The sequence below is a fragment of the Persephonella marina EX-H1 genome (assembly GCF_000021565.1).
Classification (GTDB): domain Bacteria; phylum Aquificota; class Aquificia; order Aquificales; family Hydrogenothermaceae; genus Persephonella; species Persephonella marina.
The window spans coordinates 1147634-1262976 of the sequence record NC_012440.1; the positions used below are offsets into that span (position 1 = coordinate 1147634).

Below are 115343 nucleotides of genomic sequence, written 5' to 3' on the forward strand. Positions count from 1 at the left end.
ACAAGGTTGATAGAATCAGAGGTATGGATATTATCATAGAAACAACAGCAGAGACAGACGAAGAGGCAAGATGGTTACTTTCATTACTTGGATTACCTATAAGAGCTCAGTAAGGAGGATTAATAAATATGGCACGTAAAGCACTTTGGGCAAAATCATTTTTAAAAGAGCCTAAATTCAAAACAAGAAAACATGCAAGATGCCCTCTATGTGGAAGACCAAGGGGGTATTTAAGACAGTTTGATATGTGTAGAATATGCTTCAGGGAGAGAGCTTTAAGAGGTGAGATCCCTGGAGTTAAAAAAGCGAGCTGGTAAGGAGGCAAAAGATGATAACTGATCCAATAGCAGATATGCTTGCAAGGATAAAAAATGCACAGGCAGCAAGAAAAAGTGAGGTTTACATTCCACACTCAAAGATAAAGGAAAAGATAGCCCAGATACTTAAAAAAGAAGGATATATAGAGGATTACACAATATCTGAGGAAAATAAAAAAGGAAATCAGGGAACATTAATAATAAAAATCAAATATCTTGATAACAGAAATACAAAACCTGCAATATCAGGATTGAGAAGGGTATCAAAACCAGGTTTAAGAAAGTATGTTGGTGCTGATGAGATCCCTTACGTTAGAAAAGGACTTGGTATAGCTATCCTCTCTACAAATAAAGGTATCCTTACAGATGCAGAAGCAAGAAAAGAGAAAGTAGGTGGAGAAGTTCTCTGCTATGTATGGTAATAAACATACTCACCATTAAGGAGGCAAATTAGATGTCAAGGATCGGTAAAAAACCTATTGATATACCAAAAGGGGTTGAAGTTAAGGTAGGAGAAGGAAACTTTGTTACAGTTAAAGGACCAAAAGGAGAGCTATCCTACAAATTCAATCCTGAACTGAAGATAAATGTTGAAGAAAATCAGGTAAAAGTAGAAAGACCTAATGACAGCTCTTTTATGAGAGCTATTCATGGGACAACAAGAGCTTTAATAGCAAATATGATAAAAGGTGTGACAGAAGGTTTCACAGTTGAGCTTGAGATTGTGGGTATAGGTTACAGAGCAAACATGAAAGGGAAAGCTATAGAGCTTCAGCTCGGTTACTCTCACCCGATACATTTTGAGCCACCTGAAGGTGTTCAGATCGCTGTTGAGGGGAACATCATAAAGGTTTCAGGTATAGACAAGCAGAAGGTTGGACAGGTTGCAGCAAAGATAAGAGATTTCAGAAAACCTGACCCTTACAAAGGAAAGGGTATAAGATACAAGGGTGAAGTTATAAAACTGAAAGCTGGAAAATCTGTTGGTAAATAAAAATAGATGAGGTAGATGGAGAATGGCTGTAAAAACAAGAAGGGAAAAAAGATTAATAAGACATAAAAGAATAAGAAAAAAGGTTTTTGGAACAGCTGAAAGACCAAGAATGGCATTTTTCAAAAGCTTAAATAACCTGTACGTACAGATAATTGATGATGAAGCAGGACATACACTCGTAAGTGCCTCAACGATTGATAAAGATTTTGTTGAGAAGTATGGTGTGAGAGGCGGAAAGAATATAGAGATGGCCAAAAAGTTAGGTGAGTTTATAGCTGAGAAGGCACTTGCTAAAGGTATTCAGAACGTTGTTTTTGATAGAGGTGGTTTTATATACCACGGTAAGGTTAAAGCTTTTGCAGATGCAGCAAGAGAAAAAGGACTGAAATTTTAAAGGAGTGTCAGATGGGAGTAAAAAATATAGAAAGGCTTATTGAAGAGAGACAGAAGATAGAACCTATAAACCCTGCAGAACTTACACTTGAGGAAAAGGTTGTTGAGATCAGAAGGACTACACGTGTAGTTGAAGGTGGAAGAAGATTTTCATTCTCCACACTTGCTGTTGTTGGAGACAGGAACGGACATGTTGGATTTGGACACGGAAAAGCAAATGAGGTTCCACCTTCTATAGCTAAAGCTATAGCTGATGCAAAAAAACATCTTATAAGGGTTCCTCTTATAGAGGGAACAATACCACATGATGTTATAGGTAAGTATGAGTCAGCTGTTGTTCTTTTAAAACCGGCAAGGAAAGGTACTGGGGTTGTTGCTGGAGGACCTGTAAGACCTGTTCTTGAACTTCTTGGTGTTACAGACATTCTCACAAAGATAATAGGAAGAACAACAAACCCAAATAACACTGTAAGAGCTGTATTTGATGCACTCCTTCAGATAAGATCTCCTGAACAGGTTGCTGCTATAAGAGGTGTTGATGAGGAGAAGATAAGAAAGAACTACAGAATTTATGCTTCAGCTCCAATAGTAAAATAGTGGAGGAAAAGATGAGAATAAAGGTTAAACTTGTAAGAGGACTCGCTGGAAAGAGAAAGGATCAGATAAAGGCTGTCAGATCACTTGGGCTTAAGAAGGTTAATGATGAGAGAATCTTAGAGAAAAATCCTATGGTTCTTGGAAATATAAATAAAGTTAAACACCTGATACAAGTGGAGGAAGTAGAGTAATGGGAATAAAACTGCACCAGTTAAAACCTTCTGAAGGGGCAACCCACAAGAAGAAAAGAGTTGGAAGGGGTATAGGATCAGGTCACGGAAAGACATCAGGAAGAGGACATAAAGGACAGAAGTCAAGAAGAGGTTATGGTGAGCTTCCAGCATTCTTTGAAGGTGGACAGACACCATTTATTATGAGAGTTCCTAAAAGAGGATTTAAGAATCCAAATAAAAAAGAGTATGAGATAGTAAATCTTAAAACACTTGACAGGGTTTTTGAGGCTAACGCTGAGATAACACCTGAAGTTCTCAAGGAAAAGAGACTTGTACACTGCACATCTGCTGTGAAGATACTCGGAGAAGGAGAGCTTACAAAACCTTTAAATATAAAAGCTCACAAATTCTCAAAATCTGCTGTAGAGAAGATAAAAGCTGCAGGTGGCAACTGTGAGATAATTGAATAATCTACCTAATTAGAGAGGGCCTTTATTGATAGATAAAATAAAAAATGTACTGGAGATAAAAGAGCTTAGGGAGAGGATAATATTTACTCTCCTTATGCTCGCTCTTTATAGACTCGGAACTCATATTCCTGTTCCAGGTGTTGATACTGCAGCCCTTCAGCATTATTTCAATGCTGCTGGCGGAGCTCTGTTCAATATTTATAACCTTTTCTCAGGTGGTGCATTAGGAAGATTATCAGTTTTTGCCCTCGGTATAATGCCTTACATCTCTGCTGCTATTATAATGCAGCTTCTAACAGCTGTTATTCCTACACTTGAAAGATACCAGAAGGAAGAAGGTGATTACGGTAGATGGAAGATAACACAGTACACAAGATATCTTACTATTGGTATAGCAGGATTTCAGTCATTCGCCCTTTCCCTATGGATAAGTAATCTTAAAACTGAGACAGGTCAGGCATTGATATCTGAGAATGCTATTGTCTTTGTTCTTATGACAACCGTTATCGTCACAACAGGAACTGTTTTTCTTATGTGGGTTGGGGAGAAGATAACGGAGTTTGGTATAGGAAACGGTATATCTATGCTGATACTTGCAAGTATCGTTGTCAGTATACCAAATGCGATAATCCAGTCTTACGAGCTTCTTAGAGCTGGAGATCTTACAGTATTTCAGGTTGGGGTTGCCTTAGCGATAATAATTGTTGTTGTTGCAGGTATCATTTACATACAGGAAGCTGAAAGGCGGATCCCTATACAGTATGCAAGAAGGAATGTTGGTATAGGAGCATCAACAGCATCTTACATACCTTTCAAGCTTAACCCTGCAGGTGTTATACCGATCATATTTGCAGTTGCACTTTTAATGTTCCCTGCAACAATAGCACAGATGTTTGTAGAACAGAGCCAGATAGCGAGAATGATAGTTGATTATCTCTCGCCACAGAGCTATGTTTACTTCATATTCTATGTAGGACTGATCATATTCTTCGCATATTTCTATACAGCTATACTTATAAACCCAAATGATATAGCTGATAATCTGAGAAAAAGCGGAGCTTTTATACCAGGTATAAGAGCGGGAAGTCAGACAGCTGAGTATCTTAATCATGTACTTTCAAGAATAGTATTCCCTGGATCTATATTCCTCGCTTCTATAGCTGTCTTACCTATGTTCCTTATAAAATGGCTTAATGTTCCGTTCTACTTCGGTGGAACATCAGCACTTATCGTTGTTGTTGTTGCACTTGATACACTTCACCAGATAGAGGCTCATCTCGCCATGAAAAAATATGAAGGATTCCTGAAAAGGAGTTAAGGATGGCTAAAACATTAATATTTCTTGGACCTCCAGGAGCAGGAAAGGGAACACAGGCTCAGAGGCTTGTTGAGGAAAAAGGTTTTGTTCAACTCTCAACAGGTGATATCTTAAGAGAAGCTGTTAAAAAAGGGACTGAGCTTGGTAAAAAGGCAAAGGAGTATATGGAAGCAGGGAAGCTCGTTCCAGACGATCTTATAATAGCGATAATTGAGGAAAAACTTAAAGAGCTTGAAGGGAAGGATATCATACTGGATGGATTTCCAAGAACTATACCTCAGGCTGAAGCACTTGATAGGATGCTTCCTGCTGTAGGTAGAACACTTGATAAGGTTATACTTTTTGATCTTTCAGATGAGGAAATATTGAGAAGGCTTACAGGAAGAAGAGTAGATCCAAAAACAGGTAAGGTCTACCATATAGAATTTAACCCACCACCTGAAGGTGTAGAGGTTATACAGCGTGAGGATGATAGAGAGGAAGTAATAAGAAAAAGACTTGAAGTTTACCACCAGCAGACAGCTCCTCTTATTGAATATTACAGAAATCAGAATAAATTATTCGTCGTTGACGCTTCAAAATCTCCGGATGAAGTTTACAAAGAAATACTATCTGTGATATAATATTAGTTTGTAATGATAGAGCTCAAAACAAAGGAAGAGATTGAAAAATTAAGATACAGCAACAGAATAGTTGCTGAGATCTTACAGTTTTTAAAGGAAGAAACAAAACCTGGAATGACAGGTGTTGATATAGACGAGATAGCCCGTAGAGAATGTGAGAGAAGAGGTGTTAAACCTGCTTTTTTAGGGCTTTATGGATTTCCAGCTGCTGTCTGTGTTTCTATAAATGAGGAGATAGTTCACGGCGTTCCAAAAAAGAATAGGGTTTTAAAAGAAGGAGATATAGTAAGCCTTGATTTTGGTGTTGTTGTTGATGGCTGGTACGGAGATGCTGCCATATCTTTTGTCTTAGGTGACAAGATAAGCGACAGAAAGAAGAGGCTACTTGAAGGTGTTGAGAAAGCCTTAATGGCTGGAATAGAAAAATGTGTTCCTGGAAATAATGTAAAAGATATTGCGGCTGCTATAGAAGGCACGTTGGAGGCCTACCGTCTAGCCCCTATATGTGATTACGGGGGACATGGAATAGGGCGTAAGCCACACGAGGAACCTCATGTTTCAAACTGTGTGGCTAATGCTGAAGATGTTTTGCTGAGGCCAGGGATGGTTCTGGCTATAGAACCTATGGCAACACTTGGTAGAAGAAAGAACTTCTACCGTAAATTGAAGGATGGCTGGACTGTTGTTTCTAAGGAGAAGGCGCTTGCTGCCCATTTTGAGCATTCTGTAGCTATTACGGAAAATGGTCCAGACATACTTTCAAAATTAGATTGAAGGGTTTGTAATGGGAAAGAAGAAGAAAAAGGAACAGAAGGAAAAGGGAATTGTAGTTGAAGGGACAGTTGAAGAGGCACTCCCTAATGCTATGTTCAAGGTGAAGCTTGATACTGGACATGAGGTTCTTGCCCATGTTTCAGGTAAGATGAGGATGCACTTTATCAGGATACTTCCTGGAGACAGGGTTAAGGTGGAGCTCTCACCTTATGATTTAACAAGAGGTAGAATAATCTTTAGAATGTGAGGTGGAAAGATGAAGGTAAGATCTTCTGTTAAGAAAAGATGTGAGAAATGCAGAATTATTAAAAGAAACGGAAGAATTATGGTTATATGTGAAAACCCAAGACACAAACAAAAACAAGGCTAATTAGGAGGATAAGATGGCTCGTATAGCTGGTGTTGACTTACCTGATAGAAAGAGACTTGAGATAGCTCTAACATACATATACGGTATTGGTAAAACAAGAGCTAAGGAGATTCTTGAGAAGACCGGAATAGATGGAATGAAAAGGGTTGGAGAGCTTACTCCAGATGAGCTTAACACTATAAGAAAGTTCATAGAACAGAACTACAAGGTGGAAGGTGATCTCAGAAGAGAAGTTGCTGTAAATATAAAGAGACTGATGGATATGGGATGTTACAGAGGAATCAGACACAGACTTGGCCTTCCTGTTAGAGGACAGAGAACAAAAACTAACGCAAAAACAAGACGTGGTAGAAAGAGAAGATAACTTTTTAATTAGATGGAGGTATCATGGCAAGAAGAAGAAGAACTACAAAAAAAGTTAAAAGAACGGTTCCATACGGAATTGCTCATATACAGGCTACATTCAACAATACGATCGTGACTATAACTGATAAAGAGGGTAATGTTCTTACCTGGGCTTCAGGTGGAACGGAAGGGTTTAAGGGAACAAGAAAGTCCACACCTTACGCTGCTCAGAAGGCTGCTGAGAAGGCTGCAAAAAGAGCTATGGATGAGTTTGGTATGAAAGATATTGAGGTCTGGGTTAAAGGTCCAGGTGCAGGTAGAGAGACAGCTATAAAAACTATTCAGGCTGTAGGACTTAATATAAAGGTCATTAAGGATGTAACTCCTATACCTCACAACGGTTGTCGTCCACCAAGCAAAAGGAGGGTTTAATATATGGGTAGATATTTAGGTCCGTTAACAAAGGTAAGTAGAAGATTAGGTGTTTTTGTAGGTGGAAGCTTAAAGGCTTTCCAGAAGAGAAACTTTCCTCCTGGACAGCACGGAAGGGTTCAGGGAAGAAAAGTAAAGCTTTCAGATTATGCTATCAGATTACAGGAAAAACAGAAATTAAGATATCTTTACGGCGGAATTAGAGAGAAGCAGTTTAAAAGGTACTTTGATGAGGCTGCAAGATCTGCAGGTAACACAGGTCAGATACTTCTCCAGCTTTTAGAGAGAAGACTTGATAATGTTGTTTACAGACTTGGTTTCGCAAAAACAAGAAGACAGGCAAGACAGCTTGTGAGACACGGTCATTTCCTTGTTAACGGTAGAAAGGTTGATATACCATCTTACAGGGTTGATCCTGGAGATATTATAGAGCTTAGAGAAAAGAGTAGAAATTCACCATTGTTTAAGGAAAACCTTGAAAGCAGGGATCCAAGAAGTATTCCTAACTGGCTTGAACTTGACAAGGAGAACTTCAGAGGTAAGGTGCTGGAGATACCTCAAGAGATAGAGCTTGAGATACCTGTTAACGTTCAGCTTATTATTGAGTTCTACTCAATGTAATAAACGGGAAAAATCCCAGATTTATGGAGGTAAAATAGCCTATGCCTTTTTTAGAGTTTATAACACCAAGCAAGATATACTGGGATGAAAGTTCCAAAACGGAAAGTTTTGGAAGACTTTATGTTGAACCTCTTGAAAGAGGATACGGTATAACACTTGGAAATGCGTTAAGAAGAGTTCTTCTCTCTTCACTTGAAGGTGGAGCTGTAACAGCTGTTAAGATACACGGTGTTGCACATGAATTCACAACTATAGAAGGTGTGATAGAGGATGTATCTGAGATAATACTCAACCTAAAACAGATAAAGTTCAAGATGGATGAAGGAATTGATAGTGATTTTGCCATTCTTGAGTTTAAAGGAACAGGTGAGGTTACAGCAAAGGATATAAAAGTTCCTGCAGGGATAAAGATAGTAAATCCGGATGTTCATATAGCTACCGTTGATAAAGAGATAGAGCTTAGAATGGAGCTCAAGATAGAGAAAGGCCGTGGTTATGTGATGGTTGAGGAGATGGAACCTCCTACGGAGATAGGATGGATACCAATTGATACAGCTTTCTCACCTATAAAGAAATGCACTTTTTATGTTGAACCTACAAGGGTTGGTGAAAAGACTAACTACGACAAACTTATACTTGAGGTTACAACAGACGGAAGTATAACACCTGAAGAAGCATTAACAAAGGCTACAAATATTCTTATAGAACATTTCCAGCTTCTCCTTAACCCAACTGTAAGAAAGGTTGAGGTTATAAAGAAGGCTGAGCCTGAAAGTATAGCTGAGAAGATAGAGGCTGATAAGCTATCTCTTGCTATAGAGGAGCTTGAGATATCATCAAGGGCAACAAATACTCTCAAGAAGCTTGGTATCCAGACAATAGGTGACCTCGTTAAGATGACTGAAGAGGATCTAAAAGAGGCAAAAAGTATAGGAAGAAAAGCACTTAAAGAGATAAAGGAAGCTCTTGCTGAGCTTGGACTTGAACTTGCTCCATCACCAACTAAAAAAGATTAAGAGGTAGAGAGGAATGAGACATAGAGTAAAAACTAAAAGCTTTCATAGACCTAAGGAGCAGAGAGAAGCTCTTTTTGTTAACCTTGCTATTGCTTTAATAGAACACGGAAAGATAGAGACAACAGTTCAGAAGGCTAAAGCTTTAAGACCTTTTGTTGAAAAGCTTGTAACGCTTGCAAAGAAGGAGACAGTAGCAGCAAGAAGACTCCTTAACGCAAGACTTAGAAATAACACAAAGGCAGCAACAAAGCTCTTTAAAGAGATAGCACCTCTTCTTAAGGAGAGAAACGGCGGTTACACAAGGATATACAAGCTTGACAAGAGAAGAAGAGGTGATGATGCCCAGATGGCTATAATTGAGTTTGTTGAACATCCAGACAAAGAGTAGCCATGTTTATAATCGCAAATTTCATAGAGGCGGTGGCCAGAATACTGGACATCGCCCTTACTGTTTATATGTGGATCGTTATAATATCAGCACTTATCACATGGATAAATCCTGATCCGTACAATCCAATTGTAAGATTTTTAAGGGGAGCTACAGAACCTGTTTACAGAAAGATAAGAAAGTTTATACCAACATACTTTGGTGGTATAGATATAGCACCGTTAGTTGTGATAGCTGTTATCATATTTCTCCAGTACTTCCTTGTTAACTCACTTCACGAGCTTGCTGTGAGGCTGAGATACTGAGATCTCTCCTTCAGGTAGCATCTGAGATAATCAAGTATCACCCTGTAGATCTCTTCTCTTCTTTCGGTTTTAAATCTGTATGAGATTATAAGAACACCTGATATTGATTCACCATCTTCAATAAGAACGGTAACAACATAATCAGATCCGAGAAGCTCATTTACAGGACTTTCCTCAAACTCCTGTATAGGATCTGTTACATATTTGAGGATCTCTTTCTCACACTTTATCTCACCTGTGCTTATACATTTTCTCTCATTAAAATCAAAAAATGCTACACCGTCAGCGGATAGTATCTCATTTATCTCGTAAAGCCATCCCTGAAAAACAAGCTTCCCGTCTTTAAGTTTCTGCAGACTTTCAATTATAGAAAAAAGCCTTGCATACTGATCTATCTTTTCCTCATAGGCTATATTTTTGAGATAAAGATTTTCCATCTCATCTTTCTGCTGTCTGAAATATCTCTCTTTCTGGAAGAAATGCTGTCTCAGTTTTACCATTCCAGCCATACCACCTAGTATAAGTGGGATAAATAGAAATTCTGAGAAGTTTGATATATAAAGTGATGTTCCAACAGGAACTGTTGCAAGGACTGTGTAAATGAACATATCCTTCTTTGAGTATAAGAAATCAGAGAATACAGGGAGGATAAAAACCGCAAGGTATGAAAGACCTGTCATATATATCATAAATGTGAGGAATGATACATCTATAATCAGAGAGATATACCTTGATATCTCTTTATCCTCTGGAAAGTTTGTCAGGATATGCAGGAAAAGGTATATTACAGAAAGTATTGTTAAAGCTGTTTTGTACTCTATATTCCCTATGTATAGAGCAGCTATAACGCCTGTTGTAATAAAAAGCCTTACTAATATGTGGTATATTATCAACCTATTTCCTTGTAAAGATTATTCATTATATAAAACAGGTTTGATGCGAACCTATCAATAAGCTCCCTGTTTAAAAACTCCTTTTTAAGTGTATATATATTATTATTCGGCTGAGATGAGAACCAGACAACAGGAACTTTAAAGTCAGGGAAGTAAAAAGCCTCAAGTCTGTCTGTTTTTAACGGGAGATTTAGCTTTCCTAAAAGATGTTTTATCCTCTCAAAATGGAAACTGTCAATGATATTTCTGTCTGTTTTTATAATAAGTTTTTCATTTCCGAGCCCTGAATTTTCTGTATTTATGATGGAAAGAATTAGATCACTGTCTATCTTTTTTATATGTTCCTTTAAAGGTCTGTATCCTGTGTATTTGTGATCAGAAAATAAAACCCTTATCCTGTATCCTGAAGGTTTCTTAACCTCAAGAAGTCTCCTTATTATCTCCTTTGTTACCTGAAAGCTTCCGTAAAAATCAATACTGTCTTTTGTCTGGTATCTGCTGTCGTAAGGAAAGACCAGGAAAAGAAAGTAGGCACCGTAACCTATATCAAAGTAGATATTTTTAACACTTTCCTCTGTCTTTTTTGTATTGAGCTGTATCTTTATCTCACCATCCCTGATTAAGCTGGGAATGTATATAACAGGAAATTCTTCAATAAAGAGAGGTCTTTTAAACTCCCTGTTTATGATAACAGCTTCAGGTTTTAAAGGAAGGAGATATCTTAGCTTTTCAGGTTTTTCAACATTCTTTATGTATATTATCTTTCCTTTAAGATTTTCCTGGAAAATAACTGAAGGTGTCAGATTTTCTATACTGTAAACCCTCCCTTCAATGATACCCTTTCCAATATAACCTGTAGAGACAGGTACGCCTTTTATCTTTTTATTTTCAAAGATTATCTCAGACCTTTTTATGTAGCTGTGACCTGCTTTTACACTCTCCTCTATTATATCCAGGTTCTGGAACCTCTTTTTTATGCTGTTGTATATATACCTGTTTAGTTTCAATCTATAGGAATCACCCAGTGTCTGTATTTTTCTATCTTTCCTCTTACAGCATTAAAGTAAACTTCCTGTATCTCCTTTGTTATCTTTCCTGGAGATCCATCCCCTATCTTTCTGTGATCAACCTCAACGACAGGGGATACCTGAGCACCTGTTCCACAGAAGAATATCTCATCGGCTATGTAAAGCTCTGTTCTTGATATATGTCTCTCTATAACCTGATATCCGAGATCTTTTGCTATGGTGATGATAGCATTTCTTGTTATTCCCTCAAGTATATCATCTGATACAGGAGGTGTTATCAGCTTTCCATCTCTAACGATAAATATGTTTTCAGCTGAACCTTCCGATACATACCCGTTTTTGTTCAGAACTATAGCCTCATCTGCCCCTGCCAGTATAGCTTCTGTTTTTGAGAATGCACTGTTTACGTAAGATCCTGCAACCTTCAATCTTGGTGGTATCATATTATCGTTTATCCTTGTCCATGATGAGACAATAGCTTTTATCCCCTTGTTTATATCTATATAATCTCCAAGTGGATATGTGTATATAGCTATCCTTGATTTGTATCCTACAAGTTTAGGACTTATTTTAAGATCCGAGAAATAAACTATAGGTCTTATGTATATATCATCCTTTATATTGTTTTTTCTTATAAGCTCCTTTGTTATCTCAACAAGCTGGTCTATACTCTCCTCTATCTCCATATTCAGAACTTTCATATTCTGGAAAAGCCTTTCGTAATGCTCTTTAAAGAACAGTCCCCACATCCTGTCAGTATCTTTATCATAGTAAGCTCTTATACCTTCAAATATAGCTGTTCCGTAATGGAAAGAGTTTGTTTTTATGCTTATCTTTGCCTGATCTTCAGGGACTATCTTACCTTCAAAGTAGATATATTCCATTCAGTTAGCCTCCGGTGGTAAGAATTTAATTAAAATATTTTAACATTAACTTTATACAGTTTTTCACATTAGTATATTATTTTAGTTGTTAACAAATATACGGAGTTTCTCATGGATTTTAATGGTTATCTTGAAAGCAGGCTGGAAGATATAAAAAGAAAAGGACTTTACAGAAAAAGGTTTATAGTACCAGAAAATCTTATTGATTTTTCATCAAATGATTATCTTGGGCTTAAGGACTGTGAAGAGACAAAAAAGGTACTTTGTGAAAATATAGAAAAACTCTCACTTGGAAGCGGTGCATCACAGCTTGTATCAGGCTATAAGAGTATCCAGAAAGAGCTTGAGGATTTTTTATCTGAATTTAAAGAGTCAGAGGACTGTATAGTTTTGGGAAGTGGATATCTCGCAAATACAGGTCTTATTCAGGCGTTGACAGAGGAAGGTGATATCGTATTCAGCGACCAGTTTAACCATGCTTCCATTATTGACGGTATAAGACTGTCAAGAGCAGAAAAGGTTATTTACAGACATAACGATATGAATGATCTTGAGGATAAGCTTAAAAAGAGTTCCGGTAGGGGAAAAAGATTTATAGTTACAGATGGTGTTTTCAGTATGGAAGGTGATACAGTTAACTTTCCTGATCTCAAATTCTTAGCTGACAGATATGGCGCTGTTGTCATACTGGATGACGCCCATTCTACAGGAATTTTAGGAAATGGAAAGGGAACAATATTTCATTACGGTATGAAACCTGATGAGAACATTATTCAGATGGGGACACTATCTAAAGCTGTGGGAAGTTACGGTGCTTTTGTCTGTGGAAGCAGAACTGTTATTGATTTTCTTATAAACAGAATGAGAACTGTTATATTCTCAACAGCACTATCACCTATCCAGAATTTTATATCATTGAATAATCTCAAAATCATGGTATCACAGCCATTTAGAAGGGAGTATATCTTAAAACAGTCTGAATATTTAGCCGAAAATTTGAAAAAACTTGGGTATAATATTGAGTATAGAGGAACGCCTATTCTTTCACTTATGATTGGAAAGGAAGATAAGGCTGTCCGCCTTAGGGATCTGCTTGTAGAAAAAGGTATATTCATACAGGCAATAAGACCTCCTACCGTTCCTGAGGGCAGCTCAAGGTTGAGAATTACTATTTCTTACAGACATTCTAAGGAAGATATAGATTATTTGATAGATACACTCAAAGAGTTGAGGGATAAATTATGAGGGAGCTTATTGAAGAGTTCAGTTCAGGTAAAGGTATAAAGGCTATACTGGAATATGACAGGGAGAAGGATATATACGTTATGACTGTTTATAAAGGTGATGAGAAGATAGTATTTTCCGGAAAGATGGATGAGATCCAGAAACAGGCTGAAAGATATTTTGTAAAATCATTAAAATCTTTAAAAAACAAGATAGAAATAGCTCTTTTAGAGGATCTTTACAACAGGTGATGGTATGAAGATAGTTTTCCTTGATGCAAAGACAGTTGGAGATGATATAGATCTTTCGGTTTTTGAAGCTTTTGGGGATTTTATAGCCTATCCTACAACGAAAGGTTCTGAGGTTTTTGACAGGGTTTATGATGCCGATATTATCATCACAAACAAGGTTATTATTGACAGAGAAGTTATAGATTACGCAAGGGATCTTAAGCTTATATGTGTTGCTGCAACAGGAACAAACAATGTTGATATCCTTTATGCAAAGGAGAAGGGTATAGCTGTAACCAATGTTGCAGGTTATTCAACGGAGAGTGTTGTTCAGCACACATTTGCTATGCTTTTTTATATACTTGAACAGCTAAGATATTATGATGATTATGTAAAATCCGGTCAGTATGCTGAGAGTGATATATTTACACATCTTGGGAGACCTTTTTCAGAGATAAATGGAAAGAGATGGGGGATTATAGGGCTTGGGACTATAGGAAGAAGGGTTGGTCAGGTTGCTGAATCTTTCGGGTGTGATGTTATATACCACTCAACATCAGGTGTTAAAAGGGAAGAAAGGTACAGAGAGTATCCCCTTGATGAACTCCTAAAAACTTCAGATATAGTCTCAATACACGCCCCTTTAAATGAGAAGACTAGGAATCTTATAACCTATGATAAGATCAGTCTTATGAAGCCGTCCGCTATCCTCCTTAATTTAGGGAGAGGGGGGATAGTGAACGAGGAAGATCTTGCCAGGGCTTTAGATGAAGGTCTTATATCAGGTGCTGGTCTTGATGTTCTTGAAAAGGAACCTATTGATCCTTACAGTCCTCTTCTCTCGATTAAAAACAGGGACAGGCTTCTAATAACACCTCATATAGCATGGACAAGTATTGAGGCAAGGAAAAGGCTTATTCAGGAGATAGCTGAAAATATAAGGGCATTTTTGAATGGGAAGGAGAGAAACAGGGTTGATCTTGTTTTTTAAGAGTAACTGAGTATTATGAAGGAGTAGTTATCCTCTTTTCTTCTGTCAAGCTCTTTTATGAGATCTTCTGCATTTTTGAAAGGATCAGGATGAAGGATCTGAAATATCTCCTCATCTTTTAATGTATCATTCACACCGTCTGTGCAGATAAAATAGAACTGATCCTTCTCAAGATAGTCATTTTTTATGTAGGGTTTTACACCTCTTTCCCAGTCTTCCATAAAAATATCCCCAATACCAAACTCAACATAATGTCTGTAAGGACTGTAAAATGCTTCTCTGTAGCTTATAATCCCTTTATCAACAAGCTGCTGGACATAACTGTGGTCGTGTGAGAGATATATTATCTCCCTGTCTGTTATCTTATAAACCCTACTGTCACCTGCGTTGAATATGATACTTTTACTTCCATTCATATAAACACCTGCTACGGTTGTTCCACTATTGAAAATATTAAGTTTCATAAAATCTAACTGTATTCTGTAAAGTGCTTTATAAACCCCTTCTACACTGAATGGTATTTTTAATTTACCTAAACTCTCGCACACAGATCTGCTCGCTATATCCCCGCTGGAGAGGCCTCCCATACCATCACAGATGGCAACAAGAATATCATCTTTATCTTTTTCTGTGTATTCAGGAGATCCCATACTTTCAGACTGAACTACCTTACCATCAATATAAAGGCAGTCCTGCTGGTAGTTTCTCAAGCCTCTGTCTGTATAGTAAAGTATCCTGTACATTTTCCTTTGCCTGTCAGGTAATTTGCCTTATATTAAATATAAGGAGGATCAATATGAAAGTGGAAAATGGACTACAGGCTTATAAGAGTATTTTAGAGCTGCAGAAACAGCTTGTTGATATGCTTGTTCAGCAGAATCTCCAGACAAACAGACAGGATAATACTCAGACACAGCAGTCTCAAACAGAAAAACCTGTTATAGAAGGAAAAAAGGTTTCAATATACGCCTGATTTACAGCTGATTTTTGAGTAAACCTTCCAGCTCATCGGCAGGTAAAGGTCTGCAGAAATAAAAACCCTGAACCATATCACACTTAATCTCTTTCAGGTATATAAGCTGTTCTTCAGTCTCAACACCTTCGGCTATAACTTTATATCCAAAATTTTTAGACAGTTCTACTATAGCTTTTGTTAATATTCTGTCGTCTTTGTCTTCAGGAAGGTCTTTGATAAAAGATCTATCTATCTTTATGTATGCAACAGGCATTGTTTTAAGATAACTTAATGATGAGTATCCTGTTCCAAAATCGTCAATAGATATCTCTATTCCGATACTGTTTAAATTTTTCAGGGTCTGAATAACCGTCTCAGGAAATTTCATAGCCTCACTTTCAGTTATCTCAAATTTTAGTGATGAAAAGGTTTTACATTCCTTTGAGATTATACTCTCAACAGTTTTTACAAAATTCTCTTCAAGTATCTGCTGTATATCTATATTCACTGAGATAGTTATATCTTTTATTCCTAAACTGTTCCATCTCTTTAACTGTTTACAGACCTCCTCTATCACCCATCTTCCCACTTCTTTTATAAGACCTGTCTCTTCTAAAATAGGTATGAAATCAGAAGGTGGTATATGTTCACCTTCGGCATTTTTCCATCTAAGAAGTGCTTCAACAGATACAATCTTTTCTGTATTTATGTCGTATATAGGCTGGTATACAAGATAGAACTCTTTCTTTTCCAGTGCATGTTTCATAAGATTTGTAAGTTTGATTCTCTTTTCTTCTTTGATCTTGATCTGGTCGTTAAAGATGATAAACATATTCTTTCCCTGCTTTTTACCGTAGTAAAGGGCGATATCACTCTCTTTTAGAAGTTTGTAAAAATCACCTCTTTTACCTTCATGGATAGAAACACCGGCTGTGACAGATATATCAATAATATTGTTTTTCAGTTTGTATGATGAGCTTAAAACTCTCATCCATTTATCTAAAAGGCTATTAATATCTAACCTGCCTCTATCCTGTATAAATATGAGAAACTCATCTCCCCCCAGTCTCCCAACAATCCCTTCCTTTACGGTATTTTTTAATCTTTTTGCGAATATTCTCAGAACGAGATCACCAACATTATGACCGAAGGTGTCATTAATCTCCTTAAAGTTGTCTATATCCATGAATATCAGAATGTTTTTTGCATCTTCCGGTGAGTTTTTTAACATCTCCTTAATCTGGTTTTCAAGGGCAAATCTGTTGAAAATTCCTGTCAGATAATCATACCTTATAAATCTTTTTAATCTTTTCACAAGGTTGTCTATAACCCTTGCTATGACGGCGAACTCATCGTTCCCGTAAAGTCTTACATTAACATCTAAATTTCCTCTGCTTATCTCCTGGACAGAGTTAAACAGCCTTTCTATTCTTTCACCTATAAGCTTGCTAAAGAAAAGGTATATAATTCCAAGAAGAATAAGCATTACACCAGATTCACTTAAAAGCTGGGAGATGATATCCTTCCTGTGTTCCTCTTTCATTCCTTTCAGATCGTAGATCATAAAGAGAAAACCGATATTTGATGGCCTTATCTTTTTTTCTTTTGGAAATAAAACTGGAGATATTGCTATTATCTTATTTCTGTCAGGTGAGATAAAACATCTCATCTTAGGTTTTTTCCTGAGATGATCAATAAATGAGAGATCATTTAAGGATTTTCCTATAACTTTTTTAATAACAGATCTAAACTCCTCACCTCTGAACTTCTTTTTTGATGATACGAGTATCTTGCCTTCAGGATCTGATATAAATATCTCATCAAAAAACTGGTCTGCCGAGATATCTGCTATCCTTCTTTCTATAAAAGAGACATCTTTTTTATTTATGAAATACTCAGATAACTCCTGAAGTCTTCCTGCTAAATTACACACCCTCTTTTTGTGATCCTGTTCTATCTGTCTGTAGGCATGTTTTTTCTCAAAGTAACCTTCAAATAGAGAGACAACAAGAAAAACTAAAAAAAGAACAAGTGGAAAGGCGATTCTTATCGGAAATAAAACAAAAACCCTTTCTAAAAACATTATTTATCCTCTATAAATCTGCCGTTGAAAAGGGAATCTATATTTATAAACCCTTCGCCTATAAGTTCGTTAGTTCTCATTACAGTCAATAATTTATAGGCAACCTGTCTGAGTTCAGGATTTTTTCTATCTATTAAAGTTAGATTTTCCTTAATATCCGGGATTTTTATCCCGTTAAAGGCATTTTTTAACTGTTCTGGTGTTAGACCTTCCCTTTTCGCCATAACAGTTATAGCTTTATCGGGATTTCCTTCCCAGAATTTAAGGGCCTTAAACCAGCCTTTCACAACTTCCTGAACAACATCAGGATATTTTTTAATATATACTTCCTCAACAACAAGAACATCAACTATCTCGTTAGGTATCTGTGAACTGTCAAAGATAATTCTTCCACCTCTTCTCAGCAGTTTGCTTTTAACAGGTTCAAATGTGACTACAGCATCAACCTTGTTTTTAATAAAAGCTCTGTAATGTTCATCTATCTCTAAAGGAACTATTTTTATATCTCTGTATGTAAGACCTGCTCTTTCCAGTGCTCTTGATAGCATATAAGCACCTAAGGCAGAGTTTTCAACTCCTATCCTTTTTCCTTTCAGATCTTTCAACCCCCTTATATAGGGTTTTGCAATAATAACATCTGCACCATTTGAGACATCAAGGACAAGAATTATCTCAGGGTTAAAACCATAGCTTCTCAGGAGTAAGACCTCATCAAGTGTCAGTGCTGCCCCGTTTATTATCCCGTTTCTGTAGGCTCTTAAAACCTGTGATGCAGATGAGTACTCAACAAGATGAATATTTTTATTACGGAAAAAACCTAACTCCCTTGCAAGGTATAAAGGCTCGTATCCGGGCCACAGGTTTGTACCTATTTTCAGGTATTCTGGATCTTCTTTACTGCATCCCTGAATTAGGATGAAAATAAAAATTATTGGAATTACAGCTCTTTTCATAACAGTCCATTTTAATAATAAGTATGCTTTTATAATAAATATTATTATTATTTATTAGATATAAATCAACTGAAGGTTTTTTTAACGATATTCAGTCTGTTTAACATCTTGTCTTTTTCCTTTTCCTCTTCAAAAAATTTAAGGATCTCCTCATCACTGACGTTTATACTATTTAAGCTCTGCCCTTTTATCTTTTCTGTCACAAAGTCTGCTATAGCCATAAGTTTTTTACATCTTTTAGATGAGCTGAACTTTGCATCTTTTATTTTTCCGTCTTCTTCCAGTATGTATATCTCAACTCTGTGAGCTCCTTCTTTAGCCGATCCTAATATTTCATATCCTTCAGGCTTTTCCTCTGCAAAGTTCTTTAAACCCTTTTTGTGGTATTCAGATACTTTCATCTTACTTCTCCTTTTTATTTTATTTTCGGACGGGAGTTGACGAACTGACAGTTAAATATTAGATTTTTATCGCAGGTGCTGAGGGTGTACACCCGCGCTCCTGGACGGCATACCGTCCTTGTACAGCACCTGCATTTATATCTTTCTTACAGATATATCTCCAGAGTATACCGTTAAAACTCCTTTTTCTGTCAGTACTTTTAGCCCTCCAGACCTGTCAAGACCTATCAGTCTTCCTTCAATACCCTCATCTAATATACGGATGTTCTCTCCTTTCCATAAGAGATCTTTTTCTATCTCATCTGTAAGATCAAGACTGCTGAATTTATCAAGACTTTTTTCAATTGTTTCCAGTACTCTGCAAAATAACTCTTTTCTGCAGAATGTTTTACCTTCCTCAATCTTTAATGATGTTGCTGTATCTTTTATATCACCGAACTCTTCAGGCTCGTTGTTTATATTTATACCTATACCTGCTATGATCCTGTTTATCTCATTTCCTTCAATCTCTGTTTCAATAAGGAATCCTGCAAACTTCCTGTTATTTATGTAAAGATCGTTAGGCCATTTTATCTTTATCTGGTTTTCTAAATAATCTTTAATGGCTTCTTTTACAGCGTAGGGAAAAAGAAGTGAGAGCTTCATAAGATCATTCAGAGGGTAATTTCTTTTTATAACTATTGAGAAATACAGTCCCTTTCCTTTAGACGATATCCATCTTCTCCCTTTTCTTCCTTTTCCTTTTGTCTGATTCTCTGCAAGTACTACAGTTCCATCAGGAAGATCATTTGATTTTGCGTACATGTTTGTTGAGTCAATCTGGTCAAAAAATATGTAATTTTTTCCTATATACCCAGTTTTTAATGCTCTTTTTATCTCAACTGGGAGAAGATAGGGGGTTCTCTCAATCAGCCTGTAACCTTCGGAGCTGTGTTTTATTCTGTATCCAAGATCTTCCAGTTTTTTGATCCTTTTCCAGACGGCAACCCTTGAGATTCCCGTTAATTTTGAAAGTTTTTCTCCAGATACGGTTTTGTCTTCTATCTGTTCCAAAATTATCTGATCTGTTCTGTCCATAGGTATATTTTACCATCTGGTTATAATTTAATTGTTATAAAATATAAACCTGTAGAAAGCATACAAAAGGAGGTTTTAATGATAGAGTATCTGAAGATAATCGGGATAGGAAAGAAAGGTGCGAAGGATCTTACTTTAAATCAGGCTTATGAAGCTGAAAAGATGATACTTGACGGCAGAGCTACAGACATCCAGACAGGAGCTTTCTGGTCTGTTATCAGATATAAATATGCATCAATTGAGGAGCTTAAAGGTTTTTTAAAGGCGAATATGGAGAACAACGATTTTATAGAAACAGGAATAAAGCCACTGGATATAGCTATAAATTATGATGGTAAAAACAGAACAGTCCATATACTTCCTGCTTCCATATTTATAGCTTCTGGGGCTGGTGCTTACATATCAGGACATGGATCTGAGGATGTCCCTGCGAAATACGGTATCCCATACCACAAAATACTTGAGTTTATGGGGTGTAAAACCCCTGAAAATAAAGATACAGTACTAAAAACACTTGAAAATGCAGGCTTTGGCTTTTACCATCAGAGATTATTCAATAAAAAGCTTTACAGTATCCTTCCAAAAAGAAGGGAGTTTGGACTTAGAACTTACCACAATACGATAGAGAGGATGTTAAACCCATTCAGGACAGATAAGGTTATCACAGGTGTTTCACACCCACCTTACATATTCAAATATTTTGAGATTGGAAGGTTTGCAGGTTTTAAAAGGATTACTGCTTTCAAAAGTCTTGAAGGTGGTGTTGAACCATTCCCAAACCATGAGACAAAGATATCATTAAATGATAAAAGTATCGTTGTATATCCTGAAGGTATAGTTAAAGAGTTTATACTGAGAAAGATACCACCTGAAGAGAACGCAAAGATATGTTTATCAATACTGAAAAATGAGGACAGAAAGTATACAAATTTTGCATTGCTGACCTCAGGTATACTGCTGATGGCTTACGGAATTACTGAAAATTTAGATGAGGCTGTATCATTATCTGAAGAGAGTTTAAGATCAGGAAAGGCTTACGAGAAATTTAAGATATACGCCCAGATAACAGGGGAAGGTTAAGACCTTCCCTTTACTCTGCTTTTAGAATACTGAGAAATGCCTCCTGAGGAAGTTCCACCTTTCCAAGCTGTTTCATTCTCTTCTTACCCTTTTTCTGTTTCTCAAGAAGCTTTTTCTTCCTTGTTATATCTCCACCGTAACATTTTGCGAGAACATCTTTTCTCAGTGGTGCTACCCTCGCAGATGCTACAACCTTTGATCCTATAACAGCCTGAATCCTTACCTCAAAGAGCTGTCTTGGTATTACCTCTCTCATCTTGTCAACAATATTTCTTCCCACCCTGTAGGCTTTATCTCTGTGGACAATGAATGAGAGGGCATCAACGATCTCACCATTTATCTTTATATCCATCTTAACAAGATAACCGGGTCTGTAATCTTTAAACTCATAATCAAATGATGCATATCCCCTTGTTGCTGTTTTAAGCTTGTCGTGGAAATCAAACAGAACTTCAGCCATTGGTATGTCGTATCTGAGGAGAACCGTTTTTTTGTCTATGTACTCAAAAGATCTCTGTATTCCTCTCTTATCCTGAACAAGCTGCATTATTGCCCCTACATAATCGTTAGGGGTGATAATGTTTGCTTCTATATAAGGCTCAAGTATCTTATCTATCTGTGAAGGATCTGGCATCTGTGATGGGTTTCTTACCTCAAGCTCTTCTCCCTTCTTTGTGATCACTTTGTATATAACGTTTGGAGCTGTTGTTATAAGCTCTATATCGTACTCTCTCTCAAGTCTTTCCTGAACGATCTCCATATGGAGAAGTCCTAAAAATCCGCATCTGAAACCAAGACCAAGTGCTGGAGAGCTTTCCATCTCGTATGTTATGGCTGCATCATTTATTGAGTATTTCTCAAGGGCATCCCTCAGATCCTCAAACAGAGTTGAACCTGTTGGGTAGAGCCCTGCATAGACCATAGGTTTTGCCGGTCTAAAACCGGGAACAGGCTGATCTGTAGGATTTTTTGCATCTGTGATCGTATCACCTATCCTGATATCTCTAACATCTTTTATAGCAGCTGCAATATAGCCAACATCACCGGCTCTCAGGCTATCAAGCTGTGTCATCTGAGGTGTCTGTGCACCAACCTCTGTAACCTCAAACTCTTTACCTGTTGACATAAGTTTTATCTTTGTACCTTTTTTAACCTCTCCATCAAATATCCTTACAAAAGCAACGGCCCCTCTGTAAGGATCGTAGTAGGAATCAAATATTAAAGCTTTTAAAGGCTTATCTTCCTCACCTTCTGGTGGGGGAATTTTGTTTACTATAGCTTCAAGTATGTCCTGTATTCCTATACCGGCTTTTCCAGATGCGAGGATAGCCTCGTCGGGATCAAGTCCGAGAACATCAGCTATCTGTTCCTTTATCCTCTCAACATCTGCAGATGGAAGATCTATCTTGTTTATTACAGGTATGATCTCAAGATCCTGCTCTAATGCCTGCCAGAATGTGGCTATCGTCTGGGCTTCAATACCCTGTGTCGCATCAATAAGCAGTAGAGCCCCCTCACATGCTGTTAATGATCTTGAAACCTCGTAACCAAAATCAACGTGTCCCGGTGTGTCTATCAGGTGGAGTGTGTACTCCTGTCCATCTTTTGCTTTGTAGTTAAGCCTTACAGCCTGAAGCTTTATGGTGATTCCCCTTTCCCTTTCTATATCAAGTGTGTCTAAAAGCTGATCCTTCTTTTCCCTCTCCTCAACAGCTCCTGTAAACTCCATAAGTCTGTCTGCAAGTGTTGATTTTCCGTGGTCTACGTGTGCTATTATTGAGAAGTTCCTTATATGTTCCATTCTTCTGCTCATACATTACCTCATAAAAAAGTTTTTAGAAGATAAAATTATAATATTTTTAGGGTTTTACATACTAATTTAGGATCTTTTTAGATTTCTCAAGTGCTTCATCTAGATACTTTCTGAAGTTTTCCTCAGTTACAGCTCCGTATATTGTTACAAGTTTTTTTCCTTCTGGAGTGATTATGTATGTTGTTGGTGTTCCCGGAACGGGAAATCTGACAAAGTTCTGTTTATGATTTGGATATATCGGAAATACAGGATCTGAGAGATCTCCTTTATCAGAATCTATCACCATAGCGATTATCTGGAATCTGTCCCTGTACTTTTTTTCCTGAATAACCTTTTTCATAACAGGTATCTCTTCCATACAGGCAGAACATGAGTAAGCCATAAAGTTAAGGACTATGAGTTTATCTTCAGGGAGTGGAACGGGATTTCCATCTTTATCAACAAGAGTATATCTGTGGAGATCCCTGTTATTTTCATGATCTTTCTTTTCACAGGAAAGTATAAAAAAAGGTAAAACTATCAGAAAGAAAAAGATTTTTCTCATCATACCTTTTCCTGAACCCTGATGACCTTTCCAAAAAGTTCCAGAGATTCTATCACATCTTTTGGAACTCTTGTTGTTCTTTCATCTCTCCCATCTCGCAGAACAACTCTGTCTTCCTCTTCACCAAGATATTTAAATAAACCCCACTGTCCTTTCTCCCTGAATAAGACTATATCTCCTTCAGATGGTACCAGTGGTGGTATCTTCCCTATAAGGGTCCAGACATTTCTGATCTTAACCCAGAATGTGTTTTCCTTGAAATCCTCCACCATCTCAACGAGTACAAGAGGGGTTTCAACATCAGGAAGTTTATCCATCGTGTTCTCATCAATAAGCTCATAAGCCTTTAAAAAAACTGTAGGCATAAGTCTTTCCATTTACTCCTCACACCTATGGGCTTTTTTTAATGGAAAAAGTGCATTTCTTGTCTGTTCCTTCAGGATATTTATGGACTGTGCTGTCATAAAAAATGCATGTTCCAGATTTATTAATGCAGACTGAAGATCTTTGTTATCTGTAGAATATCTTAGTTCTCTAACCATTCTATGAAGCTCATCTAGATTAGTCCCAAGCTCATATGCTAATGTAAAGGTTTTCATCACTATCTCATCAACCTTTTGTTTTTCTTCTTTTGTCATAACTTCCTCCTATTTTTTAGACCCACAAACGTATCTTACGCCTTTTTCTGTTTTGGCCCAGTGTCTTGTTCCTGCAGGTAGGTCTAATCTGTCTCCTGCCTGCAGGGTTATATCTCCATCCTCAGTTCCCATAACTATCTCACCTTCAATAACCCACCTGACTTCCTGATAGGGATGGGTATGCCAGTCATAAAACGATCCAGCTGGATCATACCATACAAAGATATCCTCATAACCTTCCTTTGTTAAAATTTCCTTAATTTTTTCCAGATCTTTTATACCTGTTTTTAAAACCTTCATTTCTGGCTCAGTATACTCCATGTTTCATGGTCTATATTGTGAAGTATATACTCAGGTGCTCTAACCTCAATTATATACTTTCCGTCTATCTTTAACGGATTTCCATTTTCATCGGTCTTGAATCTTATCTCTCCAGCTTTTTCTTTACCTCTGTAAAACTTTATAATATTATCCTCTTCAACAACTTCAGTTACACCGTGCATATTCATCTGACGGATGATCACATCTTTAATAAACTCTTTATCGGAGATTGAGAAGATCCTCTCATTTATCTGTTCATTAAAATGTTTGTCATTCAGCCATACTAAAAATGCAAATATGATTATTGATATATCTATAATGAGAAGCGATATACCATACTTTTTTGGAAGTGTGAAAAACATAATGATAGTAAACACTGTAAACAAGCCTATAGCTACCAGATAAAACCTGTTTGGACTCATGTACAACCTCATCACTGTCTTATAATCTCAACATCCTCAGGAAGATCCAGTCTCAGGTCAAGCTTCTTATCCAGATACTCTATATCTGGAAACTGTAGTTCTACCGTGCTGTCTTCACCGTATATCTTTATTTTATAGATTTTCAGATCTTTTTTTATGATAAGATCCACCTTTTTTATACCTTTTTCGTTTTTTGGTACAAGGGATATTAAAATTCCTTCATCTGTATTTTTTTCCTCATCTAAACTGAATATCTCCTTCAGAGATCTGTTCTCCATAAGAATTTTAAATATCTTCACTATGATAAAATCCTCAGAAAGATCTGAGATAACAGCCTGTTTTTCCTCAGGGGTGTAAACTGTGCTTTTCCTACCTTCAACCAGTATTATCTGTCTGTATGGATCTTTGTACACTATCTTCAGTCTGTCAGGTTTTGTTGCGTAAAGTTCACCTATAAATGTCTGGGGCTGATCAAAACCTTCTATAGTGTTTATCTGTAGAAATTTTCCCCTTATTGAGGATATGTTTTTTATCTTATTTTCAAACTTATCAAGATAGGTAGAAGCGTAGGATAGAGAAAAAGTTAACAGTAAAAGAATAAGGATTTTTCTCATATTTTTCCTCTTCAGTAAAGCCACATAGCGAGCTTTTTCCTGTATTCCCTTGTTAATGGGTCAGACTCTCCGAGTATGTTGAATATTGCTACCATAGCTTTTCTTCCGGCCTCATCTCTGTACTTCTTGTCTATCTGGACTATCTTTAAGAATTTTTCAAGTGCTGTTTTATAATCCTCATGTATCGCTGAACATGCTCCTTCCTTTAAGAGTCTGTCTAGCTCATTTTCAGCTGTGAGATTCTCACACCAGTTCTTAAAAGTGATAAGCTCCTTCAGAGCCTGAGCTTTTGGGAAGTACTCCTTTTCATACTCTTTTATCTCACTTAAAAGCCTTTCAGCCTCATCAAGTTTGTTCTCCTTTATATAAAACTTGGCGGCTTCAAGGATGATCTTCTTATTTTCCGGATGTTCTCTCATAAGTTTTTCATATATCTTTTCAGCCTCTTCAAGATTTCCAGCCATATACTCCATGTACGCCTCTTCAAGATACCTGTCTATCTCAGATTTCATATGTTTTGAAAGTATCTCCCTTATCTTTGGTTCAGGTAAAGCGCCAACAAATCTGTCAACCTCTTTTCCATCTATAAAGATTCTTACATCTGGTATTCCGCTTACACCAAACTGGTTTGCTGTCATACTGTTTTCATCTGTGTTTACCTTTGCAAGTATAAAGTCGTACTCCTTTGACAGTTTTTCCAGAACAGGCTTTAACATCTGGCATGGACCACACCATGGTGCCCAGAAATCAACAACTACAGGCTTCTCATAAGATTTCTCTATAACAAGCTTTTCAAAGTTCTCATCAGTTACATCTATTGAATACCCCATTTTAACCCTCCTTCAGATATAATATAATTATTAAGATATCCGAATTTAGTCTGTTTTTCAAATATTTTTTTAGTGTATCTGACTAATATATCAGTTATGAACACCGCTTTTTTCAACAGCCTTTTTAAGCCTGCACATACCGCATATATCGCTGAAAGAAGGCTCTCCACATATCTTGCATATATTGATCTGTGATTCTTTCTCATAATGCTCCTTTATTATCGGATACATATTCTTTAGAAAGTTTGTGTAAAACTGTAGTTTTGTTCCTGGATGCTTCTCCTCAATTTTTGATAGTATCTCCTTATACTCAATAGATGAAGCTCCTTCAGAAAATGGACATTCATACTCTATATACTCTATATCATTAAAAAATGCATACATAGCACTTTCTTTTTCGGTAATTTTACAGAGAGGTTTTACCTTTCTTATAAATCCTCCTTCTTCTCTTAAAACAGGGTACTGTTTTTTCAGATATTTAATATCCCAGTGGAGAGTGTTTCCAAAAAGAACAGCAACCTCATCATCAAGGTTATGTCCTGTTGCTATTATGTTGTATCCAAGCTGTTTGGCATATCTGTTCATATAGTACCTTTTGGCTGTTCCACATGCTGAGCATGCTGGTTTGTTTGTTGATTTATCAATTACGGGAATTGGTGCTATCTCATCCTTTAGAGAGATTATATGTAAAGGTCTTCCTATCCTTTCTGAGAATCTTAGGCTTAGATTCTTGGAGTCCTCTGAGTACTGGTCAATACCAAGATCAATATAAAAACCATCTGCTTCATATCCAAGTTTTGTTAGAACATTCCATAATGTAAGGCTGTCTTTTCCTCCTGAGACAGCTACAAGTATACGATCTTTTTTTGAGAACATCCTGAACTCTTTTATCGTTTTTTCTACCCTCTTTTCAAACCACTGGATATAATGATCCCTGCACAGAGCTAGTCTGTGATGAGGCAGGAATACAACAGCCTTTTCCTTTCCACCTTTTGCCTTGCATATAGTACATCTGCTTCCTTTTTTCAGCTTTCCCATTTCTGTTTTTTTAACCTCCTGATATCGCATTTACAACTTTTATACTGTCCTCAGGACTTATGATCTCATCTTCAGATGCTATCTCACCATTTTTCGCAACAAAAGCATGTTCTGAAGATAGACCAAGTGCTTTCAGTATGTCAGATGCCGTCACTTTTTCCTTATCAAACCTCAGTACCTGTTCCTTTCCCCTGTACTTTACCTTTATCTCCATACCTTTACCTCTGATGATTTTGACAGAATGAATATATTTTAACTGAAGAACAGTTCAAGGGTTTTTATAAACATATTTTTTAGCTGATCTAACCTCTCTTTTTTAACCTTTAAACTTTCCCTATCAAACCATGGTTCTGAAAGGTAAAGCTTTCTGTTTAGCTCTATCTGTATCCACGGAACAGGCTTATTACCGTATCTTCTTGTTATATATCCACCTGAGAAAGGTCTGTTAACTGTAACCTCATTTTCAGGAAGGTTAAACGCTTTAATAAAGGCTTCTCTCAGCTTCTCAGTTGTTTCATAATCGCAGGACTGACCTTTAACATTACCCAGGCAGATCATAGGTCTTTCCATTCCTATATCAGGTGATATCTCAGGGGCAACAGATGCCATAGAGTGGCAGTCAAATGCTATTTTTATCTCCGGATTTTTTAAGGATTCCTGGATTTTTTTGTGATATGGAAAGTAATATCTATCAAGGAGTTTTTTTATCATTTCTTCATCAAGAGGTTCTCTGTATATCTGTACGCCATAACATGTTTTTGTTTTGACGACACCATCTGGATTTTTTGGTGGAAGATCGTCTGGTGCCCTATTAGGATCAACAAATGCCCTTGCTATCTCTGTTTTTACAACACTTACAGCCATATCTCCTATATCGTATATATCAGCTGTAAAGGGATCAGAGTCATCAAAAAGATCTCTTTCTGACAGTACTACCAGATCTTTAACCTCAGGGGGAATCTTCCATCCCCCGTGAGGGATTGATATTAAAATGGGAAACATCACAGACCTCCTGCTGTTCCATCTCTTCTGACATCAGAAGCACCCTGGAAACCTCCATCCATCTTTCTGAGTATGGCATGTATAGAGCCAAGATAGAATGAGAAAGCTTCCCTCCTGTCAAGTCTGTAACCTTCCCTTTTCAGGTACTCTATTATCTCCTTATCAAATCTATCCTCATAACTTATAAGTCCACCAAGTGAGCTGTGTATTCTTGGCTGGACGATAGCCTTGTCTATGGACATATCCTGATCAACGATATGCATAAGAAACTGTGTTAAAACAGAGAATATTCTCTCACTTCCGGGGCTTCCCATCACAAGCCACGGTTCATCATTCATAAATACTATTGTAGGTGATACAGTTGCCCATGGAACTGAGTTTGGTCTCAGGTAATAAGGGTGATCAGGTTTTTTATACTCAAAATCCATAAGGTAGTTGTTATAAAGAAAACCAAGTCCTTCTGCGGCAGCTTTACTTCCATAAACCCTTTCTACAGACTGTGTAAGACTGACTGCCATATTCTCATCCATAACAGACAGATGTGTTGTTTCCTCTGTGTACTCGTCGTATGTTTCATGAATTGGGAGATGAAAATCTATGGACTGTGCTATCTGTTTCACCTTTTTTGAGGCATACCTTGGACTTAGCATCCTTTCAGGTGTTATCTGTGGGTAAAAGTTAGGGTCGTAAGGTCTTCCTGTTCTCTCAAGTAAGGCTTCCCTTATTATCTCTATAAGGAGATGTATCTTTTTGATCTTATCTGAATGAAGTTCTTTCTGTGATGTTGCATCAAGCATAAGAAGTGCATAAATAAGAGGTCTTCCCGCTCCAGGTGGTGGCATTGTGTATATCTTCAGTCCTCTGAATCTTCCAACAACAGGTTTTCTCTCAATAGGAAGTGGTATGAGTGCAAGGTCGTCATATCTTAAAAGTCCTCCATTCTCCCTCATGTCTGCGTCAATCATCTTTGCAGGCTTTCCCTGATAGAAATACTCAAAACCGTATCTTGCAATATCCTCCAGTAGTCTTGCAAGATCATGCTGTTTAAAGACATCACCGGGATTGTAAGGTTTACCATCTTTCAGAAAGTACCTTCCACCTGAGAAAGATGGAACTTTTTTGAAGTTTTCAAGCTCTCTTTTCTGGAGTCTATGCTGGAGCTGTGTTATTTTGTAACCCTCATAGGCTACCCTTATTGCAGGCTCAACCACCGTTGACCATGGCAGTTTTCCGTACTTCCTGTGTACATAACCCAGAACAGCAAGTGTACTTGGAACAGTTGTTGCTCTATATCCTACTCCTCTATCCTCCTCATATATGGCACTTACATGGGCAAGGGAAGGGGCCCTTGATGATCCATCTATAGCTATCACCTTTTTTCCTGTATATATGACCATCATAGTCTGACCGCCTATTCCACTTCCCTGAGGTTCGCAGACAGCCAGAGCGAGGGCTGAAGCAACGGCAGCATCAACAGCGTTTCCACCCTGTCTGAACATCTCAATTCCTGCCTGTGTTGCATCTGGAAATGCTGTGGCAACCATACATCTTCCTGATTCTGAAAATTTAATCCCATCAGCTTCAAAACTATTTTCTATCTTTTTCAGATCCATCTCACCCCTCCAGAAGATAAGGATATCTTTTTACAGCTGTATTTAGAATTTTTTCTATAAGATCCTCATATGTATATCCTGCAGTTTTTGCTGCTGTGACGAATGAGCCTGTTTCACCGAGACTTGCCTGTGAGTTTATCTCAAGTATGTATATATTCCCCTCAAGGTCCATTCTTATGTCAGTTCTTGCATAATCCCTCAGGCCAAGAACGTGGAAAACTTTTTTGCTCAGCTCCTGCATTCTTTTTGCTGTCTTTTCAGGTATATCAGCGGGACATATCTTCTCTATAGGTTTGTGTCTTTTCAGGTATGTTGTCTGTATCGCATCAGGATCTCCTCCAAAATCAAACTCTAAAACAGGTAATGTTTCCACATCCTCATCATTTCCTATAAGACCGACTGAGAACTCTCTTCCCCTTATAAACTCCTCAACAATTGCATCCTGATGGAACTCTTCTGTTATTCTGGATACAGCCTTTTTCATCTGATCTGTATCTTTAACAACTGTTATACCAAGGGAAAGGGCTTCTTTAAGGGGTTTAACAATTGCAGGGAATCTTACATTGGAAAAATCGTGATCAGATGGGGAGAATACATGAAAATCAGGTGTTGGTATATCATAATACTTAAGGAGGATCTTTGTTACAGCCTTATCAAGAGCAAGTGTATGTCCTTCAGGGGATGATCCTGTATATGGAACACCAAGCATCTCTAAAAGGGATGGTATATGTGCGTACCTGTCCTCCCCCTGAATTCCATAAGAGAGATTGAAAACTATCCCTTTTCCTTTACTGAAAAACTCTTTCAGTCTGTCTATTATCTCTATATTTCCGTCAGCTATCTCAACATAATGCCCTTTTTTTCTTAGAGCATCTGCTATCTTATTTATAGTTTTAGGTGAGTATATCTCCTTTGTCTGTTTAGGAAGTCTAAACAGAACCTTTGAAAAATCGCTGTTGTATATAATCAGAACTCTCATAACAGATCCATAAACTAAAAGTTATCATAATTTTAAGTTACAGCAAATTTTATGAAATGAAAGCTATCTCAGAAGATAGTCCTTCAGAATTTTCGCATGATCAAAAACAAGTTTATCAAATGGAATATCTTCAAGTCTGAAAATCTTTACATCCTTTGCATCACTCTGTGCTTTTGGTTCTCCATAGGCTTTACAAACATATGTTATAGAAACTGTATGGAATCTTGGATCTCTATCAGGATCTGAGTACACACCTAAAAGTCTGACAATCTCAACATCAAGATCTGTCTCTTCCTTCATCTCTCTTATAAGAGCATCTTCTACACGCTCTCCTACATCAACAAATCCTCCTGGTATAGCAAGTCCTAGAGGTGGATTTTTTCTCTCAATAAGGACGATCCCTCTAAACCTGTCCTCACTGTCAAAGAGCTGTATTATTCCGTCAACTGCAACAAAAGGTGTTTTTATACCCATTTTTACTCTCCTTATAGGAAATAATAGAAATTATCTTAATTATAATCAATTATTGATTATGATCAGTGAAATAAAAACGGGATAAAACTAAACTTACTTTATGTAGTAATCCGCAGGAAATGGAGGGGAAGTGTCGTGAGGAAATTTTTAACTTTTGTTCTGGCTTTAGGGATGCTTTCTGTTGGCTTATCCTATGCTGGTGGTAAGGATGTAGAGAGAAAGCTTATGCAGTTAGCCAAAAAGAAAGGCTGTACAACATGCCATGATCTTGACAAACCAAAAAACTCAGTTCCCTACAGAGTGATAGCTAAGGAGTACAAAGGGAAAAAGGATGCTGTTGAGACACTTGTAAAAAGTATCCTTTATGCGAGCTTTGGAAAGTGGCAGACTCTTGGACCTAAGAAATACGGTATGAAACCAAGGGCTATATACATGCCAAGACAGAGACAGGTTACAGAAAGTGAAGCGAGGGAGATAGTTAAGCTGATACTTTCACTGGACACAAGTTCGGTTAAAACAAAGTAATTCTTTGAAAAGGGGGATTGTTTCCCCCTTTTAGTCATTTAAAAGACTTTCAAGTTTATTTTTATTTATCTTTACTATCTTTCTCTCTACGATCAGACCTTCATTTTTAAGCTCTCTCAAAGTTCTTGAGAGTGTTTCAGGGGTAATGTTCAGTATAGATGCTATCTTTGTATGTTTTAAACTGAAAAAGAGATCTTCATGTTCCTTTATAAATTTTGCCACTTTTTTCTTTGCGTTCTTTTCCATAAGATCTTCACAGTAGCTGTAATTTTTTTCTATCTTGTTTGCAAGATAGATGATTATCTCTCTCATAAAATTTTTGTTTTTCTCGATAAATTTTGTGAGACCTTTTGTTTCAAATACTATAAGCCTTCCATTAGATTCCATCTCAGCTGATATTGGATATTTCATACCTTTTATAACAGCAAACTCTCCAATAAAAGACGGGGGCAGGATGTAATTTAAAGTTATATCATTTCCGTTATTTGATGTTTTGTATATCTTTACTACACCTTCAATAAGAAAGAATGTGTATTTAGGATCGTCCCCTTCCCAGAAGATTATATCACCTTCCTTCTTTTCCTTAATCTTGGATATAGATTTAAGGTAAGAGATTTCCTTATCGGTCAACGACTTAAAAAAATTTGAATACTCCATGGCACCTTCTGGAAAAGAGATTTAATAAAAAGGTAATTTTTTAATACCTGTCAAGCCTTGATTCAGGTCAATGTTTTTATGGTTTTATATCCATAACTTAAATACCAAAATATTTCGGAGGTGTAGTATGAAAAAATATCTGACAGCGGTACTACTTGGTATAGGAATAATATCTTTACCATCGCTGGCTGGTGAGGATATGAAAGAGTTTATTAAGAAAAAAGGTTGTTTTGCCTGTCATGATATTTCAAGACAAAAGTCAGGACCACCTTTTAAGGCTGTTGCCAAGGAGTATAAGGGAAAACCAGATGCTGTAAAAACTCTTGTAACAAGTATTACTTCAGGAAGTATGGGTAAATGGCAGGGACTGTCTAAAAAGTATGGTTTTAAGGTCAATATGATGTATATGCCAAGACAGCATGTTACAAAGGAAGAAGCAGAAAAAATAGTGAAATATATACTTTCGTTAGAAAAATAGGAGGTGTGAGAGATGAAAAGGAAATGGAGGCTGGGAGTAATCTCAGCTTGTGCTATAGGCTTTATAGCCTCAACTGCACATGCACAGAGCCCAGCTGAGAAGGTTTATGTTCCACCGGGAAAACATGATGAGTTTTATGCATTTCTTTCAGGGGGATTTAGCGGTCAGCTGAGTGTCTACGGTCTTCCTTCAGGAAGATTAATTAAAGTTATACCTGTATTTTCCGTGAACCCTGAGAATGGGTATGGTTATTCAGAAGAAACTAAAGCCATGCTAATGACAAGCCATGGTTTCATTCCATGGGGTGATACTCACCACCCAGAACTTTCCCAGACAAATGGGGTTCCAGATGGTAGATGGATATTTATTAACGAAAATAACACTCCAAGAGTTGCAAGAATTGATCTGAGAACATTTGAGACTATAGAGATTCTGGAGATACCGAACTCTGGTGGTAACCACGCCTCAGCATTTGTTACACCAAATACTGAGTATATAACTGCCGGTACAAGATTCTCTGTTCCTATACCACAGAAGGACGTTCCTATTGCAAGTTATGCTAAAAACTTTAAGGGAACACTAACATTTATAAGAGCTGATAAACCTGGAAAGATGGACATAGCATTCCAGATACTTGTTCCAGGTTACGACTATGACCTTGCACACTGTGGAAAAGGACCTTCTTACGGATGGTGTTTCTATACTTCGTACAACACGGAACAGGCTCATACATTACTGGAGATAAATGCTTCACAGAAGGATAAAGACTATATAGCTGCAGTAAACTGGAAAAGAGCTGAACAGTGTATAGCTGAAGGTAAGTACCATGTTATGAAAACAGAATACTATCACAACTACATACCTGATCCTGAAGGGGATAGAATAGCCGTTTCTGAAGTTAAAAAAGAGGTTAAGGTTATAATTCCTAAAGAGTGTAAGGGTGTTCTTTACTTCCTGCCAACACCAAAATCACCACACGGTGTTGATGTTGATCCAACAGGTGAATACATAATTGCCGGTGGTAAGCTGTCTACAGTTCTTCCAATACACTCATTCTCTAAGATGATAAAAGCTATCAAAAACAAAGATTTTGTAGGAGAGGTTGACGGAATTCCTATACTCAGATACGAAGCTATAAGTTACTGTGAAGTTCCAAACCCGTGTCTTGGACCTCTGCATACAGAGTTTGATGGAAAAGGATACTCTTATACATCATGTTTCATAACATCAGAGGTTATAAAGGTTGATTACAAGAAATGTAAGGTTGTTGACAGGGCACCAACATATTACGCTGTTGGACACCTTATGATACCTGGAGGTGACTCTGCTAAACCTTGGGGTAAATATCTGCTTCCTATGAACAAGATAACAAAAGACAGATTTATACCTACAGGTCCAGAACTTTTCCACGTTGGACAGCTTTATGATATATCTGGTGGAAAGATGCAGCTTCTTCTTGATGTAGCTGAGATAGGTGAACCACACTACGCACAGGCGATACCTGCAAGCCTTGTTGCACCTAACACAATTAAGATCTATGAGCTTGAGAAGAACGACCACCCATACGTAACAAAATCTGAAGAAGAAGCCAAAGTTGTTAGAAAAGGAAATGAGGTTCATGTTTACATGACAACAATAAGATCACACTTCACACCTGATAATATAGAGGGTGTTAAAGTTGGTGATACAGTTTACTTCCATGTTACAAATATTGAACAGGACTGGGACGTTCCACATGGATTCGCTATTTTTGGTGCAGAAAATGCTGAACTTCTTGTAATGCCAGGTGAGACAAAAACACTTGTATGGAAGCCTAAAAAGCCAGGTGTTTATCCTTTCTACTGTACAGACTTCTGTTCTGCTCTCCACCAGGAAATGCAGGGATACGTAAGGGTATCTCCTAAAGGAGCTAATGTGACCATTAAGTACGGAACTGGCGAAGAAATGAAAACTGCTAAATAAGGGAGGTTTTTAATATGAGCGTCGTTTCAAGAGGGCTTCTTGCCCTCGCTTCTTTAGTTCTTATCGGTGTTTTCTTCTTCCCACTCTGGGAGATAACACTGATAGCCCCTCAGTATCCTGAAGGTTTAAAGATGTTTATATGGGTTAACAACATAACAGGTGGTTCACCACACGATCTTTACAACATAAATCTTCTCAACCACTACATAGGAATGAAACCAATAAAACCCGAAGAGATTGTAGAACTTAAAATAATGCCTTTTATATTCGGCTTTTTAACTCTTCTTGGACTTTTAACTGCGATATTAGGAAACAGAAAGCTTCTTATTGCATGGGTTGTACTCTTTGTTATTTTGGGGATAGCCGGTCTAGTTGATTTTTATATGTGGGAGTACGATTACGGACATAATCTTAATCCAAAAGCACCTATTAAGATTCCAGGAATGGCATATCAGCCTCCTCTTATAGGCTGTAAGATGCTTCTCAACATGAAAGCCTGTTCTTTTCCTTCAACAGGAACATATATAGCTGTTATCTCCATGGTAATAGGACTTATTTCTGCCGGTGTGGAAATATTCAGGAAGAGAGGTTAATATGAACATTCTGAAGGGAGGTAGCTTTATCCTTTCCATCTTTTTTATCATTTTTACACTTTCCTGTGAAAAGGTCAAAGCTCCTGTACCTATTGATTACGGTGTAGACAAATGTGATTACTGCCAGATGAAGATAATGGATGACAGGTATGGGGCAGAGCTTGTAACATCAACAGGAAAGGTTTATAAGTTTGATAGTGTTGAGTGTCTTGCAGGTTTTTATTTAAAAAATAAAGATAGATTAAAGATACACTCTCTATGGGTTACAGATTTTCAAAAGAAAAATCTTATACCTGCACAGAAAGCTTTCTATCTTCATTCCAAGGATCTTCCCAGTCCAATGGGTATGAATCTTTCAGCCTTTGCTTCAGAGGATGAACTAAAAATCGTCAAAGAGAAGTATGGCGGAGAGATTCTTAAGTGGGAAGATGTACTTACATTGGTTAAAGAAAAATGGTTAAATAAAAAGCATAATCACGAACACCACATGCATATGTGAAAATGATTAGATATATACAGATTGTGTTGATATTTTTGACCTTTCAATTACTACACAGCTACGGAGAAACATTAACCGTCTGTAAAGAAGGCTGTAAATACTCTTCTATAAAAGAGGCTCTTTCATATGCTAAAGACGGAGATAGAATAGTTGTTAAAAAAGGTGTTTATAAAGAAGGAAATATAGTAGTTGGTAAATCCATCTCTCTGATTGGAGAAGATTACCCTGTTCTTGATGGAGAGGGTAAGTATGAGATACTTACCGTTAAAGCAAATAATGTAACCGTGGAAGGTTTTATCTTTAAAAATTCAGGAAAAAGTTATATTGAGGACATAGCAGCGCTCAAGGTTATAGCATCAAAGGGATGTGTTATAAGAAAAAATAAGTTTTTTAAAAACTTCTGGGCTATATATCTTGCAAAATCAAAAGAATGTTTAATTGAGGAAAATTATATCAAAGGACCTGCAAAAAGAAGAAAGTTAGCAGAAAAAGGTGTAACGGAAACAGGTTTTGGAAATGGGATACATCTGTGGTACTGCAGGTATATAACTATAGACAACAACTACATATCAAACCACAGAGATGGAATTTATTTTGAGTTTGTCAAGGACAGCGTTATTATAGGAAATCTAAGTGAGGATAACCTCCGTTACGGTCTTCATTTTATGTTCTCTCACAGAGATATATACATAAATAATGTTTTCAGACATAACGGTGCCGGTGTTGCCGTAATGTACACAAAGAAAGTACATATGGAGGGGAACAGATTTGAGTACAACTGGGGCCCTGCAACATTTGGACTTCTCCTGAAGGATATAACAGACAGCTTTATAACGCACAATATCTTTTACAAAAACACAACCGGCATATTTTCTGATAATACGATAAGAACACGTATTGAGGAGAATGATTTTATAGAGAACGGTCTTGCCCTTAAGATATACTCTAACTCAACAGACAACATAATAAGGCATAACAATTTCATAGAGAACACATTTAATGTGGTCACAAACAGCTTTCACAATCCAAATAAATATACAGAAAATTACTGGAGTGATTACAAAGGGTTTGATCTTAACAGGGATGGTATAGGAGATATACCCTACAGGCCTGTTTCACTGTTTGGATATTTTACAGAGAACTATCCTCAATCTATAATACTCACAAGGAGTTTTTTTATATATCTACTTGATCTTGTTGAGAGGATATTTCCCATGCTTATACCTGAATCACTTGTAGATAATAAGCCTTTAATGAGGAAGTATGAATGGTTGAAGTAAAAGATCTTTTTAAAAGATTTGGGAAAAATGAGGTTTTAAAAGGTATATCTCTAACAATTAAAAAAGGAAAAGTTACTGCAATACTTGGGCCAAACGGGTCTGGAAAAACAACACTGATAAAATCAATCCTCGGGCTTGTGATACCAACATCCGGAAAGATTCTTGTTAACGGGAAGGATATAAAAGGAAATTACACCTACAGAAAGGATATAGGTTATATGCCACAGCTTGCCGTTTTTCCTGAAAACCTGACTGTTAAAGAGCTGATAAGGATGCTTATAGATGTCAGAAAGGACGGTTACAATCCAAGGATTATGGAAAACTTTGTTGAAGGCCTTGGAATTGAGAAATACTACGATAAAAAATTAAAAACGCTATCAGGAGGAACAAAACAGAAGATAAACGCACTGATAGCTTTTATGTTTGATCCACAGATATTCATACTTGATGAACCTACAGTAGGCCTTGATCCTGTATCAAGCAGTTTTTTAAAGGATAGAATAAATGAGGAGGTTGATAAAGGAAAGCTTGTAATACTGACCTCCCATATAATGAGTGAGGTTGAAGAGGTTGCTGATGAACTTGTTTTTCTACTTGAAGGGAAGGTTTATGTAAAAGGAACTGTAAAAGAGATTATAGATATGTCAGGAGAGAAGAACCTTGAGAGAGCTATAGCAAAACTTATGGAGAAGGGATACGATGTTTAAGCTTCTTAAGTATGAATTTTACAATATGTACAGAAATAAATGGATTATATTTTACTTTTTCTTTTTCCTTCTGATAACAACTGTTCTTTTTTATTTTACGAAAGATTCTGTTAAGGTGTGTGCAACACTTTTAAATCTTACTCTCCTTGTTATACCTCTAATAAGCCTGATACTTGGAACTATTTTTCTGTACGACTCAAGGGCCTTTATAGAGCTTTTACTTTCACAGCCTATAAACAGGAGATCAATATACGTGAGTAAGTTTATAGGTATAGCATTCTCTCTATCTTTCAGTTTTGCTGTAGGGGTGACATTTCCTATACTATTTTTCTTCAGGGAGATAACTATAGATTACAGCCTTTATTTAAGTGTGGTTACATCAGGTATTATGATGACATTTATCTTTTTATCAATAGCCTTTTTGATAGGAACGGTTTTTGAGGATAAGGTGAAAGGATTTGGAGCATCAATTCTTACGTGGCTTTATGTAACTCTTGTTTACGACGGCATAATACTTTTTATCATTATATACTTTCAGGAATACCCACTTGAAAAACCTGTTCTCTTTCTTTCGCTTATAAACCCTGTTGATCTCGCAAGGATTTTTGTTGTTCTACAGCTGGATATATCAGCACTGCTAGGCTATACAGGTATTATATTTAAGAGATTTTTTGAAACACAGCTTGGAATGGTAGTTTCACTTTTAAGTATGCTTTTGTGGGTTATTGTTCCTTTTTTAATTGGGCTTAAAATATTTAATAAAAAGGATTTTTAAGGAGGGGTTATGAAAAGAGTAGCGATCTTTACATTTATTATGTCAGGGTTTTTAATTTCAGCTTCAGCTGAGATTGATGTTTTGAAAACCGGCAAGCAGCTTGCAAGACCGTGTACATGGTGTCACGACACAAAAAGGGAGCTTATTGCACCTTCATTTAAGGAGATAGCTGACAGATACAGGGATATTCCTGATGCCAGGAAGATACTTTTTAACAGCATAAAGGAAGGAAGCAAAGGTAGATGGAAAAAATGGTTTGAGAAAGGTATGTATATGCCTCCTCAAAAACCTTACTACTCTGATAAGCAGATAGATATGATTGTTGAGTGGATACTCAGCCTGAAGTGATCAGTTAGACATCTTTACTTCGGCTTCCACAACCTTTTTGCCTGATTTCTCAAATATAAGTATGATTCTGGCTTTTTTTCCTGGGAGTAATTTTTTGTTAAGTTTCATAAACATTATGTGATATCCACCAGGCTTAAGTTCCACTTTAGATCTGGCAGGAATTTTTAGCTTTTTAATATGTTTCATCTTAACAACATTATTTTCTTCAACTGTAACGTGTAAATCTGCCATCTTTGATATGTCAGACTCAATACCTATGAGGTAGTCATCCTGATCACCTTTATTTTCAATAACCATATATCCGGCTGTCATGTTCATCGTCGGAGGAACAGCCCTTACCCATGGATCTTTGATAAGTATCTCAGGCTGTGAAAATGCGGGAATGAATAGGGATATTAAAAGTAAAACAGTTATTCTTACCATCTTATTTCTCCATTTTTAGTAATTTTACCATCTGTATTATATCTTCTGCTATCCTTTTTGGATTGTCCTTCCTTGGTGTGTATATAAGTTTCAGTATCCCTCTATTATCTAAAAGGTATATAAATGCTGTGTGATCCATAAGATACTCAACATCAGGATTATCCTTTACAGGTACCTTTTCGTAAAATGCTCTAAAACTTTTCGCGACCTTTTTTATCTCCTCGGGCTTTCCTGTCAGACCTATTATGGTTCCATCTTTATCATAAAATTTAACATACTCTTTAAGTTTCTCAGGGGTATCCCTTTCAGGATCCACGGATATGAACAGAACTTTCACATACTTTTTATAATCTCCAAGGTTATCAAGTGTTTCTTTAATTCGGAGCATTGTTGCAGGACATACATCCGGACAGAATGTATAACCAAAAAACACAAGGACAATCTTATCTTTAAAGTCGGAGAGCTTAACCTTCTTTCCATTATGATCCGTCAGTGTAAAATCCTTGATCTTCTGAAGATAGGGGAGACCGTAAAACTGGTATGAAAGAGAAAGTGTTACAAAAATAAGTACAGATAAAAGAGTTATCAGTTTTTTCATTTCCACCCTCCTTTAAATATAGATATTAACCTATTCTTTTTAAAATCCATTGATTTCAGTCAAAATTTGACATTGATCAATGTTTATTTAGATTTATAACTATAAGTTAATACTGATATGTTTTTAAGTTGAATTAAAGATAAAATTATGTTAGTTTTAAATAAAAAATAACAAAATACAAGGAGATGGAGGTGCCTTATGAAAAAACTTCTCTACTCAGCTCTCGCAGTCCCTGTTATTTTCACAGTATCTGAAGCACAGGTCTTGAAGGTTAAAAAGATAACAGTAGCTGAAGAGGTAGTTGAGGCTGAAACAAAAGGTGAGACAAAGGAGGTTTTTGAGGAAGATATAAAAATAACAAGACAGATAGATATTGGAGAGATACTTTCCAACCTCTATCCGGAGATAAACCATATAAGAAAAGGTGGAACCGCCAATGATATAGTTATTAGAGGATTTGGAAAGGATAATATAAATGTTCTGATTGATGGAGCGAGGATTTACGGTGCATGTCCAAACAGAATGGATCCTCCTATCTTTCATATGTCAACACCACAGATAAAGGAAGTACAGATACTTGAAGGTCCTTTTGATGTTTCAAATCAGGGGTCGCTTGCAGGAACTGTAAATCTGGTATCAAAAGATCCAGAGTCTGGTTTAGGTGGATCCCTTGGTTTTACAGGAGGCTCCTTCTCCTATATGAGTGGTAATCTTCAGGTTTACGGTGGAAGCGATAAGATAAAAGCTCTTTTTGGTATTAGCAGGCAGTACTCAAAACCTTACAAATCTGGAGAAGGTAAGAGATTTACTGAGTATCCAACAGGTAAATCAGCCTATAAAGACAGTGAAAAAAAACGTACAGCATTTGATATAACAAATGTGTGGGGTAAGCTCTCAATCTCACCAAACCAGGAGAATGAGATAAAGATAGGATATGCGTACGATAACTTTGAGGATGTTCTGTATCCTTATCTTATGATGGATGCCGTTTATGACAGAACACACAGAGCCAATATTGAGTACATAAACAGATCTCTAGGGATAAAGGTCTCTACATACTGGAATAAAGTAAAACACGATATGCAGGATAAATGGAGAGTTAGCTCTATAGAGTGGACTGATGGGACAAAATCTACACGTGGTTATATGATGAAAACCCTTGCTAAAACAAAGACTTACGGATTTAAAATAGAGAAGGAGTACAGACTTAAAACCGTCAGGATTAAAACAGGTATAGATGGATATCTTAGAAACTGGAAAGCTGATAATGAGCTTATGGCTCTTGATAACAGTGGTATGATACCTGACGTGGATATAAAAAATATAGGTATATATCTAAAAGGTGATAAAAAGATAAATAAATGGGTTGTTTCGGCCGGACTCAGATATGATAAAACAAAGTCTGAAGCTAACAAAAACAGTTTAGGATCAGCAAACAGAGGTATATACGATCAGTACTACACAAGTTACGATCTTTCAAAGACTGACAGTTATATTTCTGGAAATGTGATAGCAAGATACAAACTGGATAAAAGATCAAGCGTTTATCTTGGTTTTGGACATACTGTAAGAGTTCCTGATCCTGCAGAGAGATATATAGCTCTCAAAAAACCTGATCCATCAGCGATGACACCAGATGACGTTCCGGACTGGGTTGGTAACCCTAATCTTAAGCCTGTTAAGAATAATGAGATAGATGCAGGATTTGAGTTTTACAAAGGCACAATTGGATTAAAAGGAAATATATTTTACAGCAAGCTCAAGGATTACATATATTTAGACAGAATAAAGGATAACACAGGAACACTTAACGCCGTATCTTACCAGAATATAGATGCACACATATACGGTGGTGATTTTTCACTGCTTGGAATACTTACAGAAACTGTATCTTTAGAAGTAGGAGTTGCCTACCAGAAAGGAAAAAAGGATAAGGGTAATTACACGGATAGTAACTTAGCTGAGATACCGCCTTTGAAATCAAGGGTTGCAGTAAAGTATGATAATGGGGCTTTTTACGGTCTTGTTGAGACTATATACTCTGCAAAACAGGAGTATGTAGATTCAGATCTTGGAGAGAAGACAACAAAATCATATTTTGTGGTTAATCTGAAAGGTGGATTTAATCTTGGTGAGAGAATATTTGTAGGTGGTGGGATTGACAACCTTTTTGATAAAAATTACTACACACACCTTTCATACCTGAGAAATCCTTTTATGGCTGGAACAAAGATACCTGAACCTGGAAGATTCTATTACGTGAACTTTAACTGGGTGTTTTAGATAAATTCTTGCAACTTTTGGAGTGTTATTCTGACCTGCCTCAAGGCAGGTCTTTTATTTTATGCCAGCTGTTTTTCTTTTCTAACAGGAATTAAACATACATTTTCTGAGCTGTAAATCTCAACTCTGTTTTTACCCTTTTTCTTGGCTGAGTATAGAGCTATGTCAGCCTTCTTTATAAAATCTGTTATACTTTCATCAGGAAAATATTCAGCCACACCAACACTTATGGTTATCTCTGGAATACCCTCCACTTTTATATCTTTAACGAGCTTTCTTATTTTTTCAGCAATATTTCTTGCCCCTTCGTCGTTAATACCGGGACAGATTATCATAAACTCCTCTCCACCGAATCTTCCAAGTGTATCAGTTTTTCTGATATGGTTTTTTATCGTATCAATGGTTATCTTTAAAACCTGATCTCCTATATTATGGCCGTAGGTATCATTTATACTTTTAAAGTTGTCTATATCAAACATTATTAAAGATAAATGATTCCCATATCTCTTTGATCTCTCAATCTCCTCTTCTAACTTTTTAAAAAGCTGGTATCTGTTAAAAGCTCCTGTAAGTGGATCTGTTGTGGCAAGTTTTTTGATCTTTTCGTAGGAGGAAAGGAGAGCTGACTCAAAAACGTAAGCAAGAACCATTATAACCACGTACGCAGATAAGGCCTGCCTTATCTCATCAGGACTGTATGGGATTGGAACTATATTGAGTTTGTTCAGTACAGCCAGTATAACTATCACAACTATCAAAGTTATATTCCAGAAGAGACCTACTCTGTTCCCTTTCAGGAAAAATGACAGTAAAGGGTATGTGTATATCCAGTAGATAGCTGTATTGGCAATTCCACCATGTATTATTATTCCAGTGAGAAGTATTATCATCCCGATAAGAATAAAGTTTTCGGCAACCCTTATAAGTTTTCCATCGGATACTTTAAGTAGTATTAAATTAAGAACTGCACCTGTTGCCACTATAAACTCAAAGAGAGCTATTGAGTACTCTTTACCTATAAAATGTATGAAAGAAAATGTATATAGTGCTATCGTTCCTAATATTGTAAATGAGTAGATAAGTCTGATCTTATCAATATCAGTTTCTTCTATCAGGTTCTTACCGTTTGTGTTAATCACTTTTTCACCTGGAAAAGGAGATTGTTCTCAACCAAACACCTGTCATATTTTTTCTTATTATCAATTACATACAATTACTAAATATTGTAAAGGTAAAAGTACCTATTTTCAAAAAAGATGCTGTATAATTTCCTTTATGCTTTTGAGAATTCTGTCGTATGTTTACGGAGCCGGTGCTTACCTCAGGAGAGAACTGTATGAAAAGGGAGTTTTAAAAACAAAAAAACTTCCCCGTCCTGTTATCTCTATCGGAAATCTGTCTGTTGGTGGAACGGGAAAGACTCCTCTTACAATATACACAGCCAGAAAGCTTATCGAAAAGGGGTTTAATGTCTGTGTTCTTTCAAGGGGCTACAAAAGAGAGTCAAAGGGAACAGTAGTTGTATCGGATGGTAATAATATCTTTGTAAACTGGAGGGAGTCTGGGGATGAGGCATTCCTGATAGCCAGAAACGGTATTCCTGTTGTTGTCTCATCATCAAGGTATGAAGCCGGTATGAAGGCTTTAAACTCAATGGATGTTGATGTATTTTTGCTTGATGATGGGTTTCAACATTTTCAGCTCCACAGGGATATAGACATCATCACTGTGGATGCTACAAAACCTTTCTGGGAGGACAGGCTACTACCTGAGGGAAGACTGAGAGAGCCACCGGAGTTCTACAGATATGCAGATATTATAGTTGTGAGCAAGATCTTCTCTATTGATGAGATAAAGAAGAAAAAAATCATTGAAAAACTTGACAGTTTTGGAAAGCCATATTTTTTATCAACTGAAAAGATGAACTCTCTCACAGACGGTAAGAGAATATACAGTCTTGAGTTTCTAAAAGGTAAAAAAGTTGGTATTTTTTCAGGACTTGGCAACAACAGGCAGTTTTTTGATGCTATAAAGGATCTGTCTGAAAGGTACAGCTTTGAGATTGTAGAGTTTATATCCTTTCCTGACCATTACGATTACACTGATCTGAGACTTGATAAAAAGGCTGATATATGGCTTACAACTGAGAAGGATCTTATAAAGATAGAAAAAAACGAGAGTATATTTGCTTTAAAGTACAGTATTGATCTGAGACCGGACTATATGGATATGATAATCGGTAGATTGAAGTAAAATATTTATCTGCCGAAATATTTTTTAAATACAACATCTGGAGTTGTTGAGATGGAATACAGGGAGAAACACCCATTTGATATAGTTCTGAAACTTATGATTAATGGTGAGATAGATCCCTGGAATGTTGATATTGTAGAACTTGCAGATAAGTACCTTAATGAGATTAAGAATATGCATATACCTGATCTCAGACTTGCGTCAAAGGCTTTAGCTGCTGCAGCCCTTCTGTTAAAGATGAAAGCTGATGCCCTTGATATTGGAGATGAACAGGATGAAGGGGAGAAGATAAGCAGAAAAAGGGTGTTTGGTATTAAGAGATTTTACACAATTGATGAGATAGCCCATGTTCTTAAGAAGTATATTGCCCCTGTGATTGAGTTTAAACCTAAAAGAAAGTATGTAAGAAGAAAGCCTTACACAAGGAAACCGAAAACGATTGATATACCTCTTTTCCACGCGACACTTGAAGAAACTATTGAGATGCTGGAAAAGGAGTTTCAGAATCTTGAAGGTGTTATAACGCTTTCCCAGCTTGATCATCCAAACAAAGCCCAGGCTTTCGTTGCGCTTCTTTTCCTTAACTATGAGGAGGTTATAAATATCTACCAGGATGAACATTTTGGTGAGATATACATAGAGAAAAATCAGCAGAAGATCAAGAAGATCGCATGATCATTTTATAGGTGAACTTCCTGTTAGAACCTTTCCAATATCAAAATCTGAGATTATACCTATAAGTTTCTTATTTTCCAATGAATCAACAACGGGAGCTATACCTATATTGTTCTCAATAAATATACTGAGTGTGTTAAAAAGTGAAAGATCAGGAGTAACACATATAGGATTTGGATTCATAATATCTTTAACCTTCAGCTGTCTCATATCCTGATTGCAGGCTTTAATAAGATCAGAGTCTGATATGACACCTATAACCACATCATTTTCAACAACAGGTAAAAGTGATATTCCGTAATTCTGGAGTATAAGTCCAACCTCAACAACAGGTGTTTCCTTGTTCACGGTAATAACTGTTGATGTCATAACATCCTCAACTCTGTACTGCTGGAGTATTAGGAACTTAAACTCATCCTGATGAACAGGAGAGTTGATCTTATAATCAACCTGACTCTTGAATATACTCTTCTCTCCTGATAGGAAATGGGATATAGCAACAGCTATTATCGCAGGTACTAAAAGCTGGTACCCACCTGTTATCTCAGCCACAAGAATAAGTGTTGATAATGGAGCCTTTGCAGCTGCAGCAAATGTTGATACCATCCCAACAACAGTTAGGGCCGTTATATTAAAAGAAGAACTCTCCTGAAAACCTATGGCTGATAGAAGATAGTAAACGGAAGCTCCTGTCAGTCCCCCAATCACAAGTGAAGGACCAAAAACACCACCTGATCCACCAGACCCGAGTGTAAATGAAAATGCAAGTATCACAACAAATATACTCACAACAATAAGTAAAGGTGAGAGGTAAACAAGATTCCCTGACATTATCATCTGGAGCCAGCCGTATCCAGTTCCGATAGCGACAGGTGTAAACATACCCATAAGACCAACAAAAAAGCCACCAACAGCAGGCTTGAATACGGGGTGTATCCCTAATGAGTTGAAGATCTCCCTGGATTTATCAAGTGAAAATATCATCAGTCTTGCGATCATCGCTGTTGATATTCCAAGGAATATATACGCAGCAGCATCATTTACAGAAAGGCCGTTAAACTGTGGAAGTTCTATATGGAATAGAGGTGAGAAGCCTAAAAATGATCCAACAACAATAAAGGCTATAAAAGAGGCTATAAAGCTTGGTATAAGTGTCTCCGTCTCAAAATCTTTCTTATAGAAAACCTCAGAACTTATTATAGCTCCTGCGAATGGAGCTTTGAATACACCGGCTATACCAGCACCCATCCCAACAGCGAGTGCTATATCCTTCTCCCTGTCAGAAAGCTTAAATATCCTTCCCAGGAATGATCCTATACCTGCTCCTATAAGTGCTATAGGTCCTTCCTTTCCTGACACACCTCCACTTCCTATTGTCACTGCAGCTGTTATAAGTTTCATAATTGATGTTTTAAGTCCAAGATACTTTCTGTGGTGGAATGCCCTTATAGCCGCATCTGTACCTACACCTGCCGATTCAGGTGAAAAGAGATATACCAGAATCCCTACAATGAGACCTCCAAGAGCTGTAGATATAGGGAGAAGGTATGCCCTTTCCATCTCAAAACTGAAAAAATGGGAACCACCTTCGCCAAAAGGAGATGGAGGCTGGTATGATACTATCCCGCCAAGAAAGAAATCAGAGGATATCTTTATAGCTTTTAAGAATATTATGGCAAAAAGACCTGCAAACAGACCAATAAGAACGGGGAGGAGAAAACTTTGGTAGTTAAATCTGTAGCCGAATAAGTTTTTCAGCAATTTTTCACATTAAAAATTTTATTTGGTAATAAAATTATAATCTAAATCTCATATATTTTTTATAAAAAGCATACTTATTACAGGAATTATCTCAAGTCTTCCAAAGATCATCTCAAACGATAAAGCTAACTTCTCAAAATCGTTAAAAGCGGAAAAGTTGGAAGCGGGACCAACATCCCCAAGACCTGGACCTAAACTTGTTATACATGCTATAGAGGCTGAAAATGATGTTACAAGATCATGACCGCTCAGCGTCAGTAGAAAACCGAAAAACACAGTTGTTGCAACATAAAGTGATAGGAAAGCCCAGAACATACTGATAGTTGATACATCAAGCGGTTTTCCTTTTATTGTTATTCTGTAAACAGCTTTTGGATGGGCTATCTTTTTAAGCTCTGCCTTTACAGTTTTGTAAACCAGTATAGCTCTGAATATCTTGATCCCACCACCAGTAGATCCTCCAACAGCTCCTATAAGGGAAAGTATCATCATTAAAGATAAAACAGAAGGATGCCAGTCTGAGTAATCTGTTGAGGAGAATCCTGTTGTAGTTGCTGTAGAAACTATCTGAAAGAGAGCATACCTGAAGCTCTCATACATATCCGGATAAAACCCCGAGAGATATAAAACAGCTGTGGCAAACATTACAGATCCACAGATAATAGCTAAAAACACTATAACTTCCTGATCGCTGAAGAACCTGATAACGGATCTTTTTTTATAAGCTACATAGTATAGCTGGAGATTTATAGCACCCATTATCATAAATAGTGATATTATGATCTCAACAGCAAAGCTGTTAAAAGCTCCTACACTCTCATTTTCAGGTGCAAATCCGCCTGTTGCAACTGTTGAGAATGTGTATGTTATTGAGTTATACCAGCTCAGACCCGAGATTTTAAGGAGAATTATCTCAATAACCGTTAAGGTGATATAAACAAGGAATACGATCTTTGTTACCTCTTTAACGCGAGGTTCTATCTTTTCCTCAACTATCTTTGATGACTCAAACTTTACTATAGCTCTCCCTATAGGAAGTCTTGTTGAAAGGAAAGAGACCGCAAAAACAGCAAAACCAAGACCACCTATCCAGTTTGTTATACTTCTTAGAAGAAGTACACTTTCAGGGAGTTTCTCTATATCCTCAAGTATTGATGCACCTGTTGTTGTAAATCCGGATACAGACTCAAAGTAAGCGTCAATAGGATCATGTATATAACCGCTCAGTATATAACCTAAAGCTGTAAAAACGGGAAATATGAACCATATAGATACAGCTATAAAAAGGGCTTCCTTCTCAGAGAGTTTGTGTGATTTTATAGGAACTGATAGGGAGTATAGGAATAATGCGAGTAAAACAGGTATGAGAAAAGTAAGTATCTCCTCATCCTCAAGGTAAAGTGAGTATACAAGTGGCGGTATAAATGTTACCAGAGAGAGGATAAATAAAATGAATGTCTCAAATTTATAAATGATGCTGAATCTTAAATTACTCATAATCCTCTTTCTCTAAGACTATAAGAGTATCCCCTTTAAGTAAAACGGTACTTCCCCTTGCTATATACATCTCATCATCCCTTTTTATACCGAGGATAACAAAATTTCCTGATGATATCTCCTCAACCTTTCTGTCAGCAAGTTTTTCATCAACGTAAATCTCTGAGACTTTAAGATTTTTTATTATCTCAAATGTGTCTATAAAACCTTTATGTCTGATCTTTCTGTAAACCCTTCTAGCAACGATCTTCCTTGCAACAAGCGGAACATCTATCCCGAGTATATGGGCTATATCCTCATACTCAGGATGTTCTATAAAGGCAAGTATCTTTTTTGCACCTAACCTTTTTGCAAGCATACAGGATAGTATGTTCTCCTCCCTGTAGCTTGCACTTATAACAAGGTCTGCACTGTCTATACCTTCATTTCTTAATGTGTCCTCATCAATAAGACCTGTATGTATAACAGTTGATTCCGGATATATCTCGGCAGCCTGTTCACACAGATCAATATCAGGTTCAAATATCTTTATCTCAAGATTTTTGTACATTCTTAACTTTTTAATCAGGCTTAATCCTAACTTTGATATACCGAGAAAGTATATACTTCTGATAGGATCATTCTTTATCTTGAACTCCTTTATAAATCTCTCTAAGAGGGATTTCTCAAGAAGGATGTATATAACATCATCCTCAAGTATGATCTTCTGTCCTGTGGGAATAATAAACTTACCATCCCTTTCAAGTAAGGCTATTGTGAAAGGGGTTCTTATCCTTATCTCATTCAGATCAGCTATCTTCCTGTTAACAAAGCCGTCATACTTTGAAACCTTATAACTGAAAAGTAGAAACTTACCATCATCAAGCTCATTAAATGTTGTCATAAAAGGATACTTTATTATCATCTCAATATTTTTAAATATCTCATTGAATGTGTTGACTATATCAACCTTTAGAAAGTTCTCTATCTCTTTCTTTGAAAGAATATCCTCATCAATCCTTACAAGTATCTTCTCTTTTTTGAATACAGCTCTGAGCATCAAGGCTATTGATAGATTTATCTCGTCCTTGTTTGTAACAACTATGAAAAGCTCGTAATCCTTAAGGTCGGCTATACATTCCTCTTTGAACGCATCACAGTTGTAGGAGGCGACATCAACGGTCCTCTGTAGCTCCTCAATCTTATCTTTATCCTTATCTATGACGGCTATGTCATAACCTTCTTCAGATAATTTCTTTGCAAGGTAGCTCCCTACAACACCGGCACCTATAATGCATATCTTCATCTTTTCCCCTATGGATAAGAATGTAGCCAGAAGATAATTTTAAGATTATAACTATGGAAATAGAAAGTCAAATACTGTATTGAAAATATTGATTTAAGGAATAAAATAATCTCCGCCATGAAAAGATATCCATCTTACTTAAAGCTTTATGAGAGTGGTGAGCTTAAAGAGAGGGTTGAAAAGCTTTACACCAGACTTGAAAACTGTGATATATGTCCCCACAGATGTGAGGTTAACAGACTTAAAGATGAGAAAGGCTTCTGTAAAACGGGTGAGAAGGTTATTGTCTCATCATTCTTCCCTCACAGAGGAGAGGAGTTTCCTATAAGAGGTTACAGGGGAAGTGGAACTGTATTCTTCTCTTACTGTAATATGAGGTGTGTTTACTGTCAGAACTATGATATAAGCCATTTAGGTGAAGGTAAACTTTACAGCCCTGAGGAGATAGCATCAATAATGTTGTACCTTCAGGAAGAGGAATGTCACAACATTAACTGGGTATCCCCATCACATGTAGTTCCACAGCTTGTAAAGGCTCTTTATATAGCTGTAAAAAACGGGCTTAAAATACCCGTTGTTTATAACACATCATCCTATGACAGTATTGAAACATTAAAACTTTTAGATGGGATAGTTGATATATACCTTCCGGATATTAAATACCTGAAAGAAGATTACGGAAGAAGATACTCAAAGGTTAAAAACTATCCTGAAACTGTGAAAGAGGCTATAAAGGAGATGCACAGACAGGTAGGTGATCTTAAAACTGATGAGAATGGTATAGCATACAGAGGAGTTCTTGTTAGACATCTTGTTCTTCCTGAAGATATATCAACAACAAAAGATGTTATAGAATTTCTTAAAACTGTATCACCAGATATGCATGTTAACATTATGCCTCAGTACCATCCTTACTACAGGGCATTTGAGTATCCTGAGCTTTCAAGAAGAATAAAATCGGATGAGTTTCTGAAAGCTCTTAAGTACGCACAGGACGCAGGTCTTAATCTGGTGAATGACTAAAAATTGATCTTGGTTATTGACAAAAAATTTATGCTGATTTATATTACATTGAGATTTAATCTCAATATAATAGGAATGATCATGAGGAAATTAGTATTACCACTTATACTTTTTATAGGGTTTGCCTACGGAAAAAACAGCTCAGAAAAGCCTTTCATAGAGGAGCATATCTATCACAAACACAGGATAGATTTTGTAAATGCATCCGTTTTCCAGCAGACGGATGGTTATGGAGCATTTTACAACACAACACATATTTTTATGTATCTTGATCTGTCAAAGACTGAACAGATCTTTATAAATAACTCTATAACTTTAGGGAACGGTCTGAATAACAGATTTTCAAGTAAGGGATTTACATTCCTGCCTTCTGGGGATGATCTCCAGGATATGACTGAGGACATAAATGATACCGGGAGAAAGTATATCCTTGAGCTGTGGTACAAAAAGAAGTTTGAAGATTCTGTCTTTGTTGCAGGTTTGATAGATTCAGCCTCTTTCATAGACGAAAATAATGTTGCGAATGATGAGCATACACAGTTTTTAAACTCAGCTCTTATAAATAACCCTGTTGCACCGATACATTCTTACAATCCTGGATTTTATATTAAACATGATCTTAAAGGCATGGTTTTTAAAACCGTTTTTATAAAGAACACACCGGAAAAAGGAAATACAGGGTTCTTACAGCTGAATATCAGTAAAGAAAATCTGAATGTAAGACCATACTACTACCATACATTCAGTGATTATGAGAATAAAGGTTTTGGTCTGTCGTCTGATATAGGTCTTGGAAGATCAGCTCTTTTCTTTAGAGGGAGTAAAAGATCAGGAGGTAAAGATCTATTTCTTTCTGCCGGTTTCCAGATTGAAGATATTTTCAGAAATGACAGGATAGCTTTTGGAACAGGATTTATAAAAGAAGAGATAAAAAAGTATGTTTACGAGATCTACTATCTTTACAGAATCAACAGTTATATATCTTTTACACTTGATTTTCAGCAGATAAAAGAGAGATCTTCAGAAAATATATTTGGAACAAGACTGTACATATCATATTAAGGAGGGAAGTTATGAACAGGGAAATCTTAAGGGAGATTGAAAAACTCTCAGAGGATGTATCAAAGGCTCTCCAGAGAGCTGATAACTATGATGAGAAGATCAGTATCTTTAAGCTTTACTACAGGATGCTTCTTCTTATGGAAAGACTCAAGCTTGAGGAGAACTTTTCCTGTGAAAAATTCAGAAGGTTTATGGGGTCAGGAAGATGAGATGGATATTTTTAGTTTTTTTCATTTCGTTGTCTGCCTATGGTGGCCTTTTGATAAAACCTGAAGAGGCGTTAAAAGATTTATTTCCTGAAGGGGAGATTGATAAAAAGAATATTCTTCTGAAGAAAAAACAGGCTGAAGAGGTTGTGAAGCTATCAAGGATAAAGCTTAAAAGTAAGATTGTTACAGTTTATCTTGTCAGAAAAAGAGGTAAAACTGTTGCATACGGGATACTTGATACACACAGGGTAAGGACAAAAAATGAGGCTGTTCTCTACATACTGGACAAAAACTGCAGTCTGAAAGATATAGAAATCATAGCCTTTTACGAACCACCAGAATACATACCATCTGACAGATGGCTCTCTATTTTTGAAGGAAAAAAGAATAGGGAGGATATAAAACAGATCCCGAATATAACTGGTGCTACTCTTTCAGCGAGAGCTGTTAAAAAGTACGCTTTAAAATCCATAGCGGTTTGCAGAGTTCTATTTGGAGATGAAAGATGAGATATGTTGTACAGCATAAAAAATCAAACTATATAAGGTTTCTTGTTATATTTTTCTCACTTTCTGTCTATCTTTATCTCGTATCTGTTCTTGTGCTGAGATACGAACTGGATTATCTATTTCCTGATCAGATACTTCTCCAGATCAGAGGAAATCCTGATGAGTTTTTAGAGCCTGTTTCTTTCCATTCACTTCTTGAGGAGATCCATATATACCTTTTTATTAATCTGATGATCTTTTTAACCCTGTCCTCTATAAACCTTAGAACTTCTCTTCCTGATTATCTGAAATACACCTCAGGATCGGTGGCTCTCTTCTTTATCCTTTTAGAGTCTTTCAGCAAGATTCTTGTTTACTACGGTCTTGATACTTTCTCATTACTCTCTTTTCTCTCCTTTCTTTTATACAACTCAGTATTCTTTTTAATAAACAGTTTAAATACTTACTCCTTCCTCAGAGGGAGTATCAGATGAGGCATATCTCAGTACTTGTTTTTCTTTTTATAACAGGTGTTTTATTCCAGTTCTTTACAGGTATATGGATCTTTTACGAGAAGTACAGCTTTTCTCCCCAGATTATTCAGGACAGGATTTTAGGAAATCCAGATCTGTTTATCAATCCGTCCTCTTTAGAAGGTCTTTTGAAAACAGCTGTTCCACATATTATCTCTGTATCCTTTGTTTCCTTCATCATATTTCATCTTTTTTATTTTACGAAGACAAACTGCTTTAAGATCTATCTTTTTGTGATCGTTTTCATATCAGGACTGTTAAACAGTATCTCTAATCTATTGATACTTGAGATCTCACCGGTGTTTTCTTATCTTAAGCTTCTGTCTTTTATTGTCTTTGAGCTTTCTATAATCTTTGCTGTATTTTTACTTTTTTATGATATATACACCAGATTTAAGAAATCTTAGATCCTCAACAAAACTGTCAATATTTTTACTCAGGATAACCCTGTTATTATCAAGGAAAAGTATGTAGCCTATACCTCTACTTTTTAAAAAATTCAGCGCTTTTTCAAGGGGCATAACTGAAACAGCTGTTGTGTAGCCATCAAGCTCTGTATTATCTCCATACCATAAAAGTGTTACAGAGATCTTCTTTTTCTGGGGTTTTCCTGTTTTTGGGTTTATAAGATGGTTGTTATCCTTAGATTTTATGAATCTCTCATATATACCGCTTGTTGATACAGCTGTCCCATCATTTTTTGTCCTGAATCTTACTATCTCCCCCTCACCGTAAGGATCTTTTATGTATATAACACATCTGTCTATACATCTTATATCACCTGATGCGAGAATAACGCCTTTTTTAACACCTTTTTCTTTTAAAAATCTGTAAACAAGATCAACAGCATAGCCTTTTCCCATTCCACCAGGATCTAACTTTATATCCTTATCTATCTCTACATAACTTCCTTTTATTCTTATTCCCGAGCATGGATCAGGTCTTTTATAAACTTCCAGATCCTTCTCTTCAGGCACTCTCTCATCATCAAAACCGAATCTGAAAAGATCGGATGTTATCTTCCCAACTGTTATATCAAAATAACCTTCTGTCTCCTTACATATCTGGATTGATCTTTTTAAAGCTTCCAATGTCTCATCACTTAACCGGTGTTTTTTCCTTTTATTCAGAATGGATATCTCAGAGCTTTCTTTATAGATTGATAGTTTCCTGTCTATATCCTTGAATATCTCAAAGGCAGGTTCAAAAAGCTCTTTCCTATCTTCTGGAAGTTTTACGGTTATATACGTTTCCATTATGATCTTTGTTCTTGTTAAGAGCTCTTCTGAAAAGGCTGTTTTAGCTGTAAAGAGGATTATAAAAACCAGAAAAAACATAAACTCTCCATAATATGACAGAAATTTTTTTAGGTCATAAACATTATACATCCAGCCATCTATAATTGCAATTGAGATCAAATATAAATTAGAGAGGTGAGCGTTATGAATAAAAAACTTGTTTCAGCTGTTTTACTACTTTCATCAGCAGCTTTTGGCCAGACAGTTGAGGAAAAAATAAAGGAGCTTGAGCAGCAGCAACAGCAGATAATTGATGAGATAGCACAGCTTAGGGAGGAGATAACGATACCTGAGCTTAAGCCCCAGACATTCTCAGGGATGGGATATGCTGCGTCAAAGGTTTATTTCTCACCACAGGGATTATCAATAGGTGGTTATGGTGAGATCATCTACATGAACTACCAGTCCTCATCAAAAAAGGACAAAACCGATATGTACAGATTTATACCTTACATAGGATACAAGTTTACAGACAGTATAATACTTAACGCTGAGATTGAGTTTGAACATGGAGCAAACACTGAAAGGGGCGGAGAGGTAACAGTTGAGTTCCTCTACCTTGACTTTCTTTTTAATGAGAACTTTAATCTCAGGTTAGGAAACTTCCTCATACCTGTAGGTATAACGAACCTTCTACACGAGCCTATATTTTTTAACTCTGTTAACAGACCTGAGGTTGAGACAAAGATAATACCATCAACATGGAATGAAAACGGTGTTATGCTTTTCAGCAGTAAGGATGACTGGAACTACTATCTTGCTGTTGTTAACGGTTTTCACGCAACTAAAAAAGGAGAGATAGGTTTTACATCAGATAAATGGGTTAGAAATGGAAGACAGGCTGGAGCAAATGCCGTTGCTGAGGATTTTGCTGTTGTTGGAAGGATAGATTACACAGCTGTTGATGGTCTATTCCTTGGAGCTTCAGTCTACCACGGAAATTCAGGACAGGGTGAGAGATACAACGGTGAGAAGATAGACGGAACTGTTACAATCTATGAGATTCACGGCAAATACAGATTTAAAGAGTTTGAGCTGACAGGTATCTATGTATCAGGATCTCTCTCCGATGCGGATAAGATATCACTTTACAACGGAGAGGTTATAGGAAAGAATGTTTACGGTTATTATCTGAATCTTGCCTACGATGTAGCCCAGAAGTTAGGTAAAGATTTTAACCTTCCTGTATTTGTCAGATACGAGAGATACAACACCCAGGATAAAGTCCCTTCAGGCTTCACAGCAGATCCGAACAACGATAAAACTGTATGGACTGTAGGAATAAACTACAGACCTATACCAAATGTTGTTCTTAAGGCTGACTACCAGTTTAGAGACAACAAAGGATCTGGAGAAGCTGACATATTTGAGCTTGGTCTTGGATTTATATTCTGATGGAGGTGAGGGATGAGAAAGATATACATACTTTTGATAGCTCCCGCTATTTTTTACGGCTGTAAGATAGGAAGTACTGATATTGGCGATCCTGTAGGGGAGTATAAAGACGATCAGAAACCAAGGATTGTTGCAGGCTTCCCTTACTTTACAAAGTATAAAAACCCTACAGCTTACATACCCCTTGAGTGTTACACAGACACAGGTAAAGCTCTAACAGGAAAAGCCTTTGCAAACCCCTGTTATGTATGCCATAACGGTGGAAACACACCTGTTGATAACGCAGGAGACTGGGAGAACCAGATAAACTGGCTTAGATTTCCTTCTAATGACAACCCATGGCTTAACGCTGTAGCTCCTGAGAAAACTTTTGAGAAAATTTTGCCAGATGGGAAGAGATGGACAGAGCTTGATATTCAGCAGAGGGAGATTAAAGATAACAGGGAAAATATAACCGTTTCCATAGACAGCTGGATAAGAAAAAATAACTGGGAAGAGGCTTATATCTCAAAGCTGTCTATAGGATCAGATAACCCTTTTTCCTTAGGAAGATATACCCTTGATCTTCCACCTTTGTACAGATGGAACGGCTCAGGTTTTGAAAGAACAGGTTATATAGACTCTGAAGGTTTTATATATACCTCAGAAACAGACCACTCAGACAGGACAAATACCTGGTGGAGAGCTTACGACTGGAAACATTTTCCCGGATACTTCCCGACAAACGGAAGGATAGATTCTGCGATGATAAGACTTCCTGAGATTTTCAGAAAGGAAAACGGTCAGCATAGTAAGGATATTTACAGGATAAACCTTTCTATACTTGAGTGTGCTTTAAAACAGATAGATGAGAACTGTGATGTTGAGCCTTTAAACACAGATATACTGGACAGATACGGGATAAGCTACCAGATACTCAGTGATGGAATAAGATTTTTAAAAGTCCCTGATAGGTATGTTGGAGATGCCTCAGGTATAGCTGTCTGGCGGTTAAAAACTGGTGGTCAGAAAGTTGGTCTTTATCCTGTTGGGACTGAGCTTGCCCATCCTGTTTACTATATAGATCCAGACTGGGAGATAAGACCTGAGCTTGGTGGAAAAACAGGAAAGATAAAGGAGTTCAGGTATATGAAAAAAGTTGTTATGCAGGATATATCCTCATCTGGAGAGGAAGAAGAGGGAGCCTCATACCCTGTTTATGATAACGGACTTATACTCAACGATCCCCAGACATGGCTTATGGGAGGCTGGATTGAGGACAGAGATGGAAGTCTGAGGCCCCAGACTGAAGAGGAGATGGCTTTCTGTATAGCCTGTCACGGTGCTATAAGCGGAACTGTTGATAACACTTTCTCATTCTGGAGAAAACTACCTAAATTATCTGGCTGGAAGGATACAGATTACGGATACCACGGTGATGTAAAGGATATTAAATACTGGACTGATCAGATAGATAATATTGAAGATATTAACGCTTCTGGATATCTCGGTAAGATAGCTGGAATTTACAATCCGAAAGATTACGGGGAGTACCAGCTTTATTTCACACTCTCAAACGGTATAGATCATTTCAGAAGTAACAGGGAAGGAGTCTGCAGAATTTTAGGTTATGATCTTTATGATAAGAGTACAGACAGATGTACAGGATCTTCAGGATCTGTTCCTTACTCAGATGCTTCAGATCTTTTAAGTATAAAATCACAGAAAAATATACTTACGGATCCTTCTCTTATAGGATATCTGAATCCTGACGGCTCTATAAAACAGTCTCTTTTCCTGCCTTCTAAGGAAAGGGCTTACGGTCTGGACGGCAGATATATACAGGTTGTTCTTTCACAGCAGTTTGTATACGGCAGGGATCTTTTTGCCACAGCCTTTGGAACGAAAGATGGTGGAAACTCACTTGAAGGTGAGGACTTTTACAGGCTAAAAATAACAGGTCCTGGTCTTGAGGAAGAGGGGCTGATAGCTGTATTCAAAACATTACTTGGGTTTTAGTCCAGGGAGAGTCTTCTCTCCCTGCTTTCTGATAAAAGATCTATAAGCTTTTTCTCATCTTCATTTTTTATATAATCCTTCAGCTTTTCCATTGATTTTATAAACTGGTCTATAGTATGAAGAACCTCTTCCTTATTCTCAATAAATATATCCTTCCACACAACAGGTGAGCTTGCTGCTATCCTTGTGAAATCTTTAAATCCTGCACCGGGATAAAGGAATAGATCTATATCTCTCTCCTTTGAAAGCTCAATAAGTGCATCAACGAGGGCAAAAGCAACAGCATGTGGGAGGTGTGAAACAGCTGCAAACACAAAGTCATGAACAAAAGGATCCATTATCTCAACCTTTGAGCCTAAATCTTCCCAGAACTTTTTTATTCTCTCTGTATGCTCATCCTGGTGGTCAACAGTAAGTATAACCTTTTTTCCTTTAAAAAGACCTACAACGGCATTCTCAACACCTTCTTTTTCCGTTCCTGCTATCGGGTGTGCACCTATAAAAACTGCAGGCTTTAATATCTCTTCAAGCTTTTTAACAAGCTCTCCTTTTACACTTCCAACATCTGTTACTACAGTGTCCTTCCTTAGATATCTCTTTATATTTTCAGCAATGGTGAGAAATGTTTTTACCGGTGTTGATAGAATAACAAGATCTATCTCATCCCATGGTATACTCTCTATATCTGTAAACCCTTTATCAATAGCTCCCATCTCAACAGCTTTTTTTATCCTGTACTCATTTAGATCAAAACCGTATATCTTTCCCCTGTAGCCTTCTTTTCTCAGAGATAAGGCAACAGAACCGCCTATCAGACCAAGACCGATTATAAGTATACTCTTAAAACCACCGAAATCCTTTCCCAAGTCCACCTCCTACTTTATGAGTAATACAGGGATAGGTGATTTGTTCATTATGAAAGATGTAGTACTTCCAAGTATAAGCTCCTTAACCCTGCTCTCACCGTAAGCACCCATTATAAGAAGATCATACTTATCCCTGTTCTCCTTCAGGTAGTTCTCTATCTCTTCCTCAGGATATCCATACTTGAAGATCATCTTGAAATCAGCCTTCAGATACTCCTCAATAAGATCCTTTATATGCTTTTCTTTCTCACTGCTTTTCTCTTCAAGAACTGTGAGTACAGTTATGCTTTCAGGTTCAAGATCTTTATAGATGCTATTTAAATACTGGGCTGCATGGACCGATTTCTCCCTTCCGTCAAATGCGAGGATTACATTTTTTATCTCTTTAAATCTGTCTGATACAACCATAACGGGACATTTTGATTTTCTTGCCACAGCTTCAGCTGTTGATCCCAGGAATAGAGGGGCGTACTGGTTGTGTATTCCCTTTTTTCCGAGTATTATCAGATCTTCAGGATCTGACATATCAACTATCTCATTTGCAACAACCCCGAAAGCCTGTGCTATAGAGCAGTCAGCACCTCCTTCTCTGCATCTCTTTGCAAACTCAGCAAGTAAAGCCTTTCCCCTCTCGTCCAGAACCTCTTTTATCTTTGGCGTAACATCTGAGTATGTTGTAAAACCGAGAGCTCCTGCTATATCTTCTATAAAAGGTGACTCAAGGAGTCTTATATCAACGATATGAATCCCTACGACAGGCCTTTTGAACTTCCTTGAAAGGTATATACCGTAATCCGCAGCTATCCAGGAGTTTTTTGAACCGTCAATTCCTACAAGAATCCTTCCTACCATCTTTTCACCTCTTTTTCTTTATTAAAGGCCTTCCATGAGTTTATTATCTCCTGTAGAGCCTCTCTGTAATCTTCCTTCTCAGTCTCCCATACCATAACACCAGCCCTTGCAAGATTCCATCTCACATCAAAATTCATAGGATGGTGCTTTGCAACAACTATATCAACACCTATCTTTGTTATTATATTTCCTGTTTCCTTCTCGTCAGGTTCTACAGGAATGGGCTGTCCCTCGTGTATCTCGTAATCCTTTGAAACATCAATAACAAGTATACTTCTTGCTGATGAGAAATCCTTTATCTTTTTATTTTCACATGTTAAAAATGCTATTCTGAGACCTTCCTGTCTTACAGGCTCATAATGTATAAATATAGAGTCTATATTTGGTATCTGCTCTTTTATCTCCCTCTCTATCTCATCAACGATCCTGTGTGTCTCCCTGAGTCCGTAATTATGGAGAAGAAGCTCAATATCTAAAAATTTGAAACTTCCAGCAACCCTTCCCCTTATATGCTTTATATCAACAACAGCTGGATGTCTGTAGATTATCTTTTTTATCTCTTCAATCTCCTCTTTCTCAAGGGATACATCAAGTAAAACCTTCAGACCTCTCATAAATATATCCCATCCACTGTGAAATATAAAAAGAGCAACTATTACAGCAGCGTACTTGTCAAGATCTGTATATCCAAAGTATGTCCCTACAAGACCACCTATGACGATTACAGAGGATAAAAAGTCAGCCCATATATGCTGTGCGTCCGCCATTAAGGCCGGAGAGTGGAGTTTTTTTGCTGCTTTAAGCTCAAGTCTTGAGTATATGAATGTTGCCACCATAGCGAAGAACATCACAGCTATAGCAACTTCTGTATGTTTTATAACCCTTTCAGCTTCAGAGAAAAAAGCTTCCCTGATTATCTCATAGGCTGCAAAGAAGAGGAATATGGCTATTAAAATAGCTGCAACATTCTCTACTTTGTAAAGTCCGTAAGGAAACTCTTTTGTTTTTTTAGCTGCAAGCTTTACACTGATAAGTGATATTATTGAGGCTATAAGATCTGAAAATGAGTGAATAGCCTCAGCCATTAATGCAAGTGAGCCTGTTATAAGTGCAAATATAAACTTGAGTACAGAAAGGGTCAGATTAAGTAAAAGAGAGCCTAAAGCCCATCTTTCCTTAAGTTTCTGATTTTTAGCCTGTTCTATCATTACCTCTTACATTCCTCTATAAGTTTTACAAAATCGTCAAATATATATAGTGAGTCATGTGGTCCCGGAGAGCTCTCTGGATGGTACTGGATTGAGAATACAGGGTAGTCTTTTAACCTTATCCCTTCAATCGTGTCATCATTCAGGTTTATATGGGTTATCTCAGCATCAGATGGCAGTTTATCAGGATCAGTAGCGTAGTTGTGGTTCTGTGCGGTTATCTCTACCTTACCTGTTTTCAGATTTTTTACTGGATGGTTCCCACCGTGATGACCGAACTCCAATTTGTATGTCCTGCTTCCAACAGCCCATGATAAAAGCTGATGACCAAGGCATATACCAAAAACAGGTATCTCAGAATGTATAAGCCTTCTTATCTGTTCTATCTGGAAGTGTAAAATAGCCGGATCACCAGGACCATTGGATAGAAATATACCGTCAGGCCTGAACTTAAGTATCTCTTCTGCTGTTGTTGTGTGCGGGAATACTGTAAGCTCAAGACCTCTATCTGCAAGAAGTCTTAGGATATTTCTCTTTACACCGTAATCAAGGACAGCAACCTTATATTTCCCCTCAGTTACTCTGCTGTAACCTTCAGGCCATCTCCATGTTCCCTCGTTCCACTTATAAACTTCCCTGTGGCTTACCTTGGATACAAGATCAAGCTCTGATATATCCGGGATTGACCTTGCCTTTTTAACAGCTTCCTTAGGGTCTATATCCCCGATCCCTATATAACCTTTCATAACCCCGTACTGTCTTATTATACGAACTAAAGCCCTTGTATCTATCCCGAAAATTCCTATTACCTCATTTTCCTCAAGGTATTCCTCCAGACTTTTTTCACTTCTCCAGTTTGACACAATAGACGAGAGATCCTTTATAACAAAGCCGTTTACATGAACCCTTTCAGATTCAACATCTTCAGAGTTGATACCGTAATTTCCAACCTCAGAAGGAGTCATAACAACAATCTGTCCTTTGTATGATGGATCTGTTAGTATCTCCTGATAACCTGTCATTGATGTGTTGAATATTACCTCTCCACCTGTTTCCCTTTTATTGAATCCTGAAAATGCATAACCGTAAAAAAAATGACCATCTTCAAGGGCTAAGATAGCTCTTTCCATTTACTACCTCACATAAATGATTTTCAATATTTTATCATTGATTGGTATTTATCAGACAGATAAAATTCATATATTATTATCAGAAATAAATTAAGGAGATATTATGAGAGTTTTGAGATCACCTGCAAAAGTAAATTTAGGGCTCTGGGTAACAGGTAAAAGGGCAGACGGCTACCATGACATAGTTACAGTTTTCCATACAGTTGATTTTCACGACAGAATATTTATAAAAAGATCTCACAGCCTGAAGATTAAAACATCTTCACCTTTAATCCCGGAAGGGGAAGAGAATATCGTTTATAAAGCTTTAAAAAGATTTGAGGAATGGACAGGTGTATCACCGGAAGTTGAGGTTTTTATAGAAAAAAATATCCCGGCAGGGGCAGGTCTTGGTGGTGGTAGCTCAAATGCTGCCGTTGTTTTAAAAGAGGTAAACAGTATGTATGGAGAGATTCTTTCTGAGAAGGAGCTTTCTGAACTTGCATCAACAATCGGGGCCGATGTTCCGTTCTTCCTGAAAGGTGGTCTTGCCGTTGCTGAAGGAATAGGTGATAAGCTGAGATTTCTGGACAAAAAGATAGAAAGGGAAATTTTTATAATATACCCTGCAGTTCATGTATCAACAAAGGAGATATACTCTAAGGTCACCCCTGATATATTGACAAAAAAAGAGGATTTACATATAATAGATAGTCTGTTAGATGATTTTGAATACTTTTTAGAGAACATTGAGAATACGCTTGGTGAGATAGCTTTAGAGAGCTATCCACAGATGCGAGAGGTTTATAACACCCTTGAGTATCTGGGATATAAACCTTTCGTGTCTGGAAGCGGAAGTTCTATTTTCGCCTTTGGTAAGCCAGAGGCTGAGATAGAGAAGATCTGTCAGGTGAAAGGCTGGAAACTGATAAAAACAGTTCTCAGATAGATGGTGGGGAGTAGTTCAGCTGGCAGAACACCGGTCTTTGGAACCGGGTGTCGCAGGTTCGAGTCCTGCCTCCCCAGCCATTATTATCTTAATTTTAAATTCCGTAAAAAATTTGTACGGAGGATATTTTGAGTAAACATATAAAGCTTATTACCGGAAATGCTAATCCGGATTTTGCTGAGAAGATAGCGGACTATCTTCACGTTCCTCTTGTTGATACTCTTGTTACAAGGTTCAGTGATGGTGAGATTAGGGTTCAGATAAAGGAGAATGTTAGAGGGGCTGATGTATTTGTTATACAGCCTTTAACACAGCCTGCAAACGATCATATAATGGAGCTTCTTCTAATACTTGATGCTTTAAAAAGATCATCAACACACAGAATTACAGCTGTTATTCCTTACTTTGCATACGCAAGACAGGATAGAAAGGACAGACCTAGAGTTCCTATATCTGCAAAACTTTTAGCTGATATTATAGAAAAGGCCGGTGCACAGAGGGTTCTCACTGTAGATCTTCACTCTGCACAGATACAGGGATTTTTTGACTGTCCTGTTGATAACCTTTACGCCTTACCTGTAATACTTGATTACCTGAGAAATAAAAATCTTGAGAATATGGTTATCGTATCACCAGATGCAGGTGGTGTTGAAAGGGCAAGGATGCTTGCGAACAGACTCGGGGCAAGCCTTGCGATAATCTACAAAAAAAGACCAGCACCTAACGTTGTTGAGACACTTGATGTTATAGGTGATATTGAAGGTAAAAACGCTATCATAATTGATGACATAATAGATACAGCTGGAACAATAGTATCAGCTGCAAATATGCTTAAAGAGAAAGGAGCAAAATCTGTTATAGCGGCATGTACACATCCTGTTTTTTCAGGACCTGCTGTTGATAGACTTAAAAACTCAGAGATAGAAGAGGTTATTGTTACAGATACTATACCTACAACAGGAAAAGAGTTTGATAAATTAACTGTTCTCTCTGTGGCTGAGCTTGTAGGTGAGGCTATAAGAAGAATAAATATAGAAAGTTCAGTAAGTTCATTGTTTGTATAAGGAGGTAAAGTTTAGAGATGATCCAGAGAATAGAATGGCAGGCTATTCCAAGAACTGTAGGTAAGAAAAGCGAAGTAAAGAGCTTCAGAAAGAAAGGCTATATTCCTGTTGAGGTTTACGGAAAAGGAAGAGAAAATGCCCATGCTTACATCTACTGGAAGCTTCTTGCTGACAGACCAAAGGGAATGTTCCTTATTGACCTGAAAATTGAAGGTGAGAAAGAACCAAGGGTATGCATTCTTAAAGACATCCAGTATAACTATCTTGGAGATCAGCCTATACATATAGACCTTTATGAGGTTACATTTGGTGTTGAACTTGATGTTGATGTTCCTGTTGAGCTTGTTGGTAAGCCAAAAGGTCTTGAAGTTGGTGGTGTTTTAGAACAGCACCTTCACACTATAACAATCAGAACAGTTCCAAGAAAGATACCAGATAGAATAGAGGTTGATGTTTCAGATCTTGATGTTGGCGATGTTCTCCACGTGAGGGATATAACACCACCTGAAGGCGTAAGAATTATGGAAAACCCTGATGAGGTTATCGCTGTTGTAATTGAGCCTGAGGTGACAGAGGTTACAGAAGAAGAAGAGGCTACAGAAGAAACAACTGAATAATGATAAAAGCTGTTATCGGTCTTGGAAATCCAGGTAAACAGTATGAAGATACCCGCCACAATGTTGGCTTTATGATAGCTGACGTTGTGGCTTCATTACTTAAATGTAATAAAAAGTATATAGAGAGATGCTTTTCCCATATATATGTCTGTGAGGATCACTATCTTCTGATAGTTAAACCACAAACATTTATGAATAACAGCGGTGTGGCTGTAAAGAATCTACTTGAGGATTACGATCTTAAACCTGATGAAATACTCGTTGTATATGACGATCTTGATCTTCCACTGGGAACTGTAAGACTCAGAAAGAAAGGCTCAAGCGGTGGACACAGAGGAATACAGTCAATTATAGAGAGCATAAAAACAGACGAGTTTCCAAGAATAAAAGTTGGAATAGGAAGACCTGAGAGAAAGGAGCAGGTTGTTGATTACGTCCTTTCTCCATTTAAGAAGGAAGAAAAAATACTGCTTGACAAGGTTATATCCCATACAGCCCAGTGTATACTTAATGTGTTAAAATATGGTATTGATAAGTCATTGAATTTGTGTAATAAAAAGATTGTTTGAGAATCCTTGCTTCCTGACCCAGTCAGGAGGCTGATTTAATAAAATCATCCATAAGGAGGTAGAGCGTTGCGTTACTACGAGCTTGTTTTTGTGTTGAAACCAACACTTACAGAGGAGGAGATCAGCTCAAAAGTTGAGTCAGTTCAGAGCCTGATCACCTCAAACGGCGGAGAGATTTACAACTTTGAGAAATGGGGTAGAAAAGAGCTTGCATACCCTATCCAGAATTTCAACTCAGGTTACTACTTTATCATCAACTTTAAAACTGAAAATTACGAGCTTCCTTCAAAGTTAGAGTACAACCTGAGACTTGATGAGGATGTTATAAGATTTTTAGCTTTTAAAACAAAACCGCCTAAAAAGGAAGAAGTTAAAGAGGAAACCTCAGCTGAGAAAGTAGAGGCAGCTGAGTAAGGAGACAGTTATGCTTAATAAAGTTTTTTTAATTGGCAGATTAACAAGGGATCCTGAGATAAGATTCCTTCCAAGCGGGTCACAGGTTACATCATTTTCTGTAGCTGTTAACAGATCCTACAGGGTAAATAATGAGTGGAAAGAGGAGACCTATTTCTTTGATGTGGAGGCTTTCGGTTATCTTGCTGAGAGACTTGGAAAACAGTTGAATAAGGGAACACAGATTCTTATTGAAGGACAGCTCAGACAGGATAGATGGGAAACAGCAGGTGGTGATAAAAGAACCAAGGTAAAGATTGTTGCTGATAAGGTAAGTATACTTTCACCTAAAGGTGAAAAAGCTGAAAAATCTGAGGAAGAGCCTGAACTTGATATAGAAAACAGTATTGAGGATTTTTCCTCAGATGAAGATGTACCATTTTAAATCTAAAAAAGGAGGTAAAAAAATTGGCTAATAATGTTAAGAGCCCAACAGCTCAAAATAAACCATTTTTCCAGAAGAGAAAAAAGTACTGTAAGTTCTGTGCAGAAGGAAAGGAACCTAACTATAAAGATACAGAGTACCTAAAGCAGTTCATATCTGAGAGAGGTAAGATCATTCCAAGAAGAATATCCGGAACATGTGGTAAACATCAGAGAAAGCTAACAGTTGAGATCAAAAGAGCTAGACAGCTCGCACTTTTACCTTACGTAATAATGTAGGAGGTTGAGAGAGAATGAAAGTGATTTTAACTAAAGATGTAGAAGGCTGGGGAACTATAGGTGATATCATAGACGTTAAAAGAGGTTTTGCAAGAAATTACCTCATACCTAAAGGCTTTGCCCTTGAGGCTACAGAGAGCCATATTAAGCATGTTCAGGAGATACTCAAGCAGAAGGCAAGAAAGCTTGAAAGGGAAAAGGCAAAAGCTGAAGAGATAGCAAAACAGCTTGAAGGTCTTGAGATAGAGATAAAGAAATCAGTTGGAACTACAGGAAAGCTCTTTGGATCTGTTACAACATCAGACATAGCAGAGGTTCTGAAAGAAAAAGGTATAGAGGTAGAAAAGAAAAAGATCATGCTGAGAAACCCTATAAAAAATATCGGATCATACAATATCACTATCAGACTCCATCCACAGGTGAGTGCTACAATCAAGGTACATGTAACACCTGAAAATATATAATCAGAAGGCCTCCTTAGGAGGCCTTTTTAGTTTGAACAGAATATTCACTAAGCCTAACTTATAACTTATAATTAACTAACGATCTGCATAGAAATTTTTGAGGTTTTATATGGATCATTTTGATATTCCACTTCCACATGATGAAGAGTCTGAAAGAGCCATTTTAGGCTCACTTATGATTGAACCTTCTGTTGTTGACCTTGTTCTGAATATTTTAAGACCTTCTGATTTTTTCAACAGTAAACACAGGATAATATACCAGGCAATAATAGATATTTCAGAAAAGGGGAAAGTTCCTGATATCCTGGTTGTCAGAAATCATCTGAAAAGTAAAGGAAAGCTGAAGCAGATAGGGGGAAGCTCATACCTGGGTCTTATCGTTAATGAGGCCTGTCCACCAAATGTTGTGGAGAGCGTGGCGAGACAGATAAAGGAGAAATCTATAGCGAGAGGTCTTATACAGGTTTCCCAGAATATTATACAGAAGGCAAAGGATTACAAAGATGTTAATGAGCTTGTTGAAGAGGCAGAATCAGAGATATTTAAACTTAACGAAGAAAGGGCAGTAACACATTACTACGAGATAAAGGATGTAGTTAAAGAAACATTAAATATAATAAATGAGTTATCAAAAAAAGAGACTGTTATAACAGGTATCCCTTCAGGTTTTTACGATCTTGACAGGCTGACAACAGGATTTCATCCTGGAGACCTTGTAATAATAGCCGCAAGACCTGCTATGGGTAAAACATCCCTTGCACTCTCAATACTCCATAATGTTTCTGTTGTTGAAAAGATCCCTTCGGCATTTTTCTCACTTGAGATGTCAAAGGAACAGATTGTTATGAGACTTTTATCCTTAGAAACAAGAATACATCTAAAAAAGATAAGATCAGGCTTTTTAAATCAGGATGAGATACTGAAGATAACTGACCTTGCCTCAATTCTTTCTGATGCTCCAATTTACATAGATGATACAGCGTCACTGTCAATACTTGATCTCAGGGCGAAAGCAAGAAGACTTAAAAGGGAAAAGGATATACAGCTTATCGTGATAGATTACCTTCAGCTTATGAGATCCCACAGAAGAACAGAGAACAGACAGCAGGAGGTTGCTGAGATATCAAGGGGATTAAAGGCTCTTGCAAAGGAACTTAACATACCTGTCATATCTCTTGCTCAGCTTTCAAGACAGGCGGAGATGAGGGCAGATAAAAGACCACAGCTTGCAGACTTACGTGAGAGTGGAAGTATTGAACAGGATGCTGATCTTGTTATGTTTATCCACAGACCTGAGTATTACAAGAAAAATCCTACACCTGAGGAAGAGGGGCTTGCAGAGATCATAATAGCAAAACAGAGAAATGGTCCTACAGGAACAGTTAATCTGGCGTTTATTAAGGACATAACAAAGTTTGAGAATCTTGCAAAGCAAAGATTTGAAGAACCTGTTACCGAGGAAGTTCCAGACGATAATGCTATAATAGATCAGGCACACTGGGATAACGATGAGCTTTTCTCAGATATTGATATTACAGGTGAGGATATAACGGATATATAGAATGGAAAAGATAAAAAATTTTGTTGAACACACAGGGGCAGCATTTTTACTCTTTCTTGAGACCTTGAAAGTTATCATTTTATCTCCTCCCAAGGTTAAGCATATACTTAAATATATGGAGGAGATAGGAGTTACAGCTGCACCTTTAATAGCTATAACAGGATTTTTTACAGGTGGCGTTCTTGTAGTTGAGACATACCCAACATTTCATAAGTTCAATGCAGAATTTCTGATAGGTGCTCTTGTCTCGTTATCACTTTCAAGGGAGCTCTCTCCAGTCCTTGTTGCCCTTCTCGTTACAGCAAGGTCAGGTTCTGCAATGGCTGCGAATATCGGAACGATGAAGATAACGGAGCAGATAGATGCTCTAAAGGTTATGGCTGTTAATCCTGTGAGATATCTGATAGCTCCAAGACTTATAGCTTCTCTTTTGATGGTTCCTGCCCTTGTTATCCTGTCATACACTTTTGGACTTTTAGGTGGTTATTTTGTTGGTGTGAACCTTTACGGTATAAATCCTTACCTTTTTGTTGAGAAGATGAAAGATTTTACGGAGCTTTACGATATACTTGGAGGACTCTATAAATCAATGGGATTTGCAACAATAATTACGATAGTTTCATGTTATTTCGGCTATGTTACTAAAGGTGGAGCAGAAGGTGTTGGCAGATCAACAACCACAGCTGTTGTGGTCTCATCCGTTCTGGTTCTTATCGTTGACTACTTCCTTACAGCTATTATCTATTAATTAATAAATACATTCTGGGGGAATAGAGATGAAGAGGTTTCTGCTGTTATTTTTCATCATGATCTTAACATTCGGTACATCCTTTTCTTTAACAGCTGAGGATGCTGAGAGAATAATAAAAGAGTATATTGAAGGTAGTTCTTACACATCTAAGATAAACATATGTGAGAACGAAAAATATTTTATAGGTGAGGTATTTTTAGAAGGTTATGAAGGTAAGACTGTGATAAGAAAGGTATTTGTTAATAAAGAAACAGGTGGTATATATCCTACAATGGCAGAAGCTTATAATCACTGTTATATGATGGAAAAGTAAAGATGAAAAAGATAGCTGTTCTTACAAGTGGTGGAGATGCACCAGGTCTGAACGCATGTATAAGGGCTGTAGTAAGGGCGGGACATTACTACAACTGTGAAGTTATAGGTGTGAGAAGAGGGTTTAAAGGTCTTATAGAAAAGCAGTTTATCTCTCTCACACCACGTGATGTTGGTGGAATTATAGATAAAGGGGGAACTTTTCTCCTCTCGGCGAGGGAAGACAGATTTTTAGAGTATAAATACAGGAAGATCGCTGCTAATAACATAAGGGAAGAGAAGATTGATGGACTCTTTGTTATAGGTGGTAATGGATCTTTCCAGGGAGCATACCTTCTTTCCAAGGAGTTTGGGATTCCCATTATAGGTATTCCAAAAACGATAGATAACGATACATACGGGACTGAGTACACTATAGGTTTTGATACAGCTGTGAACAATGCTGTTGACGCCATAGACAAGATAAGGGATACATCTGAATCACACGAGAGGGTTTTTGTTATAGAAGTTATGGGAAGAAAAAGTGGATTTTTAGCCCTTGCTGCTGGTATATCAACAGGTGCTGATGTGACACTCATACCTGAGTATCCATTTCCGATGCATGTTATTGTAAAATCAATCGTTGATGCACTTAACAGAGGTAAGAAGTTTGCTATTGTTGTTGTGGCTGAAGGGGTTGCATCAGCTAAAGAGATAGCTGATATACTTAATGAAAAACTTAAACCTTTTGATTTTGGTGGTGTAAGATACTCAGTTTTAGGCTACATACAGAGAGGTGGATCTCCCACTTCCTATGACAGAATAATGGCTTCCAGATTTGGTGTTTTTGCTGTTGAGGAGTTTATGAGAGGAAACAGAGATTTTATGGTTGCACTTGAAAATGGAAAGATACTTTCAAAACCTCTTGAAGTATCCTTTGGAAGAATAAAAAAGCCGGATCTTAAGGATTTTGAGCTTAACAACATACTGACAATCTAAGATAAAGGAATAAATTTTGAATATGAAGATAACAGATGTGAAGATATACCCTTTTGATACAGGTAGAATAGGCGGCAGGGTTAGGGCTGTTGCTGATATAACAATAGAAGACACATTCATTATAAAAGGTATAAAACTTGTAGAGTCTAAACATGGTGGCCTGTTTATAACATTTCCGAAAAAGATGAGCTCAAAAGGTGTTTACGTGGACATAATCCAGTCACTGGACAACGATTTTACGGAGCAGGTAAGAAGAGCTGTTGTTGATAAGTATAAAGAAATCATGGGAATAGAATAATCAAAAATCAACTATTAAAGATGTGAGAAATGTTGTGTCTGTTTTTTTGATATCAGGTGAGGGTGGTTTATTCTGGTAGGCGATCTTAAGACCAACACCAAGTGAAAGATTGCCGTTTATTTTTACTTCAAATGCTGTGTTAGAGTTTAAAAAGTAGACATCTGTTTTTTGAAGATCCGTCTCATACTTTAATTCCTGTTTAAATCTAAGATTTTCCTTTATATCCCATACATAATCTAGATTAAGCCCACCTGTAGGATAATCTTCAGAGCCTCCGGCTTTATACTGTTCAACAGCATAACCTAAAGATCCCATCCCTTTAAGCTTGTGTTTTTCTGTTTTGAATATGTCGTAACCAAGGCCTGCTGAAAGAACATTTCTGTAGTCATAACCTGAGAATTTATCCCTGTAGTAATCATCCTGTAAAAAGCCGAAAAATTTATTGAAAACAACCCTTTCCAGTCTTCCTGAAAGGTTCAGCTTGTTTGTGTTTTCCCTTTTATCAGCTTTTCCATAAAGAAACTCACCTTTAAGCTTAACCCTTGTACCGTTATAATCCCTGTTACCCTCTATTTTTGAGGCAAATGTTTCTGTTTCGGAATTCCCTGATGTTTTTACATATGAAAGCTCAGCATGAACTTTCCATCTGTTCTCTGTTTCTTTTGCATAAACAAGAGATGAAAAAGCACAGATTACCAGAATAAGTTTTAGATATTTTTTCATAAAAACCCTCCCCTTTTGTTAACAATAGTAATATTAATTATTTATTAAGTCAATAATTATGGGTATAGCTGTTCTCCTGTCTCAGGATCGTATATGAATATAGCTTTGACTGGACATGCCTCTGCTGATCTGAATATCTCTTCCTCTTCCTCAGGTGTAAGATCAAGTATTACTTCCTGTCTTTTAACATGCTGGGCTTTCTCCATAACTTCTTCTTTTGGTTTTCCTGGTTCAAGAACTACAGCTTTATGTCTTTTATCAAGTTCAATATACTTTGTCTCTTCAGCACAGGGACCTATCCCTTCACATATTGTTCTATCAACTACTATTTTTAGTTTTCCCATTATATCCTCCGCAATAATTTTTTATTTATAACAACGGCAATTATAATTATATTACCTAAACAAAACAAGGATATAAGTCATGAAAGATTTTTCTTTATCAATCCTTTCAGGTCTTTTTATTGCACTCTCTTTCCCTGATTACTTTATACCCTTTGTGTATATAGCTGGTTTTTTCTTTATCTTTAAAAATTTAGAGAGGGAGAACTTAAGATCAAACCTGATTTTTTCATTTATCACAGGACTTTCCTTTTCTGTCTTCTCATTTTACTGGATAGTTTTTGCTTTAACATACTACGGGGATGTCTCAACATTGTCCGGTGTTTTACTCTTTTCGCTTTTTTCAGTAGCTTTCAGTGTTATACAGTTTGTAGCTTTTGTTGTGGTCATGTTTTTTCTCAAAATAAGATACAGACATAGATTTATCTTTCTTGCACCTTTTGTATGGATATTCTTTGAGTTTTTAAGAGAGTTCTTTCCCTTTGGTGGATTTCCGTGGAATCTGATGGGTTATACACTCTCATACATAAATCCTGTTGCACAGTTGTCCTCTGTTTTTGGAGTATATGGACTTTCTTTTCTCTCTGTGACTGGAGCTGTTGCTGTTTATTACTTTCTTTCTTACAGAAATAAAAACTCCCTTGTATTTATTACCTCTTATATAGCTATTTTTATTCTGATTTTTACTGCAGGTACTCTGAGAGTAAATATGTATAAACCTGAAGGTGTTAAAAAGACTGTTGCTGTCGTACAGGGAAATATACCTCAGGATGAAAAGATGAGATCACAGAAAAAAAAGATTATAAATAGATATCTACATCTGATCCATAAAGTAAAAAGATTTGATCCAGATATCATCATTCTCCCTGAGTCTGCTTTGCCGTTCTATCCACTTTACGGTCAGCATTACGTTTACAAAAGGTATTTTTTTGAAGGTGTAAAGGATATAAAAAAACCTTTTCTTATAGGTCTTGATAATGTTTTCTTTGAAAAAGAGAAGATAAACCTTTATAACTCGCTTGTTCTTTTTGATAAAGATGGTGAGATAGTGGAGTTTTACAACAAGATAAAACTTGTCCCTTTTGGTGAGTATGTTCCATTTCCGTTTAAGGTCTTCTCAAAGCTGTTTCCTTATCTTGAGGGATACGATTTTGTATCAGGAAAAGATCAGAAAATACTTGTTTACAAAGAGTTTAAGATAGTTCCACTGATCTGTTTTGAGGCCATATTTCCCTATTTTGTGAGTAGTTTTTCAGAAAAAGGAAATCTTATAGTTAATGTAACAAATGATGCCTGGTTTGGTAAATCACCTGCTCCTTTTCAGCATTTTGAGATGGCAAGGATCAGAGCGATAGAGAACGGTAAATATCTTGTAAGATCGGCAAATACTGGTATTTCAGCAATTATAAATCCTGTTGGAGAGATAGAAGGATCCATTCCGATATTTGAAGAGGGGTATCTTGTAGGAGATATTTATCTAATACAGAAAAGAACCTTCTGGAGCAGATATACAGAACTTGTTTATCTTTTCTTTTTTGTATCTTTTGTAGCTAATATTTTAGCTTTAGAGCTTGGTTTTAAAAGAAACAAATCTTGAAAAAAATCTTAAACAGTCATATAATATTAGCCTCTTATGGAGGGTGTAGCTCAGCTGGCAGAGCACAAGGTTGTGGCCCTTGGGGTCGCGGGTTCAAGTCCCGTCACCCTCCCTTTCCTAAAGTCAGCTAATAACTGGAATTGTTGTAGTTTTTCAGAAAAAATGAGACTTTTTCAGATAGGTTGAGACTCTTTTCAAATAAATTGAGACTATAATGGAAAAAAGAGACTATACTCTACTTTTTGCGGACGAATTATATTTATCATCTAAATTTCGTGGATTTATAAATGGATATTTTATTAAGAGAATAAATACTAATTGGAATCATCCGATAGATATAGAATTGGTTAAAATACCTATTCCAATTTATTACTTTAATACAATCAATTTAAAAAGAGGTTTTTGGGTTTATTTCTATCATAACACACCGTTTTTTCATGTCTTGAAAAATTATCCTAAACAATTGATTTATTTATATACTTCCCTGTTCGGAGACATCTCTCATTTGATAGAAAAAAAGAAACCCAAAAGCTCATCTGAAGAGTTTGAGTTTTATAGTTTTACGGAAAGGACTTTCTTTGGTTCAGAAATTTGGGATTTTCCTATTAAGTTGTCTTTAAACAAATATAAAATAGAACATAGATATTTAAGAAACTTAAGAGAAATTAAATGTTTTTCAAGTCTTGCAAATAATTTTCCAAATTTAAGCTATTCATATATGGTAATATTTACTAAAAAATTATTTTGGTCACAAATTGAAAAAAGTATTTTTTATTTCCGATTTGAAAATTTAAGAACCGAAGAAAATAAAAATAAAATTCTTTATATTAATTTTTACATTCCTATTTTTACATTATATCAATCTTTTATATTTTTCTTTAAATTTATTCAAGAATGGTTAATGAGCGATTTTCTCTTTTTTGGTAAGGACAATATAATAAAAGAAAATGGGAAAATTGTAAGAAAAGGCTCTAAGTTTTCAAAATTTGAACTTGCTTTCTTGGATTTCATTTTAAATAATGAACATATTTATAAAACTTTTGAAAAAATTTTTAACAAAATTGTAATTTCAAAAGATCATTTAATGAAATTAGAACCGTTTTTCATAGAAAATATTGAATTCCCAGTATGGATTAGTGGAACTATAATTAAAAAGAGATCTATAAAAAATAACTTTGATTATGCAGATATATTAGTTTCTCGTATAAGACCAATCTGGGAACTTTTTGTAAATTGGGATGATATTAAATACTTAACATATCCAGAAAAATACCACATTAGAAAATTAAGAAAAAGATTTGAGGAAGAGTATTTCTTTTAAAAGTCAGATAGAGTTGTCTTATATTCTAAATGAATATTAACAAAGGATGTACAAGAGCTTTTATCAGAAATATATAGGATGGATGTAAGTTTATCCTTATTTACACAATCACGGACAGACTACTTCTTAGGATACAGGAGAAAAAATAGACCATTAAATGGAATATACCCAGTAATCTATACAGCATATTCTGCAAAGTGATGTAGGATGGGAAGTATCCAAAGGATAGTAAATGTTGAAAGCATTAAATGATTTAAAAGACAAGGTAGTAGAGGATGTAAAGAAACCTATAGTTTGTTGGGATAGAATATATGTTCAGCTTATTTTCCAGTTTGAGGATAGGATTTAGGATATGGTAAATTTTACACAGTTATATAGACATTCCCCTCCGCATTCCCCATCCCAATTTACATAGCTATACTCCTGCATCTACTTCCTTATTTTGTTCTATCTTATATATTTTGGTAAACATCCTCTATCTATAAACTTTTTGAGCTATTTGCCACTGATTTTAGTTAATTATTACTTTAGGGAAAATAAGTCTCATATCGATATTTCTTAAATCCTATTTTATTGGCTTAATTCCAGAATCAGCATTAATTTTAGCCGATGTTAAATCTTCCATGGTTTACCCAAACTTAGATTTTGCCTTTCAGGTTATTTAGGAAACTAAATTTTATCTTTCACTCAATCTTAAAGATCTTCTAATATAAACTCATTTAACTGTCTTTTATAGGCTTCCCATTTAGGCAAAAACTTATCCATATAAGCTTTGAATTTTTTATTATGTTTTTTTTCAAAAAAGTGAATCATTTCATGGACTATTATGTATTCCAAACATTCTATTGGTTTTTTTATAAGTTCCAAGTTTATCCAAATTCTTTTAGCTTCTGGGTTACACGTACCCCATCTTGTTTTCATTTTTTTTATTTTAACTTCGTTAACTTTTATGCCTATTATTTTCTCCCATTTAGGTATTAAAGTCTCCAGTTCTTTCTTTAACTCTTTTCGAAGCCAGTTTTGATAATAATTTTCTCTCTGCTCTTGTGTATAGTGCTTTGGAACATAAAAATATATATATTTTTTATTCTTTATTTCTATCTTGGGTCTTTTTGACTCTTCTATTCTTAAGAGATATCTTTGTCCTTTGAAATAATGGCTTTCTCCTGATACATATCTCCTTTTGGTTTGTCTTGATTGAGACTGAAAATTCTTAATATGTTTTTTTATCCAAGGTAGTTTTTTAATAATAAATAATCTTACTGTTTCATCAGAAACACTTATTGGAACAGATACTCTTACTGTTCCCTCTGGAGGTAAAACATTTAGATGGAAGTTTTTTATATTTTTTTTATACACTAAAACTTCTAAGTCTTTAACTTTTATTAGTTTTTTCTCTACCATCTTAGTACTCTTCTTGTTTTAAGACTAATTCAAAGATTTTTTCAGTAAGTTCTCTATTATGTAAAACTTTATAGATTGCATTTTTTATTCTTCGTTCTTTTATTACGTTTCCTCTCCACGAATCTTGTTTAGCATTTATGATTACTTCATCTAATTTATTTGTAAGTACTTCTCTGTTTTCAAAACCATCTAAAGCATCGTAAATAGCTCTTTTTGCTTTGCTATCTTTTATACTTTCTGGATAAGGATTTTCCTCATCTTCCAATTTTAAAAGCATTTTTGTTAATTTTTCTATTTCTTTTAAATAACTTTCATAATCAATAACTTCTTTTTTTCTTTTGGCTACCAGTTCCTCTAGTATCTGGGACATTTTTTCATAATAAATAGGATTAACTTCTCTTTCATCTGTTATAAGCTTTCTTATGTTATTTTCTATTACTTCAGCAATCGCTTCTTTACTTTTGCCTATGGTTCTTGGAAGCTTTTCAATAGCACTTTTTATTCCTTCTAATGCAACAATTTCTAGCAGAGATGTATCTTCAAATAAAGCTAATGTTTTGCTTTCTTCTGCACTTATATAGGTATCAATCAGATATCTCATTGCAGGGTCAAATACCTTTAGGTCTAAATAATCACTACTTATTAGTTTAAGTTCATCTCTTACAGCTGTATAATGTTCTACCTTTTTCTTTATTTCTTCTTGTTCTTTTTTGCTATAACCTATTTCATCAAGCTCATTAGCTACATTTGTGTATGTTCTGATTAAAGAAGAAACCTTTTTATAAAACTCAAGTCTTAATTGCTGTTTTTTTTCAGAGTTATCGCCAATGAAGTAATCTCTGTATTCATTTATACCTTTTGGATGTTTTACGCTCTCCGTTATTAAATCAAGCTGTTCTAATAATTCGTCTAATTTTTTCTTGGCTTCTGTTAGTCTATCTTTTATTAATCCTTTTACATCTTCTTTTTCAAATTCAGCAAAAGCTCCAGAAGTATAATCTTTTATAGCTTTTTCCATAGAATTGAATAAATCTCTATAATCAACTATATAGCCATAATCTTTATCAAACTCATCTCCTTTATCTTTATCATCAAGTCTATTTACTCTGCATATTGCTTGAAATAATCCGTGATCCTTCATAGGTTTGTCTATAAAAAGATAAGTAGCACTTGGAGCATCAAAACCTGTTAAAAGTTTATCTACTACTATTAAAAGTTTCATCTGTCCAGGCTCATCTATAAATTTTTTCTTTACATCTTTTTCAAACTTATCTATCCAATAATCTTTTACTGCTTCGTCTTCAGAAATATTATAATATTCAGCGATCATCTTTTTATAGACTTCATATTTTTTTAGTTGCTCTGCTTCTCCTTCCTCTCCAGTCTCTTCTCCTTTTATACTCGTAATACTTGGTCTGTATGATGTAACTATGGCTAATTTGTTAAATCCTTTTGATTTAAAAATTTCATAATACTTACAAGCTTCATATACACTTCCAGCAACAAGCATTGCATTTCCTCTACCTGATGCAAGTCTGGGTCTTATTTCAAAGTCAAAAATTATATCTGCCACTATTTTTTCCATTCTATCTTTTGAGCTATATAGTTTTTTAAGGGTTCCCCATCTTTGCTTTAACTGGGCTTTAGCTATATCTGATAAACCTTTAGTTTTAGTTTCAAACCATTTATCAATTTTTTCTTTTGAAACAACCTTTATATCCACATCCCTTGCTTCATATCTCAAATCAAGAACAACCTCATCATTAACAGCTTCATCAAATTTGTAGGTATGAATATATTTTCCGAATGTTTCTAATGTTGTGGGTTTATCTTTCTTTAAAAGAGGTGTTCCTGTAAAACCGATGAAAATAGCATTAGGTAAAAACTCTTTCATTGCTTTGTGTAATTTTCCTGATTGAGTTCTATGACATTCATCTACAAAGACAATTATATCTCCTTTTGCTTTAAAGTCTTTGGGTAAGTCTTTTCTAAGCGCTTCTATATACTCATCATAATCCTTATCTGTTACCTCAGCTCTACCAAATTTATGAATTAAAGAACATATTAGTCTTTCTTCTGTTTTATTAAGTTGATCCAATAAGTCTTTAGCCGATTTTGTTCTATAGATATCTTCGCCCACTCCTTTAAAAACCTTTTCAATCTGTTCATCAAGTTCAACTCTGTCCGTTATTATTAGAACTCTACCATTTGGATTATTTTCAAGTATCCATTTTGCAAGCCATACCATTGTTAAGGATTTACCGCTACCCTGAGTATGCCAGATAATACCCCCTTCTCTTTGCTTTAAACTCCTTTGGGCTGCTTTTACTCCAAAATATTGGTTATGTCTTGGCAATTTTTTTATTCCAGCATCAAAAACAACAAAATCATGGATTATCTCAAGTAGTCTTTTTTTGTTTAAGAGTCTGTAAATATCACAATCTAAAATATTATTAGATTTTTCACATTTATCTCTTGGCAATGTTCTTGGGATATTTTGCTTTTTATTATGGTCAAATTCTGGATTTTCTTCTTTCCATTCTAAATAATACCTTTCTGGGGTTTCTATTGTTCCATATCTAAGTCCTTGAGTATCATTTCCAGCCATAACAAGTTGGATTGTTGAAAAAAAGTCCTGTATAAATTCTTTTTTCTGATTATCTAAATTCTGCCTGATTCCTTCAGATATAGATATCCTTGATCTTTTTAGCTCTAACACTCCAACAGCTATTCCATTTATATAAATCACAATATCAGGTCTTTTGGTGTGTTTTCCTTTGATAGTTACTTCTTCAGCTATAGCAAAGTGGTTATTTTCGGGGTTTTCCCAATCGATAAAATCAACATGAACAGATTGCTCTGAAGGATTTGGTTTAATACTTATACCATATCTTAGTAGGTTGTAAATTTCTTTATTTTTGTCGTATAAACTTTTTTGCTGGTTTGTGGCAATTTTTTTTAGTTCGCTTATTGCTTTGTTTATTATTTTATCTTTATAACCTTGCTTTTTTAGAAAGTTAGTTAAATATTCTTCCTCTATATTTGAACTATTTTCTCTTTTTTCCCAATTTCCAAGATAATCATATCCTAAGGCTTCTTGAAAAAATTTTACAACTCTATTTTGTGTTTCCCTTTCCCTTTGATTTACTTTTATAATTTGCATTTTTACTCCCTTAGTAATAAAGAAATATCTTCTGCATATAATTTTTTTAGTTCACCAATACTAACATCTACCAATGGCTCATACATAAAAGCATTTATATGGATATACTCAGGAGTTATAATTAAAACTCTTTCTAATTTTTTCAATGTTTCGCTGTCATTTGAAATTTCTCTAAATCTCTCAAACAAATATCTTGTAAATTTCCATTCATTTTCATCAATGTCGTTATTTAATTTGCTTAACATATACTTTTCTGCTTTCAATCTTGTTGCTATAGCCAAAACAATCTTACCTTCTAGTTTTATATGGTTATCCCTATCATTTTTTATTATATCTGTTATATTAAATATCATCTCATATATATTTGTATTTAATTCTTCATTTGTAAATAAACTTGCAAAAAGATTACTTACATCGAAATTCTTAATATACTTTTCATAAATCTCTTTTAAATCCTTAAGCTTTATATTTTTACTTGGTTTATAATGCAGACAGTATGTTAATTTTTTGTAATCTTCGCTGCTTTTTCCTTCAATATACTCTGCTAAATTCCTAATAAATGGAATTGTAGCTATAAAAATTTTTTTTGCATTTTTTTTATTTGTCCCAGAAGAACCATTTGCAAAATTTTCTAAATATTTTTTCCATTCCTCGAAGGGATTAGAAATTTCTTTTAGGTCATTTAGTTTGATTTTACCATTTGGTAATCTGTTTGCGATTTTACATTTATTTTTATTTACAATTATTCTACTTCTTATAGTTCTAAAAAAGTCAAAATTATGAGTTAAGATAATAATGTAAAAATTTTCATATTCTGCAATTTCTTTGAGATATTCAATAATTGCATATTTGTTCTTATAATCAAATGAGTCTGCAATATCATCTATTATTATTATTGTATCCTTGCCTGATTTTTTTTGAGCCTCTAAGTCAAAAATAATGTCTAATAAATATAAAGCTCTTTTTTCTCCATTGCTTAATTTTGATATGAGATTTTTTTTGTCGTTGTATTCTTTCTTATCTTCTCCGTCTTTAAAAATAAATTTTATACTCGGAACATCCTGTTTAAGGATAACTTCTTCTTTATTCTCTATAGCCAATTCAAAAGGCATATCTATAAACTTATTATTAAAAATCTCTATTATCTTTTCCCAATCTGTTTCTTCATTGCGAGCTTTCTCTAAGAGGTTATTTAAATCTTCTTTGTATTTATTGTATTTTTCAATAAAATTTAATGATGACTCTTTTAGTTTTATCAAGTATGAAAGCCAAATTTTCTCTTTAAATTTTTTCAAATTTTCAAATTCTACTATTATTTTGGGATTTTTTCGTAGTATAGAACGAAAATTTCTTAGTTTTTGGTTCCTATTTAAACCCTTGTCTATTTTTTCAAATATACTTTTTAATTCTTCATTTTCTAAGATTTTTTTCTTTTGTTCTTCTAAGAACTTATTTAACTCTTTTTCATTATTAAACTCTTCTTTATTAGTTCCATTTGATAAGCTAATGGTATGTCCTGCTTTAAAAAAATTGTTTCCTTTGAGACTTTTTATAACTTCATTGGCATTATAATGGTCAAAATTTTCTCTAAAGTATGGTGATTTATTGATAAGTTCTTTATACTTTTTTATATAATCTTCTATATGTTTCTTCACGTCCTTATTGCTTAAAAGATTTAAAACATCATTATTAAAAATGTCTGAATATACCAACTCTGAATACTTAGAATAATTATCATCTTTTTCTTTTAATTTTTTATCAATTTCAGTAAGAAAATCTTCTAAACTTTTATTAAATTCTTCTTTGAAAATATTTTCAATGTCTTTAGGTTTTACTTTTGAAATATTACTTAGTTCTTTTATCAATATATTTTTTTCATCTTTAAAATCTTTATAAATTTTATCATAATTAGCTCTTAACTTTTTACTTGCTAACAAAACGGAAATACTTTTAGAAGCATAATCTTCATTATATGATTCAATAACAAATACATTTTCCCGATTTAAATCTTCACCATTTAGTTTTAATTCAACCTTAGTTTCTCTGTGTGGAAAATGTAAATCTTTTGTCTCTTTTTTTTCTGAATAATCTTTAAAAGTTTTAGCAAAAGAGGTTTTCATTGTCCCATTTGGTGCATATATTGCAAAAACTCTGCCATTTTCGAAGTTAAACTCATAATCTAATTTTCTTATTCCATAACAATTTTCGAGTTTCACCTTCAATATCATTATTTTTTCCCTCCCCATTATTTATAGTTTTTAATCTAACCTTTCCAGTCAAAAGAAGCTCCATAGCTCCTTTTTTAATTTGTTCGTATTTTTCTTTTTTCTTTTTAAGGGCTTCTATTTCGGCATCCATATCTGAAAGGATTTTAGCAATGGCTTGTTGTTCTTCAAGGGTTGGGGGAATATATATTGATAGTTCTTTAACACTATCTATTTTTAAATTATTAACTCCAGAGCCTGCGGCTAATAGGTCAAAACTTTTTTGAACTTTATAGGAAGATAATAGATAATAAAAAAATTCAATGTTTTGTTTTCCCTTTCTTTTTAATAATAACCAACCATCATGGATACAACCTTTAATTTTACTTATATATGGTCTACCATAACTCATTGAGTTAGATAAAATTAAATCATTATAGTTCACAACTACTGATTGTTTAGCTCCTTCTTGAGTTATCTTAATTTCGGTTTTTACCAAATATTTATCTTCAGGCTTAACATCGCTTATTTTAATCCAATTGATACCATTGCTTTTTTTCGTAATATACTTTTCTATAGGTCTTGGTGAAGCTCCTCTTTTTATATCAAAAACTTCCCCTAATTTCATCTTAACCCATTTACCCTTAAACCCTTGAAGTCTTTTTTTTCCTGTTAGAAGCTCCTGCATTGCTCCTTTTTTGATGAGTTTCTTTTTTTCTATGAGTTTATCAAGGCTTTCTATAAGGTTATCAATATCACTTAAAACTTTAGCTATATCTTTTTGTTCGGGGAGGGGTGGGAGAGGTAGTAAAAGATTTGATAATTGATATTGTGAAAGTGTTGGTATGGCTTGACCATCTAAAACTTTATTTAATAAATTTTTAAAAGTAAAAGAATTCAAGTAAAAATTAATAAATTTATTATTAGTCCTTTTGAAAACCTTTATTATTACTAACTGTGGATTTATTGTAGTAGGAAATACGACTTTTTCAATAATAGCTACTTTACCCAAAGTTGAACCTGTCTTTACAAATATAATATCCCCTGTTTTAATTTTTATTTCAGGGGATTCTTCATATTTATTCCATGAAACAAATGTTAGATTTGATTTTAAATTTAGCTTACCATCTACTATATTAATAGGACTCAAAGAAATAGCACCTCTCCAAGGCTTTACAATATCCTTTTTTGTATATCCTCTAAAGCCTATTCTCCCTACAATTTTTGAAACTTCTCCCAACCTCTTAACTTCCCAATCCTCTGGAATAATCCCTATTTCAGTTTTTTTATATCCTGTTGGTATTTTATTATTCATTATTTTTTCCTCTATCAATTAATTCATAAGCCAAACTTGCCAAAACTATATAATGAATAGCCAAATTTTTATCTATTTTATAAGCAGGTGTGTGAACCTTTTCATTGCGAAAAAATTGAATTGCCATGTGTAAAAATTTTACTCCTTCAAAAAAATCCCTTTCAGTTTCGTTTTGAGGTGAATGTCCAAAAATCTTTTCATAATTTTGTTCTCTAAATGCTTCTGTTGCTCTTTCTTTGCCTGTAATCTCTCTTAATTTTTCTCTTACAATTTTAAAAGACTCTTCAACAGCATGAAAATAATGTCCGTCTGCTAATAATTCCTTGACATGAGCAAAAACTTTATTGTTTAGAACTATATTGATATTTCCATTAATTATGTTTGCTTCTAAATTCGATACTTCTTTATTTAAATCAATAATATTGTTATCTAATTTTTTAGCTATTTTATAAGCCGCCTTTATTAACTCATCGGGATAATTTTCTTTTTTGAAATCACCTATTAAAATTTTATGCTCAATGTATTCTATTAGCTTTATAATACTTTTGGCCACTGTTTTGTTGTCTTCAATTCTCCAGAAAGCACGTAATCTATTTGCTTTAGAACCTGAGCGATAATTGTATTTGTCATCAAATATATTAACGTTAAGCTCTTCTTTAAAAAATTCCTCCATTGATAAATTGCTAAAATCTGAGACATATCCATCACCCATTTCAAAAAGTTTTTCTAAAACCTGTTTATCAAAGGTGTTTAAATTTGCCATTTTATCCTACCTAAAAACTAAATCCCATTGTTTTTAAATGCTCTTTTACTTTTTGCTCGTATTCTTCTGCTTCTTTCTCAATTTCAGGTAATGGATTTTCGTATCTTTCATAAAGTTCTTTTATTCTATTAATCAGTTTCATAATTAATTCTTCAATCTCATCATTTACCGCTTCTTTTAAAGATTTCAACCATTTTTTATTTATTACTAAATCTCTAACTTCTTCCTGTGTAAAACTTTTATACTTTTCAAGAAGTTTTTTATCAAGCTCTTTTTCTTTCTCTTTTATCTCTTTCTTAAGATCTGCCTCTTTTTCTAAAAGGTTTAGGTATTTTTCTAAAATACTAATCTCTTTTAAAAATTCTCTATTAGTATCTTTTGCTATTAAATTTTGAGTTTTTTCCTCAAGTTCATTTTTTAAACTTTTAATTTCTTTCTTTTTATCTTTTATGACTTTTAAAATTTCTAAGAGTTCGTTTAGAAGTTTTTTTTCTTTCTCATCAGAAGTAGTTTTAGCTTTTTCTTTTAAATACTTTTGAGAAAGCTCTTTTTTAGAGAAAATACCTAAAGAATGGGCTAATTCCAATTTGTTTAGCATTAATATCTCCAATTCTTTTTCAAGTCCTAATAATTGATTATATTCATCTTCGAAATATTCCTCCCACGCTAATCTTTTAAAATCTTCTAAATTTTCTAAAACATCAGATTTTTTCTCTACCTCAAATAACGCTTCATCTTCTCCAGAATTTTCTTCTTTTAACTCTTCTCTTTGTCTGATAATTTCATCTTTTTGTGCTTCCAAGCTTTCAATTTCTTCTTTTTCTTCTTTGAAAAATTCATTTATAACAATATCTTTTGGCAAAATATCACAAGTCCAACCTTTGTCTATTTCTTTACCTTTCTTGTTCTTCTCTATTATTCTATAAGGTTCTGCAACCCAGCCTTTTTCAATAATCATATAGATATCATCTTTTATTGTTTCATCCCAGTAATCCATAAGAATTTGATAAATTGCATACTCATCAATCAGATTTAAAGGTTTATAAAATTCAAGTAAACTTTCTGAAATAGTTTTGATAAACTCTTTTGGATGAGTGTTTTTATCAATTCCTGTTAAAATAGGCATATTTTCATCTGTCCATTTTTCAAATACTGCTAAAGCATGTGATTTGAACTCTTTCACTTCTTCCGCATTTTCTATGATTTCTGTTAAGTTATCAATATCAACATTCAAAGTGTAATAACCTTCTTCTTTTTTTCTAAATAACCGATTTTTTAAATCATTAAAAACATTTAAAATTTCTATCTTGTCTATATCCCTTTTTGGAATGCCTCCATGTAAATGTGCATAAATATCTTGAATATCTTCTTTTTCTGTACTTTCAATATATCTTGGAATATTTAAGTTGTAGTCATTTTTCTCAATCTCCTCAAGGCTTACCATACGGGAATAGCCAGGGATTTCTTTAAAATTAACAAATGTATCTACAATTTTATGAATATCCCTTTCTCTTAATCTGTTTTTGTTTCCGTCTTTCCTGTATCCCTTAGATGCATCAATTATAAAAATTCCTTTTCTTGCTTGAGCATTTTTTTTGTCTATTACTAAAATAACAGCAGGAATACCAGTTCCATAAAATAGGTTTGGAGGCAAGCCTATAATACCCTTTATATATCCTTTTTTAATCAAATTCTTTCTAATCTCAGCTTCAGCATTCCCTCTAAATAAAACACCATGAGGCAAAATAATTGCACCTTTTCCTTTAGACTTTAGAGACTTTATAAAATGAAGTAGAAAAGCATAATCTCCATTTTTAGCTGGAGGAACTCCATCGTCAAATCTGTGGTATTGGTCATTTTTTACATTAACACCATCCATCCAGTTTTTTTGTGAAAATGGTGGATTTGCAACTGCAAAATCAAATGTTTTTAAACTTCCATCAGGATTTTTAAATTTAGGGTGTGATAATGTATTCCCTTGTGCTATTTCCGCATCAGGTCTTCCGTGCAGTATCATATTCATTCTTGCAATATTAGCTACATTTATATCTATTTCTTGTCCGTAAAGGGATATTTTTACAGGAGCTTCATCTGCTACTTTTAAAAGCAGAGAACCACTTCCACAAGTTGGGTCGTATGCTGTTTGGTCTGGTGAGGTTGCTTTTTCAACACCGATAATTTTAGCCATTACTCTTGATACTTCAGCAGGAGTGTAAAACTGTCCTTTGCTTTTACCTGCTTCTGTTGCAAATTTCTTCATAAAGTATTCATATACGTCACCGAGGATATCGTCTCCATCCGATCTGTTTCTTGAAAAATTAAGCTCTGGATTTTCAAAAATACCTATAAGCTTTGTTAATCTATCAACCTTTTCTTTTCCAGTGCCAAGCTTTGTATCATCATCAAAATCAACTATATCTATCACACCCTTTAAACCATTTTCTTCAGCTAATTTTGATAAAACTATATTTATTCTTTCTCCAATATTTTTTTTACCTTTTGCTTCTATTAAATCGTCAAAGCTTCCACCTTCAGGAACTATAAATCCATCTTCATTATAAGGGTCTCCTTTGTATTTGTCTGTTACATACTTAACAAATAGGATAGTTAATACATAGTCTTTATACTGGCTTGCATCCATTCCCCCTCTGAGTGCATTTGCAGCCTCCCAAAGATGATTGTAAAGTTGTGTTTTCTTGATTGCCAAGATTTAAACCCTCCTATTTCTTGGTACTTGAAAAACTCCCATTTCTACAGGTGAATTGTTTCAATACAATCTAAAATTATGATATTACATCATGTTAAGAATCATGTCTATTTTTCCTTCTGTATTACTTTTCCTTTAAATTTCAATTTAAAATTATTTTAACCAAAATGGCCATAAACGTATACCCTCGCTATGTGTTTCACATAGTATAATTTCTGTATCTACTATAAATAATCATCCGGATTTTCAATAACTTCGTATCAAAGCTCTACGGTTCTTCTTTTATCTAAATAACAATCAAACATTTTAGATAATTTTTTGTAGCTTGGTTTTATTCCTTTTTTCTTTAAATATTTAACTGCACTTTTAATTTCTTCATCCGTTGGGAAATAATGTTTATTACTAAATTGTTTAATAAGCTCATCATACCAGAAAGGAATGTATTCAATACCTCTGTTTAGAAATGGAAATCCTATTTTATTATCTTTAATATATTTTTCAAAACTATCTTTACTTTTAAATATCTCCATAGCTACTGTGAATAAAATATAGTGTTCTTTTATAGATAGATCTTCTAGAAATCTTTTCTTTTTGTTTTTCTCTTCGGGAAGTTGGATATTTAATAAATGAGATTCTTCGTTTAGTAATTCGATTGTTCGGAAATTATAAAAATATAAAAATCTTAAAACTTGCTTAAGTATAGGAAAAAAGAAAATAGATAAAATGGGTTTTCCTTCAAATATAAAAACTCCTGATTCCAATATTTCATTTATTTTCTGTATATTTTTGAAACCACTCGATAATTTGGATACATACTTGATAGGAGACTGACTAAAAGAAAATCCACATTTATGACAGTGATATTCTTTTATATCATATTTTCTTTTGTTTGGAGAAAATACTTCTCCACATTCTGGACAGTTATCGTATAAAAAACATTTATGCTTTAAACAAATTGTAGAAAAAGATAACCTCCAGTATTTTTTTAAATATTGTTCTTTACTTTCTTTTAAACATAAAGGACAAAATCTTATCGCTTTTTTTATAGCTCTTCCTTTTCTAAATCTCGGCTGTAAAATAAATAAATTTCTGTTTGATTTATTTAAATTTATAAACAGGTATCCTTCATACGATTTTAATGTCATACCTAAAAAGTCTTCTTTTTTATAATAGGTTTTAGAAACTAACTGTTTAATAAAATTTTCATTGATCCCAACTAAATCAATATCTCTGTGAAATATATGTCTATCAAAATTATAAAAATATAAAGATATAAAAGCTGGAGGGTTCATATAGTGAGCATAAGCCTCTCTTAATAGCCATGAAGATAAAAGCTCATTTTTTAATGGCTTTAGTCTTATTGGAAATTTAGAGTTTTTATGTTTGAAAGTATTTGAGTAAGATGATTGGCTTTTAAAATAATCTCCCAATTTTATAAATTCCTATATTAATTTAAATGTATAATATCTCTACTTTGTGATAATGGAATATAATCAATTTCCTTTAAATCTTCCTCAGATATTTTTTCTTTTCCAGTCTTTATAGCATTTATTGCCATTAGATTTACTATTTCTACAATTTCACCTATTAATCCTTCACTATAAGTTAGTATCTTATTAGCTAATTGCATATTTTTGTGAATATAAGAAGGTTTTCTTAAAGGAAGAGTCTTCTCTAAAGAGAGTAATAATCCTATGTAATTTTTATTAAATGACCATCTCTCCAAATAGACGGGTCTAAATCTACTGCTTATCTGTTTGTCAGTACTAACGGCATTAACTGCTTCTATTATTCCTGCTAAAACTATAGGAATTTTTAAAATATTTGATAAGTTTTTTATAGCATTCATAAACTCTCGCTGTTTACTGAAATTTCCGCTTAAAATATTGTGAATTTCATCAATTATTAGCATTCTTACTTTGAAAACTTTAAAGAAATATACGATTTTTTCTTCTTGTAAAGATAAAGTTTCGCTCTTCCTTACTTCAATATTCAAGCTCATAAATATGTAATTATACAAAGCCTTAATATCGGGTCTGGGTGGAGCTTGAACCATAACAACAGGGATTTGTGCTGCTTCTATTTCCTCAATAGGAGGATTTAAATCATGGAATTTTTTGATAATACTTGTTTTTCCATTATTACTCTCTCCTACTAATAGTAAATTAGGCATTCTGCTTCTTGGAGGTTCGTTCATTAAATTATTTAATTTCTCTATAATTCTTTTTGCCTTTGGGTAATAAACAAACTTTTCGCTTTTAATGTAATTAATTCTTATTTTATCCGATGCATATAACTTTTCTTTTGTTTTTTTCTCTAGAAACTTTAGGTACTCTTTATCAAAATCATAAAGACCCATGATATTATTCTCCTATATCAATATCAAAGTTTGGAATATTATCTAAATCAAAATCTACATTTAAATTAGTATCTTTTTTCTGAGTATTATTGCTACTTCCTAAGTATTCTTTCCTATTTTCTAAATAATTTTTAGATGACTTCTTACGGCGTACTTTTTTAGATTTTTTTACAGCCTCCTTTTCTATTTCTCTAAGTTTTTTAAATTCTTTAAAAATATTAACTTCATTCTTTTGATCAATTTTTTTCTTAGACAAATATTTCTTAACCTGTTTTAACTCTGAGAGAGTTATTTTAGGATTGAGTGTATTCCTATAAGGTATTTCAAAATAATGTTCTATGGAAGAATCCCATAAATAAATTTTACTTAAGTCCATAGGGTCGTATTTTATTGTATATTTTTTATTCCTTTCGAGATTTATGTATTTTTTCAAGCTTTCACTGAAATATTTTATTCCAAATAAACTAATACCATCTTTTTGTATACTTCTATATACAGTTGGTAATAATGATATTCTTATTCTTTCAATTTCATCTGTAGGTATTATTGGAGGTAGTCCTATACTTCTATTTTTTTCATCAAAAATACCTTTTTTATATTTTTCTTCAGGAGATATACCTAAAGATGAATGCTTCTTTTTATGATATATGTTCACAATATAACTAGCTATGTATTTCTCAAGTTCAAATAACGTATAAGCAGAATGCTTTTCTGAGTTATAATTCTCCCTATAGGTTTTATTGGAAAATGTTGTACCTGGTAGATTGTGCATTTCCTCATTAAGAGTTCTCATAAATCTTTCTATATGTCCTCCAAAATGAGGAGATCCTTTAGGTCTATAGTTTATTTCGATTTGATACATATCACAAAAATCCTTTAATGCTCGACTGTGAAATTCTTTTGCATTATCTAAATGTAAAGACTTAGGAACACCGTATATAATCCACGCACCTTCTATTCCTAATTTTTCTAAATATTCTTCTTTAGTAGATATACCTAGCATTAATAATTGACCTATTGAAAAGACACTTGGGAATTCTAATGAAATAAAAAAACTGTAAACCATTCTACTATATATATCCATAGCTATAGTTATCCAAGGTCTGCCTACAGGTTGCCTGTGTATTTCATCTACTACAATTATGTCAAGTAAAGTATGATCTATTTGAATAACTTCTAAGGGGAAATTTACTTCAAAACTTTTTTCAGAGCTTTTAAACTTACTTAAGTATTTAGTTTTTCCATACCTTTTTTTACATACTTCTTGTTTATCAAGGTCATTAGCTCTTCTCCAAACAGTGGAAAGGGATGGAGGTTTTAAGTTGTTTTCTTCACAAAAGATACATATTTCATTATAAATTCTACTAATAGAATATTTTTGCTTTGACAAGTACTTTTCTTTTAGAAAGAGTTGAATTATATCTTCTACTTCATCATTAAATTTGGTTTTTCTTTTTTTTAAAAAACATCTATTTGGAACTAATGATTCTAAAGATTCTGTTTTTTCAAAACTCTTTATCCATCTGTAAAGTGTAGACACAGATAAATTGAATTCTTTTGCCCTTTTTATTACATCTTTTTTACAACGTGAACTGGTTAAAAGTGGTTTTATAATTTCATACCTTCTTTTTGCTATTTCAAATTCTTTTGATGATTTGTCTGAAAACTCACTATTTACTATCTTATTAAATTTATTCTTAAGATTTTCATCGTATGGTTCTATATCTTTAACCTTTATTATTTCTGAGATTCCATTTTCTAAATCCTTAGCTATGACACTTTGTAAATCAGATTTAAAAGATAAGATCTCATAAAGTTTATCCTTATATAAAAACTTAGTTCCTTGCTTAATGGATATTTTCATGGCGTCTCCTTATTGTAGAAACAAAACAGAATCTACGGACAGTTCCTTTCGTAAGTTTGTCCTCAATTCTTTTTTGTATAATAGAAACCAAATAACGGGTAATACTTTGCTTTTTTCTTCTATCTGAAGTAAATCTTTTATTGATTTACTACCGTACTTTGATAGAAAACAAAAAATTTTTCCACTAATATCATCAAAATTTTCTGGTTTGATTCTGTGTAATCTCAAAAACTCTATATTCTTCAACAGAGTCTCATTTAGATCTTCATCAGTAAAAACTTTAAATTCATAACCGTTTTTTAGACAATAACTTTTTATAGTTTCTAATTTATTAATTAATTTCTTATCTCCCTTATCTATTTCACTCTTATATTTTATTTTATTTCTCCTATAACTTCTTTTCCGTTCTTATAGATGATATAAACATCAGGTATATATATAACTTTTCTGTTATTAACTTCACCTAGAATCTCTATAGGTTGTTCTATATATTTATCTACATTTTCATCATACTCTAACATTAGGAATATTTTTTTCTCCAGTTGAGATTCAAATTCTACTCGTCTATTATTTTTTATACTAAAAAATGAACCTGCTACAGAACGTGACTGGATAGGAATTTTTCTAATTTTTTGCATAGCTATAACCTATACAAACTCTTTTTAATTCTTAAGCTTAAAGGTAAAGTCTCAAACGAAAAGTTGCAAGCTTTCTGAAAAAGATAAGTGTAGTTTCAATGTTTTTGAAAAAAGTCTCAATTCTTATGAAAAAAAATTACGATAAATAGATATTTAGATCATAATTTGGTATCATTATATGTGAAAAACTACAATTGTTGTAGTTTTTCAGAAAATATGAAACTTTTTCAGATAGATTGAAACCTTATTTATCTATTCCATAAATCCACTTTTTAAGTCCAAGAATCATTAATCTATTCTAAGTATTTTTAATATTGTAAATTTCCATCAAGTTATAATGTGTATGTACATCATAATTTAGGGGGACTGATTTGAAGAGAACCCAGATTTACTTAGATGAAGATATTTATAACTATTTAAAAGCCGAAAGTAAAAAAAACGGGAAAAACTATATCCGAAATTATAAGAGAAAAGCTCAGAGCAGAAATAAGCCAGACTAAAGAAAATCTTATAAAAACAATTGATGAAGTAGCTGGAATATGGAAAGATAGAACTGAAGATATTGAAAAAACAGTGAGAGATTTAGGGAAGAGAAGAAGAATAAAAAATTCTGAAATAAGTCTATAATTAAAACTTACTATAGCTTAAACAATCTCACTCCATGAACTTCCTATCATGCCCTTAAAACTGATAAAATATTAATGTTAAAAAAATTTCAGACAGGAGATATTATGAGAAAGTTAGCTGTTGCTCTAGGACTGCTGGTTTTTGTGATAACAGGTTGTGCACAATTCCAGACAATGACATCTAAGGAACCTGTTCAGCTTGTTGCTAAAACAGAAAACTTAGGCAGATACAGTTTTGTAGTTCCTGCCAACTTCAAGTTTAAAGAGAACTACTCGTTCATATTTGAGAACAATGGTGATGTTAGAGCTTATCTGATATACATGGGTAAAGGATCTGTTGCAAAGCTTGTAGATTTCTTTGATAAGAACATGCCTAAAAAAGGATGGAATCCGGATGTCTCACTTGTAGGGAAGACTGCTGTTCTTTCATACACAAAGGATAACAAGCTCATCATTATGAAAATAGAGCCGCATATGGGATTTACATACCTTAAGGTTATGCTTACAACACAGTAATTGATTTAATCCATTTAAGGTATAAATTGTTTTTGCTTTTGCGGGTGTGGCGGAATTGGCAGACGCGCAGGATTCAGGATCCTGTGGGCGAAAGCCCGTGTGGGTTCGACTCCCACCACCCGCATATTTTATGATATAATCTTTCCTCACTTTGCGAGCGTGGCGGAATTGGCAGACGCGCAGGACTTAGGATCCTGTGGCCGCAAGGCCGTGAGGGTTCGACTCCCTCCGCTCGCATTCAATGTTTTCCCAATATTTTCAACTGTTTCAGAGATTTTTCTCTATTTGGAAAATTCCAGAAAATTCCTAAAAATTTGGTTGCATTCTGCACCCAGTTTTCACCCAGGCTAATTAATAGTTAAAATCTTATCTATACGATGGTATCATATAAAATTATTGCTTTTTATACGATGACGTCGTATAGTTATACACAGAATTTACGATAAAGGATAGACAGATTGGAAGAGATTTTTTACAGATTCAATCCATGGTGGGAAGAAGAATTCAAAATAAATTTTATCGATAGACCTAAATATACAATTCCTTTATTGTCATCTATAGATAAACCATCTATTGAAATAATTACAGGACTTCGCCGCATAGGTAAAACATCAATAATGAAAATACTTATAAATAAACTCATAAACGAAAAAAACGTACAGCCAAATCGTATATTTTTTATATCCTTAGATTTTTATAAGCTTGAAGATTTAAGCGTATTAGACATAGTAGAAGAATATCTAAAATTACAAAAGATACCCTTTTCAGAAAGAATTTATCTCTTTTTAGATGAGATTACATATAAAAAAGATTTTTCAGTGCAGTTAAAAAACATTTATGATCTTTATAATGCAAAGATATTCGTTTCTTCCTCTTCCGCATCAGTTCTAAAGGATAAAAAAGCATATTTGACAGGAAGGGAAAAGATCACAGAGGTTTTACCACTTGATTTTGACGAATTTTTAAACTTTAAAGAAATAAAAATTAAAAAGGCAGATAAACATTTACTAAAAGCCTACTTTGAAGATTATATGAAAATTGGAGGGATACCAGAGTATGTTTTGACAGAAGATATAGAATACATAAAACAGTTAGTAGATGATATTATCTATAAAGACATAATAGCTATGCACAACATAAAAGAAAAAACTGCTGTTAGAGAATTTTTCTTTTTGTTAATGGAAAGAGCAGGGAAACAGTTAAGTTTAAATAAAATATCCAAAGTATTAGGTATAAGTGTTGATACAGCAAAAAGATTTTTTGAGTATTTCTTAGACACATATATAATTTATGCAATAGAAAGATGCGGAAAGCTGAATAAAAGATTAAAATCACCTAAAAAAATATATGCTGGGGATGTTGGGATAAGAAATATGATTACAGGTTTTAGAGATTTAGGAGCAGTGTTTGAAAATTTAGTGTTTCTAAAAATAAAAAATAGAAAATCCTGTTATGTTTTACATGACGGCATAGAACTTGATTTTTTAACAGAAGATAAAATCCTTATTGAGGCAAAATATGAAAGGGATTTAAACGAAAAACAGCTTAAATTATTTAACGAATATCCAGCAAAAGAAAAAATCTTAGTTGATAGTTTTGAAAAATATCAAAGCTTATAGTAATTAAAGACAGAAGAATTAACTCTGTCCCGATTTAAAAAAATCGGTCCTTCGGGACACTTGACGAACTAATAGAATAACGATACTTTTAGATAAAGCCCATATAAAATAAAGAAAATATCGGGACAGTTCAATGAATGAAAAGCTGATCATAGAAAAACTGCTGAATATTAGATTGCTCACATAATCCCCATATACTTGTGAACCTGTGGGATAACCCTCGCTTCAATACTGTGTTTTTCAAGAAGTTCTCTCTGTAATTTTAGAGCCTTATCTATCATATCTTTTCTGTTGCTTTCAGGCTGAAGTATAAGCGGTTTTTCTGTGTAATATATCTGATACATAAGAATATCTTTTATTCTCAGGGTCTCATCAACAATAAATTTAAACTCATCAACAGACGGTATTAGTTCTTTATTTATGAAATAAAAGGAGTCAGGTTTTGGGGAGACAACGATGTATATACTTTCTCCAAACTCTCTTAGAACATTTTTAACCTCCTCTGTAAGAACAGTCCCGTTTGTCTCTATTATCAGACTGTAACCTTCTTTAATAATTTCTGTCATCAGTTTATCAACATTTTCACATATTAAAGGTTCCCCACCTGTAAGACAGACTTTTCTGTTTGGATATCTTTTCAGTTCAGAAATTATCTCATCTGATGTAAGTTTGCTGAAGGTTTTTCCATCATAAGAGTAAGGTGTATCACACCACTCACACCTTAGATTGCATCCTTCAAGTCTTATAAATGTTACCGGATAACCTATTAAGCTACCTTCTCCTTCAATTGAAGGGAATATCTCAACTACATTAAATTTTTCCAATAAATCAACACCCTGATAAAAATTGACACAGGTAAAATAATATATCTGTTTTTACTTTAAATTCAAAGAAGGGGAGAGATCTCTCCCCTAACTGAGGGCTGAAAGTTTCTCTTTTACCTGAGAGAGTTCTTCCTGAATTTTGGAGTATCTCTCAGCGGACTGTGGATCTGTTTTCTTCCTGAGCTCTTTTGATAATCTGGAAAGCTTTCTGTATTCCTTCTGGTAAAACCATTTTGCTATCTCATTTGCTGTTTTAAATAGATCTTTGCTGTAAGCTCTTAGATTCCTTTTGAATCTTCTCAGCTCCTTTTTGGGAGCGTGTATTGAAAGAAGTTTCAGATCCTTGTCTTTACCTTCAAGGGCTATCTTTTCCATAACAGATCTGAAAGAGCCCTGATACTTTCTCTTTTCACCACTGACAGAAACCCATACCTCCATATCCGCACCTCCTATGAGTTTTCTTTCAATGGTGAAAAGTTACCTGTATTTCTAATATAAATATCGCCAAGTGCTGTTAATTTACAAGGCTCATTACACGATGGGTAGTTTGATAAAACAAGACTGCACAGAATATTATTATACAGCTCTTCACTCTCTTTTTCATTAAGCTGTTCAACTATACCAATCTTCAGATAAAGATTTTCATCTTTGTAATTTCTGTATATACATTTCAGTTCCCTGATATGACCTTTCAGCTTACATATCTTCTCTTTTACAGAACTTCCATAACTATGTCCGATCAGAACGACGGATAATCTCTCCTCAGGAATAATATCACCTGATAGGAAAACGAAGAAACCATTCTTCTCAAGAAGAGGACTGTCATTCTCCATTAATGCTTTTCTCAGATGATCAATAAACTTCTCATCCGTGTTGTACTTACCGGGCTTAAAAAGCTCAATAGGTTCACTCCATTTTATTACCACTTTTATATCTTTCATCATACATCCCTCCTCCTTTTATAATTAAACTACTCATTTCAATACAAGTATCAATGATTAATCAGTTTTGATATAATAAAAGCTTGTATTTTTTAAGAAAAATCAAAAAAGGAGTGACAGATGAGCGTTACTGTAGAAGAGAAAGGTCTTGTTAGAACACTTACTATTGAAGAAAAAGGTCAGGAGATAAAAAGTTTAATTGACAATGTTGTCAGAGAGATAGCTAAAAACGTTAATATCCCAGGTTTTAGAAAGGGACATGTTCCGCCTGCTGTGATAAAGGCAAGATATAAGCAGGCTATAAAGGAAGAGGTTGCAAGAAAGTTTATATCTGAAAAGCTACAGTCTATTTTAGAGGAGCAGAAGTTATCCCCTGTTTCACCTGATATAACCTTTGGTGATGTTGAACTTTCAGGAGACTCATTAAAGATGAAGGTTGCTTTTGAGGTTGCACCTGAGTTTGAGCTTAAGGATTATGAAGGTCTTGAGATAGAGATGATAAAACATGAGGTAAGCGATGAGGATGTAGAAAAAGCTATACAGAACCTTTTAGAACAGCACGCAACGTACAAATTAGCAGACAAAGAGGTTGAGGATGGAGATCTTATAAAGATCCACTACCACATAAAAGCTGACACAGGTGAAGAAGAGGAAGATGAGTTTGAGGTTGCTGTAGGACAGGGCCAGCTCAGACCTGAGATAGAGGAAAAGATAAAAGGTAAAAAAGCTGGAGATGAGGTGACAGCCGAGAATGTATCACTTTACAACGAGAAAGGTGAAGAGTTTGGTAAGGCAACTGTGACTGTGAGAATACTTGAGGTTAAAGAAAAGGTTCTCCCAGAGTTTAATGATGAGTTTGTGAAGAGTATAAATCTCGGTGAGAATGTTGAAGAAGCTAAGAAAAAAATAAAAGAGAGTCTTGAAAATCAGATAAAAGAGGCAAAGGAAAGGGAGCTTGAACAGAAGATCATTGATAAATTAGCTGAGCAGTATGATTTTGAGGTTCCACAATCTCTTGTTAAAGCAGAGCTTGAGTATCTACTGCAGGAGTATGCCAAACAGCTTGAGACTTACGGGATAAAACCAAATCAGGAGATGATGGCAGCCGCTGCTGAAGGTCTAAAACAGACAGCAGAGAAAAATGTCAGGGTTATGTTTGTTATAAATAAGATAGCTGAAAAAGAAGGTATCAAAGTAGAGGAAGAGGAGATAAACAGAGAGATAGAGAATATGGCCAAAGCTTACAATATGACAGCAGATCAGCTAAAACAGTATCTTGAAGAAAAAGGACTTATAAATAATATTATTTACTCGATACTTAAGAAAAAAGTTCTTGACTTAATAAAAGAAAGGGCTAATATTGTTGAGATGACAAAGGAGGAGTACGAAAAGAAGAAGGCCGAAGAGGAAAAAGCTGGAACTGAAGCAGAAAAAGAAGCTGAAGAAAAAAAGGAGGAGTAATATATGAGCAAAGATTTAGATAGTATCGTAAGCCAGTTAGTTCCTATCGTTATTGAACAGACACCAAGAGGTGAGAGAGCTTACGATATATATTCGAGGCTTTTAAAAGACAGAATTATTATGCTTGGTTTTCCTATTGATGACCATATAGCGAACCTTATTATCGCACAGCTTCTATTCCTGGAATCAGAGGATCCAGAGAAGGATATCTATATGTATATAAACTCACCAGGTGGCGTTGTGACATCAGGTCTTGCTATATACGACACTATGAGATACATAAAACCTGATGTAGTTACGATATGTATGGGACAGGCTGCATCTATGGGAGCTTTTCTCCTCTCTGCAGGAGCAAAAGGAAAGAGATACGCACTTCCAAGCTCAAGAATAATGATACACCAGCCACTTGGCGGATTTCAGGGACAGGCTACAGACATAGAGATACATGCAAAGGAGATACTGAGACTTAAGAAATACCTTAATGAAAGACTTGCAGAACATACCGGTCAGCCATTGGAAAAGATAGAAAGGGATACAGAGAGAGACTTCTTCATGTCTGCTCATGATGCTGTTGAGTACGGTCTTATAGATAAAGTAATAGAGAAGAGGTAAGTATGAACAGGATAAATAGATGCTCTTTCTGTGGGAAGACACAGGAAGAGACAAAAGTCTTAGTGGCAGGACCAAACGATATATTTATATGTGATGACTGTATAACACAGTGTAATCTACTTATAAAAGAAGAGCTTGAGAGTATTGAGAAGGACACACCTGAGCTTAAATCACTTCCAACACCTGCCGAGATAAAGAAAAAGTTAGACGAGTATGTTATAGGACAGGAAAGGGCAAAGAAGATACTTTCAGTAGCTGTTTATAACCATTATAAGAGAATATTCCATCCGGGAAGATACACAGATGATGATGTAGAACTGGAGAAAAGTAATATCCTTTTAATAGGTCCTACAGGTTCTGGTAAAACCCTCCTTGCAAGAACACTTGCAAAGATACTTAACGTTCCGTTTGCGATAGCAGATGCAACAAACATAACAGAGGCAGGTTATGTCGGTGAGGATGTTGAGAGTATCCTTGTAAGACTTGTTCAGGCGGCAGATTATGATATAGAAAAGGCTGAAAAAGGCATCATATATATAGATGAGATAGATAAGATAGCTAAAAAGTCAGGGGAAAACCCATCTATCACACGGGATGTTTCAGGGGAAGGTGTTCAGCAGGCACTTTTAAAGATACTTGAGGGAACTGTTGCAAATATACCACCTCAAGGTGGAAGAAAACATCCCCATCAGGAGTTTATACAGCTTGATACATCAAACATACTTTTTATACTTGGTGGTGCCTTTGTAGGTCTTGAGGATATTATAAAACAGAGAATTGGTAAGAAATCAATAGGATTTGCAACTCAGATAAGATCAAAAGAAGAGGAAGAAGGAAATATACTTTCAAAGGTCAGGGTTGAAGACCTTATAAAGTTTGGTCTTATTCCTGAGTTTATAGGAAGAATACCTGTTGTGGCAACGCTTGACGAGCTTGATGAGGATGCACTTGTAAGGGTTTTAACAGAGCCAAAAAACGCTCTTATAAAACAGTATAAAAAACTTCTCTCTATGGACGGGGTTGAGCTTGAGTTTACAGATGATGCTATAAGAGCGATAGCAAAAGAAGCTATTGATAGGAAAACAGGTGCGAGGGGCTTAAGGGCTATAGTTGAGGAGATAATGCTTGATGTTATGTACGAGATACCTCAGGCTCAGGGTGTTAAAAAGGTAGTGATAGATAAAGATGTTGTTTTGAAGAAAAAACAGCCAGTTATGATTTACGAGAAAGCTAGCTAATATGTCTGTTATAAAAAAAGTCCAGTTTATAAAAAGTGCTGTAAATCCTAAGGATTACCCTCAGCCTAAATATCCTGAGGTTGCTGTTGTAGGAAGATCCAATGTTGGTAAATCTTCCCTTATAAATGCGATATTTAAAAGAAACATAGCGAAGGTTTCATCTTCACCGGGAAAAACAAGGCTTATAAACTTTTTCCTTCTCAACGACAGGATCTCTTTTGTTGATCTTCCCGGATACGGTTACGCTGCTGTTTCAAAGGCAGAAAGAGCAAAATGGAAAAAGATGATAGAAAAGTACTTTCAAACGAGGGAAAATCTATCCCTTGTTATAATGCTTGTTGACAGCAGGCATCCACCTACAAAGTTAGATATTATGATGAAAGAATGGCTTGAGGACCTTGGAATTCCTTATATAGTTGTTGCAACAAAAGCTGACAAACTTAATCAGAGTGAGAAGGCAAGGACAAAAAAGGTTATAAGGGAAACACTTGGACTTCCAAAGGATTTTCCAGTATTTCTAACCTCAGCAAAAGAGGGAACAGGTATTAAAGAGCTTATGAGCTATGTTTTGGATTTTCTTACAGAGGAAAGATCCCATAAATCGGTAATCTGATCAGTTAAAAGCTGATAAAATATTATCTGTCAACAAATTTGAAGGTGGTGAAATTGTCTTTAATAGGTGAGATATTCAGCAGGAAAAAACCTCTTATCTGTTACTTTATGGCAGGTTATCCCTCCCTTGAAAAAAGTTATGAAACAGCAAAGGCTTTAATACAGTCAGGGGCTGATATTCTTGAGGTTGGAGTTCCATTTTCTGATCCTGTAGCAGATGGTCCAACAATTCAGGTCGCCCATGAAAAAGCTGTAAAAGACGGGATAACACCTGTAAATGTTTTTCAGCTTACTGAAAAGCTAAAAAAAGAGTTTCCAGATATTCCTTTGATATTGATGACTTACTATAACCCTATATACGTTATGGGAGAACAGGATTTCTGTAAGCTTGCTAAAGAGAAGGGAGCAGATGGTTTCATAGTGCCTGATCTTCCACCTGAAGAAGCGGAAAATTTTAAGAGAATAGCAAACAGTTCTGGTCTTGAGACGATCTTTTTACTTGCCCCAACGTCACACGAGAGAAGAATAAAGCTTATAGGTGAGATGAGCGACAGTTTTATATACTATGTTTCCCTCACAGGTATTACAGGTGAGAGGGATACACTTCCGTGGGAGGAGCTTGAGAACAAGGTCAGACAGATAAAAAAGATCACAGGCAAAAAGGTTGCTGTAGGATTTGGCGTATCAAAAAAGGAGCATACACAGAAGCTATCACAGATATCTGATGGTGTGATAGTTGGAAGTGCTGTTGTAAAACTTCAGGGTAAGGCAGATATAGAAGGGATTAAAAGCCTTGTAAAACAGCTGAAAGAGGGTATGGAATGATAACCGTTGTTGATTATGGAATGGGAAATCTGAGAAGTGTTGCTAAAGCACTTGAGAAGGTTGGGCTTGATGTGAAGGTATCCTCTGATCCTGAAGATGTTCTTAATTCAAAAGCTATCGTTGTTCCAGGTGTTGGTGCTTTTGGTGATGCTATGCATAATCTTGACAGACTTGGTCTGCTGGATCCTGTGATCAGATCAATAGAGTCTGGTAAGCCTTATCTCGGGATATGTCTTGGACTTCAGATACTTTTTGAGTATGGTTATGAGTTTGGAGAACATAAGGGACTAGGTGTTCTGAGAGGAAAAGTAATAAGATTTGAAAACAGGGAAGGCTTTAAAGTCCCACACATGGGATGGAATCAGGTCTGGATAAAACAGAAAGATGGACTTTTCTCAGATATAAAGGATGGTGAGTACTACTACTTTGTCCACTCATTTTATGCTGTTCCTTCTGAGGAAAGTGATATAGCCTCAACAACAGATTATATAACAGAGTTCTGCTCAGCTGTTCAGAAAGGAAATGTGTGGGCTGTCCAGTTTCACCCTGAGAAAAGCCAGAAAGCAGGGCTTAAATTACTTGAAAACTTTAAAGGTTTTGTAGAAAAAGAGAGCTGATGACGAATATATGATATAGTTGATAGGATTTTTATATTTTATACATTAATATAGTTACTGTATCTAAAATCAATAGAGAGGTGATAAAAATGGCTTTTCATCCTCAAGATGTAAAGTTTGATCTTGATCTTATTATGAAATATGCAAAACCTGCACCAAGATACACAAGTTACCCAACAGCTCAGGAGTTCACACCGGAGATAACAGAAAAACAGTGGAGAGAAAAAGTAATACAATCAAATAAAAGAAAAACACCCCTATCCCTCTATTTCCATATACCTTTCTGTGAGTCTGCATGTCATTTCTGCGGTTGTAATGTTATTATCACGAGAAGAAAAGAAGTAGTTCAGCCTTATTTAGAGCATCTTTTTAAAGAGATGGACATTATGTGCTCACTTTTAGACCGCTCAAGAAAGGTCGTTCAGCTCCACTGGGGTGGTGGAACGCCTAACTACCTTGAAGATGATCAGACAGTAAAACTTATGGAAGAGATAAAGAAAAGGTTTGATTTTGATGAAAATGCTGAGATGTCTATAGAGGTAGACCCGAGACATGTTACAAAGGAAAGAATATTCCTTCTTAGAAAGATAGGTTTCAACAGGATAAGTTTTGGTATTCAGGATTTTAATCCAAAAGTTCAGGAAGCTGTTAACAGGATACAGCCTGAGGAGCTTATATTTAACGTTATGTCGTGGATAAGGGAAGCCGGGTTTGAAAGTGTGAATATAGATCTTATTTACGGTCTTCCCTACCAGACTCTTGAAACGTTTACAGAAACTGTTGAGAAGGTTATAAAGCTCAATCCAGATAGAATAGCAAACTTTAATTTTGCTTATGTTCCATGGCTTAAAAGACTTCAGAGAAGAATAGATGAATCTAAACTCCCACCACCTGCTGAAAAACTTGAGATACTGAAGATGACTATAGAAAAGCTGACAGATGCAGGATACCTTTTCATAGGTATGGATCATTTTGCAAAACCTGATGATGAGCTTGCCGTTGCCCAGAGAGAAAGAACTCTCCACAGAAACTTCCAGGGATACACAACACACGCAGAGGCTGAGCTTATAGGTTTTGGTGCAACATCTATAAGCATGCTATATGATGCCTATGCACAGAACCATAAAAAGCTGAAAGACTACTATGAGATGATTGAGGAAGGAAAACTTCCTATAGAAAGGGGAATAATCCTCACACAGGATGACATTATCAGAAGGGACGTTATAATGAGGCTTATGTCCCACTTCCAGCTTTACAAGAAAGAGATTGAGGAAAAATACGGAATAGATTTTGATCAGTATTTTGCATCAGAGATGGAAGAACTTAAAGAGCTTGAAAAAGATGGACTTTTAAAGCTTTATCCAGACAGAATAGATGTAACACCTGCTGGAAGACTTCTTATAAGAAATATAGCTGTTACCTTTGATATCTATACAAAGGCTAAAAAGGAAAAGAGATTTTCCAAAGCTATATAAATGTATCTTAAAAAGTTACTATTAATATTACTGGTTGTTTTTTCTGTAGGTTACTCTGCCGTTCATCACCATCAGGACGGTAGGGTTCATTTAGACTGTCCTGTATGTTTATTCCAGATAAATAATCTGTCTGATGGTTCTGTAGAAAGCTTTGAAGCTGTAATCTTACAGTTTCCCTCAGACATATACTTTCCTGAAAATCAGGTTTTATATCTTCAGAGGATAGTCTCATACATATACCAGCGTGCACCTCCTTTATCCGATCTCTGATCGGCTTTTAAACAGGTAAAAACAATAAAAGGAGGTGCGTTATGCATTTTTATATCTTTATTCTGTTTTTTTCTATTTTTAGTTATGTTAAAGCTTTTGAGAATATAAACTTTATCTTTGATTTTTCCTACGTTGGAAGGGATAAGGATATCTACAGTGTTGATGATGAGCATTCTGATTTTATGATGAATAAAGATAAAGGATTCAATCTGAATTATGGGGAGTTGAGTATCTCATACCCAGTTGAAAAAGGTATAAAGTTAAAGGGCGTTTTCCATTTAACTGAGGAATCCTTTGAGATAGGTGAGCTTTATTTTTTCACAGGAGATACTTTCAGATTAAAAGGTGGAAAGTTCAGAAGCTCTGTAGGAATACTGAATGAAAGACATCAGCATGAATGGGAATTTTCCGATATTCCTGTTTTTTACCAGAGCTTCTTTGGATACCACGCCTTAACTGAGAAAGGTATTCAGGTTTCTTATCATCATAAATATATCATTTCGGGCTTTGAGATACTTCAGGGTGAGAATGAGTACAGTTTTGGAAAGGGAAAAGGTGATCTTTTTACATTTTTTGTAAAAGGGAATCTTCCTTATATAAAACCTGTTTTTTCGTATCTTGATGGTGGATTTAGAGAAGATCAATCTTCAGGAAGAACAAGAATGATATTTACAGGTGCAGAGATTTCGTCTTTTAAAAATGTCAGATTTCAGGGAGAGTATGCGTATAGAATAAAAGAGGGTGATAAATCTTCCGGATATTACATCCAGATGGTTTACAGTGCAGAGAAAGCTGTTGAAACGGGATTGAGATATGGATATGTTGAGAACGGTGAGTACAGGTATTCAGGGATGATAACCTTCAGATTTTCAGAGTATATAAAATTAAGAGCTCAGTATAACTATTACAGATCACAGATCAATGAGTTTATTTTGGAACTGACATTTAAAACTGGAGAAGATGAACATTGATACACTTTTCAAATGACTGATTTTTAATATATTATTTATTCTTTAACAGGAATCTGAGGTGTGAATATGGACAGAATTGTGATACATGGTGCAAGACAGCATAACCTGAAAAATATTGATCTGGAGATACCTAAGAATAAGCTGATCGTTATTACAGGTCCTTCAGGATCGGGAAAGTCATCACTTGCCTTTGATACCATATATGCTGAAGGGCAGAGAAGGTATGTTGAAAGCCTCTCTGCCTATGCAAGACAGTTTTTAGGTCTTATGGAAAAACCAGATGTTGACAGTATTGATGGTCTCTCACCTGCTATAGCTATTGATCAGAAAACAACATCAAAAAACCCAAGATCAACAGTTGGAACCGTAACGGAGATTTACGACTACCTTAGGCTTTTGTTTGCAAGGGTAGGGAAACCACACTGTCCGGAATGTAACAGTATAATAGCCTCACAGTCTGCTGAGGAGATATCTGAGCAGATCCTGAAGTTTCCAGAGGGAAGCAAGATACAGATCCTTGCTCCTGTTATCAGAGGGAAGAAAGGAGAGCATAAGGATATTTTTGAAAAGATAAACAGAATGGGATTTCCAAGGGTCAGGGTTGACGGTGATATATATCTTGTGGAGGAAGTTCCAAAACTTGAAAAGAATAAAAAACATACCATAGAGATCGTTATAGACAGAATTGTTATAAAAGAGGGAATCAGAACAAGACTGAATGACAGTATAGAGCAGGCTTTAAAGTTGGGTGACGGCATCGTAGTTGTGAACAATCTATCTGAAGGAAAGGATCATATTTTCAGCGAGAAGTTTGCCTGTCCACAACATGGATTTTCTATAGCGGAGCTTTCTCCAAGACTTTTCTCATTTAACAGTCCTTACGGAGCCTGTCCCGAATGTAAAGGGCTTGGGATAATACATAAGATAGATATTGATACACTTATAGATTACAACAGGGCTGTTATTGAGTCATTCCGTATAACAGATAGTTTTTACTTTAAGTATGTGAAAGGGATTATATACGACATCATCTATTATCACGGTATAAATAAATTCACAAAGTTTAAGGACCTTCCTGAGGATGTTAAGGATGAGCTTATTCTTGAGATAGTTCCTCATCTTGAAAGAAAGTATCTTGAGACGGACAACGAGAAGCAGAGAGCAGAGCTTGAAAAGTTTATAAGGGAAGTAAGATGTCCTGTGTGTAAAGGATCAAGACTGAAAAAGGAAGCTCTCTATGTCCTTATAAACGGCAGATCTATCTGGGATGTGGTCAGGATGAATATCCTGGAGAGCTACAGATTTTTTGAGGATTTTGAGAAATCTCCAATGTCTGAGAAGGACAGAGTTATAGGAGAGAAGATCATAAAGGAGATAAAGGAAAGACTGAAATTTTTAATAGATGTTGGTCTTGATTATCTTACACTTGAGAGATCCGCAACAACGCTCTCAGGAGGAGAAGCTCAGAGAATAAGACTTGCTACACAGATAGGATCAAAGCTCAGCGGAGTTCTCTATGTCCTTGATGAGCCTTCAATAGGTCTCCACCCAAGGGATACTGCGAAACTTATAAACACGTTGAAAGAGCTTAGAGATCTTGATAATACTGTGATAGTTGTTGAACACGATCCAGAAACGATTGAAGAGGCTGATGTTATAGTTGATATGGGTCCAGGAAGCGGTGTGTATGGTGGGGAGATCGTTGCTGTAGGGACGCCAGAAGAGATAATGGAAAACCCCCATTCATTAACAGGTAAGTATCTGAGCGGAAAACTGAAGATACCGGTTCCTAAGGAAAGAAGAAAGCCTGATCCAGATAGAAAGCTTGTTATAAAAGGTGCTAAGGAACACAACCTGAAAAATATAGATGTAGAGATCCCACTTGGACTTTTTGTCGCTGTTACAGGGGTTTCAGGAAGTGGAAAATCAACGCTTATATACGATATTCTCTGGCAGGCAGCAAAAAACAGATTTCACCACAGAAATGATTATGTTGGAGATCATGATACTATAGAAGGGTGGGAACATATAGACAAGGTAATAAATGTTGACCAGTCTCCAATTGGAAGAACGCCAAGATCAAACCCTGCAACTTACACAAAGGTTTTTGATCAGATAAGAGCACTTTTTGCAGCAACACCAGAGGCAAAAATAAGAGGATACACACCTGGTAGATTCTCATTTAATGTGAAAGGTGGAAGATGTGAAGCATGTAAAGGAGATGGTGTTGTAAAAATAGAGATGCACTTCTTACCTGATGTTTATGTAACATGTGAGGTATGTCAGGGGAAAAGGTACAACAGGGAGACTTTATCTGTTTTATACAAGGGAAAGAATATATCTGATATTCTTGATATGACTGTAGCAGAAGCACTTGAGTTTTTTGAGAATGTGCCTTCTATCAGAAATAAACTTAAGGTTTTAAATGATGTAGGACTTGATTATATAAAACTTGGACAGCCTGCAACAACACTCTCAGGCGGAGAAGCTCAGAGGATAAAACTGACAAGGGAGCTCTCAAAAAGAGATACAGGAAAAACTCTTTATTTTCTTGATGAGCCAACTACAGGACTTCACTCACATGATGTGGAAAAGCTTATAAGGGTTCTTAATAAACTTGTGGATAAAGGAAATACAGTGGTAGTTATTGAACATAATCTTGATATAATCAAAAATGCAGACTGGATTATAGATCTTGGTCCAGAGGGAGGAGACAGAGGAGGACAGATTGTAGCTGTAGGAACACCTGAGGAGATAATGGAAAATCCAAACTCGTATACAGGACAGTTCCTGAAAAAGTATCTTCAGGATGAGAGATTAACGAGCGTTTAGAAGGTTTTAAAAAGATTCTGTATTTATTTGAAGATAAAATACATATAAATCTTTCATAAAGGTAATTTTTTTTATCTTCCACTTAGTTCAAAGAAAACTGGCTTTGTTCTTCGTCCTGATGTTCCTAAGGACTTGCAGCTTTCTATCCCACTTAGTTCAAAGAAAACAATCAGTCTATAGCAACTTCACCTTTACCTTAAAGGCTTTCTATCCCACTTAGTTCAAAGAAAACTTCATCTATGGGGAGCAAAGAAAAAACAGAGACTCTTCTTTCTATCCCACTTAGTTCAAAGAAAACGAAGACAAAGAAGGAGTTAGATATTTCATCTCAGCTGGCTTTCTATCCCACTTAGTTCAAAGAAAACCATTGTATTAACATTCAAGAGATTTGTCAATAGGTACTTTCTATCCCACTTAGTTCAAAGAAAACTTCAACATTGCTTTCTATTTGGAATGACAAATACGGCTTTCTATCCCACTTAGTTCAAAGAAAACCCCTCAACACCTTTAGCTTTCAGTTCGTCTATTTTTCTTTCTATCCCACTTAGTTCAAAGAAAACAAGTTACAGGGAATGTTCCTCTGGTTCTTAGAGGCTTTCTATCCCACTTAGTTCAAAGAAAACAGGACTGGTTACCTGTCTTTTTTCTTATTTTTTTGCTTTCTATCCCACTTAGTTCAAAGAAAACCTCCATTTTCTTTTCCTCCTTTTTTGTTTGATCGCTTTCTATCCCACTTAGTTCAAAGAAAACTGAGCAGGCAAATATGCTGATAGCTGTTTTCGTTGATACTTTCTATCCCACTTAGTTCAAAGAAAACCCATCATTCTAACGATATAAAAAAATATAGTGATTTGGCAAGCTATAAAGCTATTTAGAGAAGGATCATTCTACTTTTATACATCTTTGCAAAAATAAGTAATCTGCATCAAAGCTGTAGTAATGCAATTATACTTATTATCATTATCTTATAAACGTTGATTATCAAGGATTAAAAATCTTAGTCTTTCTCACTCAAAATGCATTTAATCTGACCCTATTCTCATACCATGTAACCATTTTATACTTATTATAAGGTAAGAAAATATCTGCTATAATTCTAAAAAAATAGAAGACAAAACTTTATTAAAACAGAAAATCGCTTTTTACTGGGGGAATAAACTTCAGGAAGGGAGATATGAGAATAAAAATCATAATCGAAGCAGAGAAACACCCTATTATATACAGACATAGGGCAGTTTCATTCATTAAAGAAGCTTTAAAAAAAGCTGATATAGACTACAAAGAATATCTTTACAGAGGCAAGATAACCAAACCTTTCTGCTTTAACATTCCTTCTCCTAAAAATGTTCCTTCACAAAAAGAAGAAATACAGATAGATGAAAACTTCATAATAGAAGATACTGTTTATTCATTGAACGGATCCTATCTTTCCCTATATGTATCTGCTTCTGATTATCGGTTCTTAATAAGCCTATTTAATGGAATCAAAAGAATGGGAGCTTTTGATTTTAGCTCAGATACAAATATGCTGATAAACGGCAAAAAGATATCTTGGGGTATAAAAAAGGTTATTTACCTTAACGAGAGACCTATTAGATCTGATAGGATCATTTTTAAAACAAATTCACCCATATTAGTAGAAGATATAAATGACAAACCAGTTCTGTTTTCAGACAAAAATTTTGAAAAAGAACTAAATGAAATAACAGACAGAATACTCAGATCTGAACATATTAAAGGCAGAGGACTTGAAAAACCATTAAAGTTCAAACCTCTAAAAATGAACAAAAAAGTTATAAAGCACACATTAAAAAAGTTCAGAGAGAAAACAGGAAAACCTATCATGTATCTCACAGGAAATTACGGAATTTTTGAGCTGTCTGGACATCCGAAGGATCTTGAGATTCTCTACAAGATCGGCATTGGCAACAGAACCGGCCAGGGCTTCGGCATGGTGGAGGTAGTGGGATAATGGAAAGGGTTTATCTTGGAGACTGGCTTTGTAATGCAGGAATTATAGGGTTTTTGAAGATAAATCATCATCTATGGAAAATAGAAAGAGAAAAACTGATATCTCAGGATGAAAGTCTGTTAAAGTTCGGAGATAACTATTTAGAGTTTGACAGGAAGATATTTGAAGGTTTCTCTGAGAGGTTTTTTGATTATGCTTTTCACCAGTATGGTAGGTATGAAAATTTATTAAATCTTTTTAAAGAATACATAGAAGATTTACAAAATTTGGATGATGAGGAAAATTTTGAAAAATTAGCAAAGAAATATTTTAAAAATAAAGATATAAAAATAGAGAACCTACCAACTCTTTTACCAGTTGAAATATTTGATAGATTTAAAAGGATTTTACAGGGATTTACTCTTTTGAAGAAAAAGTTGAATAAGATACCTTCAAAAAATGATATAAAAAAAGATAAAAATTTACTAATTGATGTTTTAAATGAAGCTATCTCAATAATGGAATCTGAAAGAGAAGAATTTTGGGAAAGTGATGTTCAGATATATCTAAGAAATATCTACGGACAGAAAAGCTTTTTAAACCTTAGTGTTAATAAAGATAGATTTGAAAAATTTTATAAAGATTTTGAAAAACCTTTAATTGAAAGCAGTGTTAAACGTGACAAAACTTATAAATGCATAAACTGCATAGACAGGCAAGCCAAAAAAGATACTATTTTTGATACAGGAATTTCTAAATTTTATGGATTAAATCCAGATAGTGTGAACTTTGTCTGGAACTTTAAACCAAAACTTCCCCTCTGTGAAATCTGTGAAATTATTTATTTCTCTTATTTTGCTGGATTAATCCCCGTGAATAAGAATGGAAAAACTGTTTTCTATTATGTTAATTCCGACACTTCATTAGAAAGTCTGTTAAAAGAAAATCTTTTACTTGAAAGAAAACTTACAAAAGAGATTTCTGAAAATCCATTTATTGAATTTTTCACAGAACTTGTTTTGATGTCTGAAGAAGAAAGAGCAAGATATACATTACAAAACACAGTTATTATAGAATTGGACTTAAACAATGAAACGATGCCAAAGATTTACAGTTTTAATATTTCAAGGGAAAAAGCAGAATTTTTAGTAAACAACAAAGAAAACTTCCAAAAATTATCAAAAGTATTTTACAAGATAAAGAATGACAGCTTTTCAGTATTACCGGAAGTTATAGAAAAAACGTTAAACAACAGTTTGAACTTTAAGTATTTAAACAGATTGATAAAATTACATTTAAAAAACGCCAATGACTCAAGCTATTACGCCACAAATATAACCAGCTATCAGCTTCAGTTATTAAATCTTTTAACAAAGGAATTTTTACAAAAAGTAATTTTAGGAGGAACTGATATGGGTATTGATGAAAATAATCTCTGGAGCATTTACTACCAGGGTATAGACCTTGCAAAAAAACTAAGAGAATCTAATGCTGAAAATAAGATCCAATCAATTGCTTACAAACTTCTTAATGCTCTCAGGATAGGAGATACAAATCAGTTTATGGATGTCCTGATCAGAACATATATGGCTTATGGAGAAGAAATTCCTTCCACTTTTGTGAAAGCCATATCTGATAAAAATACATTTTATCCTTTAGGCTATAGCTTTTTAAATGGATTACTCGGCAAAGAAAAACCAAAGGAGGTTTCAAATAATGAGTAACTTACAACCAAAAGGATTAACAATATCAATAATCTTTGATGCGATGAGTTTAAACTATGGAGAAGGAGTTGGAAATATTTCTGAACTAAAAAAATTATCAAGGTCTGGCGAGCTTTACTCTTATGAATCAAGACAGGCAATAAGGTTTGATACATACCGATTACTAAAAGAAATTTTTGGGATAGATAGTGATAAAGAAGAACCTCTAACAGGGGACAATGATGTTGTTCAATTTAAACCTGAAGCTAATGTAAAAGATTATATTGAAGCTGATTTATTTGGTTATATGAAAACAGAAAAAGATAAAGGGGCTTTAACAAGGCCTGCAGTAGTTAGAATAAATCCAGCAATATCTTTAGAACCTATGAATTTAGATGTGGAGTTTGGAACAAATCTAAATTTTGCTCAAAGAGCAGGAACAAATCCTAATCCTTTCCAGTTTGAACACCATTCTTCCCTTTACTCGTACACCATAACCATAGAACTTGATAAAGTAGGTAAAGACGAAAACGACGAAATTGATATAGAACCAGAAGAAAAGGCAAGAAGAATTAATATGCTCCTTGATGTATTAAAAATATTAAACAGAAATATCAAAGGAAGAATGGAAAGTCTGAATCCACTTTTTGCCATTGGCGGAGTTTACAATGTAAAAAATCCATTTTTCCTCGGCAGACTAAAAGTTAGTTACAATAAAGAGAACAGGAAATATTCTGTTAAAACTCCTATAATAGCCTCTATTTTAGATATAAGTTTCAATGGAGAAAAAGTTAAAGATAATACCCATATAGGTATTATAGAAGGATACTGGGAAAACGAATCCGACATTAAAGAACTACTGCCAGATAATCAGGTTCACAATATAAATGATTTCTTTGAGGAGCTAAAGAAAAAGGTTAACGATTATTATGGGATAAAAAATTAATTATGAAACTTGTAATCTGAATAGAATTTTATATAGTATTACTAAGAGTATTATTAAGAGGTCTATAGTTATGATTATAACGGCAAATGAACTGAAAACAAAAGGAATTTCCTTTGTTGAGAAAATTCTAAAAAAATACAGGGAAGCATATATCTCTGTTAGAGGGAAGCCTAAGTTTGTCATATTACCAATTGAAGAATATGAAAAACTGAAAGAAGCGGAACTTGAAAAAATTATAAAAGAAGCAGAAGAGGATTATAAAGCAGGTAGGATTATAAAAGAAACTGCAGAGGAACATATAAAAAGATTGGGAATATAAATGTATCAGCTTGTCTTTACTGAAACATATTTAAGAAGGGAAAAGGATTTCTTAAAAAAACACAAGGACTTGATCCCACGATACAAGAAAGTTTTAAGATTGCTAGAAATAAATCCGTATCATCCTTCATTAAGGTTACACAAACTAAAGGGGAAATTTAAAGATAAGTATTCTGTCTCTATAACAATGAATTACCGCATTATTATTACATTTGCTGTCGTTGAGAATGAAATCGTATTGATAGATATAGGTTCCCATGATGAGATATATAAAGGATAAGTGGGGGAAAATGTTTATGAAGATTTTAAGAATTAAAGCCTATCAACTTTTTGCGAATTACAGAAAACCAATGAGTTACAACTACTGGGATAGCTATCCACTACCGCCTCTTTCAACTATTAGAGGTTGGTTTCACTACGTAGTCTGGAACGGAAACAAAGATGAAAACAGGCATTATATTCCTATCTCTATGAGTATTCAGGGAAAGTTCTCTTCTGTAATTCAGGATTTACAGACACTTATAAAGTTTGATAGAAAAAGGAACACAAAAGGAGAAATCGTAATAGAAGGCTTTAACAAAGCTTTCTCAAAATCTCCGACTTATGTAACAAATATTTTTGATATAAACCTACATATATACATAAAAGCAGAAGAACACTTTCTGCACAGATTTATTGAAAATGTTTTCAAATTAGAGTATCCATCAATTGGAAGATACGAAGATTTAGTTAGAATTGATGAGTTAAAGATAATAGAGCCAGAACCTATAGATCTCTATGAAGAGCCTCACGATATATACTACGGGATTTACATTAACAAAAAAACTGCCGACTATTTTGGACTTAGGGGAATAAACTACAGAATGAACTTTAAGTATGATGGTGACCTGCTTAATAAAACAGGACTAAGATACTTTGAGAGGAAAGATATAGTATATGTTGATAATGCTGTATTGGGAGAAGGAGAAATCTTATTTGATAAAGAAGAAAACAGGGTAATAGATTTAGTAGGGGATTAAAAATCAAGATTAATAGTTATGAGGAAAATTTATGCAAAAATCTATTACAAAGACGGAAAACCAGTTCCAGAAACTTTAGAGGAACATACGGAAAATCTTCTGATAGAGCTTGAAAAGCTAAAAAATATATACGGCAGAGATATAGTAATTAATGAAGATTTTTGGGAAAATTTAAAATTTGCCTGTTTATTTCATGATTTAGGAAAAGTATCTGATAATTTTCAAAGTAAGTTGAAGAGAATTGTAGGTGAAAAAATCCCCAGGGGAGTGGATAAAGAAATACCTCATAATTTTCTGTCTGGAATATTTTTATATTCAAAATCAATAAGAAAATTAATACCAAGAGAGTTTTTTGATTATATTTTTTATGCTGTAGTTTTTCACCACGATAGAGAGATCAATTTTGATAGTAATTATCTTAAGGAAGTTGTGGAAAAGGATATTTCAAAAAAAGCTGATTTACTAAACTGGCTGGAAAAGTATTCAATAGTTATAGACCGTGTTGACCCAGACAGATCAGGGATTCTTTTTAAGAAAATAAAAGAATTTAAATATAGTGAACATGAAAAAACAAAAGAAGTTAAAAGGTCTAAATACTTCATACTACTAAAGGGATTACTTCACCGTCTTGACCACTCAGCATCTGCAAAAGTAAATGTGGAAGAAGAAAGAATAAAAAATCCAAGGGAAAAACTAATACAAAAACTTTCTAAAAAAGAAAATTTTACAGGACTAAAACCATTTCAGGAAAAAGCAAAAGATTATGAGAATGAAAACATACTTTTAACCGCTTCAACAGGAATGGGAAAAACAGAGTTTGCTATAAACTGGATAGGTGAAAGTAAAGCATTTTATACTTTGCCTGTCAGGGTATCTGTTAACGCAATGTATGATAGGTTTGTTAACTATTTCGGTAAAGATAAAATAGGACTTCTTCACAGCGATGCTGTTTTTTATGGATTTGATAAATACGAAAAGTTTGAGGACAACCTATCAATAGAAGAGCATATAATTAGAACTCAGGCAACAAGACAGTTTGCTATGCCGATAACAATAACCACTGCTGACCAGTTATTTACAGCTACATTTAAATATCCGGGATATGAAAAGGTATATGCTACACTTGCATACTCCAAAATAGTTTTAGATGAGCCACAAAGCTATTCTCCTGATACATTAGCAATAATAATCAAAGGTCTTCAGGAAATATCTGAACTTGGTGGGAAGTTTTGCTTTATGAGTGCTACCATACATCCGTTCATAAGGGAAAGATTAAAGGATTACTGTCGTATATTAGACGCCGTTTTTAATACAGAAAAAAAGCATAAAATTACCTTACTGGATAACTCTTTAGAAGAAACAACAGAAAAAATAAAAGATCTGTATAAAAAAGGCAAAAAAGTCTTAGTGATCCTGAACACCGTAAAAAAATCACAGGAGATATACAAATTACTTAAAGATGATAAAACCAATGTAAAACTTCTTCACTCACTATTTATAAACAGGGACAGAAAAGAAAAAGAAGATCAGATAAAAGAGAATTTCAAGACAGAACAACCAGTCATCTGGATAACAACTCAACTTGTAGAGGCATCTCTGGATATAGATTATGACGTCTTATTTACTGAAATAGCTACTCTTGATGCATTAATACAGAGAATGGGAAGAGTAAACAGAAGGAAAGGCAGAACAATTGATGAAAACAGTTCTCCAAATATATTTATTGCCTTGAACAACCCATCAGATCAGGGAAAAATATACAATAAAAATATTGTAGAGTTAACGAAGGAAGCTTTAAAAAACTATGAAGGAGAAATACTGACAGAAGAGATAAAACAGTCATTAATGGAAGAAGTTTATAATGAAGAAAAAATAAAAAGCACAAAGTTTTATGAAAAGTTTGAGAAGAACTTAGAATTATTGGAATACGGTTATCAGGCAGATACCAAAGGAGAAGCTCAAAAATTATTTAGAGAGGTCCTAAATATAAATGTAATTCCCGAAAAGATACTTAATGAAAATTATACACAGATAGATAATCTGATTAACCAGATTTTGGACAAGTCAATACCATATCCAGAGAGATTAAAGAGCATTCATAAATTAAACTCTTTCACTTTAGGTCTTCCAATCTTCAGAATAAAAGACCAGATCCCAACAGACATAACACCACCTAAAATGAGGAACAAAATATTTTCCGTAAATTTTGATTATAATAGCGAACTCGGATTAATTATTGAAAGTCAGCAACTTGGTGAAATTTTATAAAATCTTTTAACTCATTTTTTTTTAAAACTACAAATTATTTTATATAAAAAGTTGATTTTGAATAGAAATGGACAGAAAAATTTTTATACAGAATTTAGTTTACAGAAATTTTCTGTTATATTTGTAAAATGCAAGATTTAATAAGACAAAAACTTAAAAATATTGAAAAAAATCACAACATAAAAATCCTCTATGCCTGTGAGTCTGGAAGCAGAGCGTGGGGATTTGAATCTCCTGACAGTGATTATGACATCAGATTTATATATGTAGAAAAACTGGATTACTACCTGTCAATAGAGCAAAAAAGGGATACCATTGAAATAATCGACGGAGAACTTGACTTTGTCGGATGGGAGCTTAAAAAAGCTCTGTTTCTGCTCAGGAAATCAAATCCTTCCCTCATTGAGTGGTTAAACTCTCCTAGAGTTTACCTGAAAGATGAAGAATTTTATAAAAAAATCAAAAAACTCATGGAAAAGTCCTTCAACCCAAAATCCCTGATGTACCACTACTTCCACATGGCAAAATCAAACTACAGAGAATATCTAAAGGGAGATTTAGTAAAGGTAAAAAAATACTTCTATGTGTTAAGACCTATATTTGCATTAAATTGGATCCAAGATAAAAAAAGAATTCCACCAATAGAATTTGAGATTCTTTTGAACGGAGTCCATATTTCAGATAAAGTTAAACTTGAAATCTTAAAACTACTAAAAGAAAAAAAGAATACAAAAGAACTGGATCTTAGACCAAAAATT

Annotated in this window: 129 protein-coding genes, 4 tRNA genes and 1 CRISPR repeat array (2 of these 134 running past the window's edge); of the genes, 84 read left to right on the plus strand and 49 right to left on the minus strand. The window is 35.0% G+C overall.

All coding sequences use genetic code 11. From position 1 onward, the window contains the following. The 19 genes in view from rplE to PERMA_RS06085 are tightly spaced (at most 41 nt apart) and all read left to right on the plus strand, a layout consistent with a single transcriptional unit that may run on beyond the window. Positions 1–113, plus strand: partial view of a 50S ribosomal protein L5 gene (gene rplE / locus PERMA_RS05995; RefSeq protein ID WP_012675271.1) — the 3' end only. It extends 451 nt beyond the left edge of the window; only the last 113 of its 564 coding nucleotides appear in the window; the start codon falls outside the window, past its left edge; its stop codon occupies positions 111–113. Positions 114–128: 15 nt separating this feature from the next. Next, positions 129–317, plus strand: coding sequence for a type Z 30S ribosomal protein S14 (locus tag PERMA_RS06000; protein WP_012676156.1), 189 nt, complete (start codon positions 129–131; stop codon positions 315–317). 11 nt (positions 318–328) lie between these two features. Further along, positions 329–739 carry a 30S ribosomal protein S8 gene (rpsH, locus tag PERMA_RS06005; protein ID WP_012676783.1) on the plus strand — a complete coding sequence of 137 codons (411 nt, stop codon included), beginning with the start codon at positions 329–331 and terminating at the stop codon, positions 737–739. A 32-nt stretch (positions 740–771) separates the two neighbouring features. Beyond that, entirely contained in the window at positions 772–1311 is a 540-nt protein-coding gene (gene rplF / locus PERMA_RS06010; RefSeq protein ID WP_012675662.1) for a 50S ribosomal protein L6, read from the plus strand. Between the two features lie 22 nt (positions 1312–1333). After that, positions 1334–1705, plus strand: coding sequence for a 50S ribosomal protein L18 (rplR, locus tag PERMA_RS06015; protein WP_012676563.1), 372 nt, complete (start codon positions 1334–1336; stop codon positions 1703–1705). An 11-nt stretch (positions 1706–1716) separates the two neighbouring features. Next, on the plus strand, positions 1717–2301 hold the full coding sequence (gene rpsE, locus PERMA_RS06020; RefSeq protein ID WP_012675211.1) for a 30S ribosomal protein S5: 585 nt from the start codon (positions 1717–1719) through the stop codon (positions 2299–2301). Between the two features lie 11 nt (positions 2302–2312). Further along, positions 2313–2492, plus strand: coding sequence for a 50S ribosomal protein L30 (rpmD, locus tag PERMA_RS06025; RefSeq protein WP_015898956.1), 180 nt, complete (start codon positions 2313–2315; stop codon positions 2490–2492). A 5-nt stretch (positions 2493–2497) separates the two neighbouring features. After that, positions 2498–2944, plus strand: coding sequence for a 50S ribosomal protein L15 (gene rplO / locus PERMA_RS06030; RefSeq protein WP_041531085.1), 447 nt, complete (start codon positions 2498–2500; stop codon positions 2942–2944). 25 nt (positions 2945–2969) lie between these two features. Then, the gene (gene secY, locus PERMA_RS06035; protein WP_012675275.1) at positions 2970–4262 is read left to right on the plus strand and encodes a preprotein translocase subunit SecY; all 1293 of its coding nucleotides are present in this window, start codon (positions 2970–2972) and stop codon (positions 4260–4262) included. Positions 4263–4264: 2 nt separating this feature from the next. After that, positions 4265–4885: an adenylate kinase gene (locus PERMA_RS06040; RefSeq protein ID WP_012675745.1), complete on the plus strand. Its 621-nt coding sequence runs from the start codon at positions 4265–4267 to the stop codon at positions 4883–4885. Positions 4886–4897: 12 nt separating this feature from the next. After that, on the plus strand, positions 4898–5659 hold the full coding sequence (gene map / locus PERMA_RS06045; protein WP_012676818.1) for a type I methionyl aminopeptidase: 762 nt from the start codon (positions 4898–4900) through the stop codon (positions 5657–5659). A gap of 10 nt (positions 5660–5669) precedes the next feature. After that, positions 5670–5906: a translation initiation factor IF-1 gene (gene infA / locus PERMA_RS06050; RefSeq protein WP_012676039.1), complete on the plus strand. Its 237-nt coding sequence runs from the start codon at positions 5670–5672 to the stop codon at positions 5904–5906. Between the two features lie 9 nt (positions 5907–5915). Next, positions 5916–6029 carry a 50S ribosomal protein L36 gene (gene rpmJ, locus PERMA_RS06055; RefSeq protein WP_015898998.1) on the plus strand — a complete coding sequence of 38 codons (114 nt, stop codon included), beginning with the start codon at positions 5916–5918 and terminating at the stop codon, positions 6027–6029. Between the two features lie 13 nt (positions 6030–6042). Next, a complete protein-coding gene (gene rpsM, locus PERMA_RS06060; protein WP_012675262.1) occupies positions 6043–6393 on the plus strand; it encodes a 30S ribosomal protein S13 in 351 nt (116 codons plus the stop codon). A gap of 23 nt (positions 6394–6416) precedes the next feature. Further along, entirely contained in the window at positions 6417–6806 is a 390-nt protein-coding gene (rpsK, locus tag PERMA_RS06065) for a 30S ribosomal protein S11 (RefSeq protein WP_012676274.1), read from the plus strand. A gap of 3 nt (positions 6807–6809) precedes the next feature. Then, positions 6810–7427: a 30S ribosomal protein S4 gene (rpsD, locus tag PERMA_RS06070; protein ID WP_012675427.1), complete on the plus strand. Its 618-nt coding sequence runs from the start codon at positions 6810–6812 to the stop codon at positions 7425–7427. Positions 7428–7468: 41 nt separating this feature from the next. Beyond that, positions 7469–8443 carry a DNA-directed RNA polymerase subunit alpha gene (locus PERMA_RS06075; protein WP_012676627.1) on the plus strand — a complete coding sequence of 325 codons (975 nt, stop codon included), beginning with the start codon at positions 7469–7471 and terminating at the stop codon, positions 8441–8443. A gap of 13 nt (positions 8444–8456) precedes the next feature. Continuing rightward, on the plus strand, positions 8457–8831 hold the full coding sequence (rplQ, locus tag PERMA_RS06080; protein ID WP_015898945.1) for a 50S ribosomal protein L17: 375 nt from the start codon (positions 8457–8459) through the stop codon (positions 8829–8831). Positions 8832–8833: 2 nt separating this feature from the next. After that, positions 8834–9136, plus strand: a complete 303-nt coding sequence (locus PERMA_RS06085; protein ID WP_012675398.1) for a YggT family protein — start codon at positions 8834–8836, stop codon at positions 9134–9136. Here the strand turns inward: PERMA_RS06085 and PERMA_RS06090 are convergent. Genes PERMA_RS06090 through PERMA_RS06100 form a run of 3 tightly spaced genes read right to left on the minus strand, consistent with a single transcriptional unit; the run spans position 9106 to position 11941 of the window. Continuing rightward, the gene (locus tag PERMA_RS06090; protein ID WP_012675972.1) at positions 9106–10029 is read right to left on the minus strand and encodes a hypothetical protein; all 924 of its coding nucleotides are present in this window, start codon (positions 10027–10029) and stop codon (positions 9106–9108) included. The genes PERMA_RS06085 and PERMA_RS06090 overlap by 31 nt on opposite strands. Beyond that, positions 10026–11036: a hypothetical protein gene (locus PERMA_RS06095; RefSeq protein WP_012676248.1), complete on the minus strand. Its 1011-nt coding sequence runs from the start codon at positions 11034–11036 to the stop codon at positions 10026–10028. The genes PERMA_RS06090 and PERMA_RS06095 overlap by 4 nt, the downstream gene beginning before the upstream one ends. Beyond that, positions 11033–11941 (minus strand): branched-chain amino acid transaminase, encoded by a 909-nt coding sequence (locus PERMA_RS06100; protein WP_015898939.1) that lies wholly within the window; start codon positions 11939–11941, stop codon positions 11033–11035. Before PERMA_RS06100 ends, PERMA_RS06095 begins: the two co-directional genes overlap by 4 nt. Positions 11942–12052: 111 nt before the next feature. On the opposite strand from PERMA_RS06100, the gene PERMA_RS06105 reads away from it, so the two are divergent. From PERMA_RS06105 to PERMA_RS06115, 3 genes are read left to right on the plus strand one after another with little or no spacing between them, the layout of a single operon-like run. Continuing rightward, the gene (locus PERMA_RS06105) at positions 12053–13186 is read left to right on the plus strand and encodes an aminotransferase class I/II-fold pyridoxal phosphate-dependent enzyme (protein WP_012675970.1); all 1134 of its coding nucleotides are present in this window, start codon (positions 12053–12055) and stop codon (positions 13184–13186) included. Then, entirely contained in the window at positions 13183–13416 is a 234-nt protein-coding gene (locus tag PERMA_RS06110) for a hypothetical protein (protein WP_012675917.1), read from the plus strand. Before PERMA_RS06105 ends, PERMA_RS06110 begins: the two co-directional genes overlap by 4 nt. A gap of 4 nt (positions 13417–13420) precedes the next feature. Then, positions 13421–14386 (plus strand): D-2-hydroxyacid dehydrogenase, encoded by a 966-nt coding sequence (locus PERMA_RS06115; protein WP_012675479.1) that lies wholly within the window; start codon positions 13421–13423, stop codon positions 14384–14386. Here the strand turns inward: PERMA_RS06115 and PERMA_RS06120 are convergent. Continuing rightward, positions 14383–15129 (minus strand): PP2C family protein-serine/threonine phosphatase, encoded by a 747-nt coding sequence (locus PERMA_RS06120; RefSeq protein ID WP_015898880.1) that lies wholly within the window; start codon positions 15127–15129, stop codon positions 14383–14385. The genes PERMA_RS06115 and PERMA_RS06120 overlap by 4 nt on opposite strands. 53 nt (positions 15130–15182) lie before the next feature. Here PERMA_RS06120 and PERMA_RS10765 point away from each other — a divergent pair, with 53 nt between their 5' ends. Further along, positions 15183–15359 carry a hypothetical protein gene (locus PERMA_RS10765; protein ID WP_012676597.1) on the plus strand — a complete coding sequence of 59 codons (177 nt, stop codon included), beginning with the start codon at positions 15183–15185 and terminating at the stop codon, positions 15357–15359. A gap of 1 nt (position 15360) precedes the next feature. Here the strand turns inward: PERMA_RS10765 and PERMA_RS10525 are convergent, their stop codons facing one another. The 4 genes from PERMA_RS10525 to PERMA_RS06140 form a co-directional block, all read right to left on the minus strand. Beyond that, positions 15361–17424 carry a putative bifunctional diguanylate cyclase/phosphodiesterase gene (locus PERMA_RS10525; RefSeq protein WP_012675306.1) on the minus strand — a complete coding sequence of 688 codons (2064 nt, stop codon included), beginning with the start codon at positions 17422–17424 and terminating at the stop codon, positions 15361–15363. Further along, positions 17424–18377, minus strand: a complete 954-nt coding sequence (locus PERMA_RS06130) for an ABC transporter substrate-binding protein (protein ID WP_012676373.1) — start codon at positions 18375–18377, stop codon at positions 17424–17426. Before PERMA_RS06130 ends, PERMA_RS10525 begins: the two co-directional genes overlap by 1 nt. 65 nt (positions 18378–18442) lie before the next feature. Beyond that, entirely contained in the window at positions 18443–18778 is a 336-nt protein-coding gene (locus tag PERMA_RS06135) for an iron-sulfur cluster assembly scaffold protein (protein WP_012676938.1), read from the minus strand. A gap of 135 nt (positions 18779–18913) precedes the next feature. Then, positions 18914–19855, minus strand: coding sequence for a biotin--[acetyl-CoA-carboxylase] ligase (locus tag PERMA_RS06140; RefSeq protein ID WP_012676090.1), 942 nt, complete (start codon positions 19853–19855; stop codon positions 18914–18916). 78 nt (positions 19856–19933) lie between these two features. On the opposite strand from PERMA_RS06140, the gene PERMA_RS06145 reads away from it, so the two are divergent. Beyond that, positions 19934–20935 (plus strand): anthranilate phosphoribosyltransferase, encoded by a 1002-nt coding sequence (locus tag PERMA_RS06145; protein WP_012676718.1) that lies wholly within the window; start codon positions 19934–19936, stop codon positions 20933–20935. Positions 20936–20945: 10 nt separating this feature from the next. On the opposite strand, the gene lepA is transcribed toward PERMA_RS06145, so the two are convergent. The 14 genes from lepA to PERMA_RS06215 form a co-directional block, all read right to left on the minus strand. Then, positions 20946–22748 carry a translation elongation factor 4 gene (gene lepA / locus PERMA_RS06150; RefSeq protein WP_012675771.1) on the minus strand — a complete coding sequence of 601 codons (1803 nt, stop codon included), beginning with the start codon at positions 22746–22748 and terminating at the stop codon, positions 20946–20948. A gap of 61 nt (positions 22749–22809) precedes the next feature. Next, positions 22810–23292 carry a TlpA family protein disulfide reductase gene (locus PERMA_RS06155; protein ID WP_012676144.1) on the minus strand — a complete coding sequence of 161 codons (483 nt, stop codon included), beginning with the start codon at positions 23290–23292 and terminating at the stop codon, positions 22810–22812. Next, complete coding sequence (locus PERMA_RS06160) at positions 23292–23669, minus strand: hypothetical protein (RefSeq protein ID WP_012675253.1); 378 nt, start codon at positions 23667–23669, stop codon at positions 23292–23294. The genes PERMA_RS06155 and PERMA_RS06160 overlap by 1 nt, the downstream gene beginning before the upstream one ends. Continuing rightward, positions 23670–23930 (minus strand): hypothetical protein, encoded by a 261-nt coding sequence (locus PERMA_RS06165; protein WP_012675897.1) that lies wholly within the window; start codon positions 23928–23930, stop codon positions 23670–23672. A gap of 9 nt (positions 23931–23939) precedes the next feature. Beyond that, positions 23940–24230: a cupin domain-containing protein gene (locus PERMA_RS06170; protein WP_015898932.1), complete on the minus strand. Its 291-nt coding sequence runs from the start codon at positions 24228–24230 to the stop codon at positions 23940–23942. Beyond that, complete coding sequence (locus PERMA_RS06175; protein WP_012676756.1) at positions 24227–24673, minus strand: hypothetical protein; 447 nt, start codon at positions 24671–24673, stop codon at positions 24227–24229. Before PERMA_RS06175 ends, PERMA_RS06170 begins: the two co-directional genes overlap by 4 nt. Before the next feature lie 11 nt (positions 24674–24684). Next, the gene (locus PERMA_RS06180; RefSeq protein ID WP_012676136.1) at positions 24685–25287 is read right to left on the minus strand and encodes a LolA family protein; all 603 of its coding nucleotides are present in this window, start codon (positions 25285–25287) and stop codon (positions 24685–24687) included. An 11-nt stretch (positions 25288–25298) separates the two neighbouring features. Beyond that, the gene (trxA, locus tag PERMA_RS06185; RefSeq protein WP_015898886.1) at positions 25299–26117 is read right to left on the minus strand and encodes a thioredoxin; all 819 of its coding nucleotides are present in this window, start codon (positions 26115–26117) and stop codon (positions 25299–25301) included. Between the two features lie 90 nt (positions 26118–26207). Then, positions 26208–27155 carry a TIGR00269 family protein gene (locus PERMA_RS06190; RefSeq protein WP_012675403.1) on the minus strand — a complete coding sequence of 316 codons (948 nt, stop codon included), beginning with the start codon at positions 27153–27155 and terminating at the stop codon, positions 26208–26210. Positions 27156–27165: 10 nt separating this feature from the next. Further along, entirely contained in the window at positions 27166–27369 is a 204-nt protein-coding gene (locus tag PERMA_RS06195) for a MoaD/ThiS family protein (RefSeq protein WP_012676232.1), read from the minus strand. A gap of 38 nt (positions 27370–27407) precedes the next feature. Beyond that, the gene (locus PERMA_RS06200; protein ID WP_012675599.1) at positions 27408–28157 is read right to left on the minus strand and encodes an N-formylglutamate amidohydrolase; all 750 of its coding nucleotides are present in this window, start codon (positions 28155–28157) and stop codon (positions 27408–27410) included. After that, positions 28157–29770 (minus strand): gamma-glutamyltransferase, encoded by a 1614-nt coding sequence (gene ggt, locus PERMA_RS06205; protein WP_012676284.1) that lies wholly within the window; start codon positions 29768–29770, stop codon positions 28157–28159. The genes PERMA_RS06200 and ggt overlap by 1 nt, the downstream gene beginning before the upstream one ends. A 1-nt stretch (position 29771) precedes the next feature. After that, positions 29772–30749, minus strand: a complete 978-nt coding sequence (locus tag PERMA_RS06210) for a D-alanine--D-alanine ligase family protein (RefSeq protein ID WP_012675657.1) — start codon at positions 30747–30749, stop codon at positions 29772–29774. Between the two features lie 63 nt (positions 30750–30812). Then, positions 30813–31223, minus strand: coding sequence for an NUDIX domain-containing protein (locus tag PERMA_RS06215; RefSeq protein WP_012676550.1), 411 nt, complete (start codon positions 31221–31223; stop codon positions 30813–30815). Between the two features lie 135 nt (positions 31224–31358). Between PERMA_RS06215 and PERMA_RS06220 the strand changes: the two genes are divergently transcribed. Next, positions 31359–31748 carry a c-type cytochrome gene (locus PERMA_RS06220; RefSeq protein WP_012676851.1) on the plus strand — a complete coding sequence of 130 codons (390 nt, stop codon included), beginning with the start codon at positions 31359–31361 and terminating at the stop codon, positions 31746–31748. Positions 31749–31778: 30 nt separating this feature from the next. Here PERMA_RS06220 and PERMA_RS06225 read toward each other — a convergent pair whose 3' ends face one another. Continuing rightward, positions 31779–32405, minus strand: coding sequence for a Crp/Fnr family transcriptional regulator (locus PERMA_RS06225; RefSeq protein WP_012676781.1), 627 nt, complete (start codon positions 32403–32405; stop codon positions 31779–31781). A gap of 127 nt (positions 32406–32532) precedes the next feature. On the opposite strand from PERMA_RS06225, the gene PERMA_RS06230 reads away from it, so the two are divergent. The 8 genes from PERMA_RS06230 to PERMA_RS06265 are packed head-to-tail and all read left to right on the plus strand — an operon-like array spanning position 32533 to position 39047. After that, entirely contained in the window at positions 32533–32883 is a 351-nt protein-coding gene (locus tag PERMA_RS06230) for a c-type cytochrome (protein WP_012676536.1), read from the plus strand. 12 nt (positions 32884–32895) lie between these two features. Continuing rightward, positions 32896–34845, plus strand: coding sequence for a Sec-dependent nitrous-oxide reductase (gene nosZ, locus PERMA_RS06235; RefSeq protein WP_012675862.1), 1950 nt, complete (start codon positions 32896–32898; stop codon positions 34843–34845). Between the two features lie 14 nt (positions 34846–34859). Next, positions 34860–35438, plus strand: coding sequence for a hypothetical protein (locus PERMA_RS06240; protein WP_012676195.1), 579 nt, complete (start codon positions 34860–34862; stop codon positions 35436–35438). Between the two features lies 1 nt (position 35439). Further along, positions 35440–35937, plus strand: a complete 498-nt coding sequence (locus PERMA_RS06245; protein ID WP_012675652.1) for a nitrous oxide reductase accessory protein NosL — start codon at positions 35440–35442, stop codon at positions 35935–35937. A 2-nt stretch (positions 35938–35939) separates the two neighbouring features. After that, on the plus strand, positions 35940–37217 hold the full coding sequence (locus tag PERMA_RS06250) for a nitrous oxide reductase family maturation protein NosD (RefSeq protein ID WP_049756068.1): 1278 nt from the start codon (positions 35940–35942) through the stop codon (positions 37215–37217). After that, positions 37205–37924: an ABC transporter ATP-binding protein gene (locus PERMA_RS06255; RefSeq protein WP_012676585.1), complete on the plus strand. Its 720-nt coding sequence runs from the start codon at positions 37205–37207 to the stop codon at positions 37922–37924. Before PERMA_RS06250 ends, PERMA_RS06255 begins: the two co-directional genes overlap by 13 nt. After that, the gene (locus PERMA_RS06260; RefSeq protein ID WP_015899030.1) at positions 37917–38699 is read left to right on the plus strand and encodes an ABC transporter permease subunit; all 783 of its coding nucleotides are present in this window, start codon (positions 37917–37919) and stop codon (positions 38697–38699) included. The genes PERMA_RS06255 and PERMA_RS06260 overlap by 8 nt, the downstream gene beginning before the upstream one ends. A gap of 9 nt (positions 38700–38708) precedes the next feature. After that, a complete protein-coding gene (locus tag PERMA_RS06265) occupies positions 38709–39047 on the plus strand; it encodes a c-type cytochrome (protein WP_012676191.1) in 339 nt (112 codons plus the stop codon). On the opposite strand, the gene PERMA_RS06270 is transcribed toward PERMA_RS06265, so the two are convergent. Together PERMA_RS06270 and PERMA_RS06275 are read right to left on the minus strand one after the other, a co-directional pair. Further along, on the minus strand, positions 39048–39470 hold the full coding sequence (locus PERMA_RS06270) for a copper chaperone PCu(A)C (RefSeq protein ID WP_012675903.1): 423 nt from the start codon (positions 39468–39470) through the stop codon (positions 39048–39050). It abuts the gene before it with no gap. A gap of 1 nt (position 39471) precedes the next feature. After that, positions 39472–40068: an SCO family protein gene (locus PERMA_RS06275; RefSeq protein WP_012675341.1), complete on the minus strand. Its 597-nt coding sequence runs from the start codon at positions 40066–40068 to the stop codon at positions 39472–39474. A gap of 198 nt (positions 40069–40266) precedes the next feature. On the opposite strand from PERMA_RS06275, the gene PERMA_RS06280 reads away from it, so the two are divergent. Then, positions 40267–42351 (plus strand): TonB-dependent receptor, encoded by a 2085-nt coding sequence (locus PERMA_RS06280; RefSeq protein ID WP_012675680.1) that lies wholly within the window; start codon positions 40267–40269, stop codon positions 42349–42351. Between the two features lie 59 nt (positions 42352–42410). Here PERMA_RS06280 and PERMA_RS10530 read toward each other — a convergent pair whose 3' ends face one another. After that, the gene (locus tag PERMA_RS10530; protein WP_012675798.1) at positions 42411–43490 is read right to left on the minus strand and encodes a GGDEF domain-containing protein; all 1080 of its coding nucleotides are present in this window, start codon (positions 43488–43490) and stop codon (positions 42411–42413) included. A 136-nt stretch (positions 43491–43626) separates the two neighbouring features. On the opposite strand from PERMA_RS10530, the gene lpxK reads away from it, so the two are divergent. Continuing rightward, positions 43627–44604, plus strand: a complete 978-nt coding sequence (lpxK, locus tag PERMA_RS06290; protein WP_012675365.1) for a tetraacyldisaccharide 4'-kinase — start codon at positions 43627–43629, stop codon at positions 44602–44604. 51 nt (positions 44605–44655) lie between these two features. Beyond that, complete coding sequence (locus PERMA_RS06295) at positions 44656–45279, plus strand: segregation/condensation protein A (RefSeq protein ID WP_012676460.1); 624 nt, start codon at positions 44656–44658, stop codon at positions 45277–45279. On the opposite strand, the gene PERMA_RS06300 is transcribed toward PERMA_RS06295, so the two are convergent. From PERMA_RS06300 to PERMA_RS06310, 3 genes are read right to left on the minus strand one after another with little or no spacing between them, the layout of a single operon-like run. Next, positions 45280–47040 (minus strand): chloride channel protein, encoded by a 1761-nt coding sequence (locus tag PERMA_RS06300; protein ID WP_012675561.1) that lies wholly within the window; start codon positions 47038–47040, stop codon positions 45280–45282. 48 nt (positions 47041–47088) lie between these two features. Beyond that, positions 47089–48537 (minus strand): TrkH family potassium uptake protein, encoded by a 1449-nt coding sequence (locus PERMA_RS06305; protein WP_012676403.1) that lies wholly within the window; start codon positions 48535–48537, stop codon positions 47089–47091. Then, entirely contained in the window at positions 48530–49822 is a 1293-nt protein-coding gene (locus PERMA_RS06310; protein WP_012676778.1) for an NAD-binding protein, read from the minus strand. The genes PERMA_RS06305 and PERMA_RS06310 overlap by 8 nt, the downstream gene beginning before the upstream one ends. 117 nt (positions 49823–49939) lie before the next feature. On the opposite strand from PERMA_RS06310, the gene PERMA_RS06315 reads away from it, so the two are divergent. From PERMA_RS06315 to PERMA_RS06340, 6 genes are all read left to right on the plus strand, one after another. After that, complete coding sequence (locus tag PERMA_RS06315; protein WP_012676608.1) at positions 49940–50845, plus strand: radical SAM protein; 906 nt, start codon at positions 49940–49942, stop codon at positions 50843–50845. 81 nt (positions 50846–50926) lie between these two features. After that, positions 50927–51907 carry a hypothetical protein gene (locus PERMA_RS06320; protein WP_148206410.1) on the plus strand — a complete coding sequence of 327 codons (981 nt, stop codon included), beginning with the start codon at positions 50927–50929 and terminating at the stop codon, positions 51905–51907. A gap of 11 nt (positions 51908–51918) precedes the next feature. Beyond that, positions 51919–52116, plus strand: a complete 198-nt coding sequence (locus PERMA_RS06325; protein WP_012675664.1) for a hypothetical protein — start codon at positions 51919–51921, stop codon at positions 52114–52116. Then, on the plus strand, positions 52113–52625 hold the full coding sequence (locus PERMA_RS06330; RefSeq protein ID WP_012675660.1) for an FMN-binding protein: 513 nt from the start codon (positions 52113–52115) through the stop codon (positions 52623–52625). The genes PERMA_RS06325 and PERMA_RS06330 overlap by 4 nt, the downstream gene beginning before the upstream one ends. After that, a complete protein-coding gene (locus PERMA_RS06335) occupies positions 52622–53098 on the plus strand; it encodes a hypothetical protein (protein WP_012676239.1) in 477 nt (158 codons plus the stop codon). Before PERMA_RS06330 ends, PERMA_RS06335 begins: the two co-directional genes overlap by 4 nt. Further along, entirely contained in the window at positions 53095–53544 is a 450-nt protein-coding gene (locus tag PERMA_RS06340) for a hypothetical protein (protein ID WP_012675959.1), read from the plus strand. Before PERMA_RS06335 ends, PERMA_RS06340 begins: the two co-directional genes overlap by 4 nt. On the opposite strand, the gene PERMA_RS06345 is transcribed toward PERMA_RS06340, so the two are convergent. After that, positions 53503–54474, minus strand: a complete 972-nt coding sequence (locus tag PERMA_RS06345) for an FAD:protein FMN transferase (protein WP_012675394.1) — start codon at positions 54472–54474, stop codon at positions 53503–53505. The two genes, PERMA_RS06340 and PERMA_RS06345, sit on opposite strands and share 42 nt — an antisense overlap. Before the next feature lie 105 nt (positions 54475–54579). Between PERMA_RS06345 and PERMA_RS06350 the strand changes: the two genes are divergently transcribed. Continuing rightward, entirely contained in the window at positions 54580–55830 is a 1251-nt protein-coding gene (locus tag PERMA_RS06350; RefSeq protein WP_012675943.1) for an outer membrane beta-barrel protein, read from the plus strand. Positions 55831–55842: 12 nt separating this feature from the next. After that, entirely contained in the window at positions 55843–57828 is a 1986-nt protein-coding gene (locus PERMA_RS06355) for a hypothetical protein (RefSeq protein ID WP_012675768.1), read from the plus strand. On the opposite strand, the gene PERMA_RS06360 is transcribed toward PERMA_RS06355, so the two are convergent. Genes PERMA_RS06360 through carA form a run of 4 tightly spaced genes read right to left on the minus strand, consistent with a single transcriptional unit; the run spans position 57825 to position 61884 of the window. Continuing rightward, positions 57825–58694, minus strand: a complete 870-nt coding sequence (locus PERMA_RS06360; protein WP_015899020.1) for a prephenate dehydrogenase — start codon at positions 58692–58694, stop codon at positions 57825–57827. The genes PERMA_RS06355 and PERMA_RS06360 overlap by 4 nt on opposite strands. A gap of 9 nt (positions 58695–58703) precedes the next feature. Next, entirely contained in the window at positions 58704–59546 is an 843-nt protein-coding gene (locus PERMA_RS06365; RefSeq protein WP_012676867.1) for a universal stress protein, read from the minus strand. Further along, positions 59540–60754 carry a cation diffusion facilitator family transporter gene (locus PERMA_RS06370; protein WP_012676492.1) on the minus strand — a complete coding sequence of 405 codons (1215 nt, stop codon included), beginning with the start codon at positions 60752–60754 and terminating at the stop codon, positions 59540–59542. The genes PERMA_RS06365 and PERMA_RS06370 overlap by 7 nt, the downstream gene beginning before the upstream one ends. Then, the gene (carA, locus tag PERMA_RS06375; protein ID WP_012676887.1) at positions 60754–61884 is read right to left on the minus strand and encodes a glutamine-hydrolyzing carbamoyl-phosphate synthase small subunit; all 1131 of its coding nucleotides are present in this window, start codon (positions 61882–61884) and stop codon (positions 60754–60756) included. Before carA ends, PERMA_RS06370 begins: the two co-directional genes overlap by 1 nt. 103 nt (positions 61885–61987) lie before the next feature. Here carA and PERMA_RS06380 point away from each other — a divergent pair, with 103 nt between their 5' ends. From PERMA_RS06380 to PERMA_RS06445, 14 genes are all read left to right on the plus strand, one after another. After that, complete coding sequence (locus PERMA_RS06380; RefSeq protein WP_012676665.1) at positions 61988–62812, plus strand: 4-(cytidine 5'-diphospho)-2-C-methyl-D-erythritol kinase; 825 nt, start codon at positions 61988–61990, stop codon at positions 62810–62812. 4 nt (positions 62813–62816) lie between these two features. Continuing rightward, a tRNA-Gln gene (locus PERMA_RS06385) sits at positions 62817–62892 on the plus strand. 48 nt (positions 62893–62940) lie between these two features. Next, on the plus strand, positions 62941–63876 hold the full coding sequence (locus PERMA_RS06390; protein ID WP_012675324.1) for a ribose-phosphate diphosphokinase: 936 nt from the start codon (positions 62941–62943) through the stop codon (positions 63874–63876). Positions 63877–63896: 20 nt separating this feature from the next. Continuing rightward, positions 63897–64493, plus strand: a complete 597-nt coding sequence (locus PERMA_RS06395; RefSeq protein WP_041531096.1) for a 50S ribosomal protein L25/general stress protein Ctc — start codon at positions 63897–63899, stop codon at positions 64491–64493. Next, complete coding sequence (pth, locus tag PERMA_RS06400) at positions 64493–65062, plus strand: aminoacyl-tRNA hydrolase (RefSeq protein ID WP_015898970.1); 570 nt, start codon at positions 64493–64495, stop codon at positions 65060–65062. The genes PERMA_RS06395 and pth overlap by 1 nt, the downstream gene beginning before the upstream one ends. Positions 65063–65128: 66 nt before the next feature. Continuing rightward, a complete protein-coding gene (gene rpsF / locus PERMA_RS06405) occupies positions 65129–65476 on the plus strand; it encodes a 30S ribosomal protein S6 (protein ID WP_015899025.1) in 348 nt (115 codons plus the stop codon). A gap of 10 nt (positions 65477–65486) precedes the next feature. Then, complete coding sequence (locus PERMA_RS06410; protein WP_012675843.1) at positions 65487–65900, plus strand: single-stranded DNA-binding protein; 414 nt, start codon at positions 65487–65489, stop codon at positions 65898–65900. A gap of 23 nt (positions 65901–65923) precedes the next feature. Continuing rightward, entirely contained in the window at positions 65924–66178 is a 255-nt protein-coding gene (gene rpsR / locus PERMA_RS06415; RefSeq protein ID WP_012676500.1) for a 30S ribosomal protein S18, read from the plus strand. A 14-nt stretch (positions 66179–66192) separates the two neighbouring features. Next, complete coding sequence (gene rplI, locus PERMA_RS06420; RefSeq protein WP_012675611.1) at positions 66193–66642, plus strand: 50S ribosomal protein L9; 450 nt, start codon at positions 66193–66195, stop codon at positions 66640–66642. Between the two features lie 109 nt (positions 66643–66751). Continuing rightward, positions 66752–68203: a replicative DNA helicase gene (dnaB, locus tag PERMA_RS06425; protein WP_012676826.1), complete on the plus strand. Its 1452-nt coding sequence runs from the start codon at positions 66752–66754 to the stop codon at positions 68201–68203. 1 nt (position 68204) lies between these two features. Continuing rightward, entirely contained in the window at positions 68205–68951 is a 747-nt protein-coding gene (locus PERMA_RS06430; RefSeq protein ID WP_012675961.1) for an MlaE family ABC transporter permease, read from the plus strand. A gap of 28 nt (positions 68952–68979) precedes the next feature. Continuing rightward, positions 68980–69267 carry a hypothetical protein gene (locus PERMA_RS06435; RefSeq protein WP_012675649.1) on the plus strand — a complete coding sequence of 96 codons (288 nt, stop codon included), beginning with the start codon at positions 68980–68982 and terminating at the stop codon, positions 69265–69267. A gap of 2 nt (positions 69268–69269) precedes the next feature. Then, positions 69270–70244, plus strand: a complete 975-nt coding sequence (locus tag PERMA_RS06440; protein ID WP_012675810.1) for an ATP-dependent 6-phosphofructokinase — start codon at positions 69270–69272, stop codon at positions 70242–70244. A 22-nt stretch (positions 70245–70266) separates the two neighbouring features. Continuing rightward, a complete protein-coding gene (locus PERMA_RS06445; protein ID WP_012675260.1) occupies positions 70267–70542 on the plus strand; it encodes a SpoVG family protein in 276 nt (91 codons plus the stop codon). Here PERMA_RS06445 and PERMA_RS06450 read toward each other — a convergent pair whose 3' ends face one another. After that, positions 70543–71265, minus strand: a complete 723-nt coding sequence (locus PERMA_RS06450; protein WP_012676418.1) for a DUF481 domain-containing protein — start codon at positions 71263–71265, stop codon at positions 70543–70545. Positions 71266–71321: 56 nt separating this feature from the next. After that, complete coding sequence (locus PERMA_RS06455) at positions 71322–71609, minus strand: ferredoxin (RefSeq protein ID WP_012675989.1); 288 nt, start codon at positions 71607–71609, stop codon at positions 71322–71324. A gap of 79 nt (positions 71610–71688) precedes the next feature. Between PERMA_RS06455 and lnt the strand changes: the two genes are divergently transcribed. The 3 genes from lnt to PERMA_RS06470 all read left to right on the plus strand — a co-directional run bounded on the left by lnt (position 71689) and on the right by PERMA_RS06470 (position 74524). Continuing rightward, positions 71689–73203 (plus strand): apolipoprotein N-acyltransferase, encoded by a 1515-nt coding sequence (lnt, locus tag PERMA_RS06460; protein WP_012676848.1) that lies wholly within the window; start codon positions 71689–71691, stop codon positions 73201–73203. A 39-nt stretch (positions 73204–73242) separates the two neighbouring features. Then, positions 73243–73315: transfer RNA gene (locus tag PERMA_RS06465), tRNA-His, on the plus strand. Between the two features lie 102 nt (positions 73316–73417). Then, positions 73418–74524, plus strand: a complete 1107-nt coding sequence (locus PERMA_RS06470) for a hypothetical protein (protein ID WP_012675244.1) — start codon at positions 73418–73420, stop codon at positions 74522–74524. Between the two features lie 693 nt (positions 74525–75217). Here the strand turns inward: PERMA_RS06470 and PERMA_RS06475 are convergent. The 10 genes from PERMA_RS06475 to PERMA_RS10770 form a co-directional block, all read right to left on the minus strand. Next, positions 75218–75928, minus strand: coding sequence for a M48 family metallopeptidase (locus PERMA_RS06475; protein WP_012675519.1), 711 nt, complete (start codon positions 75926–75928; stop codon positions 75218–75220). Between the two features lies 1 nt (position 75929). Next, positions 75930–79091, minus strand: a complete 3162-nt coding sequence (locus PERMA_RS06480; protein WP_012676193.1) for a type I restriction endonuclease subunit R — start codon at positions 79089–79091, stop codon at positions 75930–75932. A 2-nt stretch (positions 79092–79093) separates the two neighbouring features. Next, entirely contained in the window at positions 79094–81319 is a 2226-nt protein-coding gene (locus PERMA_RS06485) for an AAA family ATPase (protein ID WP_041530896.1), read from the minus strand. Then, positions 81264–82610, minus strand: coding sequence for a restriction endonuclease subunit S (locus PERMA_RS06490; protein ID WP_012675578.1), 1347 nt, complete (start codon positions 82608–82610; stop codon positions 81264–81266). The genes PERMA_RS06485 and PERMA_RS06490 overlap by 56 nt, the downstream gene beginning before the upstream one ends. Continuing rightward, complete coding sequence (locus PERMA_RS10535) at positions 82603–83373, minus strand: TIGR02391 family protein (RefSeq protein ID WP_012676723.1); 771 nt, start codon at positions 83371–83373, stop codon at positions 82603–82605. The genes PERMA_RS06490 and PERMA_RS10535 overlap by 8 nt, the downstream gene beginning before the upstream one ends. Before the next feature lie 10 nt (positions 83374–83383). Beyond that, on the minus strand, positions 83384–86080 hold the full coding sequence (locus tag PERMA_RS06500) for a type I restriction-modification system subunit M (protein WP_012675904.1): 2697 nt from the start codon (positions 86078–86080) through the stop codon (positions 83384–83386). A 260-nt stretch (positions 86081–86340) separates the two neighbouring features. After that, complete coding sequence (locus PERMA_RS06505; RefSeq protein ID WP_012676817.1) at positions 86341–87510, minus strand: TniQ family protein; 1170 nt, start codon at positions 87508–87510, stop codon at positions 86341–86343. Positions 87511–87527: 17 nt separating this feature from the next. Then, complete coding sequence (locus PERMA_RS06510) at positions 87528–88439, minus strand: TniB family NTP-binding protein (RefSeq protein ID WP_012675968.1); 912 nt, start codon at positions 88437–88439, stop codon at positions 87528–87530. Between the two features lie 4 nt (positions 88440–88443). Further along, positions 88444–90303, minus strand: a complete 1860-nt coding sequence (locus PERMA_RS06515; protein WP_012676532.1) for a Mu transposase C-terminal domain-containing protein — start codon at positions 90301–90303, stop codon at positions 88444–88446. Positions 90304–90677: 374 nt separating this feature from the next. After that, the gene (locus PERMA_RS10770; RefSeq protein ID WP_012675648.1) at positions 90678–90824 is read right to left on the minus strand and encodes a hypothetical protein; all 147 of its coding nucleotides are present in this window, start codon (positions 90822–90824) and stop codon (positions 90678–90680) included. Positions 90825–91312: 488 nt separating this feature from the next. Here PERMA_RS10770 and PERMA_RS10905 point away from each other — a divergent pair, with 488 nt between their 5' ends. The 5 genes from PERMA_RS10905 (at position 91313) to PERMA_RS06540 (ending at position 93702) form a co-directional block, all read left to right on the plus strand. Beyond that, positions 91313–91441, plus strand: a complete 129-nt coding sequence (locus PERMA_RS10905; protein ID WP_274377779.1) for a hypothetical protein — start codon at positions 91313–91315, stop codon at positions 91439–91441. A gap of 231 nt (positions 91442–91672) precedes the next feature. Continuing rightward, positions 91673–92083 carry a hypothetical protein gene (locus tag PERMA_RS06525; protein ID WP_041530899.1) on the plus strand — a complete coding sequence of 137 codons (411 nt, stop codon included), beginning with the start codon at positions 91673–91675 and terminating at the stop codon, positions 92081–92083. A gap of 40 nt (positions 92084–92123) precedes the next feature. Then, positions 92124–92207: transfer RNA gene (locus PERMA_RS06530), tRNA-Leu, on the plus strand. Positions 92208–92236: 29 nt separating this feature from the next. Beyond that, positions 92237–92320, plus strand: a tRNA-Leu gene (locus PERMA_RS06535). A 221-nt stretch (positions 92321–92541) separates the two neighbouring features. Next, on the plus strand, positions 92542–93702 hold the full coding sequence (locus tag PERMA_RS06540; RefSeq protein WP_012676721.1) for an ATP-binding protein: 1161 nt from the start codon (positions 92542–92544) through the stop codon (positions 93700–93702). A 179-nt stretch (positions 93703–93881) separates the two neighbouring features. On the opposite strand, the gene PERMA_RS06545 is transcribed toward PERMA_RS06540, so the two are convergent. From PERMA_RS06545 to PERMA_RS06555, 3 genes are all read right to left on the minus strand, one after another. Next, positions 93882–94526, minus strand: a complete 645-nt coding sequence (locus tag PERMA_RS06545) for a 7-carboxy-7-deazaguanine synthase QueE (protein ID WP_012675818.1) — start codon at positions 94524–94526, stop codon at positions 93882–93884. Between the two features lie 87 nt (positions 94527–94613). Continuing rightward, positions 94614–94964 carry a hypothetical protein gene (locus PERMA_RS06550; RefSeq protein WP_012676559.1) on the minus strand — a complete coding sequence of 117 codons (351 nt, stop codon included), beginning with the start codon at positions 94962–94964 and terminating at the stop codon, positions 94614–94616. A gap of 11 nt (positions 94965–94975) precedes the next feature. Beyond that, on the minus strand, positions 94976–95470 hold the full coding sequence (locus tag PERMA_RS06555; protein WP_041530901.1) for a hypothetical protein: 495 nt from the start codon (positions 95468–95470) through the stop codon (positions 94976–94978). 117 nt (positions 95471–95587) lie between these two features. Between PERMA_RS06555 and tig the strand changes: the two genes are divergently transcribed. The 18 genes from tig to PERMA_RS06645 all read left to right on the plus strand — a co-directional run. After that, complete coding sequence (gene tig, locus PERMA_RS06560) at positions 95588–96928, plus strand: trigger factor (protein WP_012676184.1); 1341 nt, start codon at positions 95588–95590, stop codon at positions 96926–96928. A gap of 3 nt (positions 96929–96931) precedes the next feature. Continuing rightward, positions 96932–97540: an ATP-dependent Clp endopeptidase proteolytic subunit ClpP gene (gene clpP, locus PERMA_RS06565; protein WP_012675355.1), complete on the plus strand. Its 609-nt coding sequence runs from the start codon at positions 96932–96934 to the stop codon at positions 97538–97540. Positions 97541–97542: 2 nt separating this feature from the next. Then, positions 97543–98778, plus strand: coding sequence for an ATP-dependent Clp protease ATP-binding subunit ClpX (gene clpX / locus PERMA_RS06570; protein WP_012675979.1), 1236 nt, complete (start codon positions 97543–97545; stop codon positions 98776–98778). A 1-nt stretch (position 98779) separates the two neighbouring features. Next, positions 98780–99391 carry a ribosome biogenesis GTP-binding protein YihA/YsxC gene (yihA, locus tag PERMA_RS06575; RefSeq protein ID WP_015898951.1) on the plus strand — a complete coding sequence of 204 codons (612 nt, stop codon included), beginning with the start codon at positions 98780–98782 and terminating at the stop codon, positions 99389–99391. Positions 99392–99438: 47 nt separating this feature from the next. Next, complete coding sequence (gene trpA / locus PERMA_RS06580) at positions 99439–100215, plus strand: tryptophan synthase subunit alpha (RefSeq protein WP_472853286.1); 777 nt, start codon at positions 99439–99441, stop codon at positions 100213–100215. After that, a complete protein-coding gene (gene hisH / locus PERMA_RS06585) occupies positions 100212–100832 on the plus strand; it encodes an imidazole glycerol phosphate synthase subunit HisH (protein ID WP_012676911.1) in 621 nt (206 codons plus the stop codon). The genes trpA and hisH overlap by 4 nt, the downstream gene beginning before the upstream one ends. 89 nt (positions 100833–100921) lie before the next feature. Continuing rightward, the gene (hemN, locus tag PERMA_RS06590; RefSeq protein ID WP_012676973.1) at positions 100922–102307 is read left to right on the plus strand and encodes an oxygen-independent coproporphyrinogen III oxidase; all 1386 of its coding nucleotides are present in this window, start codon (positions 100922–100924) and stop codon (positions 102305–102307) included. Further along, positions 102308–102577 carry a hypothetical protein gene (locus tag PERMA_RS06595; RefSeq protein ID WP_012676148.1) on the plus strand — a complete coding sequence of 90 codons (270 nt, stop codon included), beginning with the start codon at positions 102308–102310 and terminating at the stop codon, positions 102575–102577. A gap of 41 nt (positions 102578–102618) precedes the next feature. Further along, positions 102619–103548, plus strand: a complete 930-nt coding sequence (locus PERMA_RS06600; protein WP_012676861.1) for a hypothetical protein — start codon at positions 102619–102621, stop codon at positions 103546–103548. A 66-nt stretch (positions 103549–103614) separates the two neighbouring features. After that, on the plus strand, positions 103615–106380 hold the full coding sequence (uvrA, locus tag PERMA_RS06605) for an excinuclease ABC subunit UvrA (RefSeq protein WP_012675462.1): 2766 nt from the start codon (positions 103615–103617) through the stop codon (positions 106378–106380). A 69-nt stretch (positions 106381–106449) separates the two neighbouring features. Continuing rightward, positions 106450–107197: a CRISPR direct-repeat array (repeat unit 29 nt; unit sequence CTTTCTATCCCACTTAGTTCAAAGAAAAC). Positions 107198–107554: 357 nt separating this feature from the next. Continuing rightward, positions 107555–108352: a CRISPR-associated endoribonuclease Cas6 gene (gene cas6 / locus PERMA_RS06610; RefSeq protein WP_012676602.1), complete on the plus strand. Its 798-nt coding sequence runs from the start codon at positions 107555–107557 to the stop codon at positions 108350–108352. Next, positions 108352–110055, plus strand: a complete 1704-nt coding sequence (gene cas8a1, locus PERMA_RS06615) for a type I-B CRISPR-associated protein Cas8b1/Cst1 (protein ID WP_012675210.1) — start codon at positions 108352–108354, stop codon at positions 110053–110055. Before cas6 ends, cas8a1 begins: the two co-directional genes overlap by 1 nt. Beyond that, entirely contained in the window at positions 110048–110980 is a 933-nt protein-coding gene (gene cas7i, locus PERMA_RS06620) for a type I-B CRISPR-associated protein Cas7/Cst2/DevR (RefSeq protein WP_012676358.1), read from the plus strand. Before cas8a1 ends, cas7i begins: the two co-directional genes overlap by 8 nt. 70 nt (positions 110981–111050) lie before the next feature. Continuing rightward, positions 111051–111299: a type II toxin-antitoxin system prevent-host-death family antitoxin gene (locus PERMA_RS06625; protein WP_015898877.1), complete on the plus strand. Its 249-nt coding sequence runs from the start codon at positions 111051–111053 to the stop codon at positions 111297–111299. Continuing rightward, on the plus strand, positions 111300–111578 hold the full coding sequence (locus PERMA_RS10960) for a type II toxin-antitoxin system mRNA interferase toxin, RelE/StbE family (RefSeq protein ID WP_041530902.1): 279 nt from the start codon (positions 111300–111302) through the stop codon (positions 111576–111578). It begins immediately after the preceding gene. A gap of 16 nt (positions 111579–111594) precedes the next feature. Continuing rightward, positions 111595–112317, plus strand: a complete 723-nt coding sequence (gene cas5b, locus PERMA_RS06635; protein WP_041531102.1) for a type I-B CRISPR-associated protein Cas5b — start codon at positions 111595–111597, stop codon at positions 112315–112317. A gap of 18 nt (positions 112318–112335) precedes the next feature. Further along, positions 112336–114585, plus strand: a complete 2250-nt coding sequence (locus PERMA_RS06640) for a CRISPR-associated helicase/endonuclease Cas3 (protein ID WP_012676604.1) — start codon at positions 112336–112338, stop codon at positions 114583–114585. A gap of 128 nt (positions 114586–114713) precedes the next feature. Then, positions 114714–115343 carry the 5' portion of a nucleotidyltransferase domain-containing protein gene (locus PERMA_RS06645; RefSeq protein ID WP_012675813.1) on the plus strand. 159 nt of this gene lie beyond the right edge of the window, so 630 of the gene's 789 nt are visible here — the first part of the coding sequence; its start codon is at positions 114714–114716; its stop codon lies beyond the right edge, outside the window.

Excerpts from the sequence above, each read along its gene's own strand:
- PERMA_RS06000 (WP_012676156.1), top strand. The coding sequence starts at position 129 with ATGGCACGTAAAGCACTTTGGGCAAAATCATTTTTAAAAGAGCCTAAA.
- rpsH (WP_012676783.1), top strand. The coding sequence starts at position 329 with ATGATAACTGATCCAATAGCAGATATGCTTGCAAGGATAAAAAATGCA.
- rplF (WP_012675662.1), top strand. The coding sequence starts at position 772 with ATGTCAAGGATCGGTAAAAAACCTATTGATATACCAAAAGGGGTTGAA.
- rplR (WP_012676563.1), top strand. The coding sequence starts at position 1,334 with ATGGCTGTAAAAACAAGAAGGGAAAAAAGATTAATAAGACATAAAAGA.
- rpsE (WP_012675211.1), top strand. The coding sequence starts at position 1,717 with ATGGGAGTAAAAAATATAGAAAGGCTTATTGAAGAGAGACAGAAGATA.
- rpmD (WP_015898956.1), top strand. The coding sequence starts at position 2,313 with ATGAGAATAAAGGTTAAACTTGTAAGAGGACTCGCTGGAAAGAGAAAG.
- PERMA_RS06040 (WP_012675745.1), top strand. The coding sequence starts at position 4,265 with ATGGCTAAAACATTAATATTTCTTGGACCTCCAGGAGCAGGAAAGGGA.
- map (WP_012676818.1), top strand. The coding sequence starts at position 4,898 with ATGATAGAGCTCAAAACAAAGGAAGAGATTGAAAAATTAAGATACAGC.
- infA (WP_012676039.1), top strand. The coding sequence starts at position 5,670 with ATGGGAAAGAAGAAGAAAAAGGAACAGAAGGAAAAGGGAATTGTAGTT.
- rpmJ (WP_015898998.1), top strand. The coding sequence starts at position 5,916 with ATGAAGGTAAGATCTTCTGTTAAGAAAAGATGTGAGAAATGCAGAATT.
- rpsM (WP_012675262.1), top strand. The coding sequence starts at position 6,043 with ATGGCTCGTATAGCTGGTGTTGACTTACCTGATAGAAAGAGACTTGAG.
- rpsK (WP_012676274.1), top strand. The coding sequence starts at position 6,417 with ATGGCAAGAAGAAGAAGAACTACAAAAAAAGTTAAAAGAACGGTTCCA.
- rpsD (WP_012675427.1), top strand. The coding sequence starts at position 6,810 with ATGGGTAGATATTTAGGTCCGTTAACAAAGGTAAGTAGAAGATTAGGT.
- PERMA_RS06075 (WP_012676627.1), top strand. The coding sequence starts at position 7,469 with ATGCCTTTTTTAGAGTTTATAACACCAAGCAAGATATACTGGGATGAA.
- rplQ (WP_015898945.1), top strand. The coding sequence starts at position 8,457 with ATGAGACATAGAGTAAAAACTAAAAGCTTTCATAGACCTAAGGAGCAG.
- PERMA_RS06085 (WP_012675398.1), top strand. The coding sequence starts at position 8,834 with ATGTTTATAATCGCAAATTTCATAGAGGCGGTGGCCAGAATACTGGAC.
- PERMA_RS06100 (WP_015898939.1), bottom strand. The coding sequence starts at position 11,941 with ATGGAATATATCTACTTTGAAGGTAAGATAGTCCCTGAAGATCAGGCA.
- PERMA_RS06105 (WP_012675970.1), top strand. The coding sequence starts at position 12,053 with ATGGATTTTAATGGTTATCTTGAAAGCAGGCTGGAAGATATAAAAAGA.
- PERMA_RS06110 (WP_012675917.1), top strand. The coding sequence starts at position 13,183 with ATGAGGGAGCTTATTGAAGAGTTCAGTTCAGGTAAAGGTATAAAGGCT.
- PERMA_RS06115 (WP_012675479.1), top strand. The coding sequence starts at position 13,421 with ATGAAGATAGTTTTCCTTGATGCAAAGACAGTTGGAGATGATATAGAT.
- PERMA_RS06120 (WP_015898880.1), bottom strand. The coding sequence starts at position 15,129 with ATGTACAGGATACTTTACTATACAGACAGAGGCTTGAGAAACTACCAG.
- PERMA_RS10765 (WP_012676597.1), top strand. The coding sequence starts at position 15,183 with ATGAAAGTGGAAAATGGACTACAGGCTTATAAGAGTATTTTAGAGCTG.
- PERMA_RS10525 (WP_012675306.1), bottom strand. The coding sequence starts at position 17,424 with ATGTTTTTAGAAAGGGTTTTTGTTTTATTTCCGATAAGAATCGCCTTT.
- PERMA_RS06130 (WP_012676373.1), bottom strand. The coding sequence starts at position 18,377 with ATGAAAAGAGCTGTAATTCCAATAATTTTTATTTTCATCCTAATTCAG.
- PERMA_RS06135 (WP_012676938.1), bottom strand. The coding sequence starts at position 18,778 with ATGAAAGTATCTGAATACCACAAAAAGGGTTTAAAGAACTTTGCAGAG.
- PERMA_RS06140 (WP_012676090.1), bottom strand. The coding sequence starts at position 19,855 with ATGGACAGAACAGATCAGATAATTTTGGAACAGATAGAAGACAAAACC.
- PERMA_RS06145 (WP_012676718.1), top strand. The coding sequence starts at position 19,934 with ATGATAGAGTATCTGAAGATAATCGGGATAGGAAAGAAAGGTGCGAAG.
- lepA (WP_012675771.1), bottom strand. The coding sequence starts at position 22,748 with ATGAGCAGAAGAATGGAACATATAAGGAACTTCTCAATAATAGCACAC.
- PERMA_RS06155 (WP_012676144.1), bottom strand. The coding sequence starts at position 23,292 with ATGAGAAAAATCTTTTTCTTTCTGATAGTTTTACCTTTTTTTATACTT.
- PERMA_RS06160 (WP_012675253.1), bottom strand. The coding sequence starts at position 23,669 with ATGGAAAGACTTATGCCTACAGTTTTTTTAAAGGCTTATGAGCTTATT.
- PERMA_RS06165 (WP_012675897.1), bottom strand. The coding sequence starts at position 23,930 with ATGACAAAAGAAGAAAAACAAAAGGTTGATGAGATAGTGATGAAAACC.
- PERMA_RS06170 (WP_015898932.1), bottom strand. The coding sequence starts at position 24,230 with ATGAAGGTTTTAAAAACAGGTATAAAAGATCTGGAAAAAATTAAGGAA.
- PERMA_RS06175 (WP_012676756.1), bottom strand. The coding sequence starts at position 24,673 with ATGAGTCCAAACAGGTTTTATCTGGTAGCTATAGGCTTGTTTACAGTG.
- PERMA_RS06180 (WP_012676136.1), bottom strand. The coding sequence starts at position 25,287 with ATGAGAAAAATCCTTATTCTTTTACTGTTAACTTTTTCTCTATCCTAC.
- trxA (WP_015898886.1), bottom strand. The coding sequence starts at position 26,117 with ATGGGGTATTCAATAGATGTAACTGATGAGAACTTTGAAAAGCTTGTT.
- PERMA_RS06190 (WP_012675403.1), bottom strand. The coding sequence starts at position 27,155 with ATGGGAAAGCTGAAAAAAGGAAGCAGATGTACTATATGCAAGGCAAAA.
- PERMA_RS06195 (WP_012676232.1), bottom strand. The coding sequence starts at position 27,369 with ATGGAGATAAAGGTAAAGTACAGGGGAAAGGAACAGGTACTGAGGTTT.
- PERMA_RS06200 (WP_012675599.1), bottom strand. The coding sequence starts at position 28,157 with ATGTTTCCCATTTTAATATCAATCCCTCACGGGGGATGGAAGATTCCC.
- ggt (WP_012676284.1), bottom strand. The coding sequence starts at position 29,770 with ATGGATCTGAAAAAGATAGAAAATAGTTTTGAAGCTGATGGGATTAAA.
- PERMA_RS06210 (WP_012675657.1), bottom strand. The coding sequence starts at position 30,749 with ATGAGAGTTCTGATTATATACAACAGCGATTTTTCAAAGGTTCTGTTT.
- PERMA_RS06215 (WP_012676550.1), bottom strand. The coding sequence starts at position 31,223 with ATGGGTATAAAAACACCTTTTGTTGCAGTTGACGGAATAATACAGCTC.
- PERMA_RS06225 (WP_012676781.1), bottom strand. The coding sequence starts at position 32,405 with ATGGAGTATTCAAATTTTTTTAAGTCGTTGACCGATAAGGAAATCTCT.
- PERMA_RS06230 (WP_012676536.1), top strand. The coding sequence starts at position 32,533 with ATGAAAAAATATCTGACAGCGGTACTACTTGGTATAGGAATAATATCT.
- nosZ (WP_012675862.1), top strand. The coding sequence starts at position 32,896 with ATGAAAAGGAAATGGAGGCTGGGAGTAATCTCAGCTTGTGCTATAGGC.
- PERMA_RS06240 (WP_012676195.1), top strand. The coding sequence starts at position 34,860 with ATGAGCGTCGTTTCAAGAGGGCTTCTTGCCCTCGCTTCTTTAGTTCTT.
- PERMA_RS06245 (WP_012675652.1), top strand. The coding sequence starts at position 35,440 with ATGAACATTCTGAAGGGAGGTAGCTTTATCCTTTCCATCTTTTTTATC.
- PERMA_RS06250 (WP_049756068.1), top strand. The coding sequence starts at position 35,940 with ATGATTAGATATATACAGATTGTGTTGATATTTTTGACCTTTCAATTA.
- PERMA_RS06255 (WP_012676585.1), top strand. The coding sequence starts at position 37,205 with ATGGTTGAAGTAAAAGATCTTTTTAAAAGATTTGGGAAAAATGAGGTT.
- PERMA_RS06260 (WP_015899030.1), top strand. The coding sequence starts at position 37,917 with ATGTTTAAGCTTCTTAAGTATGAATTTTACAATATGTACAGAAATAAA.
- PERMA_RS06265 (WP_012676191.1), top strand. The coding sequence starts at position 38,709 with ATGAAAAGAGTAGCGATCTTTACATTTATTATGTCAGGGTTTTTAATT.
- PERMA_RS06270 (WP_012675903.1), bottom strand. The coding sequence starts at position 39,470 with ATGGTAAGAATAACTGTTTTACTTTTAATATCCCTATTCATTCCCGCA.
- PERMA_RS06275 (WP_012675341.1), bottom strand. The coding sequence starts at position 40,068 with ATGAAAAAACTGATAACTCTTTTATCTGTACTTATTTTTGTAACACTT.
- PERMA_RS06280 (WP_012675680.1), top strand. The coding sequence starts at position 40,267 with ATGAAAAAACTTCTCTACTCAGCTCTCGCAGTCCCTGTTATTTTCACA.
- lpxK (WP_012675365.1), top strand. The coding sequence starts at position 43,627 with ATGCTTTTGAGAATTCTGTCGTATGTTTACGGAGCCGGTGCTTACCTC.
- PERMA_RS06295 (WP_012676460.1), top strand. The coding sequence starts at position 44,656 with ATGGAATACAGGGAGAAACACCCATTTGATATAGTTCTGAAACTTATG.
- PERMA_RS06305 (WP_012676403.1), bottom strand. The coding sequence starts at position 48,537 with ATGAGTAATTTAAGATTCAGCATCATTTATAAATTTGAGACATTCATT.
- PERMA_RS06310 (WP_012676778.1), bottom strand. The coding sequence starts at position 49,822 with ATGAAGATATGCATTATAGGTGCCGGTGTTGTAGGGAGCTACCTTGCA.
- PERMA_RS06315 (WP_012676608.1), top strand. The coding sequence starts at position 49,940 with ATGAAAAGATATCCATCTTACTTAAAGCTTTATGAGAGTGGTGAGCTT.
- PERMA_RS06320 (WP_148206410.1), top strand. The coding sequence starts at position 50,927 with ATGAGGAAATTAGTATTACCACTTATACTTTTTATAGGGTTTGCCTAC.
- PERMA_RS06325 (WP_012675664.1), top strand. The coding sequence starts at position 51,919 with ATGAACAGGGAAATCTTAAGGGAGATTGAAAAACTCTCAGAGGATGTA.
- PERMA_RS06330 (WP_012675660.1), top strand. The coding sequence starts at position 52,113 with ATGAGATGGATATTTTTAGTTTTTTTCATTTCGTTGTCTGCCTATGGT.
- PERMA_RS06335 (WP_012676239.1), top strand. The coding sequence starts at position 52,622 with ATGAGATATGTTGTACAGCATAAAAAATCAAACTATATAAGGTTTCTT.
- PERMA_RS06340 (WP_012675959.1), top strand. The coding sequence starts at position 53,095 with ATGAGGCATATCTCAGTACTTGTTTTTCTTTTTATAACAGGTGTTTTA.
- PERMA_RS06345 (WP_012675394.1), bottom strand. The coding sequence starts at position 54,474 with ATGTTTTTTCTGGTTTTTATAATCCTCTTTACAGCTAAAACAGCCTTT.
- PERMA_RS06350 (WP_012675943.1), top strand. The coding sequence starts at position 54,580 with ATGAATAAAAAACTTGTTTCAGCTGTTTTACTACTTTCATCAGCAGCT.
- PERMA_RS06355 (WP_012675768.1), top strand. The coding sequence starts at position 55,843 with ATGAGAAAGATATACATACTTTTGATAGCTCCCGCTATTTTTTACGGC.
- PERMA_RS06365 (WP_012676867.1), bottom strand. The coding sequence starts at position 59,546 with ATGGTAGGAAGGATTCTTGTAGGAATTGACGGTTCAAAAAACTCCTGG.
- PERMA_RS06370 (WP_012676492.1), bottom strand. The coding sequence starts at position 60,754 with ATGATAGAACAGGCTAAAAATCAGAAACTTAAGGAAAGATGGGCTTTA.
- carA (WP_012676887.1), bottom strand. The coding sequence starts at position 61,884 with ATGGAAAGAGCTATCTTAGCCCTTGAAGATGGTCATTTTTTTTACGGT.
- PERMA_RS06380 (WP_012676665.1), top strand. The coding sequence starts at position 61,988 with ATGAGAGTTTTGAGATCACCTGCAAAAGTAAATTTAGGGCTCTGGGTA.
- pth (WP_015898970.1), top strand. The coding sequence starts at position 64,493 with ATGATAAAAGCTGTTATCGGTCTTGGAAATCCAGGTAAACAGTATGAA.
- PERMA_RS06410 (WP_012675843.1), top strand. The coding sequence starts at position 65,487 with ATGCTTAATAAAGTTTTTTTAATTGGCAGATTAACAAGGGATCCTGAG.
- rplI (WP_012675611.1), top strand. The coding sequence starts at position 66,193 with ATGAAAGTGATTTTAACTAAAGATGTAGAAGGCTGGGGAACTATAGGT.
- dnaB (WP_012676826.1), top strand. The coding sequence starts at position 66,752 with ATGGATCATTTTGATATTCCACTTCCACATGATGAAGAGTCTGAAAGA.
- PERMA_RS06430 (WP_012675961.1), top strand. The coding sequence starts at position 68,205 with ATGGAAAAGATAAAAAATTTTGTTGAACACACAGGGGCAGCATTTTTA.
- PERMA_RS06435 (WP_012675649.1), top strand. The coding sequence starts at position 68,980 with ATGAAGAGGTTTCTGCTGTTATTTTTCATCATGATCTTAACATTCGGT.
- PERMA_RS06440 (WP_012675810.1), top strand. The coding sequence starts at position 69,270 with ATGAAAAAGATAGCTGTTCTTACAAGTGGTGGAGATGCACCAGGTCTG.
- PERMA_RS06445 (WP_012675260.1), top strand. The coding sequence starts at position 70,267 with ATGAAGATAACAGATGTGAAGATATACCCTTTTGATACAGGTAGAATA.
- PERMA_RS06450 (WP_012676418.1), bottom strand. The coding sequence starts at position 71,265 with ATGAAAAAATATCTAAAACTTATTCTGGTAATCTGTGCTTTTTCATCT.
- PERMA_RS06455 (WP_012675989.1), bottom strand. The coding sequence starts at position 71,609 with ATGGGAAAACTAAAAATAGTAGTTGATAGAACAATATGTGAAGGGATA.
- lnt (WP_012676848.1), top strand. The coding sequence starts at position 71,689 with ATGAAAGATTTTTCTTTATCAATCCTTTCAGGTCTTTTTATTGCACTC.
- PERMA_RS06470 (WP_012675244.1), top strand. The coding sequence starts at position 73,418 with ATGGAAAAAAGAGACTATACTCTACTTTTTGCGGACGAATTATATTTA.
- PERMA_RS06475 (WP_012675519.1), bottom strand. The coding sequence starts at position 75,928 with ATGGTAGAGAAAAAACTAATAAAAGTTAAAGACTTAGAAGTTTTAGTG.
- PERMA_RS06480 (WP_012676193.1), bottom strand. The coding sequence starts at position 79,091 with ATGCAAATTATAAAAGTAAATCAAAGGGAAAGGGAAACACAAAATAGA.
- PERMA_RS06485 (WP_041530896.1), bottom strand. The coding sequence starts at position 81,319 with ATGATATTGAAGGTGAAACTCGAAAATTGTTATGGAATAAGAAAATTA.
- PERMA_RS06490 (WP_012675578.1), bottom strand. The coding sequence starts at position 82,610 with ATGAATAATAAAATACCAACAGGATATAAAAAAACTGAAATAGGGATT.
- PERMA_RS10535 (WP_012676723.1), bottom strand. The coding sequence starts at position 83,373 with ATGGCAAATTTAAACACCTTTGATAAACAGGTTTTAGAAAAACTTTTT.
- PERMA_RS06510 (WP_012675968.1), bottom strand. The coding sequence starts at position 88,439 with ATGGGTCTTTATGATTTTGATAAAGAGTACCTAAAGTTTCTAGAGAAA.
- PERMA_RS06515 (WP_012676532.1), bottom strand. The coding sequence starts at position 90,303 with ATGAAAATATCCATTAAGCAAGGAACTAAGTTTTTATATAAGGATAAA.
- PERMA_RS10770 (WP_012675648.1), bottom strand. The coding sequence starts at position 90,824 with ATGTTAGAGTATGATGAAAATGTAGATAAATATATAGAACAACCTATA.
- PERMA_RS06525 (WP_041530899.1), top strand. The coding sequence starts at position 91,673 with ATGAGAAAGTTAGCTGTTGCTCTAGGACTGCTGGTTTTTGTGATAACA.
- PERMA_RS06550 (WP_012676559.1), bottom strand. The coding sequence starts at position 94,964 with ATGGAGGTATGGGTTTCTGTCAGTGGTGAAAAGAGAAAGTATCAGGGC.
- PERMA_RS06555 (WP_041530901.1), bottom strand. The coding sequence starts at position 95,470 with ATGATGAAAGATATAAAAGTGGTAATAAAATGGAGTGAACCTATTGAG.
- tig (WP_012676184.1), top strand. The coding sequence starts at position 95,588 with ATGAGCGTTACTGTAGAAGAGAAAGGTCTTGTTAGAACACTTACTATT.
- clpP (WP_012675355.1), top strand. The coding sequence starts at position 96,932 with ATGAGCAAAGATTTAGATAGTATCGTAAGCCAGTTAGTTCCTATCGTT.
- clpX (WP_012675979.1), top strand. The coding sequence starts at position 97,543 with ATGAACAGGATAAATAGATGCTCTTTCTGTGGGAAGACACAGGAAGAG.
- yihA (WP_015898951.1), top strand. The coding sequence starts at position 98,780 with ATGTCTGTTATAAAAAAAGTCCAGTTTATAAAAAGTGCTGTAAATCCT.
- hisH (WP_012676911.1), top strand. The coding sequence starts at position 100,212 with ATGATAACCGTTGTTGATTATGGAATGGGAAATCTGAGAAGTGTTGCT.
- hemN (WP_012676973.1), top strand. The coding sequence starts at position 100,922 with ATGGCTTTTCATCCTCAAGATGTAAAGTTTGATCTTGATCTTATTATG.
- PERMA_RS06595 (WP_012676148.1), top strand. The coding sequence starts at position 102,308 with ATGTATCTTAAAAAGTTACTATTAATATTACTGGTTGTTTTTTCTGTA.
- PERMA_RS06600 (WP_012676861.1), top strand. The coding sequence starts at position 102,619 with ATGCATTTTTATATCTTTATTCTGTTTTTTTCTATTTTTAGTTATGTT.
- uvrA (WP_012675462.1), top strand. The coding sequence starts at position 103,615 with ATGGACAGAATTGTGATACATGGTGCAAGACAGCATAACCTGAAAAAT.
- cas6 (WP_012676602.1), top strand. The coding sequence starts at position 107,555 with ATGAGAATAAAAATCATAATCGAAGCAGAGAAACACCCTATTATATAC.
- cas8a1 (WP_012675210.1), top strand. The coding sequence starts at position 108,352 with ATGGAAAGGGTTTATCTTGGAGACTGGCTTTGTAATGCAGGAATTATA.
- cas7i (WP_012676358.1), top strand. The coding sequence starts at position 110,048 with ATGAGTAACTTACAACCAAAAGGATTAACAATATCAATAATCTTTGAT.
- PERMA_RS06625 (WP_015898877.1), top strand. The coding sequence starts at position 111,051 with ATGATTATAACGGCAAATGAACTGAAAACAAAAGGAATTTCCTTTGTT.
- PERMA_RS10960 (WP_041530902.1), top strand. The coding sequence starts at position 111,300 with ATGTATCAGCTTGTCTTTACTGAAACATATTTAAGAAGGGAAAAGGAT.
- cas5b (WP_041531102.1), top strand. The coding sequence starts at position 111,595 with ATGAAGATTTTAAGAATTAAAGCCTATCAACTTTTTGCGAATTACAGA.
- PERMA_RS06640 (WP_012676604.1), top strand. The coding sequence starts at position 112,336 with ATGAGGAAAATTTATGCAAAAATCTATTACAAAGACGGAAAACCAGTT.